The sequence below is a fragment of the Actinobacillus seminis genome (assembly GCF_002263215.1).
GTDB lineage: Bacteria > Pseudomonadota > Gammaproteobacteria > Enterobacterales > Pasteurellaceae > Actinobacillus_B > Actinobacillus_B seminis.
The window spans coordinates 113,585-200,870 of the sequence record NZ_NLFK01000005.1; the positions used below are offsets into that span (position 1 = coordinate 113,585).

General features: G+C 39.7%; 81 protein-coding genes, 2 tRNA genes, 3 pseudogenes and 1 riboswitch. Of the genes and pseudogenes, 19 read left to right on the forward strand and 67 right to left on the reverse strand.

Going from position 1 to position 87,286, the window contains the following annotated elements; translation table 11 throughout:
* Positions 1-71: 71 nt before the first annotated feature.
* Together truA and rplY are read right to left on the reverse strand one after the other, a co-directional pair.
* Complete coding sequence (truA, locus tag CFY87_RS06355) at positions 72-854, reverse strand: tRNA pseudouridine(38-40) synthase TruA (protein ID WP_094946398.1); 783 nt, start codon at positions 852-854, stop codon at positions 72-74.
* A 245-nt stretch (positions 855-1,099) separates the two neighbouring features.
* Positions 1,100-1,387 carry a 50S ribosomal protein L25 gene (rplY, locus tag CFY87_RS06360; protein WP_094946469.1) on the reverse strand — a complete coding sequence of 96 codons (288 nt, stop codon included), beginning with the start codon at positions 1,385-1,387 and terminating at the stop codon, positions 1,100-1,102.
* Positions 1,388-1,642: 255 nt separating this feature from the next.
* On the opposite strand from rplY, the gene CFY87_RS06365 reads away from it, so the two are divergent.
* A complete protein-coding gene (locus CFY87_RS06365; protein ID WP_094946399.1) occupies positions 1,643-2,245 on the forward strand; it encodes a DedA family protein in 603 nt (200 codons plus the stop codon).
* Between the two features lie 44 nt (positions 2,246-2,289).
* Here the strand turns inward: CFY87_RS06365 and pyrD are convergent, their stop codons facing one another.
* The 4 genes and pseudogenes from pyrD to ansB all read right to left on the reverse strand — a co-directional run bounded on the left by pyrD (position 2,290) and on the right by ansB (position 8,040).
* Positions 2,290-3,309, reverse strand: coding sequence for a quinone-dependent dihydroorotate dehydrogenase (gene pyrD / locus CFY87_RS06370; RefSeq protein ID WP_094946400.1), 1,020 nt, complete (start codon positions 3,307-3,309; stop codon positions 2,290-2,292).
* A gap of 255 nt (positions 3,310-3,564) precedes the next feature.
* Positions 3,565-4,104: pseudogene (locus tag CFY87_RS06375) on the reverse strand (transposase); the annotation flags it as partial.
* A 109-nt stretch (positions 4,105-4,213) separates the two neighbouring features.
* Entirely contained in the window at positions 4,214-6,823 is a 2,610-nt protein-coding gene (pepN, locus tag CFY87_RS06380; RefSeq protein WP_094946401.1) for an aminopeptidase N, read from the reverse strand.
* A 167-nt stretch (positions 6,824-6,990) separates the two neighbouring features.
* Positions 6,991-8,040, reverse strand: coding sequence for an L-asparaginase 2 (ansB, locus tag CFY87_RS06385; protein ID WP_094946402.1), 1,050 nt, complete (start codon positions 8,038-8,040; stop codon positions 6,991-6,993).
* Positions 8,041-8,250: 210 nt separating this feature from the next.
* Here ansB and purE point away from each other — a divergent pair, with 210 nt between their 5' ends.
* Positions 8,251-8,748, forward strand: a complete 498-nt coding sequence (purE, locus tag CFY87_RS06390; RefSeq protein WP_094946403.1) for a 5-(carboxyamino)imidazole ribonucleotide mutase — start codon at positions 8,251-8,253, stop codon at positions 8,746-8,748.
* Between the two features lie 132 nt (positions 8,749-8,880).
* Here the strand turns inward: purE and moaE are convergent, their stop codons facing one another.
* From moaE to glnS, 6 genes are all read right to left on the reverse strand, one after another.
* Positions 8,881-9,339 (reverse strand): molybdopterin synthase catalytic subunit MoaE, encoded by a 459-nt coding sequence (gene moaE / locus CFY87_RS06395; protein WP_094946404.1) that lies wholly within the window; start codon positions 9,337-9,339, stop codon positions 8,881-8,883.
* On the reverse strand, positions 9,340-9,585 hold the full coding sequence (gene moaD, locus CFY87_RS06400) for a molybdopterin synthase sulfur carrier subunit (RefSeq protein ID WP_094946405.1): 246 nt from the start codon (positions 9,583-9,585) through the stop codon (positions 9,340-9,342).
* A gap of 17 nt (positions 9,586-9,602) precedes the next feature.
* Complete coding sequence (gene moaC, locus CFY87_RS06405; protein WP_094946406.1) at positions 9,603-10,088, reverse strand: cyclic pyranopterin monophosphate synthase MoaC; 486 nt, start codon at positions 10,086-10,088, stop codon at positions 9,603-9,605.
* Positions 10,089-10,111: 23 nt separating this feature from the next.
* On the reverse strand, positions 10,112-11,125 hold the full coding sequence (gene moaA / locus CFY87_RS06410; protein WP_094946407.1) for a GTP 3',8-cyclase MoaA: 1,014 nt from the start codon (positions 11,123-11,125) through the stop codon (positions 10,112-10,114).
* A riboswitch (molybdenum cofactor riboswitch) is annotated at positions 11,114-11,263 on the reverse strand. It overlaps the preceding gene by 12 nt.
* 228 nt (positions 11,264-11,491) lie before the next feature.
* Positions 11,492-12,418, reverse strand: a complete 927-nt coding sequence (locus tag CFY87_RS06415) for a gluconeogenesis factor YvcK family protein (RefSeq protein WP_094946408.1) — start codon at positions 12,416-12,418, stop codon at positions 11,492-11,494.
* Between the two features lie 165 nt (positions 12,419-12,583).
* Positions 12,584-14,251, reverse strand: a complete 1,668-nt coding sequence (gene glnS / locus CFY87_RS06420) for a glutamine--tRNA ligase (protein WP_094946409.1) — start codon at positions 14,249-14,251, stop codon at positions 12,584-12,586.
* A 259-nt stretch (positions 14,252-14,510) separates the two neighbouring features.
* Here glnS and CFY87_RS06425 point away from each other — a divergent pair, with 259 nt between their 5' ends.
* From CFY87_RS06425 to tdeA, 3 genes are all read left to right on the forward strand, one after another.
* Positions 14,511-15,641 (forward strand): efflux RND transporter periplasmic adaptor subunit, encoded by a 1,131-nt coding sequence (locus tag CFY87_RS06425; protein ID WP_236757371.1) that lies wholly within the window; start codon positions 14,511-14,513, stop codon positions 15,639-15,641.
* A gap of 17 nt (positions 15,642-15,658) precedes the next feature.
* Positions 15,659-17,593 carry a MacB family efflux pump subunit gene (locus CFY87_RS06430; RefSeq protein ID WP_094946411.1) on the forward strand — a complete coding sequence of 645 codons (1,935 nt, stop codon included), beginning with the start codon at positions 15,659-15,661 and terminating at the stop codon, positions 17,591-17,593.
* A gap of 91 nt (positions 17,594-17,684) precedes the next feature.
* A complete protein-coding gene (gene tdeA, locus CFY87_RS06435) occupies positions 17,685-19,055 on the forward strand; it encodes a toxin/drug exporter TdeA (protein ID WP_094946412.1) in 1,371 nt (456 codons plus the stop codon).
* Between the two features lie 361 nt (positions 19,056-19,416).
* Here the strand turns inward: tdeA and CFY87_RS06440 are convergent.
* The 3 genes and pseudogenes from CFY87_RS06440 to CFY87_RS06445 form a co-directional block, all read right to left on the reverse strand.
* Positions 19,417-20,066: pseudogene (locus CFY87_RS06440) on the reverse strand (transposase); the annotation flags it as partial.
* Positions 20,067-20,181: 115 nt separating this feature from the next.
* Entirely contained in the window at positions 20,182-20,358 is a 177-nt protein-coding gene (locus CFY87_RS12250; RefSeq protein ID WP_236757372.1) for a YadA-like family protein, read from the reverse strand.
* An 89-nt stretch (positions 20,359-20,447) separates the two neighbouring features.
* A complete protein-coding gene (locus CFY87_RS06445) occupies positions 20,448-21,158 on the reverse strand; it encodes a hypothetical protein (protein WP_236757373.1) in 711 nt (236 codons plus the stop codon).
* A 584-nt stretch (positions 21,159-21,742) separates the two neighbouring features.
* Between CFY87_RS06445 and CFY87_RS06450 the strand changes: the two genes are divergently transcribed.
* Genes CFY87_RS06450 through CFY87_RS06460 form a run of 3 tightly spaced genes read left to right on the forward strand, consistent with a single transcriptional unit; the run spans position 21,743 to position 24,338 of the window.
* Complete coding sequence (locus tag CFY87_RS06450) at positions 21,743-22,573, forward strand: glycosyltransferase family 25 protein (RefSeq protein WP_094946413.1); 831 nt, start codon at positions 21,743-21,745, stop codon at positions 22,571-22,573.
* Positions 22,570-23,517: a glycosyltransferase family 8 protein gene (locus CFY87_RS06455; protein WP_158216621.1), complete on the forward strand. Its 948-nt coding sequence runs from the start codon at positions 22,570-22,572 to the stop codon at positions 23,515-23,517. Before CFY87_RS06450 ends, CFY87_RS06455 begins: the two co-directional genes overlap by 4 nt.
* A 29-nt stretch (positions 23,518-23,546) precedes the next feature.
* Positions 23,547-24,338, forward strand: a complete 792-nt coding sequence (locus CFY87_RS06460; RefSeq protein ID WP_094946415.1) for a glycosyltransferase family 25 protein — start codon at positions 23,547-23,549, stop codon at positions 24,336-24,338.
* A gap of 40 nt (positions 24,339-24,378) precedes the next feature.
* On the opposite strand, the gene CFY87_RS06465 is transcribed toward CFY87_RS06460, so the two are convergent.
* Entirely contained in the window at positions 24,379-25,146 is a 768-nt protein-coding gene (locus CFY87_RS06465; RefSeq protein ID WP_094946416.1) for a glycosyltransferase family 25 protein, read from the reverse strand.
* 73 nt (positions 25,147-25,219) lie between these two features.
* Here CFY87_RS06465 and CFY87_RS06470 point away from each other — a divergent pair, with 73 nt between their 5' ends.
* From CFY87_RS06470 to ettA, 3 genes are all read left to right on the forward strand, one after another.
* The gene (locus CFY87_RS06470) at positions 25,220-26,236 is read left to right on the forward strand and encodes a glycosyltransferase family 2 protein (protein WP_094946417.1); all 1,017 of its coding nucleotides are present in this window, start codon (positions 25,220-25,222) and stop codon (positions 26,234-26,236) included.
* Between the two features lie 50 nt (positions 26,237-26,286).
* Positions 26,287-26,562, forward strand: coding sequence for an Aca2/YdiL-like domain-containing protein (locus tag CFY87_RS06475; RefSeq protein WP_094946418.1), 276 nt, complete (start codon positions 26,287-26,289; stop codon positions 26,560-26,562).
* A gap of 379 nt (positions 26,563-26,941) precedes the next feature.
* A complete protein-coding gene (gene ettA, locus CFY87_RS06480) occupies positions 26,942-28,612 on the forward strand; it encodes an energy-dependent translational throttle protein EttA (RefSeq protein ID WP_094946419.1) in 1,671 nt (556 codons plus the stop codon).
* A 380-nt stretch (positions 28,613-28,992) separates the two neighbouring features.
* On the opposite strand, the gene CFY87_RS06485 is transcribed toward ettA, so the two are convergent.
* From CFY87_RS06485 to CFY87_RS06605, 25 genes are all read right to left on the reverse strand, one after another.
* Positions 28,993-30,357, reverse strand: coding sequence for a sodium-dependent transporter (locus tag CFY87_RS06485; protein ID WP_094946420.1), 1,365 nt, complete (start codon positions 30,355-30,357; stop codon positions 28,993-28,995).
* A 13-nt stretch (positions 30,358-30,370) separates the two neighbouring features.
* On the reverse strand, positions 30,371-31,006 hold the full coding sequence (gene nth / locus CFY87_RS06490; protein ID WP_094946421.1) for an endonuclease III: 636 nt from the start codon (positions 31,004-31,006) through the stop codon (positions 30,371-30,373).
* Positions 31,003-31,746 carry an electron transport complex subunit E gene (locus tag CFY87_RS06495; protein ID WP_094946422.1) on the reverse strand — a complete coding sequence of 248 codons (744 nt, stop codon included), beginning with the start codon at positions 31,744-31,746 and terminating at the stop codon, positions 31,003-31,005. The genes nth and CFY87_RS06495 overlap by 4 nt, the downstream gene beginning before the upstream one ends.
* Entirely contained in the window at positions 31,746-32,378 is a 633-nt protein-coding gene (rsxG, locus tag CFY87_RS06500; RefSeq protein ID WP_094946423.1) for an electron transport complex subunit RsxG, read from the reverse strand. The genes CFY87_RS06495 and rsxG overlap by 1 nt, the downstream gene beginning before the upstream one ends.
* Complete coding sequence (gene rsxD / locus CFY87_RS06505; RefSeq protein ID WP_094946424.1) at positions 32,375-33,457, reverse strand: electron transport complex subunit RsxD; 1,083 nt, start codon at positions 33,455-33,457, stop codon at positions 32,375-32,377. The genes rsxG and rsxD overlap by 4 nt, the downstream gene beginning before the upstream one ends.
* A gap of 24 nt (positions 33,458-33,481) precedes the next feature.
* Positions 33,482-35,473 carry an electron transport complex subunit RsxC gene (gene rsxC / locus CFY87_RS06510; RefSeq protein ID WP_094946425.1) on the reverse strand — a complete coding sequence of 664 codons (1,992 nt, stop codon included), beginning with the start codon at positions 35,471-35,473 and terminating at the stop codon, positions 33,482-33,484.
* A gap of 10 nt (positions 35,474-35,483) precedes the next feature.
* Positions 35,484-36,074 (reverse strand): electron transport complex subunit RsxB, encoded by a 591-nt coding sequence (gene rsxB / locus CFY87_RS06515; RefSeq protein WP_094946426.1) that lies wholly within the window; start codon positions 36,072-36,074, stop codon positions 35,484-35,486.
* A 1-nt stretch (position 36,075) separates the two neighbouring features.
* The gene (gene rsxA / locus CFY87_RS06520) at positions 36,076-36,657 is read right to left on the reverse strand and encodes an electron transport complex subunit RsxA (protein ID WP_094946427.1); all 582 of its coding nucleotides are present in this window, start codon (positions 36,655-36,657) and stop codon (positions 36,076-36,078) included.
* Between the two features lie 117 nt (positions 36,658-36,774).
* A complete protein-coding gene (locus CFY87_RS06525) occupies positions 36,775-37,671 on the reverse strand; it encodes a TIGR01777 family oxidoreductase (RefSeq protein ID WP_094946428.1) in 897 nt (298 codons plus the stop codon).
* 91 nt (positions 37,672-37,762) lie between these two features.
* Positions 37,763-38,230 (reverse strand): transcriptional regulator ArgR, encoded by a 468-nt coding sequence (argR, locus tag CFY87_RS06530; RefSeq protein WP_094946429.1) that lies wholly within the window; start codon positions 38,228-38,230, stop codon positions 37,763-37,765.
* Between the two features lie 153 nt (positions 38,231-38,383).
* Positions 38,384-40,030: a glucose-6-phosphate isomerase gene (gene pgi / locus CFY87_RS06535; RefSeq protein ID WP_094946430.1), complete on the reverse strand. Its 1,647-nt coding sequence runs from the start codon at positions 40,028-40,030 to the stop codon at positions 38,384-38,386.
* 156 nt (positions 40,031-40,186) lie between these two features.
* On the reverse strand, positions 40,187-41,269 hold the full coding sequence (gene alr, locus CFY87_RS06540; RefSeq protein ID WP_094946470.1) for an alanine racemase: 1,083 nt from the start codon (positions 41,267-41,269) through the stop codon (positions 40,187-40,189).
* 4 nt (positions 41,270-41,273) lie between these two features.
* Positions 41,274-42,704, reverse strand: a complete 1,431-nt coding sequence (locus CFY87_RS06545; protein ID WP_094946431.1) for a replicative DNA helicase — start codon at positions 42,702-42,704, stop codon at positions 41,274-41,276.
* Positions 42,705-43,048: 344 nt separating this feature from the next.
* Entirely contained in the window at positions 43,049-44,137 is a 1,089-nt protein-coding gene (gene aroG, locus CFY87_RS06550; RefSeq protein ID WP_094946432.1) for a 3-deoxy-7-phosphoheptulonate synthase AroG, read from the reverse strand.
* A gap of 134 nt (positions 44,138-44,271) precedes the next feature.
* Positions 44,272-45,525: a lipoprotein-releasing ABC transporter permease subunit LolE gene (gene lolE / locus CFY87_RS06555; protein ID WP_094946433.1), complete on the reverse strand. Its 1,254-nt coding sequence runs from the start codon at positions 45,523-45,525 to the stop codon at positions 44,272-44,274.
* Positions 45,526-46,215 carry a lipoprotein-releasing ABC transporter ATP-binding protein LolD gene (gene lolD / locus CFY87_RS06560; RefSeq protein ID WP_094946471.1) on the reverse strand — a complete coding sequence of 230 codons (690 nt, stop codon included), beginning with the start codon at positions 46,213-46,215 and terminating at the stop codon, positions 45,526-45,528. It lies immediately after the preceding gene.
* Positions 46,216-46,240: 25 nt separating this feature from the next.
* On the reverse strand, positions 46,241-47,431 hold the full coding sequence (locus CFY87_RS06565) for a lipoprotein-releasing ABC transporter permease subunit (protein ID WP_094946434.1): 1,191 nt from the start codon (positions 47,429-47,431) through the stop codon (positions 46,241-46,243).
* A 69-nt stretch (positions 47,432-47,500) separates the two neighbouring features.
* Positions 47,501-48,442, reverse strand: coding sequence for a 2-hydroxyacid dehydrogenase (locus CFY87_RS06570; protein WP_094946435.1), 942 nt, complete (start codon positions 48,440-48,442; stop codon positions 47,501-47,503).
* A gap of 63 nt (positions 48,443-48,505) precedes the next feature.
* A complete protein-coding gene (gene kdsA / locus CFY87_RS06575; protein ID WP_094946436.1) occupies positions 48,506-49,360 on the reverse strand; it encodes a 3-deoxy-8-phosphooctulonate synthase in 855 nt (284 codons plus the stop codon).
* A 17-nt stretch (positions 49,361-49,377) separates the two neighbouring features.
* On the reverse strand, positions 49,378-50,172 hold the full coding sequence (locus CFY87_RS06580; RefSeq protein WP_094946437.1) for a SirB1 family protein: 795 nt from the start codon (positions 50,170-50,172) through the stop codon (positions 49,378-49,380).
* Positions 50,173-50,175: 3 nt separating this feature from the next.
* Complete coding sequence (gene prmC, locus CFY87_RS06585) at positions 50,176-51,036, reverse strand: peptide chain release factor N(5)-glutamine methyltransferase (protein WP_094946438.1); 861 nt, start codon at positions 51,034-51,036, stop codon at positions 50,176-50,178.
* A gap of 92 nt (positions 51,037-51,128) precedes the next feature.
* Positions 51,129-52,211 (reverse strand): peptide chain release factor 1, encoded by a 1,083-nt coding sequence (gene prfA / locus CFY87_RS06590; protein WP_094946439.1) that lies wholly within the window; start codon positions 52,209-52,211, stop codon positions 51,129-51,131.
* A gap of 145 nt (positions 52,212-52,356) precedes the next feature.
* Positions 52,357-52,818 (reverse strand): outer membrane lipoprotein, encoded by a 462-nt coding sequence (locus CFY87_RS06595; protein ID WP_094946440.1) that lies wholly within the window; start codon positions 52,816-52,818, stop codon positions 52,357-52,359.
* A gap of 32 nt (positions 52,819-52,850) precedes the next feature.
* Entirely contained in the window at positions 52,851-53,171 is a 321-nt protein-coding gene (locus CFY87_RS06600; RefSeq protein WP_094946441.1) for a hypothetical protein, read from the reverse strand.
* A gap of 4 nt (positions 53,172-53,175) precedes the next feature.
* The gene (locus CFY87_RS06605) at positions 53,176-53,763 is read right to left on the reverse strand and encodes a VOC family protein (RefSeq protein WP_094946442.1); all 588 of its coding nucleotides are present in this window, start codon (positions 53,761-53,763) and stop codon (positions 53,176-53,178) included.
* Between the two features lie 83 nt (positions 53,764-53,846).
* Between CFY87_RS06605 and argS the strand changes: the two genes are divergently transcribed.
* The gene (gene argS, locus CFY87_RS06610; RefSeq protein WP_094946443.1) at positions 53,847-55,580 is read left to right on the forward strand and encodes an arginine--tRNA ligase; all 1,734 of its coding nucleotides are present in this window, start codon (positions 53,847-53,849) and stop codon (positions 55,578-55,580) included.
* Positions 55,581-55,681: 101 nt separating this feature from the next.
* On the opposite strand, the gene CFY87_RS06615 is transcribed toward argS, so the two are convergent.
* The 6 genes from CFY87_RS06615 to sstT all read right to left on the reverse strand — a co-directional run bounded on the left by CFY87_RS06615 (position 55,682) and on the right by sstT (position 61,130).
* On the reverse strand, positions 55,682-56,263 hold the full coding sequence (locus CFY87_RS06615) for a TorD/DmsD family molecular chaperone (RefSeq protein WP_094946444.1): 582 nt from the start codon (positions 56,261-56,263) through the stop codon (positions 55,682-55,684).
* Complete coding sequence (locus CFY87_RS06620) at positions 56,242-56,877, reverse strand: NAD(P)H-dependent oxidoreductase (protein ID WP_094946445.1); 636 nt, start codon at positions 56,875-56,877, stop codon at positions 56,242-56,244. The genes CFY87_RS06615 and CFY87_RS06620 overlap by 22 nt, the downstream gene beginning before the upstream one ends.
* 34 nt (positions 56,878-56,911) lie before the next feature.
* Positions 56,912-57,361, reverse strand: coding sequence for an NfeD family protein (locus CFY87_RS06625; protein ID WP_094946446.1), 450 nt, complete (start codon positions 57,359-57,361; stop codon positions 56,912-56,914).
* Positions 57,362-57,412: 51 nt separating this feature from the next.
* Entirely contained in the window at positions 57,413-58,339 is a 927-nt protein-coding gene (locus CFY87_RS06630) for an SPFH domain-containing protein (RefSeq protein ID WP_094946447.1), read from the reverse strand.
* 44 nt (positions 58,340-58,383) lie between these two features.
* A complete protein-coding gene (gene modF / locus CFY87_RS06635) occupies positions 58,384-59,829 on the reverse strand; it encodes a molybdate ABC transporter ATP-binding protein ModF (RefSeq protein WP_094946448.1) in 1,446 nt (481 codons plus the stop codon).
* A 62-nt stretch (positions 59,830-59,891) separates the two neighbouring features.
* The gene (sstT, locus tag CFY87_RS06640) at positions 59,892-61,130 is read right to left on the reverse strand and encodes a serine/threonine transporter SstT (protein WP_094946449.1); all 1,239 of its coding nucleotides are present in this window, start codon (positions 61,128-61,130) and stop codon (positions 59,892-59,894) included.
* Positions 61,131-61,385: 255 nt separating this feature from the next.
* Between sstT and CFY87_RS06645 the strand changes: the two genes are divergently transcribed.
* Positions 61,386-61,826, forward strand: coding sequence for a LexA family protein (locus CFY87_RS06645; protein WP_094946450.1), 441 nt, complete (start codon positions 61,386-61,388; stop codon positions 61,824-61,826).
* Between the two features lie 84 nt (positions 61,827-61,910).
* Here the strand turns inward: CFY87_RS06645 and CFY87_RS06650 are convergent, their stop codons facing one another.
* From CFY87_RS06650 to rsgA, 8 genes are all read right to left on the reverse strand, one after another.
* Positions 61,911-62,408 (reverse strand): NlpC/P60 family protein, encoded by a 498-nt coding sequence (locus tag CFY87_RS06650; RefSeq protein WP_094946451.1) that lies wholly within the window; start codon positions 62,406-62,408, stop codon positions 61,911-61,913.
* Between the two features lie 210 nt (positions 62,409-62,618).
* Positions 62,619-64,040 (reverse strand): dihydrolipoyl dehydrogenase, encoded by a 1,422-nt coding sequence (gene lpdA, locus CFY87_RS06655; RefSeq protein ID WP_094946452.1) that lies wholly within the window; start codon positions 64,038-64,040, stop codon positions 62,619-62,621.
* A gap of 91 nt (positions 64,041-64,131) precedes the next feature.
* Positions 64,132-65,997 (reverse strand): pyruvate dehydrogenase complex dihydrolipoyllysine-residue acetyltransferase, encoded by a 1,866-nt coding sequence (gene aceF, locus CFY87_RS06660; RefSeq protein WP_094946453.1) that lies wholly within the window; start codon positions 65,995-65,997, stop codon positions 64,132-64,134.
* Between the two features lie 81 nt (positions 65,998-66,078).
* Positions 66,079-68,742 (reverse strand): pyruvate dehydrogenase (acetyl-transferring), homodimeric type, encoded by a 2,664-nt coding sequence (gene aceE / locus CFY87_RS06665; RefSeq protein ID WP_094946454.1) that lies wholly within the window; start codon positions 68,740-68,742, stop codon positions 66,079-66,081.
* A gap of 304 nt (positions 68,743-69,046) precedes the next feature.
* Positions 69,047-69,547, reverse strand: a complete 501-nt coding sequence (gene crr, locus CFY87_RS06675) for a PTS glucose transporter subunit IIA (protein WP_094946456.1) — start codon at positions 69,545-69,547, stop codon at positions 69,047-69,049.
* Positions 69,548-69,607: 60 nt separating this feature from the next.
* Positions 69,608-71,335, reverse strand: a complete 1,728-nt coding sequence (gene ptsI, locus CFY87_RS06680) for a phosphoenolpyruvate-protein phosphotransferase PtsI (protein ID WP_094946457.1) — start codon at positions 71,333-71,335, stop codon at positions 69,608-69,610.
* Between the two features lie 111 nt (positions 71,336-71,446).
* Positions 71,447-71,704: a phosphocarrier protein Hpr gene (gene ptsH / locus CFY87_RS06685; protein ID WP_094946458.1), complete on the reverse strand. Its 258-nt coding sequence runs from the start codon at positions 71,702-71,704 to the stop codon at positions 71,447-71,449.
* Between the two features lie 224 nt (positions 71,705-71,928).
* Positions 71,929-72,978, reverse strand: coding sequence for a small ribosomal subunit biogenesis GTPase RsgA (gene rsgA, locus CFY87_RS06690; protein WP_094946459.1), 1,050 nt, complete (start codon positions 72,976-72,978; stop codon positions 71,929-71,931).
* 70 nt (positions 72,979-73,048) lie between these two features.
* On the opposite strand from rsgA, the gene orn reads away from it, so the two are divergent.
* The 4 genes from orn (at position 73,049) to CFY87_RS06710 (ending at position 75,161) form a co-directional block, all read left to right on the forward strand.
* Positions 73,049-73,609 carry an oligoribonuclease gene (orn, locus tag CFY87_RS06695; RefSeq protein ID WP_094946460.1) on the forward strand — a complete coding sequence of 187 codons (561 nt, stop codon included), beginning with the start codon at positions 73,049-73,051 and terminating at the stop codon, positions 73,607-73,609.
* 106 nt (positions 73,610-73,715) lie between these two features.
* Positions 73,716-73,791: transfer RNA gene (locus CFY87_RS06700), tRNA-Gly, on the forward strand.
* A gap of 10 nt (positions 73,792-73,801) precedes the next feature.
* Positions 73,802-73,877: transfer RNA gene (locus tag CFY87_RS06705), tRNA-Gly, on the forward strand.
* Between the two features lie 234 nt (positions 73,878-74,111).
* Positions 74,112-75,161: an extracellular solute-binding protein gene (locus CFY87_RS06710; protein ID WP_094946461.1), complete on the forward strand. Its 1,050-nt coding sequence runs from the start codon at positions 74,112-74,114 to the stop codon at positions 75,159-75,161.
* 303 nt (positions 75,162-75,464) lie between these two features.
* Here the strand turns inward: CFY87_RS06710 and CFY87_RS06715 are convergent, their stop codons facing one another.
* From CFY87_RS06715 to rbfA, 6 genes are all read right to left on the reverse strand, one after another.
* Complete coding sequence (locus tag CFY87_RS06715) at positions 75,465-75,710, reverse strand: calcium-binding protein (protein ID WP_172539976.1); 246 nt, start codon at positions 75,708-75,710, stop codon at positions 75,465-75,467.
* Positions 75,711-75,736: 26 nt separating this feature from the next.
* A complete protein-coding gene (locus CFY87_RS06720; protein WP_115610026.1) occupies positions 75,737-76,036 on the reverse strand; it encodes a hypothetical protein in 300 nt (99 codons plus the stop codon).
* Between the two features lie 100 nt (positions 76,037-76,136).
* Positions 76,137-76,298 (reverse strand): hypothetical protein, encoded by a 162-nt coding sequence (locus CFY87_RS11710; protein ID WP_158216622.1) that lies wholly within the window; start codon positions 76,296-76,298, stop codon positions 76,137-76,139.
* A 771-nt stretch (positions 76,299-77,069) separates the two neighbouring features.
* Positions 77,070-77,561, reverse strand: a complete 492-nt coding sequence (locus CFY87_RS06725) for a hypothetical protein (protein WP_236757374.1) — start codon at positions 77,559-77,561, stop codon at positions 77,070-77,072.
* Positions 77,562-77,940: 379 nt separating this feature from the next.
* Complete coding sequence (truB, locus tag CFY87_RS06730; protein WP_094946464.1) at positions 77,941-78,870, reverse strand: tRNA pseudouridine(55) synthase TruB; 930 nt, start codon at positions 78,868-78,870, stop codon at positions 77,941-77,943.
* A 5-nt stretch (positions 78,871-78,875) separates the two neighbouring features.
* Complete coding sequence (gene rbfA, locus CFY87_RS06735) at positions 78,876-79,268, reverse strand: 30S ribosome-binding factor RbfA (protein WP_094946465.1); 393 nt, start codon at positions 79,266-79,268, stop codon at positions 78,876-78,878.
* A 279-nt stretch (positions 79,269-79,547) separates the two neighbouring features.
* Between rbfA and CFY87_RS12770 the strand changes: the two genes are divergently transcribed.
* Entirely contained in the window at positions 79,548-79,928 is a 381-nt protein-coding gene (locus CFY87_RS12770; protein WP_236757375.1) for a hypothetical protein, read from the forward strand.
* Positions 79,925-80,476: a site-specific integrase gene (locus tag CFY87_RS12775; RefSeq protein WP_236757376.1), complete on the forward strand. Its 552-nt coding sequence runs from the start codon at positions 79,925-79,927 to the stop codon at positions 80,474-80,476. Before CFY87_RS12770 ends, CFY87_RS12775 begins: the two co-directional genes overlap by 4 nt.
* A 28-nt stretch (positions 80,477-80,504) precedes the next feature.
* On the opposite strand, the gene CFY87_RS06745 is transcribed toward CFY87_RS12775, so the two are convergent.
* The 6 genes and pseudogenes from CFY87_RS06745 to CFY87_RS06760 form a co-directional block, all read right to left on the reverse strand.
* Positions 80,505-83,531 carry a type I restriction endonuclease subunit R, EcoR124 family gene (locus CFY87_RS06745; RefSeq protein WP_094946466.1) on the reverse strand — a complete coding sequence of 1,009 codons (3,027 nt, stop codon included), beginning with the start codon at positions 83,529-83,531 and terminating at the stop codon, positions 80,505-80,507.
* 123 nt (positions 83,532-83,654) lie between these two features.
* Entirely contained in the window at positions 83,655-84,800 is a 1,146-nt protein-coding gene (locus tag CFY87_RS06750; RefSeq protein ID WP_094946473.1) for a Fic family protein, read from the reverse strand.
* Positions 84,801-84,870: 70 nt separating this feature from the next.
* Complete coding sequence (locus CFY87_RS12470) at positions 84,871-85,224, reverse strand: restriction endonuclease subunit S (protein WP_201793244.1); 354 nt, start codon at positions 85,222-85,224, stop codon at positions 84,871-84,873.
* On the reverse strand, positions 85,109-85,507 hold the full coding sequence (locus tag CFY87_RS12475) for a restriction endonuclease subunit S (RefSeq protein ID WP_272896446.1): 399 nt from the start codon (positions 85,505-85,507) through the stop codon (positions 85,109-85,111). Before CFY87_RS12475 ends, CFY87_RS12470 begins: the two co-directional genes overlap by 116 nt.
* Positions 85,484-85,984: pseudogene (locus CFY87_RS12480) on the reverse strand (restriction endonuclease subunit S); the annotation flags it as partial. The gene CFY87_RS12475 and the pseudogene CFY87_RS12480, both read right to left, overlap by 24 nt.
* A 230-nt stretch (positions 85,985-86,214) precedes the next feature.
* Positions 86,215-87,286, reverse strand: a 1,072-nt coding sequence (locus CFY87_RS06760) for a restriction endonuclease subunit S (protein ID WP_094946467.1), incomplete at its 5' end; no start/stop codon positions are given.

Genomic DNA, 87,286 nt, shown 5'->3' on the forward strand with positions numbered 1-87,286 from the left:
GAAAATTCTATGTATTAGACCATAAAACCAATGAATATGCTAGTGCTAAAGGTCTGACATGGCATTTGCATTTATTCTAAAAACAACGGTCCCAACGGGTGTACGGGAAGCTGAAAATGCGATGGATATTGCACATTCACCAAATATAATCCTTCCGCTTTAGCCGTTGGCGCAGCCAAAGTGCGGTCTTTTTTTGCTAATAACCACGCCATCCAATCTACCGGTTGATTGCCGCAGCCTATTTCGATTAGGCTTCCGACAATATTGCGCACCATATGGTGTAAAAATGCATTCGCTTGAATATCCACGATCACATAACGCCCTTTACGCGTTACCTGGAGATGATGCACATTGCGAAAAGGCGTATTGGATTGGCATTGTGCGGCTCGAAAAGCGGAAAAATCATTTTCCCCTAACAAGGCTTGTCCCGCTTGGTGCATTAATTGATGATCGAGATCATAATGACAATGGGTAATGCCCTCCGACAAAATCGCCGAACGTAATTTATTGCAATAGAGAATGTAACGATAACGTCGAGAGGTAGCGCTAAATCTCGCATGAAAATCCTTATCCACTATTCTCGCCCAACTGACCGCAATATCATCCGGCAATTTGGCATTCACGCCAAAACACCAAGCTTTTTCCGGGCGAGAAGCATTCGTTTCAAAATGCACCACTTGCCCGCTGGCATGTACCCCCGAATCCGTTCGCCCCGCACAAAATACCTGACAAGGCTCATTTGCCACAAATGCAATCGCCTTTTCCAGCTCCCCTTGCACCGTCAACAAATTTTCTTGTCTTTGCCAACCAAAATAGCGTTTTCCGTTATATTCAATTCCTAATGCGATTTTCATTTTTTCTCTACCATAATAGACCAGAAAAAACCTATCCTGAACCAGTTGATGAGATTAATCAGGTATAAACACGAGGATGTGTGCCAAAACACTTATTAAAAAATAAAAAATAAGCTATTTTCTTATTCAAATAGCTTATTTTTCTCAATATATTCCGAAACTATTTTATAAAATCTTAATTTACTTTACACAAATCAAGCAATAATTTTGGAACATGTTGTTTCTAATCCGGTATAAATAAAGGATTAAACTCGTTTGAAGTCAATATGAACCAATTTTGGCTTGAACGGGTGACGTTGCATTGCTTGAACTTTTACTGCAACTTCTTTACCTTCGATCACTAAGGTGATCACTTCAGAATAAAAACAATCGCTAGCTTGCGCATTATTAAGTTCATCATGATTTAAAACGATAGACACCGGTGCTTCGCTACCACCGTAAACGATAGCAGGAATTTGACCGTTATGGCGCAGGCGGCGGCTCGCACCCTTACCTTGCGCAGAACGAACTTCAGCGTTAAATTTGAATGCCATTTTAGTGTTCTCTTTAATAAAAAAATGAATAAAAAAAACCGCAGGCGACCCAGCGATTTCCCAAATTTTGCTCAAAAATTTCTTTGAGTGCGCGGATTATACTGAATAAATCGAAATAAATCAAATGAAACCATAATTTTAATTCTCTCTCAAAGGTAATTTTTATAGCCTTTCCCATGCAAAACAAGCTAAAATAAGCCGGTACATATAATAGTAATGATTTTAGATTGTTGTATTTAAATAAGTGGGTTTTCAATGGATGTATTAATTGGTTTTTTCACTGATTATGGCTACTTTGCTGTATTTTTTGTTTTAGTTATTTGTGGATTCGGCGTGCCTATTCCGGAAGATATTACTTTAGTTTCCGGTGGCGTCATTTCCGGCTTAGGTTATGCCAATCCCCATACCATGCTGATTGTCAGTATGTTCGGCGTCTTAATCGGCGATAGCACCATGTACTGGCTCGGCAGAATTTACGGAACCAAAATTTTACGTTTTAGACCAATCCGTAAAATGCTGACATTAAAACGCCTCAAATCCGTCCGTGAAAAATTCGATAAATACGGCAACCGCGTGTTATTTTCGGCGCGTTTCTTGCCCGGTTTAAGAGCGCCGATTTACATGATTTCTGGCATCACTCGTCGCGTTAGTTTTACCCGTTTTATCTTAATTGATTTTATCGCCGCCATCATTTCCGTTCCAATTTGGGTTTACTTAGGTTATTTCGGCGCCAGTAATTTAGATTGGCTGCATGAACAAATTAAACGTGGACAAACTGTCATTTATGTTTTTGTAGCGCTTTTAGCCCTCTTCCTTTTTTGGAAATGGAAACAAAGTAAAAAGACTAAAGCGCAATAACTATTTTGTTTACATACCGAACATAAAAGCGATGAATATCGCTTTTATTTTACCGCACTGACTAACGCCTTGACTAATTGCGGTCCATGATAAATTAAACCGGAATACAGTTGTAATAACTCCGCGCCGGCAGCCATTTTTTCTTCGGCTTGGGCTACGGAGTTAATGCCTCCGCTGCCGATAATCGGCAGACGTCCTTGCAATTCGCTTGCTAAGCGCATGATAATTTGTGTACTTTGCTGTTGCAAGGGTTTACCACTTAAACCACCGATTTCTTGCGCATTTTTGATCCCGTTGACCGTCTCACGCGAAATTGTGGTATTGCTCGCAATGACCCCGTCAATATGATGACGACAAAGCGTATCGGCAATTTGTACCACTTCTGCCTCATTCAAATCTGGCGCAATTTTCACCGCAATTGGCACATATTTATTATATTGCTCCGCTAATACCTTTTGACGCGCTTTAATACTTTGTAACAAATCATCAAGGGCATCACCATATTGCAATTGGCGCAAATCCGACGTATTTGGCGAAGAAATATTTACCGTAATATAATCTGCATAATTATAGGCTTTATTTAGGCAAAAAAGATAATCATCTTTGCCATGCTCTATCGGAGTGACTTTATTTTTGCCAATATTAATCCCTAACACACCGTCATATTTGGACTTTTTCACATTTTCAATTAAATAATCAATGCCTAAGTTATTAAATCCATTACGATTAATAATCCCCTCCGCTTCAATGAGACGAAACTGGCGCGGTTTTGGATTGCCCTCTTGCGCTAACGGGGTGACCGTTCCCACCTCGATAAACCCAAAACCTAAAGCGCCAAAACCGTCAATCGCTTCTCCGTTTTTATCGGCGCCCGCAGCAAGTCCAATCGGATTTTTAAAATGTAATCCCATCACGGTTTTACCACTACCAACCGGGCAAGCCAATACCGCTTTCAATAAAGCATTTAAGGGAGAATAACCGGCGATTTTTAATAACTGCACGGTTAAATTATGCGCTTGTTCGGCATCAAGGGAAAAAAGGGCTTTGCGAATTAAAGAATACATACTCGTTTATCTCTCCGGATAGTTTAACTGTAACATAATAGATCAAAAAAGTACGGTAGATTTTACCGCACTTTTCAGAGCAATGACACCCCCACTATTTTTACAATCAATAAAAAATAGTGGGGTTGTTTTGTATTTGATGGTTTGTAAACCAATATTCTTGCCTACTAATTTTAGAACGTCCATTCCGAGTATTCGGCGATATACCTCAATATATTCCCTTATCCAAGCCATAAAACAATATAAAATAGCCCGAATAACAAGGGCTATCTTTTTGATATTTTGGGCAATACTTGCCAAAAAGCATTGCATTTGAACTTTGCTTAATCCTCTAAAACATGCATAGCGATGACCATGATGCTGTTTTACATCGGCAAAACTATGTTCTACGGTTTCCTTGCCTCTTGCATAAATCACTTTTCCTTTTTCGCTTAGCCTTACTTCATCCAAGCGAGCAATATAGGGTTGGCTGTCATTGACATTCCCAGCGGTTGCAAAGGTATCTAAAATAATGCCATGCTTACCATCCACGGTACGATGGACTTCAATCTCTTTGACGAGCTGGCGTTCGCTTTTAATTCCAAAAATGTAGCCAAGTAGCATAATTTTAAATAGGCGAACAGGGTCGACTGCAGGGCGATCATTATCTTGGCAATAAAGGTGTGCAACTTCATCGCGAATAAATTCGAAATCAATCGCTTTATCGATTTTACGGACAAAACGATCTTTAGGTACGAGCTGTTCAAGACTTATCATCTCGAACTCATATTGAGGGGATTGGGTATTTTTGAGCATAAGCATATCCTCTGTTTAGTATGCTTATTAGATCAAACCTCCAGATAAATATCTAGAGGTTTGTCAGCGGTCTGAAAAGTGCGGTAGATTTTACCGCACTTTTATTTTTTTATTGAAGCGCTTTTTCAATTTTTTCAAATAAATCGCGCGATAAATTTTCTACTTCACTTAATCGCTCAAGCGCACGTTTCATCAAGGTTTGACGTTGTGCATCAAAACGGGCAAAACGAATCAGCGGCTCAATTAAGCGCGACGCTACCTGTGGATTGGTTTCGTTTAAACGCAATAAAATATCGGTTAAAAAACGATAACCTGAGCCATCAATAGCATGGAACGCTTTTAAATTATGCGCCACAAAACTGCCGACTAACGCTCGCAAACGGTTTGGATTATTGAAATTAAAGCTCGGGTGATCCATCAACCGGATAACCTGTTGCAATACGTGTTCATCCGGTCTTGTTGCCTGCAAAGCAAACCATTTATCCATCACTAACCCGTCATGTTGCCATTTTTGCTCAAAATCTTGCAACAAGACTTCACGACAAGGCAATTGCGCTTTAGTCACTACCGCCAACGCCGCTAACGTATCCGTCATATTATTAGCGTAAGTATAATGTTTATGTGCCAAAGCATTGCCAAATTGGGTATAAGCTAAATAACTTAAACATAAATTGCGCAAGCCGCGCAATGCAATATCCGATTGCTCAAGACGATATTCATCGAACTGAATTTTATTGTAGGTTTTCAATAATAATTCTTTTAAATGTTCCGCAATGCTTTTCAGCATAAATTGGCGCACCGCCGAAATACCGTCAGGATCGATCGTTTTAAACAATTCAGCAAATTCCGTTTCTTTCGGCAAGGTTAAAATCAAGGTCGTCAATGCCACATTGCTTTGATAATGCTCCAAAACGCTCGAAAGTGCGGTCAAAATTTCAGCAGAAATACTAAGCGCTTCGCCTTGTTGATAATTAGTCAAATTACGACGTAACTCCGCATTAAATAGCATCTGCGCCGCATCCCAACGCACAAATTCATTTTTTGCCGATTGTAACAACACTAATAATTGTTTAGTGGAATATTCATAATCCAATTTTACCGGCGCCGAAAAATCGCACAACAATGCCGGCACAGGTTTAGTATAAATATTATGGAATTCAAATAGTTGGTCTTGTTGCGTCACATTTAAAACATCGCAAACCGCTTGACCATCATATTGCAACAATTGCTCAATCCCCTGCTCATCATAAAGCGCTATTTTGAGCGGAATATGCAAATTCACTTTATCCATTTGATCGGCAGTTGCCGGCGTCATTTGCGAAACCGATAATTGATAGGTATGCGTTTTTTCGTCATAACTGTCCGTGATTGTTAATTCCGGCGTACCCGATTGGCTATACCAACGACGGAATTGAGCCAGATCCACGCCGGATGCTCGTTCCATTGCGGACACAAAATCTTCGCAAGTCGCCGCTTTCCCATCATTTTCCGCAATATAGCGCCGCATCCCCGCTTGGAACCCTTCTTCGCCCAACAAGGTATGTAACATACGGATCACTTCCGCCCCTTTTTCATACACAGTAACAGTATAAAAGTTATTCATTTCAATCACTTTTTCCGGTCGTATCGGATGCGACATTGGACCTGAATCCTCAGCAAATTGCACGGTTCTCAACAATTTCACATTATTGATACGATTAACCGCGCGCGATCCGGTATCGGAGGAGAACTCTTGATCACGGAAAACTGTTAAGCCTTCTTTTAAGCTCAATTGAAACCAATCGCGACAAGTGACGCGATTGCCTGTCCAGTTATGAAAATATTCATGCGCAATCACACTTTCAATCGCCAAATAATCGTCATCCGTAGCGGTTTGCGGATTTGCCAATACAAATTTGGAATTAAAAATATTTAACCCTTTGTTTTCCATGGCGCCCATATTGAAAAAATCCACCGCAACGATCATATAAATATCCAAATCGTATTCTAAACCGAAACGCTCTTCGTCCCATTTCATGGCTTTTTTCAAGCTCTGCATTGCCCAATCGGCACGATTTAAATTGCCACGATCCACATATAATTCAAGCAACACTTCCCGTCCGCTTTTGGTTACAAACTTGTCTTGCAATAAATCAAAGTCGCCCGCAACCAAGGCGAATAAATAACTCGGTTTAGGAAATGGATCTTGCCATTGAACCCAATGGCGACCATCCTCCAAATCACCACTCGCCACGCGATTACCGTTGGAAAGTAAATACGGATATTTACTTTTATCGGCGGTAATTTTGGTAGTATAACGCGCCAAAACATCCGGACGATCCAACATATAAGTAATCTGACGGAAACCTTCCGCTTCACATTGCGTACAAATACCATCGCCGGACTGATACAATCCTTGCAGCGAGGTATTTTCCGCCGGAACCAAACAGGTAACAATTTCTAACGTAAAACTATCCGCCTCAACGAACCCTAAATCCAACGTTAAGCTTTCGCTATCTTGTTGATAGTTCGTGAATTTTTCACCATTCAATAAAAGTGAAACAAACTGAAAACCCTGTCCGTCAAGGCGCAACGTCGAACTTTCCGAGTTGACACGTTGGAACTGACTTTGGGCGGTCACAACCGTTTTTTGAGGATCAAGTTGAAAATCAAGAGAGAGAGCGGTAACCGTAAAATCCGGTTTCTTATAGTCTTTTCTATATTTTGCTTTAGTGGTCATAAAACAACCTAAAATGTCATGCTAAATTTGTGCTTAGGATATGATTTTTACTGCGAACTTGCAAGAAGGTTTTCTTCACTGAACAGATATCTTCATTCTATCAAGCCCGCTTAATAAGCCAAAAGTGCGATGGTTTTACCGCACTTTTAAAATATTACGTAATAAAATTAAAAATCCTCAAAATACTGTTGAATTTGTTTCGGATCCCGAGTTTTGGTTAAGGCTAATTGTAATAAAACACGCGCTTTTTGCGGGTTTAAGGTACCGGATGCGCTAAAACCGTATTTACTGTCATCCACTTCGGCATCTCGCGTGGTATATCCGGTCGGAACACGAGAAGAACGCACCACTGCTACCCCGTTTTTCGCGGCTTGTTCGAGTAATGCTAAATTGGCAGCATTCACATTACCATTACCCACGCCTGCAACGACAATACCTTTATATCCGGCATCCAACAAGGCTTTCAACGGTTCCGTCGGCATATTGGAATACGCATAAACGATCCCAACTTTTGGCAATTCGGTTAACTCATCCACCTTAAAAGGTGTATTTACCGTATGCATACTTTCCGGAGCACGTTCATAATCTACTTTGCTGTTATGGATATAACCTAAGGCACCAAAATTCGGTGAACTAAAGGCTTGCACCGCTGTGGTACCGGTTTTGGTCACATCACGCGCGCCTAACACCACATCATTCATTGCGACTAATACCCCGCGCCCCGCCGAAGCTTTGTCAGATGCCGCCACGACAGCATTATAAAGGTTTAACGGACCGTCCGCACTTTTCTCGGTTGCCGGACGCATTGCGCCAACTAAAACCACCGGTTTTTCGCATTTTACCGTCATATCTAAAAAATACGCGGTTTCTTCCATGGTATCCGTGCCATGGGTAATCACAAAACCATCGGTACCTTTACATTGACTGTTAATGGCTTTCGCTAATTTTAACCACACCTCGTCGCTCATATCTTGCGAACCGATTTTGACAATTTGCTCGCCTTTAATATTAGCAATAGTTTTCATCTCAGGAACCGCCTCAATTAACGTATCAATCGTCAACTGACCGGCCAGATATTCCGAACTGACCGAACTTTTTCCGCTCCCGGCAATAGTACCGCCGGTAGCTAAAATCGTAATATTCGGCAATTCAGCCGCATACGCACTTGAAATGCCCACCCCTAAAAATATTAATGCGGATAATTTTTTTAATTTCATAAAATGACTCCTTTATTATCATGGCTAACGCCTAGGCTATTATCGCCATAAAAATCAATGAGTAAAATGCAATTTTCTCTATTTGTGATCTATTTCATGTTTCTGCTTCATAAAAAGAAAATAAGCTCACCTAAAAACACAAGCAATCGTTTGCGAAAAAAAGCAAAATACGCTACTCTACACCTTTTGTTATTAACAGGAAACGATATTATGCCAAACCGTCATCCACAAATTGCTATTGTTATGGGATCAAAAAGCGACTGGGTAACCATGCAAGAAGCCACTGCGATTTTAGATCAACTTCAATTGCCTTATCACGTCGAAATCGTATCGGCTCATCGTACGCCGGATAAATTATTTCAATTTGCCGAAAGTGCGGTCGAAAAAGGATACAAAGTCATTATTGCCGGTGCCGGCGGCGCGGCGCATTTACCGGGAATGCTTGCGGCAAAAACTATTGTACCGGTATTGGGTGTCCCGGTGAAAAGCTCCATATTAAGTGGCGTTGACAGCCTCTATTCGATTGTACAAATGCCAAAAGGCATTCCGGTTGGAACCTTGGCAATCGGTCCTGCCGGAGCCGCAAATGCTGGCTTATTAGCCGCGCAAATTCTGGCGGCATTTGATCCTGACTTGGCAATGCGTTTATGGCAATTTAGAGAAAAACAAACCAAAGACGTATTGGAAACTCCCGATCCAAGAAGCTAAATCTATTTTAGCTGACCGTGCCGTAAACTTAAATCCTTTAGGGCGTGGATTTACGGCACGATCAGATAAAAAATGGCTTTCTTTATTTATATCAGAAAGCCATTTTTATTCTACAAGACAACATATTAGTTTCTATTTTTCCCAACGTTCCAGCGCTTGTTGATCAACTGCGCGAGGTTCAACCCAACGTTCACCTTTATCAGTTTGCTCTTTTTTCCAAAAAGGCGCTTTGCTTTTAAGAAAATCCATAATAAATTCATTTGCTTGGTACGCCTCGCTACGATGTGCGGAGCTCACACCGACCAAAACGATTTCATCACCGGTATGCAACAACCCAACCCGATGAACAACCGCCACACGCAAAATATCCCAGCGCTGTTTAGCTTGTTCAACAATTTCCCACAACGCTTTTTCCGTCATTGCCGGATAATGCTCTAAATACAAACCGGATACGGCATCACCCAAGTTCAAATCACGTACTTTACCAACCAAAATGACGCTTGCTCCGACGACATTCGGCGCTGAAATCCATTGATAAATCGCTTGCTGATCAAAAGGTTGTTCTTGAACTGCAATTTGAATATCGCCCATTTAGCCTCCGGTTACCGGCGGGAAAAAGGCAATTTCATCTCCCTTTTTGACCGCACTTTCCAATGGACTTAAGGTTTGATTGATCGCTACCAGCAACTTGCCTTTCTCCAACGCCAATGCCCATTTATCCCCTTTTGCCGCTAAATGCGCACGCACTTCTTCCGCTGTAGCAAAAGAGGCGGCTAATTGAAAGCTATCCACACCGATTACTTCTCTAGTTTGTGCAAAAAATAATACGTTTAACATAGTTTTTCCTTTATTTTTTATCGTGCTTGCGCCGCCATAAAATGGCCGGATTTTCCACCGCTCTTTTCTAATAAGCGAACTTGTTCGATAACCATATCTTTTTGCACCGCTTTACACATATCATAAATCGTCAAAGCGGCAACACCGGCAGCAGTCAATGCTTCCATTTCTACACCTGTTTTACCGGTTAATTTACATAGACTTTCAATATGTACCTGATTGCATTCCGGCAAGGCAGTAACTTGCACTTCCACTTTCGACAACAGCAACGGATGACACAATGGAATTAACTCCCATGTACGTTTCGCTGCTTGAATGCCGGCAATGCGCGCCGTCGCGAAAACATCACCTTTATGATGCTGCCCTGACATAATCATTGCCAAGGTCTCTGCCGACATGGTAATAAATGCCTCTGCTCTGGCAATACGTACCGTTTCTTGCTTATCTGAAACGTCTACCATATTGGCTTCCCCGTTATTATTAATATGTGTAAGACCTGTCATATAAAATCCAGCCTCCAGTAAAATTAACCGCCGATACCGGCAAGATGATTACGCACTCCACTATCCCCTTGATGTAAAAAGTGATGCTCGCGTTTACCCTGTAACGCACTGAATAAGCGAGTTTGTAATTGAGTGATTTGCTCATCAGATTGTAACAAATCGCGCAATTCAATACTTTCCTCACCAAATAAGCATAAATGCAATTTTCCTTTCGCAGATACTCGCAAGCGATTGCAACCGGCACAAAAGTTTTTCTCATAAGGCATAATCAACCCAATTTCGCCAAGATAATCCGGATGGCGAAAGACTTTCGCCGGACCGTCGCTCCGCCCTTTGTTCTGCAATTGCCAACCATCACGGAACAATCGTTGTGCTAATGCTTGCCCCGACAAGTGATGTTGTGCGAAAAACTGCTCCATCTCACCGGTTTGCATCAATTCGATAAAGCGCATTTGGATCGGTTTATCTTTGATCCAAGCCAAAAATTGTGCAAAATCTTGATCATTCAAGCGTTTCATCAAAACGGAATTTACTTTCACTTTCTGATAGCCGCATTCAAACGCACGATCAATCCCGCGCATCACTTCATCAAATTTATCCACGCCGGTAATTTGATAAAACATTTTAGCATCAAGGCTATCCACGCTAACATTAATCGAAGTAATGCCCGCAGCTTTCCAAGCCGCCACATCTTTTGCCATACGATAACCGTTGGTGGTCAAAGCGAGGGTTTTGAGTTGCGGAATTTGCGCCAACGTTTCAACAATCGGCAAAAAATCCTTGCGTAAAGTCGGCTCCCCGCCGGTCACGCGAATTTTTTCCGTCCCTAAATCAGCAAATGCCATAGCAAGACGACGAATTTCCGCCAAGGTTAAAAAACTCGGCTTATTCGCTTCCGGTTGATAACCATTCGGCAAGCAATAATTACAACGAAAATTGCACATATCCGTAATGGATAAACGTAAATAATAATATTGGCGTTGGAACTCATCAATTAAACAAGTCTGCCCAACGTTTTTAATGGGTATAGTTTGCATGGAACACCTTTCTAAAACACGAGAGGATAAACCGTTTCCGGTAATATCCCTGAGCGACATTTTAGTTTACATTGTCGCTGGCATTGCTACCTTATTTGGGCAAACTTAGGTAAAACAAGCTCGGAGTTATGCGATAAATTCTTGTCTATTGTAAATGATTAATTTCGTTAAAGATATACCTAAAATTTGATCTATTTAACAAAATAGACATTTTTTATTTCATTTTCAATGAAATAAAAAAGCATATAACGATATTTTAAACAAAAAATCTTAAGTAATGAATATAAAATGCTCTGACAGGAAAGGCGACATAAAAGTGCGGTCAAAATTGACATTATTTTAAGCAGTAAAAAGCAACGAAACGCCTCATAATTCGCTTAATATATCATCAATGGCTTTGCATAATAACGTGCGATCATGACGATAACTGACATCATCCGCATTCAAGCGACGCGCCATAATTTTGCAATTAAAAGTGCGGTCTTTTTCCGGCGAGTTTATGGGGATAATCGCGCCATCAATGATTTTTTTCCCAATGACATCATCAATCCAATCAATACGTTCGCTTAAGGACAATGCCGCCACAGGGCTATGTTCCACGCCTAAATTATCAATAAAAATTTTTTTCGCAGAACTTTGTTGTAAACTTTGCACAATTTCAGGCAGCAGCAAAGGCGGCATAATACTGGTTAAAAAGCTGCCGGGACCGAATAAAATCACCTCCGCCTTGTTTAACGCCTCAACCGCTTCCGGTGTCGCGCTCACCAGCGGTACTAAAAATACAGATTTTGGCAGCACATCCAAATTATCAATCCCGACTTCGCCCACAATACTTTTGCCGGAAGGCAAACTTGCCGCCAAATGCACTGAAGATTCCGACATAGGAATAATAAAGGATTTGACGTGCAATAATTCGCGAATAAGGTTCACCGCCTCCGTCGGGCGAACATATAAATTGCCCAAGGCAGTTAACATTAAATTGCCCAAATTATGCCCTGCCAACTCCCCTTGCCCACTAAAACGATATTCAAAAAGCGCCGATGCGGTACTCGGTTCCGTAATGATTTGATTTAAACAATTACGCAAATCACCCCACGCAATCCCGCCCTGCTGCATACGAATTCGCCCGGTTGAACCGCCATTATCTGTCGTCGTCACAATACCGGTCAAACGTTCTTTCATAAAACTTAACGCCGACATCACCCGTCCCAAGCCATGCCCGCCGCCAATAGCGACAATGTGCTTAACCGAATCCAAATACGGATGACGACTGTGCGGCATAAGATCTGACATAGTGATTTCCTAAAGTGCGGTCAAATTTTTTGGGATTTTAGCATATTCTCCTTTATCGACAAACCGCGGATAGTGCATTTATTGGTCATTAAAAAAGACTGAAATGTAAAAAAAGCGGATCAAATTGATCCGCTGTTTTAGCTTATTTTCCTCGCTTAAACGAAATTAAAACCCTTCCTTCAAGCTGACGGTTAAGTTAAACACTAACCGTTCCGGGCAGTAGTCTTTACTGTCGGCACAATAATAGCCTTCACGCTCAAATTGGTAGACTTTTTCCACAGGCGCATTAGCAAGGCTTTTTTCCACAAAACCCTGTTTAACCACTAAGGAATTTGGATTTAACACTTCATTAAGATCCTCTGCCGCACTTGGGTTGGCAACAGTAAATAAACGATCATAAATGCGAAATTCTGCAGCAAGATTATCTGTGGCAGAGACCCATTGGATAACGCCTTTAACTTTGCGTCCATCCGCCGGATTTTTACCTAACGTATCCGGATCATAAGTACAATAAACTGTGGTAATATTCCCTTCGTCGTCTTTTTCCACCCGTTCTGCCTTGATTACGTAAGCATGACGCAAGCGCACTTCTTTACCTAATACCAAACGTTTATATTGTTTATTCGCCTCCTCGCGAAAATCGGCTTGATCGATATACAATTCTTTGGTGAAAGGCAATTCTCTGGTACCTAATTCTTCACGATTCGGATGATTTGGCGCCTTAAGCGTTTCGCTGCCACTGAAGTTTTCGATCACAATGCGCAACGGATTAATCACCGCCATGGCGCGCGGTGCATTGACATTCAGATCATCACGAACACAGCTTTCCAAGGCGCTATATTCCACCACATTATCTTGTTTAGTGACACCGATACGACGGCAAAATTCACGCAAAGATTCCGGCGTATAGCCACGACGACGCAGCCCGGAGATGGTCGGCATACGCGGATCGTTCCAACCATCTACAATACCCTCTTCCACTAATTTCAATAACTTACGTTTAGATGTTAAGGTATATTCCAAATTTAAACGAGAGAATTCATATTGGTGCGGTAACGGACGTTCAATGGAGATATGCTCCAATATCCAATCATATAAACGACGGTTATCTTGGAATTCCAACGTACACAAAGAATGGGTAATCCGCTCAATCGCATCAGAAATACAATGGGTAAAATCGTACATTGGATAAATGCACCATTTATCGCCGGTTTGGTGATGGCTGGCAAATTTAATCCGATAAAGCACCGGATCACGCATGACCATAAACGGCGATGCCATATCAATTTTGGCGCGCAAACTTGCCTTACCTTCTGCAAATTCGCCATTTTTCATTTTTTCAAATAAAGCTAAATTTTCTTCGACACTGCGATCACGATAAGGGCTATTTTTACCGGGTTCGGTCAATGTGCCGCGATATTCGCGCATTTCTTCCGCCGAAAGCTCATCCACATAAGCCAAGCCTTTTTCAATTAATTCAACAGCATATCCGTACAATTGATCAAAATAATCGGAGGCATAACGAGGTTCGCCTTGCCAATGAAATCCCAGCCATTCCACATCTTGCTTAATCGAATCCACATATTCCACATCTTCTTTCACGGGGTTGGTATCGTCAAAACGTAAATTACATAACCCATTGTAATCTTGTGCAATGCCAAAATTTAAACAAATCGATTTTGCATGACCGATATGTAAGTAGCCATTAGGCTCCGGCGGGAAACGGGTATAAACATTTTGATGCTTACCGCTTGCCAAATCTTCATCAATAATTTGGCGAATAAAGTTTGTTGGACGGTGTTCGTTATTCTCTTCAATAGCAGTATGGTTCATTTTAACCTCATGTGAACTAATTCTTCTGACATAATTTGACTATTTTACAATGTTTGTATCCGGAATACAAAGTGCGGTTGTTTTTTCAGTTTTTTAAATAATTTCTTGTTCTTCTTAAGTGAAATGTTAAAATGAACAAACATTCATTCATTAAATAACATTTCACTTAAGATTTGATTTCTATACTGGTCAGCACATCATTTGAGGAATAAAAAATTGAGGATCATATGACCAAAAAACGTCTTTTTTACTTTTTATTGTGATCTCCGCTGTCGTTGCCGGCTATTTCTACTTCGGCAAAAATACGGACAACCAAATTACTTACCTCACGGAAACCGTACAACGTGGCAATTTGCAAAAAAACGTAGTCGCAACCGGCACTGTAAGGGCTTACAATCGCGTTGAAGTCGGTGCGCAAGTTTCAGGAAAAATTGAAAAAATTTATGTCACCTTGGGACAAAAAGTCAAAGCCGGGGAAATAATTGCGGAAATTGACTCTTCAACGCAGCGAAACACTTTGGACACTGCCTCCGCTAAACTTGCCGCTTATCAAGCGCAATTAAAAGCGCGCAAAGTTGCCTACAGCGTCGCCAAATCGTCTTACAATCGGTTAGCAAAATTATATGTGAAAAAATCCGCGAGTTTAGATGAGTTTGAACATGCAAAAGACACGTTGGCCAGTGCAGAAGCCGCGATTGACGAAACCAATGCCTTGATTAAACAAGCGGAAATTGAACTAAGTAATGCAAAAACCAATTTGGGGTATACTAAAATCGTCGCGCCAATTGATGCCACCGTAATTTCTATTCCCGTTTCTGTGGGACAAACCGTTAACGCCAATCAAACAACACCAACCATTGTGCAAGTGGCGGATTTAAGCAAAGTGCTGATTAAACCGGAAATTTCCGAAGGGGATATTATCAAAGTAAATGCCGGCATGACGGTAGCGTTCTCTACCCTTTCCGATCCGGATACAGTTTATCATGCCAAAATTGATTCCGTTGATCCGGCAATGACCACCTTAACCGATAACGAATATAAAGAAAGCATTTCTGACACCAACGCCATTTATTACTATGCTAACCTCGTTGTGGATAATCCGGACAATAAATTGCGTATCGGCATGACAACTCAAAACCATATTACTATTGCTAATGTAGAAAATGTGCTGTTAGTACCAACCATTACGCTGAAAAGACAAAAAAATAAAGTATTTGTGAATGTGCTGATCGCAGATAATCAGGTGGAACAGCGCGAAGTGGAAATTGGGATAAATGACGATATCAATACACAAATTTTATCCGGTTTACAAGAGGGCGAAAAAGTGATTTCCTCTCAAGTGACCGCCGGTGAAACCGTCGGCGCAGTTCGTCGTCCGAGAATGTTCTAAAGTGCGGTTGGTTTGTTATGAATATTATTGAAATTAAGCAACTAAATCGCTTTTTTGGCGAAGATGAAAATCGTACTCATATTTTAAAAGATATAGATTTAGAAATTAAAAAAGGCGATTTTGTTGCCATTATCGGGCAATCCGGTTCCGGAAAATCCACTTTAATGAATATTATCGGCTGCTTAGATACCGCCACATCCGGCTCTTATCTAATCGCCGATACGGAAGTCAGCCGCCTGAATTCAGATCAACTCTCCGAACTGCGTCAAAAGAAATTTGGCTTTATTTTCCAACGTTATAATCTGCTTTCGACCCTAAGTGCGGTGGAAAATGTCGCACTTCCGGCGATTTATGCCGGCATGGATCAAAAATCTCGCCTAAAACGCGCCGCACTTTTACTGGAAAAATTAGGATTGAGCGATCGACTGCAAAATAAACCCGGTCAACTTTCCGGCGGTCAGCAACAACGGGTCAGTATTGCGCGAGCGTTGATGAACGGCGGCGATATTATTTTAGCGGATGAGCCGACCGGCGCCTTGGACAGTAAAAGCGGCGAAAACGTCATGGAAATCTTGCAGCAATTGCATCAAGAAGGACACACCATTATTTTGGTCACCCACGATCAGCAAGTTGCCAATTTTGCCAATCGGATCATTGAAATTAAAGATGGTCGCATTATCGAAGATCAGCGTAAATCCGATTTTACCGGCAGAAAAATACCATTCCCGGAGGTAAAAAAAAGTCGTTTTAATTTCTATAAAGATCAATTTATCGAATCCTTTAATATGTCGGTTAAAGCCATTATTGCCCATAAACTGCGCTCGCTTTTAACCATGCTGGGGATTATTATTGGGATTACCTCGGTGGTTTGTGTAGTAGCCTTAGGAAACGGTTCGCAACAAAAAATCCTTGCCAATATTAATTCCATGGGAACTAATACCATGGATGTGTATAACGGAACGGGATTTGGTGATCGGCGTTCGGAAAAAATGCAAAATCTGACCATTGATGATGCCAATATGCTTGGACGCCAACGTTATATCGAAAGCGTCACGCCAAATACCAGCGTAAACGGTACCTTAGTCTTTGAAAATAAAGATTTTACAGCACAGGTACAAGGCGTTGGTGAACAATTTTTTGATGTAAAAGGGCTAAGCTTACAGCAAGGATCCTTGTTTAGCGCAAAAGATGTAAAAAATAGCGAATCGGTAGCAGTAATTGATGATAATACGTTGCAAGAAGTGTTTAACAAGCAAAATCCATTGGGTAAAATTTTGATGTTAAACAAAAAACCATTGCGCGTGATCGGCGTGGTGGCAACGTCTAAAACAATGGGCATGAACAGTTCAAGCTTAAAAATTTATATTCCTTATACTACTGCAATGAACAAAATTTCCGGAGATCAAAAAATAGCTTCCATTACGCTTAAAGTGCGTGATGATGTGAATTCTTCCGTTGCGGAAAAAGATGTAACCGCCTTGTTACGTGCTCGACATGGCAAAAAAGACTTTTTTACCATGAATACCGATACGATTAAGCAAACCGTAGAAAGTACCACCAATACCATGCGCCTGTTAATCTCATCTATCGCGTTGATCTCACTGGTGGTTGGCGGTATTGGCGTGATGAATATCATGTTAGTTTCGGTCACTGAACGCACCAAAGAAATCGGCGTGCGCATGGCAATTGGCGCAAGGCAATCGAATATATTACAGCAATTTTTAATTGAAGCAGTATTAATTTGTATGATCGGCGGGCTTACCGGTATTGTGTTTGCCTTGTTATTTGGCACGCTATTTAACTCGCTGATGACCGATTTTGCCATGATTTTCTCTAATTGGTCGATTATCGCCGCCGTATTATGTTCTACATTAATCGGCGTGGTATTTGGCTATATGCCGGCAAAAAATGCCGCGCAATTAGATCCGATAAATGCCTTAGCAAGAGAATAAGGTTTTGTAATAATGATTTTATTTGATAAAATCCGATTAAAAGTGCGGTCAAAATCACCGCACTTTTCCCATGACTTTAAAGGAAAAAAAGATGTTAAAACTAAGTAAATTAACGTTGAGCGTGATGTTTTCTACTGCCCTAATTGGTTGTGCCAATCTTGACGATTCGTACAATAATGCTCAAGCCGATTTTCAACAATATCAAGACTTAACCCAACAATATCATATTCAAGAGAATTGGTGGACATTATACCGCGATCCGCAGCTTAACCGCTTAGTGGAACAAGCGCTTGCGAGTAACAAAGATTTGGCAAAAGCAGCTATTTCCGTCAATATGGCATTATACCAAGCCAATTTAGTCGGCGCCGATCTTGTGCCGAATTTTAGCGGAAGTACCAGTTCTTCAGCGCGAAAAAATATTACTGATGGTGGCAAGTCAACCCTTTCTCACACCGGCGCATTAGAAGTCAGCTATACCGTGGATTTATGGCGTCGTTTAGCTGATACCGCATCAGCCGCGGAATGGTTCCATGCTGCCACCCAACAAGATATGGAAACCGCACGTATTTCATTAATTAATGCTGTGGTCACCACTTATTATCAGTTGGCATATTTAAATGATGCGATTGATGTCACGAATCAAACAATTAATTATTACTCGCAAATTAACCGCATTATGCAAAATAAATTAAGTCAAGGAGTCGCTGACAGCGCCAGTACCGACCAAGCACAACAAGCAGTATTGACTGCACGTAATACCTTGATTAATTATAAAACCATGAAGAAAAATACTGAATCTGCCTTGCGTAATTTACTTAACTTAAAACCAAGCGATGCGCTAAACGTGAAATATCCGCATATTTTAAATGTGAAAAATACCGGCGTAAATTTAAATGTTCCACTTTCTACTATTGCCAATCGCCCTGACTTAAAAGCCTCACAATATCGCTTAAACAGTGCATTTAAAGATGCAAAAGCTATGCAAAAAAGCTGGTTCCCGAGCATCACGCTTGGCGGAAGCCTTTCTTCCAGCGGGACTCATGTTAATAACGCCTTTGAAACCGGTTTTGCCGCCGGAACAGTGACAATCAGTTTGCCGTTCTTAAGTTGGAATAAGGTAAAATGGAATGTGAAACTTTCCGAAGCTAAATATGAACAAGCGCTAGTGAATTTTGAACAAAGTATCACGACCGCATTAAATGATGTGGATAAAAACTACTACGCTTATACCCAATCGCGTGAAAATTTATCCAATTTACAACAAACCTATATTTACAACCAACGTATTACCCAATACTACAAAAATCGCTATGATGCCGGTTTATCCGAGTTGAAAGATTGGTTAACCGCCGCCAATACCGAGAAAAATTCGCAACTTTCTATTTTAAACGCCAAATATAGCGTTATTCAAAATGAAAACGCGGTTTATAGCGCTATGGGCGGTTATTATTCAGGGCGATAAAAACATAAAGCCAGACAGTATCTGCACCTTAAGCATTAGAGGAAAACTAATTGATTAAGGTGCAGATTACCTGTCGCTTTTCCTTGTAATTCTGTTGTTTTTGAGCCGTCTTTGTTTTCAGTGGTTACGTCGACATTTTTCCCATATTCATCAGTTTCATAACCCCAATTTCTTTTGGGTTCTTTCCATCGCCTGCTATCATACTGCCGCCGACACCCAAACTCGAACCCAAGTAATCAGCATCGTTCTGAATATCCGAATAAATTTAGTGATTTCTTCGTTTTGGTAATACGTGTTTTTATCGGACACAATAGACACTTTTTCCTTGGCAAAAATACTTAAAGCCCTATCTGCTACCACATCCGACAGCTTTAGGTCTGAAGGAAAAATAATTTAAACCGGCATCCAAGCGTGCAATATAGGGTTGACTGTCATTAACATTCCCTGCGGTTGCGAAGGTATCTAAAATAATGCCGTGTTTGCCTTCCACGGTGCGATGGTCAAGATAGAAAAAACCTTTCGGTTTTCCATCTCGTGTCATAAAACCGCTCTCAAGGTCGGTTTTACTGACTTTAGTATCCTTTTTTTGACTGTTTCAGTTGCCTTTAACGGCTTTTTTCCGTATACCTCTCGCTCTGTGGCAATATCGGCATTCGGTTGTTCAATGTATTGACTTACTCGCACTTCACGTTCTTCATTGCGATACTTGTTTTTATTCGCGAAAGACATTCGCACAAATCAACGATAAGCAACATTGACTTCAATCTCTTTGACGAGCTGGCGTTCGCTTTTAATTCCAAAAATGTAGCCAAGTAGCATAATTTTAAATAGGCGAACAGGGTCGACTGCAGGGCGACCATTATCTTGGCAATAAAGGTGTGCAACTTCATCGCGAATAAATTCGAAATCAATCGCTTTATTGATTTTACGGACAAAACGGTCTTTAGGTACGAGCTGTTCAAGACTTATCCTCTTGAACTCATATTGAGGGGATTGGGTATTTTTGAGCATAAGCATTTCCTCTGTTCGATATGCTTATTAGCTCAAACCTCCAGATAAATGTCCAAAGGTTTGTCAGCGGTCTGAAATCGGTGGCAATTGCCACCAATTTAGCGTTCAATCAATCTTAATTAAACACACCGCTCACACCGACACGGAAACCCACATCGCCTCTTATCGCTTTGGAAACCCCACCGAATAACGACCAATTGCCGCTCTCCGCCGTTCTTCCGAAAGACACCGCAACCGCCTGTTCACCGCCATAGTGAGCCGCCCCAGCCGCATAGCTCCATTTTCCCGCCACAAACGTTTTTTTTTAAACGCCATCGCCGTCGCTATCCCCGCTTTCAACTCTTTATTGATATGCTCGATTCTTTCGTTTGTCGCATACAGTTAGCTACCGTTAATGGCATCGGTCGACGTTTTAGACACCAACCCCGCCGCCACATTTTGGATACGGCGTTCATTGCCTTTGCTTCCCACAGATACCACGCCTTTAGCCTCTACGCCGGCGTAATCTCCGGTAACTTTACCGATGCCTGAAGTGTTACTTGGTGCAGTGTAAGCGGAACTATCGCCTAGGAAGACGGAATTATCAGTGCTAACGTCAATATTACGACCGATAACGGTAGTTTTAGTTCCTTTGTTTACTACATTACTACCAATTGAGAATGAATATTCTTTATGTGTTTGTACATCGTTACCAACACTTAATGAACGATCACCGTACACTTTTGCTTGCGCGCCAATTGCTTGTGAACGCAAACCATTAGCTTCGGCATCCCAACCAATAGCAGTAGAAATCTCTCCTTTTGCTTTTGCTTGTGCACCAAAAGCATTTGCCCAATTATTGGTATAAGTATTTCTACCAAAAGCATAAGATGATATCCCTTTTGCTTCTGCCGTATCACCTATTGCCGCTGAAAAATTATTGCTTGCTTTAGCTAATCTACCCACTGCAATAGCTTGAACTCCTGCATTTGCATTATAACCGGCGGCAATACCGTAGTTATTTGCCTCTGCGTTTTCTCCCTTGGTAATAGAGGTATGAATTGCTGCAGCTACAGCGGTAGAAATTAATGTCGCTCCAACAGCGACTGACATTAATTTAACGTTCTTAGAAAATGATTGAATTGATTTATTGCGGTAAATAATCATAAATAACCTATTAATTAGTCAAAAAAAATACCCCGCTAATTGATAACGAGGAACATGTCACCACTCAACGGATTTATACCGTTATAGTGAATTAAAGCCCCGATAGCCTAAAAACGGGCAGAGCTACCGCAATTGTATGCGGTTGTACAATCCCATATTTAAAAAAACTATCAATTTTTTATTAAAATTTTGCGTTTTTTTAACTTAATTTAAGTTAAGGAAAAAAGTTGGGATTAAAAAAGAAGATATAAGAAGATATATGTTGAAAGATCCTATTGACTTTCTTTTGTTTGCTTTGTATAGCTCATAAATAAGGAATGACATATTTCGGTTCAACAAAATAATCGGGAAACCCGAAAGTGATAGCGGTAAATATCAAGACTTAAAGCGCAAATGTTTTGCTGACAATGCGGTAAAATTTAATAATGTTTGTAACACTAACATGCAAAAAAACCTTAAACCGGTATTTTTTATCAAAAAATATTGTTACAATCCGAACAAAATTCTTACCAATAATAAACCGTAAATGTATGCAAAATTACGTCATTAGTTTAAAAAGTGCCGTTTTACGACGGAAACATATTGAAAAAACCTTTTCTTCCCAACAGATTGATTTTCGTTTTTTTGATGCCTTTGATTTTTCCGAGGGGGGGGGCGAAAGTCTTATCGATCAACTCATCCCGAATTTAAATCAGACCGCTTTAACCAAAGGCGAGAAAGGTTGTTTTATGAGTCATCTTTTGTTGTGGAAAAAATGCGTCGATGAACAACTCCCGTATATTTGTATTTTTGAAGACGATGTTGTTTTAAGCGATAATGCGGCGGATTTTTTAAAGAAAGACGATTGGTTAAAAGAGCGGTTTGATTTCAAGGATTTTTTTGTTTTAAAATTGGAAACCTTTTTAATGAAAATCAGATTGGAAAATGTGCCGATAAGTTCTTTTCAGGGAGAGCGATTTGAACGATTAAAATCGACTCATTACGGTACGGCAGCTTATATTATTTCCCGTCAGGCAGCAAAGACCCTGTTAGAAACCGTGCATCAATTGAGCATAGACGATCTTTTACCGATTGATCATATTCTGTTCAATAAATTTCTCAATGATTATACAGTTTATCAAATCAATCCTGCTATCGTCATACAAGAATTACAGTTAAATCAGCAAAATGCGTTATTTTCCAGTCAAATTGAAGAAGAAAGATCCCTTGAAAGAGCAAAGGTGAAAAATCTAACAAAAAAAACGATTTGGCAGAAATTGTCCCGTGAGCTTTACCGTTTTAAGAGAAAATGGAAAGAAAAACGGATGCTAAGAAGACTAAGAGTTGTGAAGTTTTATCAAGTACAGGAAGAAAAGAAATGAATATTCTATTTAGTTGCGATAATAATTATGCTCCTTATTTGGCGGTAACGCTTTCAAGTATTTTAAAATCCGAGTTTAATTCTGCAACCAATCAACGAATTCGATTCTTTTTATTAAGTGCCGGTGTTTCTGAGGACAATAAACATTATTTAAAGAAACTGGTCGAACATTATCATTGCCAATTGGAAATTATTGAAGTTGATCTCGGTGAATTGGCAGATTTACCGAATACTATAGGCTATATTTCTGCCGCAACCTATATTCGATTAAAATTAGCCGATTATTTAAAAGTTTATTCGCTTAAAAGATTAATTTATTTGGATATAGATATTTTGGTACACCAAAGTCTTTATCCGTTGTGGAAAACCGATTTAGGCGGAAAATCCATCGGTGCGTGTTATGACAATTTTATTGAACCTTCCAAATCGGATTACAAAGAAAAATTAGGGTTTTCTTCATCTCATTATTATTTTAATACCGGCGTATTGTTGATTGGTGTTGAAAAATGGCAGACTAAAAATGTTTTTAAACGAGCGATGGATTGGACAACATACTGTCAAGACAATCACATTGAATTTCTTTACCAAGATCAAGATATGTTGAATCATATCTTTGAAAATGATGTCAACTATTTAGATTTAAGATATAACTTTAATTTTAATATTTTCTCCCGTTTGAGAAAGAAAAGGCAATCTAAAATACCGTTAAAACCGGAAGAAAAGGTAACCATGCCGATTGCTGTTTCCCATTTTTTAGGACCGAAAAAAGCATGGCATAGCCAAAATCAGTGTGCAGCATTAAAAGCATCAAAATTTGTCGAACTTTTTGAGCAATTGGAAAATCGCCCTAAAGATTGGACGATAAATACAAAGAGATCGTTCTTACTGAAAATAAAACAAAAAATAAAGGAAATAGAATACCGCTATCGGTATGGCATTTATTAGACAAGAATTTTTTGAGATAGGTGAATCATATGCAAAATTATGTCATTAGTTTAAAAAGTGCCGTTTTACGACGGAAACATATTGAAAAAACCTTTTCTTCCCAACAGATTGATTTTCGTTTTTTTGATGCCTTTGATTTTTCCGAGGGGGGCGAAAGTCTTATCGATCAACTCATCCCGAATTTAAATCAGACCGCTTTAACCAAAGGCGAGAAAGGTTGTTTTATGAGTCATCTTTTGTTGTGGAAAAAATGCGTCGATGAACAACTCCCGTATATTTGTATTTTTGAAGACGATGTTGTTTTAAGCGATAATGCGGCGGATTTTTTAAAGAAAGACGATTGGTTAAAAGAGCGGTTTGATTTCAAGGATTTTTTTGTTTTAAAATTGGAAACCTCATTAATGAAAGTACGGTTACAGAAAACGAATATTGTTGAATTTCAAAAAAGAAAATTTGAGCGGCTAAGATCGCTTCATTATGGTGCGGCAAATTATATTATTTCCTACCAAGCGGCAAAAACTTTCTTAAAAATCATGTATAAACTTGAAGTCGTGGAAATTGCAGAAATCGATCGAATGCTTTTTGAGCAATTTCTTAATCAATACACAATTTATCAGCTGAATCCGGCGATTGCGATACAAGAATTAGCACTCAATAAACAATATTCCGTGCTTTCCAGCCAACTTGAAGAAGAAAGACGAATTGGAAAGGAAAAAGTTGAAGTAAAGCATACCGTTTTACAAAAATTACTGCGTGAAATTCTCCGCCTTAAAAGAAAGTATAAAGAAGGCGGAAAACGTCGAACGGTTTTATTTTCTTAACGCCTACCGTACTTTTTTCATTACTATATCCGTTATCACATTAATTATTTTTCCGCCAGTAGCATAGGCGTTTGATGTGATCGGATAAATTGGACATTTCACGGCGAAACTTAATTTTTAAAGTTCGTTGTGATTTGCCTTTTTCTATTGGGGTTTGGCTTTCTTTGCTGTAATCGGGTTTGACACAAGGCGGATTAACACCTAAAAAGTCCAACCCGTTTTCGTAATATCGATCCATGGTAATATCCAAATCATAGATCCACTCATCTGCGTAATCCAAAAGCTTTTTAGCGGCTTGCGGCGTGATAAAATATCCCGTTGCGTTACTGTAGCCAAAATAATGCCGTTCCAATTTTGTATCACTGTTCGGCAGAGAAGCAATCGGCTTTATTTTGCGTTTTCGAGCATTGGAATGTGTCAACCAAAAAAACTCAAATTGATTTTCGGGTGATCCGCAAAATTGCCAAACATCCATAAAATTTTCCTGCAAAATAGCATCATCTTCTAAAATAATGTAGTTTTTATTTTCAACAAAACATCTCTCCCACGCCAAATAATGGCTGGCAAAACAACCTAATTGACCTAAGGTCATTCGGCTGCCTTTCCTTAGGTAGCGTTCTTGCTCGTTATATTTAAAAAAAAGCGGATAATGCGGATTGTCTTTTCCGTTAATTGCGGTAAAAAATTCGTAATTGAGTGGAGAATTGGGATTTTTTGAGATTAAATCTTCAAATTGGTTTGCCATAAATTCACGGCGTAATATTGCGTTTTTTAAATTAATAATTAGAATGTCTGTTGTTTTTTTCATGCTTCATTCTCAATGATCGACTTTTCTGATATTATACAAGAATATAACATAAAAATGATTTTGGTGTGAATAAATGGATATGAATAAATTGGTTTCTGTTCTTGTCCCTGCGTATAATGTTTCCTCTTATGTTCGAGAAGCCCTATCCTCCGTACTTGCACAAACTTATAAGCATCTTGAAATTATTGTGATCGATGACGGTTCAACAGATAATACCGGCGAAATTCTAAATCAACTTGCCAAAAGCGATACCCGTTTGCGGATTATTCATAATGAAAAAAATATCGGGATTATCAAAACCTTGAATAAAGGATTGAACTTAGCAAAAGGGGATTATATTGCCAGAATGGATGCAGACGATCTTATCGTGCCGGATTGGATTGAAAAAATTCTCAACAGAATGGAAAACGAACCGCACATTTTCGCAATGGGCGGTTCGTTACAAATTTTATCATCAAACACGGGAAAACTGGCTAAAATCTATAAAAACGGCGAAATTTTTCAATATCCGACAGAACACGATGACATTATCCGCACCTTGCCTTTCGACAATCCGATGGCACACCCGACGATGGTTATGCGAGCCGAAATTTTCTCCCGTAACGGATTGCGTTACGATGAACATTATCCGAAAGCGGAAGATTATAAATTATGGCTTGAAATCAGTAAAATCGGGCAATTAGCAAACCTTCCCGACGTGTTGCTACAGTATCGTATTCACGAAAATCAGACTTCCTCAATGCATAATCAACAACAGATCAGTACCGCAAGAAAAATACGTTTTGAAGCCGCCAACCGTTTTTTTGAGATTATCGGGTTAACCTCGCAGTTGCCTTATGATTTTAATGCGAAATCGTTGCATTTATTGACAGCGGAAATTGATGAAAAAAACGCGGAAATTTGTGTGAAAGATCAGCACATTTTATCGAAAATTGTCGCTTCATTGATATTGTCTTTATCGGAGCTTGCGTTAAAAGATTGGTTGATATTTTTATCGGCGAAAAAATATCAGCGTTATCGGAGGGGAGTAATGAAAAAATTGTTCAAAAAATATTTCAATCACCGCAATTACGGTATTTACGGTAAATAAGTAAGTCTAAAAATAACGGGCATTGTATAAAAAACAAAAAAGGCGGAATAATGATCTGCACCCCAAAAGTTGCACGTGAATTGTTGGGTATGTCCCAATATGAGGCTGCTGAACATATTGGGCATGTTCACCAACTCTCATGGACATTTTGGGAAACCGGTGAGCGATCAATTAAGGAAGATGTTGAAAAAACAATAAATTTTTTACTTGAAAAACGAAGAGAAATAATTCTCCAATTTGTTAATGGTCAAGATAGAAATAAAGCCAAAAAAGTGGCGGTTATTTATTATCCGACCCCCGATTTCTGTTCAAGTTATCTTGAGTGAAAATTCAGTCAAAATTTAGCGAGGACATTAACCCTCGATTTTGATGCAGTTCTAATCGAATTCAATTATGAAGATTTTAAAGAGTTCATTGTTAAAAATGGGCTAACAGATACGCCCGCCACACGTGAGCAATGGACTACTACTAAAATAAAAGATTAATTAAAATCCGCTGTAAAATCGAAATATTTTGCATAGCATTTAAAATTCACGCTATGCAAAATATTTTGCGCGCTTACAAAAAAACTCAAATAAATGCTATAAAATACAATATGTTATATACATATTTTTGTAAATAATTTTATTTATCTAAAAACTTACAAAACCAATAAATTTCAAGTAAAATGACCGCACTTTTTTTAATCTAACAATGAGAAAATTTATGTCATCACAATTTGTTTATACGATGCACCGAGTAGGTAAAGTGGTACCGCCGAAACGTCATATTCTCAAAGATATTTCATTAAGTTTCTTTCCCGGCGCTAAAATCGGGGTTTTAGGACTCAACGGAGCAGGAAAATCAACCCTATTGCGCATTATGGCGGGGATAGATAAAGAGATCGAAGGAGAAGCGCGTCCACAGCCTGGAATTAAAATCGGCTATCTCCCACAAGAACCAAAACTTGAACCGCAACAAACCGTACGTGAAGCCATTGAAGAAGCCGTAGCGGAAGTAAGCAACGCCTTAAAACGCCTAGATGAAGTATACACGTTATATGCCGATCCGGATGCTGATTTTGACAAATTAGCGGCGGAACAAGCCAATCTTGAAGCCATTATTCAAGCTCATGATGGACATAATTTGGAAAACCAATTAGAACGTGCCGCTGATGCATTACGTTTACCAGATTGGAGTGCTAAAATTGAACACTTATCCGGTGGTGAACGCCGTCGCGTAGCGCTTTGTCGTTTATTGCTTGAAAAACCAGATATGTTATTGTTAGACGAACCAACCAACCACTTAGATGCCGAATCTGTGGCATGGTTAGAGCGCTTCTTACACGACTACGAAGGCACTGTCGTGGCGATTACTCATGACCGTTATTTCTTAGATAACGTCGCCGGTTGGATATTAGAACTTGACCGTGGCGAAGGTATTCCTTGGGAAGGAAACTATTCTTCTTGGTTGGAACAAAAAGAAAAACGTTTAGCTCAAGAGCAAGCCGCAGAATCGGCACGTCAAAAATCCATTGAAAAAGAATTAGAATGGGTACGCCAAAATCCGAAAGGTCGCCAAGCGAAAAGCAAAGCACGTATGGCTCGCTTTGAAGAACTTAATTCAGGCGAATATCAAAAACGTAACGAAACCAATGAACTCTTTATTCCACCGGGTCCACGTTTAGGAGATAAAGTGATCGAGGTGAATAACTTAACCAAATCCTATGGCGAACGCACACTGATTGATAACCTTTCTTTCAGCATTCCAAAAGGCGCTATCGTCGGTATTATCGGACCAAACGGAGCGGGTAAATCAACCCTTTTCCGTATGTTATCCGGCAAAGAACAGCCGGACTCCGGTTCGATTATCTTAGGGGAAACCGTGGTTTTGGCATCGGTGGATCAATTCCGTGACACCATGGATGATAAGAAAACCGTGTGGGAAGAAGTATCGAATGGGCAAGATATCTTAACCATCGGTAACTTTGAAATCCCAAGTCGTGCGTATGTGGGACGCTTTAACTTCAAAGGCGTCGATCAACAAAAACGTGTCGGCGAATTATCCGGAGGTGAACGCGGTCGTTTACATTTGGCTAAATTATTACAAGCCGGCGGCAACGTCTTATTATTGGACGAACCGACCAACGACTTAGATGTTGAAACCTTGCGCGCACTTGAAAATGCGATCTTAGAATTCCCCGGCTGTGCCATGGTAATTTCCCACGACCGTTGGTTCTTAGACCGTATCGCCACGCATATTCTTGACTACGGTGACGAAGGCAAAGTCACCTTCTATGAAGGTAACTTCTCTGATTATGAAGACTGGAAGAAGAAAACTTTCGGTGCTGACGCAACCCAACCACACCGTATGAAATATAAACGGATTGCAAAATAAAATATAAACAAAAATACCGGTTTTAATTAACCGGTATTTTTTATTTGTCATGAATGCTCTCATCATTCAGTGTAAACGCTTTGACATCGTCCCCTGCCTAAAGGCGAGGGATTCCTACCGGCTCCCACAGCAAACTGCGGGCTACTCTCGGTGGGTTCTTTGGCTTACCGCTTATGCGGTTCACTTCACAAGCGCTACGGCGATGTCCTCCCCTGAAATGCCGTCATTGAGAAAGCCTAAGCGTATCTTTGTCAGCATGCATGATTATACTCCATTTTATATCCACGCCCTAAAGGACTTAGGTTTACGGCACGATCAGATAAAAAATTTGATAAAAAATTACCGCACTTTAACCGTTTTTAACTTCAAAAGTTTGAAACTTAAACCAAATTACTCAAGAAAATCGCAATAATAATCAGCGGAACGATAAACTTCACATAATTAAACCAAATCGTCGTTACTAGAGAGTTCGGATTTTGGGATAGCTCTTTTTTTGCATCATCCTTTAATACGAAACCGACAAAAATAGCACAGCCTAAGGCAGTGAGCATAAATAAAATATTGCCGCTGACATAATCAAAAGTATCGAAAATATTACGCCCAAAGAAAGTCACCTCTTTTAACCAATTATCACTTAAAATTGACGGAATATTGCCCAATATAAAAATACCGCTTAAAGTTAAAATAATCGCTTTACCACGACGCATTCGTAATTTTTCCTGCAATGACGTAATAATGACTTCATAAATAGTAATTGAGGTAGTCAATGCCGCTATTAATAATAAACTGAAAAAAATTATCGCAAAGAAACGCCCTGCCCATAAATGAGAAAATACTATCGGCAAACTTTGAAAAACTAAAGTTGGCCCCGCGTTAGGTTCAATGCCGAAGCTAAATAACGACGGGAAAATCATAAATCCGGCAAGAACAGCAATAATCGTGTTGGTAAATCCTGTGATTACCGCGGTTTGAATCAGATTTTCTTCTTTACTAAGATAGCTGGATAAGGTGATCAACACGCCAAAGCCCAAACTTAAAGCAAAGAAAACCTGCCCAAGTACCATAATAAAAAGTTGTGGCGTGATTTTGGAAAAATCCGGTTTGAGATAATAAACAATCCCTTCAGCAGCACCCGGCAAGGTCACATTGCGAATCACCATACCAATCAAAAAGACAAAAAGCAATGGCATCAAATATTTTACTGCGCGCTCTATTCCGCCAATAATTCCTCTTGCCAAAATAACATAATTAACTAATACAAAAATCAGCGTATAAAGCATAATATGCCAAGGGCTGTTGGTAATACTTTCATCATAAAATTGTTTGGCATATTCTTTAGTGATCACCGTGGAAATATCCAATTCACCACTGATTAAATTCACAATGTAATTCATCACCCAGCCGCCAAGTACCATATAATATGCCATAATACCAAAAGCGCCGAGCAGCCCCATATATCCTAAAACTTTCCAACCTTTTGAGACTTTGCCATCTAAACGATCGCCAAAGGCATCAATGGAATTAACCCGTAAACGGCGTCCAATGACATTTTCCACTAAAATCATAGGAATACCGATAACCAACATAGCAATACAAAACAGCAATACATAAGCTCCTCCCCCGTTTTCACCAACTAAATAAGGGAAACGCCACGTCGCCCCGAACCCGACCGTAGCCCCAGCGACAGTAAGCACATAGGTTAAGCGGCTTGACCAGGTTTGTCTTTCTTGTTTTGTTGTCGTCATAATTTTTCCTGTTTTATATTTCGGTTTTATCTTTAAATTCACATAAATCTTCAATAATGCAAGAAGCGCAGCGCGGTTTTCTGGCAATACAAGTGTAACGCCCGTGTAAAATTAACCAATGATGTACATCGGTTTTAAATTCATCAGGCACTACTTTAAGCAATTTTTCTTCAACTTTCACAACATCTTTTCCCTGTGCAAATCCGGTACGATTGGACACACGAAAAATATGTGTATCCACCGCAATGGTCGGTTGCCCAAAGGCGGTGTTCAATACTACATTGGCAGTTTTTCTCCCAACACCGGCTAAACTTTCCAGGGACTCACGATCTTGCGGTACTTCGCCTTGATATTTTTCCACCAAATCGCGACAAGTTTTAATAATATTTTCCGCTTTGCTGTTATATAGCCCGATCGTTTTAATATAATCTTTTAAACCATCTACGCCGAGATCTAAAATAGCTTGCGGCGTATTGGCAACCGGAAACAGCTTGGCTGTAGCTTTATTGACGCCTTTATCCGTCGCTTGCGCCGATAAAATCACCGCAATTAACAGCTCAAAGGGCGAATGGTAATTTAATTCAGTGGTCGGATGCGGATTTTGTTCCCGTAGGCGGGTTAAAATTTCAATACGTTTTTGCTTATTCATTTTACTTTTCGATCAATGATATTTTTAAGAGCCAACAATAAGCCTAAGCCAATAAACGCGCCGGGCGGTAAAATCGCTAATAAAAAGCGACTATCTACTTGAAATAATTCAAGATGTAATTCTGTTGCCCAACTTCCCAATAAATTTTCAATGCCAATAAATAATTTCCCGGTGCCAATAATTTCACGCACCCCACCCAATACAAACAAACTTAAGGTCATCCCAAGCCCCATGGAAAAACCATCAAAAAGCGCGTGCGCAACAGAGTTTTTAGAAGCAAAAGCCTCCGCTCGCCCAATCACAATACAATTGGTCACGATCAACGGAATAAAAATCCCCAAGGATTGATAAAGGGTATAAGTATAAGCGTTCATCATCAATTGCACCATAGTCACCGTCGTAGCAATGATCATGACATAAATCGGAATGCGGATTTGTTGCGGAATATGTTTACGAAATAATGAGATAATCGTATTCGTACACATTAGCACAATCACCGTCGCCAATCCTAATCCGAGCGCATTGGTCGCCGATCCTGAAACAGCCAACAACGGACAAAGCCCCAATAATTGCACTAATCCCGGGTTATTTTGCCAAATACCTTGCTTAAACAAACGCAACCAAATGCCTTTTTCTGCATTTTTTTCCACCGCACTTTGTATCTCCGACGAAGGTTGCGCCAAATCTGACACATCACTTTCTAAAGCGCGGTCAATTTTTATACCGTTTTCTGTCGTCATTATTTTTCATTTAACCGTTTTGTTTGATCATGATGTCGCAATTCATCAAGTAAAAATAGCGCCGAATGCTTCACTTGGTTCACTACCGCACGTGGCGTAATAGTCGCGCCGGCAAATTGATCAAATTTCCCACCGTCTTTTTTCACCGCCCAATCAGATAAGGTATCTTGGCTGATTTTTTGATTGCTCAACGACAAAATCCAGTCGGAAATGCGCAATTCAATTTTATCGCCCAACCCCGGCGTTTCCGCATGTTCAATGACGCGAACGCCAAGCACATCGCCCTGTGGTGTTAATCCTACCAATAAACGAATATTGCCTGAATATCCATCCGGCGCAACGGTTTCATAAGCATAAGCGCTAATTTTACCATCCTTTTTTGCGACGCAAATTTTACCAATACTCGAATTTTTCAGCGCCGACTTCTCTAAATCATAGCAACTTTGCAGCAAATCATTGTCATGATATTGTGCGGGAATAACTTCGGATAACAACGCTTGTTGCTGCTTGGCAACCACTTCATCAATTTTATCTTTGGTTAAAAAATAAATCCCGGTAGAAAGTGCGGTACAAGCCAACGCCACACCGCCCAATAATAAACTGTATTTAGCACTCATTTTTGTCATATTCATGAACGAGTACCCCGCACATGACCTGCAACTCGAGGTCGGGTGTAATGATCAATTAAAGGAACACAAATATTGCCCAATAAGATCGCAAACGCGACACCATCCGGATAACCGCCATAATAGCGAATAAGATACACCAGCAAACCGACTAACGCACCGAATACCAATTTTCCTTTCGGCGTAATCGAAGCGGTCACCGGATCAGTAGCGATAAAAAAGGCACCGAACATGGTCGCACCACTTAACCACTGCGCGTTAAACGATAAATGTAATCCTGCAGAAAACACACTCGATCCCATGCCCAATAATGTCATCATCAATAACATTGCCAGCGGAATTTGCCAATGAATTACTTTGCGCCAAATTAAGAAAATACCGCCAAATAAAAATGCCACATTCACTTGCCACCAACCCAAAGCAAAATCGCCATGATCAAAAATTGGCGAACGTAGCATCTCCCCATACAACCCCACAGGATAACCCTCGGTATATTTAGTGGCTAAGGTTTTGACTTCGTTTAATGGTGTCGCCTGTGTCACACCATCAATTGATGCGGTAAGTTGTGCCAAGCTAAATCCGTCAGTGGTTGCGCCTTGAAAAATCAAGGAATACGTATCCGCCAGCGTTGGAGGCTCATTTAATAAGTTAATCGGCGGCAACCAAGTACTCATTTGCAATGGGAAAGAAATCAATAAAATCACATATCCCACCATTGCCGGATTAAATGGATTTTGTCCCAATCCGCCATACACGTGTTTTCCTAAAATAACAGCACAAAAAATACCGATCAAAATAATCCAATAAGGCGCATAAGGCGGGATCGCTACCGATAAAATTAATGCAGTTAATACCACGCTGCAATCCGCAATATAAAATAATGCGGGCTTTTTGCGTAAAAATGTCACGATCAATTCCACTACCAGCGCCCATACAATAGCCAAACTTGCCTGCACAAGCACGCCCGGACCGAAATAATACACTTGTGTAATTATCGCCGGAATCATCGCCCCGATCACCCACAACATAATCCGAGCAGTAAATTTGCCCGAATGTGTATGTGGAGAACTTACCATTTTAAACATGACAACACCTTATTTATCTTGATTTTATTCGGCATCTTTTGCCTGTTGCACAGCTAATTTTTTCGCTTTTGCACGGGCAATCGCTGCGGCAACCGCGACTTTTTTCGGATCCGTTGTAACCGTTTTTTCCGCATCCGTTACATTTTCTGCGGCTGAAACTTCCCCGCCTTTTTCCGCTTCGCCTTGCTCGGCTTCATTTTGCTGTGCGGCTAATTTTTTCACTTTCGCACGGGCAAGCGCTGCGGCAACCGCGGCTTTTTTATCTTCAAGTGCGGTGCTTTTTTCTGCTGTTTTTTCATTCATTGAAGATACTCTCATTTCTGCGGAATTTTCCACTGCACTTTGTAGTGTTTCCTCTGCCTGTTGATGTGCTAAACGACGAGCCTTACGTGCTGCCATAATGTCGCTATTGTCAGGTAAAATTTCCCCTTTAGTACCGACAATCGTTTTAATTTCGTTAATTTTAACCGATGAATCCGCCTTGGCTTGTTTCGCTTTTAAACGCGCCAAGGCAGCTTTAACCGGATCCTCGCCTTTTTGTTTTGCCAATTCTTCTCGACGATTTTCCGCTGCCCGTTGCGAACGCGCTTTGCGTTCTAATTCTTCTTTTTCTAAACGTGCCTGGCGCGCCTCAAAACGAATTTTCGCTTCTTCCGCTTTTTTCGCTTTTTCTTTAATTTCCCAAATTTTGGCTTTTTCTTGACGGAAATATTGAGTTAACGGAATATGACTTGGACAAACATAAGCACAAAGCCCGCATTCAATACAATCTTTTAGGGAATATTGTTGGGATTTTTCATGATCTTCGCTGCGTGCAAACCAATAAAGTTGCTGTGGCATTAAATTTACCGGACAAGCATCCGAACAAGCCGAACAACGAATACAAGAACGTTCCGGCTCCGGCGGCGCATATTCAAAATGATCGGGCGCCAATAAACAGTTGGTAAGCTTGGTCACCGGTGCGTTTAAATTTGGCAGGATAAATCCCATCATAGGTCCCCCCATAACGACGGGAAAGCGCTCGTCATAACGATAATCCGCTTGTTGCAACAAGGCGACAATTGGCGTACCAAAACGCACCCATTGATTACCTTTTTGTTGAATTTTATCGCCGGTTAAGGTCACCACACGCTCAATCAAAGGCTCATCATCCATCACCGCACGTTTGATCGCAAATGCGGTTCCCACATTGTGCATCAACACTCCAATACTGGACGAACGCTGACCGCTCGGCACTTCCATACCGGTTAACACTTGGATCAATTGTTTTGCCGCACCGGATGGATATTTCGTTGGAATAACCCGAATTTCAATATCGTTAGCGCCTTGTAAAACTGCTTTCAACGCACTCACTGCTTCAGGCTTGTTATCTTCAATGGCGATCACCACTTTTTCCGGGCGCAAAATATAGCGTAAAATACGGCTTCCCTCGATAATTTCATGGGGATAATCTCGCATTAAGCGATCGTCGCACGTAATATAGGGTTCGCATTCCGCACCATTGATAATCAATAATTTAACTTGTTTTTCTGCCGAATGAATTTTCGCAGCAGTCGGAAAAACCGCACCGCCCAATCCGGCAATACCGGCACGATAAATTTTTTCAATTAATTGTTCCGGCGTATGGGTTAAAAAATCGTCGATAGGCTCACGTTCACACCATTTATCTTGACCATCCGCTTGAATTTCAATACACATTTCCGGCAATCCGGAAGGGTGAGCGGCAACATAGGGCGCAATATTTACCACTGTTCCGGAAGTGGACGCGTGTACCGGCAAGGCTCGCAGTCCTTCGCCCTGCGTTAATGCCTGACCTTTTAATACATGCTCGCCAACATGAACTAAAATATTACCGGCAGATCCTGCGTGTTGTTTAATCGGAATATAAAAACGTTCAACTAGCTTAGCCGCTTTGATTGGCGTTTGATTGGACTGTGATTTCATTTCCGGCGGGTGAACCCCACCTTTAAAATCCCATAATTTACCGGAATTGAAACGGGTTAATACATTACTCATTCTGCGTTCCTTACTTTCCAATCACCAATTTTTTCTCCACCGAGGTCCTATTGACCACAGGAATGACCAAATTTGGATCAAATTGCCAATCCCAAGTATCAATATTTTTCTCAACTTTAATCATGGAAATACAATCCGTCGGGCAAGGTGCTACGCAAAGTTCACAACCGGTACATAAATCAGCAATAATGGTGTGCATGGATTTATTCGTACCAATAATCGCATCCACCGGACAGGCTTGAATACATTTAGTACAACCAATACACATATTTTCATCAATAAAGGCAACTTTAGGAACAGGATCTTCGGCAAATTCCGTCGCCGGTACCTCCACTCCCAATAAATCAGCAATTTTCACCACCAAGGGTTGACCACCCGGTACACATTTTGTAATCACATCACCATTAGCAATGGCTTCCGCATAAGGTTTGCATCCCGGATAGCCACATTGCCCACATTGACTTTGTGGCAATAAAGCATCAATTTTTTCCACGATAGGATCCGCTTCTACTTTCAATTTAATGGACGCGATACCTAAAATTAAACCGAAAATCAATGCCAATATAGCGATCATTATCGGCACATAATAAATTGTTGTCATATTATATTTTCACCAATCCGGTAAAGCCCATAAATGCGAGGGACATTAAACCTGCGGTAATCAATGCAATGGAAGGGCCTTGGAAGGCTCTCGGCACATCCGCTGCCGCCAAACGTTCGCGCAACGCCGCAAATAAGACTAAAACTAAAGCGAAACCTAAGGATGCCGAGAAACCATAAATCACGGATTGCGTTAGGTTATGTGCCAAATTGATATTTAATAGCGCCACGCCGAGAACTGCGCAGTTGGTGGTAATCAATGGTAAAAAAATACCTAACAGACGATATAGCGTCGGGCTGGTTTTATTGATCACCATTTCCGTAAACTGAACCACGACCGCAATCACTAAAATAAACACTAATGTACGTAAAAAATTGGCGTCTAACGGGGTCAAAATATAATGATCAACTAAATAGGCGCAAAGTGATGCCACGGTCAACACAAACATGGTCGCCAACCCCATACCGATAGCGGTTTCAATTTTCTTGGAAACCCCCATAAACGGACAAAGTCCTAAGAATTTCACCAAAACAAAATTGTTAATTAACGCCGTACTAATAATCAATAAAATATAATCCGTCATATAATAAGCCCGCCACAAAATACAAGCTGTTTATTATCCCTTTTTCCGGAGTTGAGAACAATAAAAAATATGGGGTATTTGGGAAAACTTAGCAAAAAATGACCGCACTTTAGCGGATTAATTCGCTGCTTTTAATGCGTAAGAAAGCGCTTGGGATAATTGAGGATAACGAAAAGTAAAACCGGCGTTGAGCAATTTCTGCGGCAACACAACTTGACTATCTAACAGCAAATCTGCGCGTTCGCCTAAAATCCGGCGTAACATAATTGCCGGCACCGCAGCAAAGTGCGGTCGTTTTAGCAGCGATCCGAGTATACGGTTAAATTCAGCATTTCGCACCGGATATGGCGAAACCAAGTTAAAAGGACCTTGGTATTGCGGTTGTTGTAGCAAAAAGAGAATCGCTGCCACCATATCCGGCAACGCAATCCAGCCCCAATATTGCATCCCATTGCCTAATTTTCCGCCCAAGCCGAAACGATAAAGCGGTAACATTCTTGCCAAGGCTCCGCCCTGCCCTGCCAGCACAATGCCGGTACGCAATAAACAAACGCGCGTTTTTGCTGATAATGCCGCCTGCTCCCATTGTCGACATAATTGTGCGGCAAACTCGCTTCCGGCAGCGGTTTGTTCAGTGATTTCAACATTACCATGATCGCCATAAAATCCAGTGGCAGAGCCGGAGATAAATGTATGTGGCGGCTGTTGGCTTTGATTTATAAGTGCGGTCAATTTTTGCGTTAAATTAATTCGACTTTGTACTAACCTTTGTTTTTGTTGTGTATTCCATCTGCGATCAAAAATCGGTTCGCCCGCTAAATTGACCACTGCATCAAATTCATCAAAAGAAGCATAATACTCCAGTGCGGTCACCAAATTCACAGAGGAAGGCAATTTTGCACTAGCTTGATCCGAGTGGCGTGAAAGTGCGGTTACATTATGCTTTAGTTCAACTAAACGAGAAACCAATGAACTGCCGATTAAACCGGTTGCGCCGGTGATAAAAATGTTCATTTTTCCTCCTCTTCAGTAAACCGCTTAACTCAACGAAAACGACGTCAAATTTGACCGCACTTTTATATTAGCGATAAGACCTAATGCTATTTTATAGCGAATTTTCAAATAATTGCTGAATATTTTCCATCAAATCGCGGATATTGGTATTCAACGTCGGGGTGACAAAAATCGTATCGTCACCGGCAATAGTTCCTAAAATTCCGTCCGCTTTCCCCACGGAATCCAGTAAGCAAGCAATTAATTGTGCAGCGCCCGGACTGGTTTTAATCACGATTAAATAATCGTTAAAATCCACATCCAATACTAAATTTTTCAATGGGCTGCTGGTATTCGGCACGCTTAATTCATTCGGCAAGCAATATACCATTTCCATTCGGGTATTACGCGTACGCACCGCACCGAATTTAGTTAACATACGCGATACTTTAGATTGATTAATATGGGTAAACCCTTGTTTTTGCAAGGCGCTGACAATTTCACTTTGCGAGCCGAAACGCTCTTGGGCAAGTAATTCTTTGAATGCTTTTATCAAATTATCCGTTTTTTCACTCGTCATTATCTTTTCTCATATTACTTTTTCTAGCTAGATTCTGCATAAAAATGCAAAATAAGTAAACAAAAAATTACTTTTTTTGCATAAAAAGCACACTAGCGGCAAAAAAATAGCAGGATAATTTCCATCATCCTGCCATCTACAGAGCTCAAAAGTTTAACGCCAAGCTTTAAATTGATTAATTAAACCGTTAGTTGAACTGTCATGCGAGCTGACTTTATCTGCTTGCGCCAATTCAGGTAAAATGCGGTTAGCCAATTGTTTGCCTAACTCCACGCCCCATTGGTCGAAGCTGTAAATATTAAAGATCACCCCTTGTACAAAAATTTTGTGTTCATACATGGCGATTAATGCTCCCAAACTGAACGGAGTAATTTTTTGCAATAAAATAGAGTTGGTCGGTTTGTTTCCGGTAAAGACTTTAAACGGAACAATCTCTTTAACTTGCTCTAAGGTTTTGCCCGCTTTGACAAATTCCGCTTCCACTTCTTCTTTGCTTTTACCAAATGCCAACGCTTCGGTTTGAGCAAAAAAGTTGGAAAGTAATTTGCTGTGGTGATCACCTAACGGGTTATGGCTTTGCGCCGGCGCAATAAAATCACAAGGAATTAAGGTTGTTCCTTGGTGGATCAATTGATAAAACGCGTGTTGCCCGTTCGTACCCGGTTCTCCCCAAATAATTGGACCGGTTTGGTAATTCACGATGTTACCGTCACGCCCAACATATTTTCCGTTCGATTCCATATTGCCTTGTTGGAAATATGCCGCAAAACGGTGTAAATATTGGTCATAAGGCAAAATTGCTTCTGTTTGTGCACCTAAAAAATTGGTATTCCATAATCCCACAAGCGCTAAGGTTGCCGGAATATTTTGTTCAATTGGCGTATGGCGGAAATGGTTATCCATTTCATGCGCACCGCGTAACAATTCCACAAAATTATCAAAACCAACAGATAACGCAATAGATAAGCCGATCGCTGACCATAAAGAATAACGTCCGCCGACCCAATCCCAGAATTCAAACATATTAGCGGTATCAATACCGAATTTTTCCACTTCTTTGGCATTTGTGGAAAGTGCTGCGAAATGTTTTGCCACATGGGCTTCGTCTTTTGCCGACGCCAAGAACCATTCACGCGCTGAATGCGCATTGGTCATGGTTTCTTGTGTAGTAAAGGTTTTTGATGCCACTAAGATTAAGGTGGTTTCCGGATTAACTTTTTTCAGTGTCTCTGCGATATGCGTACCGTCCACGTTAGAAACAAAATGCATGGTAAGGTGATTTTTATAAGGACGCAACGCTTCAGTTACCATATATGGACCTAAATCTGAACCACCAATACCAATATTGATCACATCCGTGATCGCTTTGCCGGTATAACCTTTCCATTCGCCGGAAATGACACGCTCACAGAAGGCTTGCATTTTATTTAACACCGCATTCACCTCAGGCATCACATCTTTGCCGTCCACGAATACCGGTGTATTTGAACGGTTACGTAACGCCGTGTGCAAGACAGCGCGATTTTCAGTACGGTTAATTTTTTCGCCGCTGAACATTGCATCAATAGCTGAGTCTAAATCGCATTCCGTTGCAAGTTGACGTAATAATGTCAACGTTTCTTGATTAATCTTATTTTTTGAAAAATCGACTAATATTTCATTATTAAAAGTTAATGAATATTTAGCAAAACGTTCCGTATCTTGAGCAAACAATTGTTGAATGGTGGTACCGGCAAATGCGACTTGATGCTGTTCTAACGCTTTCCACGCATTGGTTTGACTTGGATTAATACTTTTCATTGAGCTTCCTTTTTAATGTTAATAATAAAAAACAGTATAAATGATCTTCCACGATAAACTTTCCCCTTATCGTTTAAAAAGTCAGGACGAAAATCACAGAGGATCTTTTTTGCTTCTACGCCTTTTGACACAAAATTACACCGGCAAGTGCGATTTTTAATCAATATATTCCGCTAATACGCGCGGTGTTAATTTTGTAATTAATTCATAACTTAAAATGCCGCTAATTGCTGCTATTTCTTCAATAGGCAATTCTTTGCCCCATAAAACCACTTCGTCACCGACACGATCTTGGCTATCTGCCCCCAAATCCACTGTCAGCATATCCATTGACACGGTTCCTACAATCGGCACTAACCGCCCGTTTAAAAAGACCGGTGTACCAGTGGGAATATCGCGCGGATAACCATCTCCATAACCAATTGCTACCACACCGATTTTCGTCTCTTTATCACTGATCCATCTGCCGCCATAACCAACCGGCTCACCTTTTTTATGTTCACGTACAGCAATTAAAGACGATGTCAGCGTCATCACGGGAATTAAACCATATTCCCGACTTGGTGTATTGTTTGGCGAAATACCATACATAATAATTCCCGGTCGGATCCAGTCCAAATGCGCTTGTGGCCAGAATAAAATCCCGCCCGATGCAGAAATACTGCGTTCACTCGGTTTATCTTGAGTAGCAGTTAAAAAGCAAGCTAATTGTTTTTCGGTATAATCCGAATCCAACTCGTCGGCGCAACTAAAATGGCTGACAAATCCAATCTTGCTATCGATATTTGGGCAATTTTTGAGGGTTTGGTAAAAGTCATCAACTTGATCCGCGCGCACGCCCAAACGGTGCATCCCGGTATCAATTTTTAACCACACTTTAATTTTATTCGGCACAGAGGCTTGCCGGAGTGCGGTCAATTGTTCGCGATTATGTACAATCGTTTGGATATTATTCTCTGCCAAAATGGGCAAATCTTTTTCCGCGAAAAAACCTTCCAGTAACAAAATTGGTTTAGTGATCCCATTTGAACGCAATTTTAAGGCTTCTTCCAAACGTGCCACCCCAAAACAGTCCACTATTTCTTCAATCACCGAAGAAACAAAAACCATACCATGACCATAAGCATTCGCTTTCACCACCGCAATAATTTGACTGTTCGGTGCTTTTTGTTTGATCATTTGAATATTATGTTTAAGAGCAACGGAACTGATTTTCGCTGTTGCCGGTTTCACATTCATCATCTTAATATTCACTTAAATATTCGGGTTTATTCGTTAAATTATCAAAGCGAGAATATTGTCCTTGGAACAATAATTTTACTTTGCCAATCGGTCCATTACGCTGTTTACCAATAATAATTTCCGCAATGCCGCGATTTTCTTCTGTCGGCTCATTGTAATACTCATCACGATAAATAAACATAATTAAATCCGCATCTTGCTCAATAGAGCCGGATTCACGTAAATCAGAGTTGACCGGGCGTTTGTCTTGACGATTTTCCAACGTACGGTTTAATTGCGACAGCGCAACAACCGGCACTTCCAATTCTTTGGCAAGCGCTTTTAAGGAACGAGAAATTTCGGCGATCTCTAATGTACGATTATCGGAAAATCCGGGGGCGCGCATTAATTGCAAATAATCTACCATGATCAAACTAAGCCCTTGATTTTCACGATAAACACGTCTAGCGCGAGAACGTAACTCCGTCGGTGTCAATCCTGAAGAATCGTCAATATATAAATTCGGTTTCTTTTTAAACATGCCTAACGTGCTGCCAATCTGCGACCATTCCGCTTCGGTTAAATCTTGTCCCGTACGAATTTTTTGTTGTTCTACGCGCGATAAAGAGGAAATCACACGCATCATAATTTGCTCTGCCGGCATCTCCAAGCTGAAAACTAACACCGGTTTTTCACTGGCAAGCGCCGCATTTTCACACAAATTCATAGCAAATGCAGTTTTCCCCATTGACGGACGCGCGGCAACAATAATTAAATCAGATGGCTGTAACCCGGAGGTTTTTTTATCTAAATCAATAAATCCGGTGGTCACACCGGTAATCCCCGAATGGCTTTTATCCTGTGCCAACATTTCAATTTTATCAATGGTTTTTTCTAAAATGTTTAAGATATTCTGTGGACCTTCATTGGAAGTCATGCGTTTTTCCGCAATCGCAAATACATCCCGTTCTGCTTCGTCTAAAATATTTTTTACATCCTGACCTTTCGGAGAATAGCTGTTTTTCGCAATATTATTCCCAACCGCAATCAACTCACGTAAAATGGCTTTTTCACGCACAATATCCGCATAGGCAATAATATTGGCGGCACTTGGTGTATTATTAGAAAGTTCCGCCAAATAAGCAAACCCGCCCACTTGATCGCTCACGCCACGACGCTTTAATGCCTCATCCAGAGTTAATAAATCCACAGGGTGATTTAAGCGAATTAATTCCACCATTTCTTGGAAAATTAACCGATGTTCTACAGTATAAAAATCGTCGGCAATAATTCGTTCGGCAACCGCATCCCAATGACTGTTGCTCAACAAAATCCCGCCTAAAACCGCTTGTTCGGCTTCAATGGAATGAGGCGGAATTTGAACGTGTTCAACTTGTTTATCTCGTTGGGTTTCACGTTGCGGATAACGAGATTGCGTATTTTTTTGTGCCATACTGTTCGCTTTATCAAGAAAAAATTAGGCTATATGATATACCAAATCAAAAGCAGTTTTAAGAGACAAGGAAAATTTACTTAACTGTTTGTTGTAAAAATAAATTTATTATCTTAGATAACGAGAAAATGAGCTGAATTTAAATATCTCTGTCTTAAAAGACGGGGAATTGGATAGCTGTTCGCCTAGATCTCTCCTAAAAGGACGAGGGTTGACGGTGGACTTTGATCAAGCGAAAGAGAAAAGACGCGTTGAAAGAAAACGCCAAAATCTCAAGAATGCAACCTCATGTTTTAACTTAATTTTTAACGCAAAGTGCGGTGAAATTTTAGCGAATTTTTTATTTATTTTTTAACCCGTTTTCTACGAGCCGTCACAGCGTCGGATAATTGTTGCAATACCACTTCGGAATCCTCCCAACCGATACAAGCATCCGTTACGCTTTGACCGTAAGTCAAGGCTTTATTCGCAACAATATCTTGGCGACCTTCCACTAAATGGCTTTCCACCATCACGCCGAAAATTTGGCGAGAACCCTGAGCAATCTGATCACATACATCCTGACACACTTCCAATTGTTTTTTGAATTGTTTACAACTGTTCGCATGGCTAAAATCCACCATAACGTGCGGAATTCGACCGCTCTTTTCGATATCGGCACACACCGCATTAACGTGTTCGCGACTATAATTTGGACCTTTTTCACCGCCACGCAAAATAATATGGCAATCGTCATTTCCTTTGGTTGAAACAATGGCAGATTGACCAAATTTGGTTACGGAAAGGAAATAATGGGGCGCTTCTGCCGCACCGATTGCGTCTAAAGCAATACGCACACCGCCATTGGTAGCATTTTTAAAACCGACCGCACAAGACAAACCGGAGGCTAATTCACGGTGTACTTGTGATTCTGTAGTTCTTGCACCAATCGCGCCCCAGCTCATAAAATCTGCCAAATATTGCGGCGTAATCATGTCCAAAAATTCGCCCGCGGTCGGCACTTCTAAATCATTAATATCGGATAATAATTTACGCGCAATACGTAATCCATCATTTAACGCATAACTGTGATTTAAATATGGATCATTAATTAATCCTTTCCAGCCGACTGTCGTTCTCGGTTTTTCAAAATACACACGCATAATAATTTCTAAAGTGTTACTGTATTTTTCCCGCATTGTGCGAATGCGTTCGGCATATTCCAATGCCGATTTTGGATCATGAATAGAACATGGCCCGATAATGACCAACAAACGATCATCTTCTTGATGAATAATTTGATGGGCTTTTTTACGCGTCTCTTTTACGATTTTCACCGCCACTTCGCTGGCAGGATATTTTTCTAATAATGCAATTGGCGGCAATACTTGTTCCACTTTTGCAATTCGGGTGTCATCATTTGCAATCTTAATGTGATTTTTATTTTTAGTCATATGAATCTCTTACTACTTTTTATTGGAAATCTTTCGCCCGTTCTCATTTAATATCGGAACGGGCAACTTGGATATTAATATAACACGTATTTTTGCACTAGCAAACTAGTTAAGCAATATTTTGTCATAGGGAATCAATGATTACTTAAGACTTGTGCCGGTTGCAGTTTCGCCGCACGGCTTGCCGGATATAAACTGGCAAATAAACTTAAAATTAACGCAGCGATTAAGACGAGTAACACATCTTGCCAATGTAGCTCACTTGGAAGAAAATCGACAAAGTAAATCCCATCCGATAAAAGTTTTCTTCCCAGCAAGGCTTCAATGCCTTGAATGATCGAGGTTAAATTCAACGATAAGACAATACCTAACAGGATGCCTATTAAACAACCTTTCATTCCCGCTTGCAAGCCATACCAAATAAAAATTTTTTTAATAAAATTATTATTAGCCCCCAGCGTACGCATAATCGCGATATCATCTTGCTTATCTTTAACCGCCATAATTAAAGTGGAAACAATATTAAAACACGCCACCCCAATCACCAGCACCATCGCAATATACATCACTGTGCGAATCAGCTGAATATCCCGATACATATAACCGAATTTTGCAGTCCAATTTTGGACAAACAACATTTGCGGATAATCTTGTAGCATTTCATATTTCAATTGCTGTACTTTAAACGGCTCCTGCACTTTTAACTCCAAACCGGTCACTTGACCTGTACGATATTCCAACAATTCTTGTGCCTGCGCCAGCGGCATTAGAGCATAACTATGATCCAATTGCCCATCCAAACGCAAAATACCGCTCACTTGAATTTGGTGACGAATGGGTTGTGATTGCTGATTATCCTCGCCGGTTTGGGAAATTAATAAGGTCACCCAATCACCTGCCTTTACATCAAGATCTTTGGCAATCCCATAGCCTAAAATCAGTCCGCCATCTTGTGCAAAGCGCTTCCAACCATCATCTAAGATAAAGCGGCTCAAGGAACTGACTTGATCTTGTGCCGCTTGCTCAACCCCTTTGACTTGCACTACTTTTAATTTTGTGCCATTTTCTACCAACGCGGTAAAACTGACAAAGGGAGACGCCGCGACAATTTGCGGATCTTGCTTTAAAAGTGCGGTCAATTTTTGCTGATTTTTTATCAACCCCGGCGAATTTTGTTCTTGATGCGCGGATACTTCCACATGTGGCACAACGGCTAAAATACGGTTATTCAACTCACGTTCAAAACCGTTCATGGCACTTAATCCAAGAATTAACACTGCCACCCCCAACGCAATCCCCACACTGGAAAACCAGGAAATCAACGAGACTAAATGATTTTTTTGTTTACCGCGTTGATAACGCCAACTAATAAAAAACGGCGTATTCATTTAAGACCCCTCGCGTAATATTCCATCTTGCATGACCAAACAACGTGACAGCTTTTCCGCCAAATGCAAATCATGGGTTACCAATAAAAACGCAATACCCTGTTCTTGATTCAAACCTTGAATTAATTCAAAAATACTTTCCGTGGTTTTACGATCCAAATTACCAGTCGGCTCATCCGCCAAAACCAAAGAAGGCTGATTTACCAAGGCTCTCGCGATCGCGACCCGTTGACGCTCTCCACCGGATAATGCTGAAGGACGGTGCGAAATTCTGTGTGCTAAACCGACCGCACTTAGCATTTTTTCCGCCCGATCGCGCGCTTCCGTCGCATTTTGTTTGCCAATCAACATCGGCATCATCACATTTTCCAAAGCACTAAAATCCGCCATTAAATGATGAAATTGGTACACAAATCCAAGATATTGATTACGCAGTTTGGCCAATTCATTGGCACCGGCTTTTTGTAAAGATTGCCCTTTAATAAACACTTCGCCGGCACTCGGTTGATCCAAGCCACCCAATGTATGCAACAGGGTACTTTTTCCCGAGCCGGAACTGCCCACAATCGCGACTAATTCGCAGTCATTCATGGAAAAGCTCACGTCTTTTAATACCTGCGTTTGAACACTTCCCTCTTGGTAATTTTTGCTCATATGTCTGCAATCTAATAAAAACGGTTTCTCTGTCATCTTATTCATCTTAATATCATTCCGGTTATTCATATCTTAAGGCTTCCGCCGGTTCCACTTTCGCTGCGCGATAGGCGGGATAAATGGTGGAAAGGAAAGAAAGCAATAAAGAAAAGGCGATAATCAGCAATACTTGTCCGCTGTGAATTTCCGTTGGTAAAAATAATCCTTGCGGATTAAGCCGGTTGACAATGGGATCCAAATTGAGGGTAATCAACATCCCTAAAATACTGCCGACAAGGGTTCCGACTAAGCCGATCATCACGCCTTGCAGCATAAAAATTCGTCGCACTTGAGTTTTGCTCAAGCCTTGGGTTTGCAAAATTGCAATTTCCCCTTGTTTATCCACCACCATTAAGCTTAAGGAGGTAATAATATTGGAAATCGCCACGACAATAATCAGGCTAATTAATAATCCCATCATATTTTTTTCCATTCTCACCGCTTGGAAAAATTCGCCTTTTTGTACGCGCCAGTCAGCAATATTCCATTGTTGCGGACTAAAAAAGTCCGGTAATTCCGTAATTTGGAATGGATCCGGTAAAAATAAACGATACCCTTGCACTTGGTCAGGTGCAATGCGCATTAATCGACCTATATCGGTTAAATTAGCGAAAGCTTCGTAACCGGAGGCTTCTGATGTAGCAAAATAAATATCGCTGACAGTAAATAAACGTTGCATCGGAATCCGTCCAAAAGGCGTATATTGGCTATTTTCGGTGATCATCAAGCGCACTTTATCGCCGATTTGCAACTGCAATTTTTGCGCCAATTGATAACCGATCACCAATTTAAATTCACCGCTCGGTAAAATATCATTAAACTGTTGCGGATCAAATTCGGCTAACAAATCGTCATCAGAAAAATGCTGTACACCAATCACTTGCCCGGCGCTGATGCCGTTAGCGGTTTGAAAAACAACATTTGTGGTATTAATCGGAATGGCTTTTTGCACAAACGGCGGTAAATTCGGCGCCGATTGCGTTAAACTTAAAGTTTGGTTATGCGGAACAATAATCGCATGGGGAAGATTGGAAAGAATTTGTTGTTTTTGATATTTTTCCAATCCATTCATCACGGATAATACAATAATTAGCGCCATCACGCCCAACACAATGCCAATACCGGCAAGATTGCTTACTAAACGCCCAAAACGATCCGCACTTTTTGCTCGCCAATAACGCAGCGCAATAAAAAAAGAAATAGGAAAATTCATTATGCTTACTTTTGATTTCAAAAAGACGGACGCCTTAAAGGCGTCCTTTATTTGTATATAAACAATACATTATTTACCGCCAGCAACAAACTCTTCAATATTTTGCGCTACTTTGGTTACCAAGGTTGTGACCGCACTATCTGATGCCCAAGCAATATGCGGCGTAATAATCAAATTTGGCAAACGGGTTGCCGCTTGAATCACCGGATTGTCTTTTTCCGGCGGCTCTTTGCTCAATACATCTAAAGCTGCTGCGGCAATTGTACCGTTTTCCAAGGCTTCTACCAACGCTTTTTCATCCACCAACGGTCCACGACCGGTATTAATTAAAAACGCGCTTGGTTTCATCAATTTTAAGGTATCCGCATTAATTAAATTTTTAGTAGATTCCGTTAACGGACAATGTAACGTCACGATATCCGCCTCTTTTAACACGGTTTCAAACGGAACATAGCCTTCACGAATAGTAATCGCATCTTTATGCTCCGCATAAATTACGTTCATACCAAGCAATGTTGCCAATCTTCCGATTTCTTTACCCAAATTCCCTTTTCCGATCACACCCAACGTAGATCCGCGTACATCAGTAATAGGATAATCGAAATAACAAAATTGTTTGCAATCTGCCCATTTTGCACTTAATTGATCTTTATACCAGTTCATCAAACTGTGTTTTAACGCGTAAATCAAGCCAAGTACGTGTTCAGGCACAGTCACGGAAGAATACCCCGTAACATTTTTAACCGTCACCCCTAATTCTTTCGCAGCATCCAAATCCACGTTATTGGTTCCCGTTGCAGTGATCGCAAGAAGTTTTAATTTTGGTAATTGTTGCATCACTTCGCGACTAAATACCACTTTACTGGTAATCACAATATCCGCCTCTTTTGCGCGGTCAACGGTTTGTTCCGCTGAAGTATGCTCATATTCCGTCCATTGATGAGCAAAGGTCGGGCGAGGAATTGGAATATGTTTAGGAATGGCGGTGCTGTCTAAAAACACGATATTCATCTTGATCTCCTTATAAATCATAAAAATGGGAAACAAAACGTTTCCCCTACATATTAATTGGAATTAATTTGATGTGTCAATTTCTTCAAACGATTTAACTAAATCATCTACCGCTTTCATTTGCGCCACAAAGCCCTCCAAAGTTGATAAGGGTAAAGCAGAAGGTCCGTCACATTTTGCATTATTCGGATCCGGATGCGCTTCTAAAAATAACCCCGCAAGCCCCACCGCCATACCGGCACGCGCCAACTCGGTCACTTGCCCGCGACGACCGCCGGAAGCCGCACCAAAGGGGTCTCGGCATTGCAATGAATGGGTCACATCAAAAATCACAGGACAACCGTTTGACACTTTTTTCATCACACTGAAGCCCAACATATCTACCACTAAATTATCGTAACCGAAGTTAGATCCGCGATCACATAAAATCACTTTATCGTTTCCGCATTCAGCAATTTTTTCCACAATATTGCCCATTTGTCCCGGACTTAAAAATTGCGGTTTTTTCACATTAATCACAGCACCGGTACGCGCCATTGCCTCCACTAAATCCGTTTGACGCGCCAAAAATGCCGGTAATTGAATAATATCCACCACATCCGCTACCGGTTGGCATTGATAAATCTCATGTACATCCGTAATAATTTTTACACCGAAAGTTTCTTTCAATTCTTGAAAAATTTTCAATCCGGCATCCATTCCTGGTCCGCGATAAGAATGAATAGACGAGCGATTAGCTTTGTCAAAAGATGCTTTAAACACATAAGGCACGCCTAATTTTTGCGTCACTTCCACATATTTTTCACACACTTGCATTGCCATATCGCGACTTTCCAACACATTCATCCCACCGAACAGGACAAAGGGTTTATCATTAGCAATTTCAATATGATCCAAGTTAACCATTTTATTTTGCATAATTAATTGTTCCTTTACTAGTGAATCGATTCAACTGTTTGTTTTAATTCTGAAATTTGTCCTGCCAGCAGAAGTGCGATCGGATCTTCGGGACATTTTTCAATAAAAAATTCAATATCTTTTGCTGCCGCATTAAAACAGCCCATTTGCGCCAGCACCAAACCACGATCACGAATTTCATAAGGATCATTCGGATGACGCCATAATAAATTATCAATATATCTTAAGGCTTCGCTATTATGTTCTTCTCGAATTAACGTGGTTTTTGCCAATTGGCTGAAACGAGCCACCAACTCGCACTCATCCGCGACTGCCAATTCCTCAGCAGTCAATTTCGCACCAAATCCAAATGCACCTTCATATAAGGTCTGCAAATAATCCCGTGACACATATTTTCCGTTCCAAGGATCAATAAACGCCACTTTTCCCTCCACATCTGCACGTAAAATCAATTGCGTTGGAAACAAAACAGGATAAATAGGTAAATCTAATTTGTCTGCAAGATACAACAAAATACAACCAAGGCTTACCGGCATGCCCTGTTTACTGCGCAACACATAACTTAAATACAGATTCTCGGGGCGAAAATAGCTATTACGATCGCAATAAAACCCCCAATCGCCATACATTAATTGCAATAACCGGTGAATTTTCTCTTTGACATCAAAATCTGCCGGAATAGCTTTACGCGCTTTGCGCACAAGTCCTCCCATTAACGAACGAATAGTACGCAAATCTTCGCCGCCATCCGCTGTTGTACAAAGATAGAAACTTTCCATTTCTAAATAAAGTGCTTGTTTTTTGTATTTCATTATTTATTTCAGTCGAGCCAATGTTACTCGCTCATTGTCGCCATAATCTCGCACAGTTGCAACCTTTTCCCACAAATTTTCATCAAAAAAAGACCGCACTTTTTCGCCTTGTTGCCAACCATGTTCTAAAAGTAACCAACCTTGAGTATTTAAATATTGAGGAGCTTGTTCAATAATGTAACGTAAATCCGCATAGCCATCCTCTCCTGCGATCAAGGCAGATCGCGGTTCAAAACGCACATCACCTTGGCTTAAATGCCTATCTTGCGGATCGATATATGGAGGATTGCTCACTATCACATCAAATTTTTCATTCACCTTGTCAAACCACGAGCTTTGGCGAAATTCAACTTCCGGCAAATGATTACGAAGCCCATTACGCGTTGCCAGCACCACCACATTAGCAATCATATCCACGCCTAAAATTCGCGATGTTCGACCGTACTTTTTCAATTCATCAGCTAAAGACAACGCAATCGCGCCGGTTCCCGTGCCTAAATCTAAAATCGCGACATCCCCTTCCGTCGGAAGCTGTTTTAAGGCTTGTTCCACCAAAATCTCTGTATCCGGACGCGGAATTAACGTATCCGACGATACCTCTAAATTTAACGTCCAAAAATCCGTCTCGCCCAAAATATACGCCAGTGGCTCGCCAGTAGCGCGGCGGTTTAAAAGTGCGGCCAGTTTTTCCAACGTTTTTTTATCTAATTCCGTTTCTGAAAATGCCATAATTTGTGATTTAGATTTTTGCGTCACCACTTGTAATAACAAGCCGGCATCAAATTTAGCGTTAAGATAGGGATCGGATTTAAGATTTTCGCTTAGCAATATTGTGGCATGATTAAGCCATTGTTGGTAGTTCATGATTATTATGGGGACACACGTTGGTATCTGTTGTAAAGAAGACACATTATTGATGTTTACGGACGCCGATATGGCGCCCATACGGTCGTTAATTAATTATTATCCGCCAATGCGGCTAATTGATCCGCTTGATATTCTGTGATAATCGGTTGAATTAATTCATCAATTTTACCGTTCATCACTTCATCCAGACGATAAAGCGTTAAATTGATGCGGTGATCCGTTACACGCCCTTGCGGATAATTATAGGTTCGAATTTTATCTGAACGATCGCCGGATCCCAATAAATTACGACGCGTATCTGCCTGTTCCGCCACTTGTTTTTCTTGTTCCGCTTGCACGATACGAGATGCTAATACCGACATTGCTTTGGCTTTGTTTTTATGTTGCGAACGCTCATCTTGGCATTCCACGACAATACCGCTCGGAATGTGAGTAATACGCACTGCGGAATCCGTGGTGTTAACGTGTTGCCCACCCGCACCGGAGGAGCGATAAGTATCAATACGTAAATCCGCCGGATTAATTTCCGGCATCTCACTTTCCGGCAATTCCGGCATCACTGCTACAGTACAAGCGGAGGTATGAATTCGCCCTTGTGATTCAGTTTTTGGCACACGTTGTACGCGATGGCCACCCGATTCAAATTTCAATTGCCCATACACTCCGTCGCCGCTGATTTTGACAATCACTTCTTTGTACCCGCCTTGCTCACTTTCGTTGGCGCTTAACATTTCAACGCGCCAACGTTTACTTTCCGCATAACGACTATACATCCGGAATAAGTCGCCGGCAAAAATCCCCGCTTCATCTCCCCCGGTTCCGGCACGAATTTCCAAATAGCAGTTATATTCATCATTCGGGTCTTTTGGTAAAAGTAAAATTTGTAGTTGTTGCTCAATTTGTTGTAGTTCCGCTTTGGATTCTTCGATCTCCAACTCCGCCATTTCTTTCATTTCGAGATCATCTAATAATAATTGCGCTTCTTCTAAATTATTATTCAATTGTTTCCAACGAGAAAAACATTTAACCACATCTTCTAATTGTGCATATTCTTTCGAATAGGCTCTAAATTTCTCTTGATCATTGATAACGGACGGATCGCCCAATAAGGCTTCCAGTTCTTCATGGCGTTCATTTAAATTATTCAATTTACTGATAATTGAGGCTTTCATTTATTCTAAACCTTATAAAATACAAATAAAAAAATCAAGTTATTCTAGCATGAATTCATCCAAAATTTACCGCCTACGTAAAATTTCAGCCAAAAAATAAGGCCTTTAGTCATCTAAAAGCCTTATACTAAAGAATAAGTTAGAATTAAAGCACGGATACGTTTAAGGTTGAACCGCCAACGATACGAACTCGAGCGCCGGGAACTAAAGATTTATCGTATTTTTGTACCACAACAATCTCTTTACCGTCATCTTTACGAATCACTAACTCTAGTGAATTCACTTGACTCATTTTTTCTTCAATTTTACTGCCGACAACCGCACCCGCTATTGCGCCTACTGCAGATGCAATAGCTTGCCCTGTACCGCCACCGATACCGGAACCGGCAATCCCGCCTAAAGCACCGCCACCAATAGTACCAATAACCCCTTGATTATCCGTTTGAATTTTTACCGGACGGGCAGAAACGATCGTACCATAACTGATTGAACGCGCCTCTTTTGCTTGATCGCTAGAATAAACATTACCACTATAAATATCTTGGTTAGCACAACCCGCTAATCCTAAACCCATTAAAATAGCAAATGCCAGTGTAATTTTTTTCACAAAAACCCCCTAATACTCAAATGTAAAATAAACTATTGTCCGCTTCTTGATGCCCAGATACGAGATTTGGAACGAGAAATATTATCAACAACAACCCCTTGCTCATGTTGAGAAACACGAACACAAGTTCCTACCACTAAATCTGAATCATAAGGTTGAGTAAACGTAAAGGTATCAATTTGACCATCCAAACCATTACAATTATTTTTACGGATAGTTAATTTCAAATTATTACCTTCATATGCACTAAATAGAATCTCCCCAGTGTAAGAATTATCTTCCACTTTATTAACTGAGCAAGCTGCTAATCCCAAACTTGATACTGCTGCTAATGCTAAAACTGCTTTTTTCATTGGCTTAAACCTCAATTACTTCTTTAATATTATACGGATGAACCTTAATACAAGTAGAATGAGACGATAAATCTCTTAATTTTACTGCAATCGAGGGATTCGGTAATTGTTCCCCTTCGACTTTCGGTTCGCTTATTTTGACAGTTAACTCACTTAATTTGTCCCATAAAAACAATTCATCTATTCTATTTATCCATTGAGATACAGATTCATTGGACAAAAACGGAATGACAACCTCTATATGCTCCCAGCCTTCTTTCGAATAAGGTTGTTGTTTAGGGAACGGTAACTCAATAATATTGACATATCGGTTGGCAAAAAATAACGGAATATCTAACTCAATCAAGTAAATTACCCGCCCATTGACAATATTATCGCTCAGAATTCTACCGCACTTTGTAAGCGCTGTCAGCCAATCTTCTGCATTTTTACTTTGATTTACTCTTATTGCCAAATGATCAATCTCATAGTCTGACAACGGAAGATTGATTGCCTGAGCTAACTGTAAAATATTTTTTTCAAATCGGATAAAATCAAATAACGATTTGCCATTTTTAACAAATAGCGGATGATTTTGATTAAAAATAGTCATTTTTTCCTATGTTATCTTTTCTGAAACATGAAACAACGGTATCATAACGCATTATTTTAATAATTCAACATTAGGTATAAACAGTGAATATTCAATCTATTTTAGCCGACAAAATTAAACAAGCAATGCTCAACGCCGGCGCCGATAAACAATGCGACGCCCTGATTCGCCAATCAAGCAAAGCACAGTTCGGTGATTACCAAGCGAACGGGATTATGGCAACCGCCAAAAAATTAGGTAAAAACCCGCGTGAATTCGCCCAAAATGTGTTAGATGTCGCTGAATTAAGCGGTATCGCTGAAAAAACGGAAATTGCCGGTCCCGGATTTATTAATATTTTCTTAGATAAAAACTGGTTAACGAATGCCTTAAATCAAGCCCTTAGCGAGAAAAATTTAGGTATAAGGGCAATGGAAAAAAAAACGATTGTCGCCGATTATTCTTCCCCAAATGTTGCTAAAGAAATGCACGTAGGACATTTGCGTTCTACGATTATCGGCGACGCAGTGGTACGTACACTGGAATTTTTGGGACACAACGTTATCCGAGCCAACCATGTCGGTGACTGGGGAACGCAGTTCGGCATGTTGATTGCTTATTTGGAAAAAATGGAAAATGAACACGCCTCCGAAATGGAACTAAGCGACTTGGAAGCCTTTTATCGCGCGGCAAAAGAACATTACGACAGCGATCCCGTATTTGCCGAAAAAGCGCGCGGTTATGTCGTGAAATTGCAAGGTGGAGATGAATACTGCCGCACAATGTGGAAAAAATTGGTGAACATCACCATGCAACAAAACCAACGCAACTACGATCGTTTAAATGTAACCTTAACGGAAAAAGACGTGATGGGCGAAAGTTTGTATAACCCAATGTTGCCGAGAATTGTCGCCGATCTGAAAGAGCAAGGTTTAGCGGTGGAAGATGATGGAGCTTTAGTTGTCTATTTGGACGAATTTAAAAATAAAGAAGGTGATCCAATGGGCGTAATCATACAGAAAAAAGATGGTGGTTTTTTATACACCACCACAGATATCGCCGCGGCAAAATATCGTTATGAAACCTTAAAAGCCGATCGTGCCTTAGTTTTTTCCGATACGCGCCAAAGCCAACATATGCAACAAGCTTGGCTTATCACTCGCAAAGCCGGTTATGTACCGGACAGCTTCCAATTGGAACACAAAAACTTTGGTATGATGCTTGGTAAAGACGGAAAACCATTTAAAACTCGTAGCGGTGGCACAGTAAAACTTACAGATTTATTAGATGAAGCCATTGAACGGGCGGAAAAATTAATTGCCGAAAAAAGCACCGCACTTTCTGTCGAAGAAAAAGCCGCAGCAGTCGACGCGGTAGGTATTGGCTCAGTGAAATATGCCGATTTATCTAAAAATCGCACCACGGATTATGTGTTTGACTGGGATAATATGCTAAGTTTCGACGGCAACACCGCACCTTATATGCAATATGCTTATACCCGCATCCGCTCAATTTTTAACAAAGCGCAATTGAACGAAAGCCAAGTCACCGACGCCAAAATGGCTTTAAACACGGAACAAGAAAGAACCTTAGCGATTAAATTATTGCAATTTGAAGAAGCGGTACAACTTGTCGCAAAAGAAGGCTCACCACATATTCTTTGCACCTATTTATATGAATTAGCCGGTATTTTCTCCGGTTTCTACGAACATTGCCCAATCTTAAATCATGATGATGAACAGGTGAAATTAAGTCGTTTAAAATTGGCATTGCTAACGGAAAAAACCTTGAAACAAGGCTTAGATTTACTTGGAATTAAAACCGTAGAAAAAATGTAACCCCGCAAATCCCATAAAAAATCTGCACCTTAATCAGTTGGTTGTTTAGTCCAACTTTTTGGGGGCAGATTAAATCTCTCAATGCGCTTTTTTGTTTGTGATTATTCCTCTTCCGCTTCATCCAACTCATCCGCCATGGCGGCTAAAATTTCGCGGGATAAAATGGCTAATGAACGATAAAAAGGCAAATTCGCTTGTTGCTCCACTTGCGCTAAAAACAAATGAGCGCAAGGCAATAAAAAGCGTTCAAATAATTCTCGCTGTGCCTGAACCGAAGCCACATTATCTTCAATCCATGAAGCAGTTAAAAAAACTAACGCAAAATGCACCGCACTTTGTTCATTCTCTGTTAATGGCGGCATGGCGCGTTCCTTGCGAAATGCAATAAAATCTGATACCGCAATGCCATAATCGGTGATGACGGTTTTAATAAGCGGATTTGCTTTGCCAAAGAGACGTGAATATTCTTGCTCCAGTAAAGTCAAATCGATTTTCATTTGCAAAGCATCCAGCGCCTGTTCGCTTTGTACATCAGTATCCAACGCCCATACTTGGCTCAATCCTTTTTGTTGCAACCAAGTAAAAACGTTGCTTAATAGCGGATCCGTTGGCGCACGATAAAATAAATTGCCGAATAATCGACTAATTAATGAAAAATGGCTTAATTGTCGTTCCGTTGACATCCGGTTTGTCCATGTTGTTCCAAAAGTGCGGTTAAATTCTGTTGCGTTTTTTGCTCCGCTTGTTGCAAAATTCCTTGGCGCTGCGCCTCACTTAACACATAAATATCGCCGATTAATTGATGGTCAATATCGGTAATGCCGCAGAAATTAAATAACCCATCCACCAAACAATGGCGAATGGCAACATCAAATCCCGTTTTTTGGTATTTATCATTGCTGCTGCCAATAGTAATAAAATGCTGCATTTTTTTCTCTTGTAATAAGCCGACCGAAATTCCGTTTTCTGTTTTATAAGCAAATCCATGACTCAATACTCGGTCTAAATAACCTTTTAAAATCGCCGGAAATCCCATCCACCAGAGGGGATAAATTAAGGTAATCAAATCAGCATTACGGAGTAAATCTTGTTCGTATTTAATTTCTACCGGCGTAATATTTTGATTTGCCGCTTGTAATTCCGCCCAAGATAACACCGGATTAAATTGCATCGCATAAAGATCGCGTACCGCTGTTTCCGCACCAACTTGTTGCGCCCCTGCCAATACGTGCTCTAAAATCGCTTTATTAAAACTGTTTTGATTGTTCGGATGAGCAAAAATAACTACTTGTTTCATTTTATTCTCTGTTTTCCTTTTTTATTATTTGATTTTATTCTTTAATTTTGCGAACTTGCAAGGTAATACCAGCAACTGCTTCCACTTCGATCACATCACCAACCTGTAAATGTTTCCCTTGGATACGCCAAGTCGTATCGCCAAAATACCCACGACCAATTCCGTTGGCTGCTATTTCTTGTACCGTTCCACGTGCTTTTAACATGGCATGATCTCGTTGATTAAGGGAAGAATATGATTGATCGGAGAGATCTTTACTATGTTGATATTTCCACCAAATCAGGCTTAACAACAACGCAAGCAAGGCATAAATAATTGTCAGCGCAATTAAGGATAAACTGCTAAATGTCATCAAACCGGCGGTAATCAATGCCGCCAATCCCCACCATAACAAAAAAACGCCAGGTATCATCAATTCAGCAATCAACAATACAAAGCCTAAAATCACCCAATGCCATACTGACCAATTCACCAGCCATTCCATCTTCTTTTCCCTCGCTTAAAATTTAAGCGGAGCGCTAACCCCGCCTAAATATTAATTTGATTTTTTATCGCCTTTAAGTAATTCGGCAATACCGGCAACAGATCCGATCAGATTTGCCGCTTCCAGTGGCATTAATACCACTTTACTATTGTTCGATCCGCCGATTTCTTTTAAGGCTTCCGTGTATTTTTGGGCGATAAAATAATTAATCGCTTTCATATCGCCACCGGCAATGGCTTCCGATACCATTTGTGTCGCTTTAGCTTCCGCTTCAGCCGCACGCTCACGCGCTTCCGCCTGCAAAAAGGCTTCTTGTCGCTCCCCTTCCGCTTTCAAAATCCGCGATTGTTTTTCTCCTTCCGCGCGTAAAATCTCTGCCTGGCGCACACCTTCCGCTTCCAAAATATCTGCCCGTTTATTACGCTCGGCTTTCATTTGCGCATTCATCGCGGCAATTAACTCATGGGGCGGGCGAACGTCACGAATTTCAATCCGTGTCACCTTAATTCCCCAAGGATTCGTTGCTTCATCCACAATCGCCAATAAGCGCCCGTTAATGCTATCACGCTGAGATAACATTTCATCCAGCTCCATTGAACCCAGTACAGTACGAATATTCGTCATGGTTAAATTGATGATGGCCTGTTCTAAATGATTAACCTCATACGCTGCACTGCGTGCGTCGATCACTTGCACAAAACACACCGCATCAATAGATACATTAGCATTATCTTTGGAAATCACCTCTTGTGACGGAATATCCAACACTTGCTCCATCATATTGATCCGACGTCCAACGCGATCCACAAATGGCACCACAAAATTCAATCCCGGCGTCAAGGTGCGGGTATAACGCCCAAAGCGCTCAATTGTCCAATGGTAACCTTGCGGCACAGTTTTTAAAGTAGAAAAAAGAATAAATACCACCAACGCCACAAAAAAAATCGCTGCTATCGGTAATCCGTCAATGAAGTCCATAGTTTTCTCCTTTCAAGTCAACACTTGATTAAAATTCTAACAAATCAGACCGCACTTTGCACATAATAATATCCATTATTTTTTGTAACAAATTCAAATAAATGCGTAATACAATCGGGTGCATCCTGATCTTGATGAGAAACAAATAATAATTGTGTTGCACTATTTTTTACCAATTGATCAATAAAATGCTTCACCAATTTACGATTTAATCCGTCCAATCCTTGTAGCGGTTCGTCCAAAATTAACACCGGCGGATGTTTGACCATTGCACGTGTAATCAACAATAAACGTTGTTGCCCCCAAGATAATGAGCGAAAAGGACGCGTGGCAAGGGCGCTCAAATTAAGGCGAGCTAACCATTCCATTGCTTTTAAACGAAGAGCGTCCGGCGTTTTTTGATATACGCCAATACTGTCAAAAAAGCCGGAAATAATGACATCAATGACCGAGCAATTAACGCGATAATCCATATGCAATTGGCTGCTGACATAACCAATTTTTTGCTTAATTTCCCAAATTGTTTCACCGCTTCCCCGCTGGCGCCCGAATAAATGCACATGGTTAGCATAGGCTTGCGGATGATCGCCGGTGAGAATAGACAACAATGTGGATTTACCGGCACCATTAGGACCTTTTATCCACCAATGTTGATCAGGCACCACCGTCCAACTTAAATGATCCAACACGACTTTATCACCATACTGAATACAGACGTCTTTTAATTCAAAGAGCGGTTGATTTTTATCTAATTTTATCAACGGGGTCGCACTTTGCGGCAATGGCACATCTACTGCATTTTCCGCATAATATAATTGCTGATAAATACTTTGTTGTTCCACCTGTTCGCGGGAACCTTGCAAAATTAATTCCAATTCTTCCAATAACGCTAGATGATCCGCCGCCGGCGGAAAATCGGAGAAACGATTGACGATCAATACTAACGCCATTTTTTGCTGTAATTGACGAAGTAAATTCATCCAATCTTGCACCGATTGTTTATCCAATCCCTCAAAAGGTTCGTCCATAATCAATAAATCCGGCTCGCTCACCAAGGCTTGGCATAGTAACACTTTGCGACTTTCGCCGGTGGACAATTGCATAAATGGACGCTCAAGCAATGCGCTGATATTTAATTTTGCTGCATAAAGCTCACAAAGATCGTCATTGTTGCTCCCATTTAAAATGGTTTCACGGGCAGTATTGCCAAAATCATCAGGACTGACTGTATCGTTGTTACGATCTTTAAAAGTTTGTTCTAAAATATGTTGTTGTTTTTCAAAGGAAAGTGCGGTGATTTTTCGAAAAGAATTAGTAAATTCGCCATCAAGTAATGGCAATTCTCCTTGTAAAGCAAGGCTTAAGGCTGTTTTCCCACTGCCATTTGAGCCCAAAATAACCCAAAAATCCAGCGAATCAATAGTTAAAAAAGGAACTTTCAGGCAATTATTTTCTATAAGTTGAAAAGAAGCATTTTCGATTTTTATCATTATTTCTCCTCAAAAAAAGCGGATAAAAATCCGCTCTTTAATCATATATAGATCAAGCTATGCTATGCTTTGTTTTCTTCCGACATACATACAGCAGCTGTAAATAAAACATCCGTACAAGAATTCAATGCGGTTTCTGTAGAATCTTGCAAAACACCAATAATAAAACCGACACCAATAACCTGTGCTGCGATATCATTTGAAATTCCGAACAGACTACAAGCCAACGGGATCAATAATAAAGAACCGCCGGCAACCCCGGAAGCACCGCAAGCACAGATGCTCGAAACTACGCTTAACAAAATCGCGGTCGGAATAGAAACTTCAATACCAAGCGTATACACGGCAGCTAAAGTCAGCACAGTAATAGTAATCGCCGCACCGCCCATATTAATTGTCGCCCCTAAGGGAATAGAAATAGAATATGTCTCTTCATCTAAATTGAGACGTTTTGCTAATGCCATATTGACCGGAATATTCGCGGCAGAACTGCGGGTAAAAAAGGCGGTCAACCCACTCTCTCTAACGCATGTCCAAACCAATGGATACGGATTACGACGAATTTTCCAATAAACTAAAATAGGATTAATTACAAAAGCAGTAAACAGCATTGAACCAATCAATACGAACAATAATTGTATATAATCCAATAAAACGCCCAGCCCTCTGTCCGCCAATGTATTAGCCACTAAGCCAAAAACACCGATTGGTGCAAAATTAATAATAAAACGAACAATTTTTGATACTCCTTCGGAAAAATCATTGACTACAGATTTAGTAGTATCTGATGCATGGCGTAATACAATACCTAAACCAATTGCCCAAGCTAAAATCCCGATAAAGTTAGCATTAAATAACGCATTTAATGGATTATCAACAACATTAAGCACCAATGTCCCTAATACTTCAGATATTTCACTTGGTGGAGAAAGTGAACCGTCTTGGGTCGCCAATGCAATCTTTGTTGGTACTGCAAAACTCACTAACACAGCAGTTAACGCAGCAAGAAATGTTGCTAATAAATATAAAATAACAATGGATTTCATGTTACTTCTCGTACCAATTTGTTTGTTAGCAATCGCTGCTATCACCAATAAAAATACTAAAATTGGAGCAACCGCACGCAAAGAACGTACAAAAACCTTCCCCAGAAAACCTACTTTATCGGCTAAATTAAATCCTAAAGTAGATTCTAAAGTCGGCGTTATCAACGCAACCAGCAATCCTAATACAAGACCAACAGAAATACGTTTGACTAAGCTTCCATGAAAAAATAATGAGATAAAACGTGATGAGTTCATAGTAAATAATATAATGTTATGTTGATATCCGGATCGAAGGTTCGATCCCCCTGCAAAACAAAGATAGCTTAAAATTTAGAGAAAGAAAATATTTAATTTTAAATATATTGCTCTTTTCTTAAAAAAGAATCATCTTTCAGCAAAAAATATTTAAAAAAAACAAAATAAAAAATTTTTATCAAAACAGTTGACATACTGTATATTAAATCAGTATCATTTAACTGTATAAAAAACCAGTTAATTTTGAGGTGTATGATGGCTTTTATGAATAATACAATGGAAAATATGGCTAAAATGTATTCTTATCATCCTATGCCATTCTATCAAGATACTAACCCATCAAAAGGTAATCAAAAGTTGGATCTCAATTTACATTGCATCAAACGTCCGCAACAGACTTGCTTTATCCAAGTGACCAATCCGAATTTATTTACTTGGGGAATTGAAACTGGCGATATTTTGGTAGTCGAAAAAAATGATCAGCTTTATCACGGGGATTTGGTTGTTTTAGATATAAACGGGCAATTCCAGCTTTATGAAGTAGCGTTGAATGAACATGAGATCCTCTTTTTTTCGCTAGACAGCAAAATTTCCAGCATTAAAACTGCAACTCAATATGATATCCCTCTGGTGGGTACGGTAACCAATACTATCCACCAAATTAAACCAAGGATCGCAATAAAACTTGTCGCTTAATCAATAAAAAAGAATGCAGAATAGCCAGAAAGTGCAGTTAAAAATAACTGCACTTTTACTTATGCTAACAAAAATAGAAATCAATTAAATAACGCGACGTGATTGTGTATAAGTTCTGCGCCAATAACTATCAGTCAACGAACTAATGGTGACACCGGAACGTGTCCCGGCATGCATAAACTCATTATTACTGATATAAATGCCAACATGACGATTAGCTCGGAAAAAAACTAAATCACCAGGTTTCAAATTTACTTTTTGAATTTGTTTTCCTGCATGGCGTTGTTCGAAAGTCGAACGAGGTAAGCTAATTCCAAAAACATTTGCAAGAGCGATTTGTGTGAATGCGGAACAATCAATTCCATTTTTGCTTTCACCACCCAGTCGATAACGCGTACCTACCCATTCTTGATAAACTTGTGCTAATTGCTTCTCAAATTCAACGAAAGATCGTGACGGCGTATTGGTTTTAACCCCATTGATGAACCGGGGTTCTTTATTGTTTTTAACATTTACCGATCCTGAATTAGAACACGCGGTCAATAAAGCTAAACCTGAAATAATAAAAATCTTCTTTAGCATATATAAATAAAACTGAATAACTATATATCTGATTGATAATACCTGACTTTTACTTTAATAGCCAGCACTTATAACACTAATTTAAAAAACTTCTACATTTTTTGTTATTTCGTGAATAACATCACATAATTTATATATCTTTATTAAGAAAAAACGAGCAATGTTGTAACATTACTCGTTTTTATTCAAACTGAATTTAGTAAAACTCAATTATTTTTTCTTCGCTTTCGGGTTCGGTAAGTCGGTGACAGAACCTTCAAACACCTCTGCTGCTAAACCGACGGACTCATGCAATGTTGGGTGCGCATGAATTGTCAATGCTAAATCTTCTGCATCACAACCCATTTCAATCGCTAAACCAATTTCACCTAATAATTCACCACCGTTAGTACCAACAATCGCACCACCGATAATGCGGTGTGTTTCTTTATCGAAGATTAATTTGGTCATACCATCTGCACAATCTGATGCAATTGCACGACCGGAAGCCGCCCATGGGAATTTAGCCACCTCATAATTAATGCCTTCCGCTTTACATTCTTTCTCGGTTTTACCCACCCATGCCACTTCCGGTTCAGTATAAGCAATAGATGGAATAACTTTAGGATCGAAATAATGTTTTTTACCGGCAATCACTTCCGCAGCTACATGACCTTCATGTACGCCTTTGTGTGCTAACATTGGTTGACCAACAATATCACCAATCGCAAAAATATGTGGGACATTAGTACGCATTTGTTTATCTGTACGGATAAAGCCACGCTCATCAACTTCCACGCCGGCAACCGGTGCATCAATTAATTTGCCATTTGGTACGCGACCGATAGCCACTAATACAGCATCATAACGACGAGTTTCAGTACATTTTTTACCTTCCATTGAAACATGAATACCGTCATCTTTAGCCTCAACTGCAGTCACTTTCGTTTCAAGTAACAAATTGAATTTTTTCTCAACACGTTTAGTATAAATTTGTACCATATCTTTATCAGCAGCAGGAATAACTTGATCGAACATCTCAACAACATCAATGTTAGAACCTAGCGCATGATACACGGTTCCCATTTCAAGACCAATAATACCGCCACCCATGATTAACAGATTTGCAGGCACTTCTTTTAATTTAAGTGCATCTGTTGAATCCCAAATACGTGGATCTTCATGTGGAATAAATGGAAGTTGAATTGGGCGAGAACCGGCTGCAATAATAGCGTTATCAAAATTGATGGTTGTTTCACCATCTTCACCAGAAACAATAATCGTATTTGGACCAGAGAATTTACCGTAGCCATTTACCACTTGTACTTTACGCATTTTCGCCATACCAGCTAAACCACCGGTTAATTGGTTAATTACTTTCTCTTTCCAACCGCGAATTTTCTCTACATCAGTACTTGGTTCACCAAACACGATTCCGTGTGCTGCTAAAGCTTTTGCTTCTTCAATCACTTTAGCAACGTGTAATAATGCTTTTGAAGGGATACAACCAACATTTAAGCACACACCACCCAAGGTTGAATAGCGTTCTACAATAACAGTCTCTAATCCAAGGTCCGCGCAACGAAATGCAGCTGAATATCCAGCAGGACCGGCACCAAGTACAACAACCTGTGTTTTAATTTCTTTGTTCATCTTTTTACCTCGTTAAAACTTTGCGATTTTCACCGCACTTTAACTTCTCAAGTGAGGAAAATCCCCACTCACTATCCAATTATTGCTAAGACTACATCACTAAACGACGAAGATCACTTAATACGCCATTAATGAAAGTAATAAATCTTGCACCATCTGCTCCATCAATCACACGGTGATCATATGATAATGACAATGGAAGCATTAAACGAGGAGTGAAATCTTTACCGTTCCATACCGGCGTCATTTCAGATTTAGATACCCCTAAAATCGCCACTTCCGGTGCATTAACAATTGGCGTAAATTGTGTTCCGCCAATACCGCCGAGGCTAGAAATAGTGAAACATCCGCCTTGCATATCGGAAGCGGTTAATTTGCCTGCACGCGCTTTTTTAGAAATTTCCGCTAATTCGCGAGAAAGTTCAATGATGCCTTTTTTGTTAACATCTTTAAATACAGGAACCACTAAACCGTTTGGTGTATCCACCGCAACACCGATATTGATATATTTTTTCAAAATCAGGCTTTGTGCATCTTCTGAAAGTGAGCTGTTAAAGCGAGGATAGGCTTCTAATGCTTTTGCTACCGCTTTCATGATGAACACTAACGGAGTAATTTTCACGTCAAGTTTTTGTTTTTCCGCTAACACATTTTGTTCTTTACGGAATTTTTCCAACTCGGTGATATCTGCTTTATCCCATTGGGTAACATGAGGAATCATTACCCAGTTACGGTGTAAGTTTGCCCCGGATATTTTTTGAATACGTCCTAATTCAACTTGCTCTACTTCACCAAATTTGCTGAAATCCACTTTTGGCCATGGTAACAAGCCTAAACCAGCGCCATTGGCTTGACCTGCCGATGCTGATGCAACCGCTCCGGATTCAACCGCTTTAATCGCCGCTTTCACATAAGCTTGAACATCTTCTTTTAGAATACGACCTTTACGTCCGGTCCCTTTTACTTTGTCTAAGTTAACACCAAATTCGCGTGCTAAACGACGCACAACCGGTGTTGCATGAGCAAATACAGCACTTGCGGCAACATCTGCTTGACTTGTCGGAGTAGAAGCTGCCGGAGCTGCAGTTGGTGCCGGTGTAGCCGGTTGTGCTACAGGATCAGCACCAGCTACTTCAAAGCGCATAATCAATGAACCCGTTGAGACTTTATCACCGGATTTAACTAAAATTTCTTTCACCACGCCGGCAAATGGCGCCGGTACTTCCATTGATGCTTTGTCGCCTTCAACGGTGATAAGTGATTGTTCTTCCGTTACAGTATCGCCTATACTTACCATAATTTCAGTTACATTCACTTCGTCGCCACCAATATCCGGAACATTCACATTTTGCACCGCACTTTGTACCGCTGCAGCCGGTTGAGCTTGAGCAACAGGTTGAGAGGCGGCGGCAAGCGGTGCTGCACCTGCAATCTCAAATTTCATCACTAAGGTTCCGGTAGAAACTTTGTCACCAACATTGATTAAAATTTCTTTTACCACACCGGCAACAGGTGCCGGAACTTCCATGGAGGCTTTATCACCCTCCACATTTAAAATAGATTGTTCCGCTTCAACACGATCGCCAACTTTTACCATAATTTCGGTCACATTTACTTCGTCGCCACCAATATCCGGAACGTTAACATCCACAACTGCACTGGCTGTTGCTTGTGGAGCCGGAGCTGCTGCTTTTTCTTCTTTTGCAGCTGGCGCTGGTGCGGCATCCGCACTTTCTAAAATAAACATTGGTGTACCTGTCGTCACTTTATCACCAACTTTAACCAAGACTGCTTTAATTACACCCGCTTCCGGAGCCGGAACTTCCATTGCAGCTTTATCGCCTTCAACGTTAATAACTGTTTGTTCGGCAACGATCGTATCACCTGCTTTCACCATCACTTCCGTAACGGTAACTTCATCTCCGCCGATATCCGGGATTTGAATTTCTTTTGCCATTTTTAACTTATCCTTTGCTTGTTAGATGAGTAGCTTTATCATTATGAATTATGTGTATTGTGGACCAAAGTCCACAATACATTAAGCGTATAACGGATTTACTTTATCCGCATCAATGCCATATTTAGCGATGGCTTCAGCAACAACTTTTTTATCTACAGTACCTTGCTGTGCAAGTTCTGCTAACGCAGCAACCACCACATAACGCTCATCTACTTCGAAATGTTCACGTAAATTTTCGCGACTGTCTGAACGACCGAAACCATCAGTACCAAGTACATGATAGCCTTGTGCAGGTACATACGCACGAACTTGTTCCGCGAAAAGTTTCATATAGTCAGTTGAAGCAACTGCCGGCGCATCATTCATTACTTGAGCGATATAAGGCACTTTTGGCGTTTCTGTTGGATGTAATAAGTTCCAACGCGCTACTTCTGCCCCCTCGCGTGCTAATTCAGTAAATGAAGTCACACTATAGACATCAGAGGTTACGCCATATTCATCCGCAAGGATTTTCGCCGCTTTACGTACGTGACGTAAAATCGAACCGGAACCAAGTAATTGAACTTTGCCTTTACCTTGACCGGTCACGGTTTCAAATTTATAAATACCTTTACGGATACCTTCTTCCGCCCCTTTTGGCATTGCCGGCTGATCGTAAGTTTCGTTCAATGTAGTAATGTAGTAGAACACATCTTCTTGATCCGGACCATACATACGACGAACGCCATCTTGCATAATCACAGCAACTTCATAAGCAAACGCCGGGTCATAAGATACACAGCTTGGAATAGTCAACGATTGAATATGGCTGTGACCGTCTTCGTGTTGTAAACCTTCACCGTTCAAGGTTGTACGACCTGAAGTACCACCGATCATGAAACCACGCGCACGTTGGTCACCAGCTGCCCACATTAAATCGCCGACACGTTGGAAACCAAACATGGAATAGTACACATAAAATGGGATCATTGGTACATCATTGGTTGAATAAGAGGTTGCCGCAGCTAACCAAGATGCAGTCGCCCCTTGTTCATTAATTCCCTCTTGTAACACCTGACCATCAATTGCTTCGCGATAATAAGCCACTTGTTCACGATCTTGTGGTGTATAATTTTGACCGTGCGGATTATAAATACCGATTTGACGGAATAGTCCCTCCATACCAAAGGTACGTGCTTCGTCCGCTAAAATTGGAACGATATGTTTACCGATAGATTGATTTTTTAATAACACATTAAGTGAACGCACAAATGCCATGGTAGTAGAAATTGGACGCGCCTGTTCTTCAAACAATTGTGCGAAATCTTCTAGTGCAGGCACGTCAAGTTGTTGGGTAAAACGTGGTAAGCGAGTTGGTAAATAACCGCTTAATGCTTGGCGACGTTCATGTAAGTATTTATATTCTTCTGAACCTTCAGCAAAGGTAATATACGGAAGTTTTTCCAACTCTTCATCAGCAACAGGAACACTGAAACGATCACGGAATTGTTTTACATTAGAATCGCTCATTTTTTTCACTTGGTGAGCAATATTTTTACCTTCAGCAGCATCACCCATCCCATAACCTTTGATGGTTTTCAATAAAAGTACAACCGGTTTACCTTTAACTTGTTTCGCTTTATTAAATGCCGCAAAAATTTTCAACGGATCATGACCGCCACGATTTAATGCCCAGATTTCATCATCTGTCATATCCGCAACAAGTGCTTCAGTTTCAGGATAACGACCAAAGAAATGTTTACGAACATAAGCACCGTCTTTTGATTTAAATGTTTGATAGTCGCCATCAACCACTTCCATCATCAATTGCAATAATTTACCGGAAGTATCGCGCTGCAACAAACGATCCCAACGACGTCCCCAAATGACTTTAATCACTTCCCAGCCGGCGCCATTGAAATTACCTTCTAACTCTTGAATAATTTTACTGTTACCGGTTACCGGACCATCCAAACGCTGTAAGTTACAGTTGATAACAAAAATAAGGTTATCTAAATTCTCACGTGCTGCAAAAGCCAGTGCACCTCGTGATTCAACCTCATCCATCTCGCCATCACCTAAGAAAGCATATACGGTCTGTTCTGAAGTATCTTTTAATCCGCGATTATGTAAGTATTTTAAGAAACGCGCTTGATAAATTGCACTCAACGGCCCCAAGCCCATAGAAACGGTTGGGAATTGCCAGAATTCAGGCATCAATCTTGGGTGAGGATAAGAAGAAATCCCCTTGCCATGCACTTCTTGACGGAAATTGTCTAATTGTTCTTGTGTCAAACGGCCTTCTAAGAAAGCACGGGCATAAATTCCCGGCGCAATATGACCTTGGAAATAAACTAAATCACCACCGCTCTTTTCGGTACGTGCTTTGAAAATATGGTTGAAACAAACTTCATAGATAGTCGCTGAAGATTGGTACGATGCCATATGACCACCAAGTTCAAGATGCTTGTTAGAAGCTCTTAATACCATCATATTAGCATTCCAACGAATTGCACTACGAATACGACGCTCTAAATCCAAATTACCCGGGTAGTTTGGTTCTTCATCAACAGAAATAGTATTGATATAATCTGTTGTTACTCCGGTAGGCAAAGACACGGAATTCGCACGAGCACGTTGCATCAATTGCTCAATAATAAATTGAGCTCTCTCGACACCTTCTTCACGGATTAATGAATCGATAGCCAATAACCAATCATTCGTTTCGACTGGATCTACGTCATTTCTTAAAATTTCTGACATAGTCTTTTCCTTATTATTTGAGTTAATGTTAAGCTTAATTCCACGTAGAAATTAAACAACGGATAGATACTAAATCTTTATTAATTTGAAAATGCTTTCTCTATTAATAATACAGCAAAAGAGAATTCACAAATCCTTAACAAATTTGATAAATATTATTAGATTTTTTGAGAGAAAGATAGTAATTTTTGCCGTCATTAAGCAAAAAGCTCATTTCTTAGACAAGTTTTATTACCAAAAGTTAGATAAACGTAAAAATACGCAAATAAAAAAGCCCATTTTAACAATGGACTTCTTTAGGATATTATTTTTTCAATACTAACACGACGCTTTCGCCGGCAACAACCTCACCATTTTTTTTATCAATACTGCTAATTTCATCCATATTGGAGATCACAACAGGAGTTAATACAGATTTTGCTTTTGTTTCCAAAAGCGCAAGATCAAATTGGATAACAACATCACCACGTTTAACCGCTTGACCTTCTTGGACAACACGGGTAAACCCTTCGCCTTTCAGCTCGACAGTATCAATACCAAAGTGTACAAAAAGCTCAACGCCTTCTTTCGATTCCATTGAAAAGGCATGATTGGTTTCAAAAATTTTACCAATAACACCATCAACTGGCGCAACAATAGTGTTGCCGGTAGGACGAATAGCGACACCGTCACCAACAATTTTTTCTGAAAAAACAACATCTGGCACATCTTCAATATTTACAATCTCACCGGAAAGCGGCGCATAAATTTCAACATCCACCGCCTTACCGTCTTTTGAACCAAATAATCTATCAAAAAAAACCATTTTTAGTCTCCTACTAAGTAAATCTCTTGAACATTCTATCGTAAAAGTCGTGATTTGTATCTAGTTTAATGCTTTTTCTGCTAAAAAATCTACAACTAATTTTTCAATATCCGCCGCAGTAGGTTGTTGCAAAGCATTATCTGCCAGTTCTTTCGCATCTTGATAATTTACATTGCGAATAAGTTTCTTAATACGAGGAACCGAAATCGCACTCATACTAAACTCATCCAATCCCATCCCCAATAACAAAATAGTCGCTTTCTCATCACCGGCTAACTCACCGCACATTCCCGTCCATTTACCTTCTGCATGAGAAGCATCAATAACTTGTTTAATTAAATTCAACACAGATGGTGACATTGGATTATACAAATGAGAAATTAATTCATTACCGCGATCCACCGCTAAAGTATATTGGGTCAAATCATTAGTACCGATACTGAAGAAATCCACTTCTTTCGCTAAAAATCTCGCATTCACCGCCGCAGATGGCGTTTCCACCATGACACCAATTTGAATATCTTCATCAAAGGCTTTTCCTTCATTGCGTAACGCTTGTTTAAGCTCACCAATCACCGATTTTAATTCGCGAATTTCTTCTACCGAAATAATCATAGGGAACATTACTGCCAATTTACCATACGCCGACGCTCTTAATACTGCGCGCAATTGCGCCTCTAAAATTTCGCGACGATCCAAAGCAATTCGAATAGCACGCCAGCCTAAGAACGGATTCATTTCTTTTGGTAAATTCAAATATGGAAGCGCTTTATCGCCGCCAATATCCATGGTACGTAAAATCACCAAGCGCCCACTCATTGCCTCAACAACGTCTTTATACGCGATAAATTGTTCTTCTTCCGTTGGCAATTGATCACGATCCATAAACAAAAATTCGGTACGATATAAACCAACGCCTTCCGCCCCGTTACGATCCGCCCCTTCGCAATCACGAATTGTACCAATATTCGCCACCACATCCACACGACGCCCATCTAAGGTTAACGCCGGCAAATCTTTTAATTTAGCTAATTCCGCTTTTTCTTCCGCTAATTGTTGCGCTAAAGATTTCAATCGATCGATCTCGGACTGTGTCGGATTAACATAAACCGCATTATTTACTGCATCAAGAATTAAATAATCACCGGTATTCACCAATTGAGTAACATTATTGGTTCCCACAATCGCTGGCAACTCTAAAGAACGCGCCATAATTGAAGTATGTGATGTTCTGCCGCCAATATCGGTAACAAATCCTAAGACTTTATCCAAATTTAATTGCGCTGTTTCAGATGGCGTTAAATCACCTGCGACCAAAATCGCTTCTTCGTTAATATCGCCCAAATCCACAATTGGCATACCTAAAATATTTTTCACCAAACGGTTACCGATATCGCGAATATCGCCGGCACGTTCTTTCAAGTATTCATCATCAATCTCGGAAAGCATAGCAACTTGTTGATCAATAATCACACTCGCCGCCACACCGGCATTCACTTTATTTGAACGCAAATAATCAACAATTTCTTCTTCTAACTCTTCATCTTCCAAAATCATCAAATGACCTTCAAAAATCGCCGCTTTTCCCTCGCCTAAAACGCACAAAGCACGATCTTTAATCGAAGTTAATTGCTCAACCGCTGCCGCTCGCCCTTCATAAAAACGTGCAATTTCCGTTTCAATTTGATCTTCACGAATTTTTTGTGTATCAAGTACAATTTTTTCTTCTTTCAATACAAGCGCTTTACCGAAAACAATTCCCGGTGATGCCGGAATACCTGAAATCATATGTTACCTTCCAAATGTCAATAAAATTAAAATATTAGATAGAATAATAGCCATAATACCCGATTTTTACCTCACAAGATAAAAATACCGTCCTATGGCTAATCAAGCTTACTATTCTAACGTCGGAATTAAGGCAACTAAATGTTCAACCGCTTTTTGCTCATCTTCACCTTCTGCAGAAATCGTGATCACGGTGCCTTGAGTTAAACCGAGAGTTTGTAATTTAAACAAACTTTTCGCACTGGCATTTTTTCCACCTGAAGTCACCGTTACTTCAGAAACAAAAGCTTTAGCTTCTTTGACAAATTGAGCGGCCGGACGAGTGTGTAATCCATTTGGCGCAATAATTTCAACCTCTTTTGAGTACATAGTGGTATCCTCTTCTCATTGTAATTAAGTTAAAAAGTCATTAACGGATTTAAGCTAAATCCATAAATTCATCTTCTCTTATTTATTTTATTTTTTAAAATAAATCACAGGTAGTATCAATCTTCAAACAACAATAATCAAGCTTGGACACGTCAAAATTTGAACTAAGTCACAAAAAAACAGCGATTTAGCTTAAAAAACAACCAAAATTAACAATAAAAACCTTAACTCGTCGAAAAATGACGATGCGCCTTCATTTCCGCAATACCGGCGATCAAACGGTGATAATTCTCAAAACGCATCGAATGAATTTTGCCTTGCTCGACTGCTTCGCGCAAAGCGCAACCAGGATCGCTGAGATGTTTACAATCCCGAAATTTACAAGTCCCCAACACATATTGGAACTCCCGATAGCCTCGCGTAATTTGATCACGATCCAAATGCCACAAACCAAATTCACGAATACCGGGAGAATCAATCAAGTTCCCGCCTTGTGGTAAATGGTACAAATGAGATGACGTTGTGGTATGTTGCCCTAACCCCGAAATCGCGCTCACCTCTCCGGTTATAATATTCTCCTGTGGTAACAAATAATGAATTAAACTGGATTTTCCCACACCGGATTGCCCAACAAAAATCGTCGTACCTTGCGCTAAAAGTGCGGTCAAACTTTGCATATTTTCACCGCTCTTTGCCGAAATCATCAAGGTTTCATAGCCAATATCACGATAAATTTGTAGCTGCATCTCTACCTCTTGGCGTTGTTCCTCGCTCAATAAATCCGCTTTATTCAACACAATCAACGCCGGAATATGCGCGTTTTCACACATCACCAAATAACGATCAATAATATTCAATGACAAACTCGGTAACACCGCCGATACAATCACAATGCGATCAATATTCGCCGCAATCACTTTCAACCCGTCGTAATAATCAGGGCGAGAAATTTCCGAATAGCGCGGATGAATTGCTTCAATTACTCCGCTAACACCTTGTAATTGCGCATTACCTTGGCGCCAAACCACTCGATCACCCACCACCACATTCGACAGCGTCCGACGCAAATTGCACCGAAAAATCATGCCTTGCTCATCCTCCACATCCGCATGAATAGCATATCTCGTCACAACAATGCCCTCTTGCGACTCACCCGGCATATCCTCTTGCCAAGCCATCTCATTTTTTGTTTTTTTCTGATGTCGGTGCAAGGTTTTCGCATTATTTGCTTGAATTCGACGTTGTTGATTTTGAGTTAATTTACGTTTTGCCAAGATAAATCCTTAAAGTGCGGTCATTTTTCGCGTAAAATATTTCACATTTTGTTATAGGATACCTTAAATTATGAAATTAGATAAACAAAATCTTATTTGGATCGACCTCGAAATGACTGGCTTAGAACCGGAAACAGACCGCATTATTGAAATTGCCACAATCATCACCGACAAAGATCTCCACATTCTCGCGGAAGGTCCCGTACTCGCCATTCATCAAACCGACAAAGTACTTAACCAAATGAACCCATGGTGCGTCACAACGCACACCGCCAATGGGTTAATTGAACGCGTAAAAACCAGTACATTAAACGAACGTGCCGCAGAATTACAAACCCTCGACTTCCTAAAACAATGGGTTCCCCAAGGCGCCTCGCCAATTTGCGGTAACAGCGTAGCGCAAGATAAACGTTTTTTATTTAAATATATGCCGGAACTAGCCAACTATTTTCATTATCGCCACCTAGACGTCAGCACCTTAAAAGAATTAGCTTCTCGTTGGCAACCGGAGGTATTAAAAGGCTTTCAAAAGAAAAATACCCATCTCGCACTCGACGATATTCGCGAATCCATTGCAGAATTAGCCTATTATCGTGAATATTTTATTCGTTTAAGCGAGAAAATCGAATAAATTGTTGAAGAACTAAGCAACCATTTTATTTTTTGCGGTATTCTACTTGCGTTCAATCCATTTTCTCGTATAATACCGCTCCATTGCGAAAGCAAGCATAATTAATGCGGGAATAGCTCAGTTGGTAGAGCACGACCTTGCCAAGGTCGGGGTCGCGAGTTCGAGCCTCGTTTCCCGCTCCAAATTATTTATGCGGGAATAGCTCAGTTGGTAGAGCACAACCTTGCCAAGGTTGGGGTCGCGAGTTCGAGCCTCGTTTCCCGCTCCAAATTCCGAAAAGCTCAAGTCGAAAGATTTGAGCTTTTTCACATTTTGTCTCTTTCAAAAATGCCTCGTCCCTTTACATGATTATTTTCATTCATCGATCATTTTCTTTGCAATTAAAAAACATTGGTTTTACAATACGCCGTCCGTATTCATTCGGCATCTCACTGTCGGGATAACATATGCCTGCCGCGCAAGTTAGCCGACCTATTTTTACCCCCTTTACAGGAGTAATGATATGAAAAAATTAACAAAAATTGTTGTAGCAGCAAGTTTCATGCTGTTTAGTGTTTCACAAGCTGCAAATGCTGAAAATACGCCACTTTACCTCTACACATGGAGCGAATACGTACCAGAGGGATTACTTGATGACTTTACTAAACAAACCGGTATAAAAGTCATTGTCTCCAGCATGGAATCCAACGAAACCATGTACGCTAAATTAAAAACCTTAGGTGAAAGTGCCGGTTATGATGTGATTGCCCCAACCAGTTATTATGTCTCAAAAATGGCACGTGAGGGGATGCTCCATGAATTGGATCACAGTAAACTACCGGTCATAAAAGAACTCGATCCAACTATGTTGGATAATCCTTTTGATAAAGGCAATAGATATTCTTTGCCGCAACTCTTTGGCGCGACCGGCATTGCGTATAATACCGAAACCCAAAATCCTGCGAACTTCCAATCATGGAGTGATTTATGGAAACCGGAATTTGCCAATAAATTACAAATGTTGGATGACCCACGCGAATTGTTTAACATTGCCCTATTAAAACTAGGTCAAGATCCCAATACGCAAGATCCTAAAGTATTAGAAGCGGCATACCAAGAATTGTTAAAATTAAAGCCTAACATTCTGGCATTTAACTCCGATAATCCATCCAGTGCCTTTATCTCCGGTGAAACCGAAATTGGACTGCTATGGAACGGTTCCGTACGTATTGCCAAACAAGAAGGGGCTAAAATTAATACTGTTTACCCAAAAGAAGGAACCACCATGTGGATTGACAACCTTGCTATCCCGTCAACCTCAAAAAATGTGGATTCTGCTTATAAGCTGATTAACTATTTACTAAGTGCCGACGTAGCGGAAAAACTGACCTTACAAATCGGTTACCCGACCTCAAATCTAGCGGCACTAAAACGTTTACCGGACGATTTAAAAAATGATCCTGCAGTTTTCTTACCGCAAAACGTTATTGATCGTAGTCAATGGCAATTAGATGTCGGAGATGCTGCGAATCTTTATGAAGATTACTACCAAAAATTAAAAGCCGGTCAATAATCCTCAACAAATAGGGCGGATGAAGATCATCTGCCCCAACTGCTAAATAAAAAAATTCCCTAAAACAAACTCCTCAAAATCGTAAAGAAATGTAAGTTTCGTGCAAAAAATTTCGTATCAAAACTATTTTATACTGCCAAGGCTGTGAATAAACACATCGGACATGTTAAAAGTAGGGAAAAACCCACTATACAAACCGTTATCCGTTATTTTTCAATTTAGAGGTATATCCATGAATAACATCTGCAAAGCGATTTGAAACCATTGCATTAACGATCAGATCAGAGTTGATTTTCCTACAAATTATATCCAGTTGGCTGCTAAAACCGGATTTATTTTTGCATTTATCTCCTGTGGTAATGATATTTGTCCCGCTGTCGGTGGAGCGAATGCCGACATTGCACTGATTAATTTATCTACATCGGAATGGGCTAAAGATTTATTATTCGCCGCGACAATCGTCTCAATTTTATAATTCTTAGCATCCCAGTCAGCAATAATAACCTTATCTTGTGTACCGATAACGCTCACCTCTAAATCGGTATCCAACTTACGAAACCACAGCCGGTTATGGTTTACATTGGTGAAACGTAACGTATTTTCTCCCTGTTCATCATAAATAGTATCAATTCCGTCTCCGCGATTAAATTATTCGGCCAATATTGACTAATTATATTACCGTTATTTTTCCCATATACGCTATAGTCAGACCAAAATCGTCCCTTATTTGGATCTATTTTATCAATCATTAAATGTGGATTATCAAATAATATTTTTTCAATATTTTTTGCCAACAACCCTCCAGGTTCAGTACTCATCAAATATTCACCTATATTACTTGCTGAAACCATGATTGTCGCAGCTAGCCCTGCCAAAAAAGGATTCGTTAGCCCAGCCCTTACTAAGGGTGAGGTTGCAATCCCTACAACTCCAATATTTAATATTCCCTCCCCAATTTTAGGGGCATCTTTATGATCAAAGTGACCTTTCTAAAAGAATTTTTCCTGATGTTTCTGTAATAGATTTATTTATATTCTCTAAAATAATCTGCTTTTGCTTATCAAATACTTCACCTAATACATAAAGAGAAACATCTTTAGCTACTTCAGAACTATCTGAATCATTATTTTTGCTCATTCAAAACCTCTATATAATCATTTCTATATATAAATATTCTAGATATATAATTTTTGCCAATAAAAATAAATAAAAAAAAAAAAAAAAAAAATATAACCCCTGTAATTAAAAAATCAAAGTAAAATAATTCATCATTGATAAATGATGCATAGAATAAAACAAAAAGTTGCAAAAAGATATAAATATCTTCCTAATTTTAAATGAAGTTTATTGAATCCTTAATCAATATCTGTATATTTAACCATTAAATAAAACCTATTAAACTCGTCACTACATTAAATCTCCTGCCCTTTTATCCTAAATAAAATCTTTAATACTAAAATTTATCTTATTAGGTTTACTAGGAAATTAATGATATTAACCTCATAATTAAGCCCCACATTGGTAAAATCCCCTGAAATATTTCCATTTTTTATATTCTCATCAACAAATTTTTTAGCATCCACAATCTGGCGATAAGGCAATCCTCCCAACACCAATAATCCATCCTCTACCCAATCTTGAACATCCTCCTCCGTTCCTCAGTGTAATACAAATACTTGATGGCTATGTTTATTTCTAACAATGGTACCGGAATAACCATTTGCAGTATTGGCTTGATGGGTGAGGATTTCATAAGTAGCTGTGAATTTTTCAGCTTGCTCTTGGGATACTTTTTCTCTTTTTAATGCTTCTTGGATTTATTTATCATATTTAATATCAGTAAATTTTCCGTAAGCCGCTGCCGCTAACAGGGCTAAATTATCATTCGACATAATATCTCCTTATTTTTCAATTCAAATAATTTTCAATCAAATCAAAATAACCCTGACCAATATCATTACATTCTATTCGCTTGATTACACCAAAAAATGGCATCCTATAATAACCTAAAATTCGGTTATACTGTAGAATCTTACTTTTCAGTTTTTGGTCATAAAGAATATATGTATTATGCCCCAAAATAGTTGTGGGATTTAAATAGGCATAAAAATTTAAGTTTGGATATTTACTATTCACGGAAATCAACGAATGTCTATTGTTATCAAAATCCATTTTTGACTGATACAACCCCTGATTTTTAATAAAAAAAGGATCAGTTTCCGGCTCGCCTTCAATGGTAGAATAAGATGACCATTCAGTATCTTTTAGCGACTCATTAACTCCCGACAAACTTCGCCATTCTTGCGGCGTTAAAAATACCTCGACTTCTTTCCCTTTCCACATTTCGCAGCGAAAAGGCGTGATAATCTCTGCGGCAATCCAGTCATAAGAACATAACAAAAATAAACATAAGGGCGTAAGAAAAACATAACAACATATGCGGTGTTTCTTAAAAAACGAAATATTCATCATCAACTCCTGCAAAAAATAGCTCAACTCGGGGACGTAAAGTGATGGGAATGGTTAAAGCGACTGATTACTTTACTCAATTTGATTAGGTTTTAACATATCTGATCATTTTAATAATCCGCTAAATATCAGATTTGTAATCTACTTACAAAAAAATATACTATGGAGTCGAGTCTCTCCCACAATTTATTGTTTGTTCATCATGATGTTTTTTTCCAGTTTAAATATCAATATCCTTATCTTGTTTTAAAAACTTCCACGTAAAAACAAGCAAAACAGGATCTATTATTTTCTTTCTCAAATTTATATATCAACGCACCACCATGCGACTTGGGCGAATAATATTGCGTTCATCAACGACCGCCACGCCCAAAAACAAATTCTCATCAGAAAATAACCGCACTTGTCCATGAAATTGCTGAGGGTTATCAAATTTTACCCGTTGTCCAAACCCCACCGCTTTGCTTTGCTGCGCATCAAGGATAATCTGTGGCAGTCGTATTACCGCGCTATCTATAGGCAATAACAAGTTATCCAATGCCTCAAACGAGAGAGTTTCCGCTTGCTGTTCAGCTAACGCTTGTAATTCTGCTAATGTCATCATCTTATCTGCCGGATAATCGGACACTGCTAAACGTCGCAACAGTGTTACGTGCGCCCCACAACCTAAAGCCTCGCCTAAATCATCAACCAACGTTCGAATATAAGTTCCTTTGGAACAATGCACTTCCAAGGTCAAATAAGGCGCTTGATAATCAATAAATTGCAGATCAAAAATAGTAATCGGACGCGCTTCTCGTTCGACCATCACTCCAGCGCGTGCATATTCATACAGCGGTTTTCCTTGATATTTCAACGCGGAAAACATAGTCGGCACTTGCAAAATATCGCCACGAAATGCCTCAAGTGCGGTCAAAATTTGCGAAGTTTCTACATTCACTTCACGCACCTGCACCACTTGCCCATCCGCATCCGAAGTATCGGTGCGCTCGCCCAATTTTGCGATCACCCGATAACGCTTATCAGAATCCAACAAAAACTGCGAAAATTTTGTGGCTTCGCCTAAACAAATCGGCAACATCCCCGTTGCCAATGGATCCAACGCGCCCGTATGCCCTGCTTTATTTGCCTGAAAAAGACGCTTCACTTTTTGCATAATATCGTTGGAACTCATGCCTTGCGCTTTATCCAACAAAAAAATACCGTGAATATCCCGCCCTTTTTTACGTGGTTTACTCATAACAATTAATTGACTTTTCCATCATCAAGGTGGCGTTTTTCATCTTCACGCACCACATGAGTAACTAAGTTTGACATCCGCATCCCATCCACCAAAGATTGATCGTAAATAAAACGCAATTCTGGAACAATTCGCAAGCGCATGGCTTTCGCCACCAATGAACGAATATACGGCGCCGCTTTTTCCAAGCCTTTCATCCCGTTTTCAATCACCTGCTTGTCGTGGTCAAATAAAAATGTGACAAATACTTTCGCATAAGCCAAATCGCTGGACACTTCCACATCCGAAACCGTCACCATCCCAATACGTGGATCTTTCACTTCACGTTGTAAAATAATTGCCACTTCTTTCTGTAGCTCTTGCGCTACACGGTCGCTACGTTTAAATTCTCTTGCCATTTGTTTTCTCTCATTTATATGCCGAGTTTGCAACCTCGCCCTAAAAGACTTTTGGGCGTTGATAATAGTCCAAAACGCCCGATTTCACAAGTTAAAAGCGATATTTCAAACCAAGATTCACATTCTGCCCATGTTTAGTCTTTACTTTCGTTTTATCTGCCGATTGCGCAAAAGTTGATTTTTTAATGCAATGATACCTGTAACCACCATACCGTGAGAAGATTGAGCATAAAAAACAAGACCAATATCAATTTCTTCAACAAAAAAGAGGATTTTACTATGAAAAAATCAACACTTTCACAGCAGTTATTTTCTCAATATTTTCGTGATTGGGTAGCTACTTATAAAGAAGGCGCAATTCGATTGGTAACAATGAAAAAATACCGTTCTACGTTACATTGGATTGAAACCCTAGCCCCCAAATTACGCATTGGTGATTTAAGTCGCATTACCTACCAAAAATTACTCAATGATTATGCTCAAAGCCACGAGCGACAAACTACGCTGGATTTTCATCATCAACTCAAAGGCGCCATTTTAGATGCAGTGGATGAAGGATTATTAGATACCGATCCTACGCGCAAAGCGATTATCAAAGGCAAAGCACCGAAAAGTAAAAAATTAAATATCTTAATCAATTTGAACTACAAGCCCTATTGAATAACCTTGAACTTGAGCAAGAAATTACTTGGGATTGGTTTATTTTGTTAGTGGCAAAAACCGGTATGCGATTTTCGGAAGCCCTTGCGATTACGCCTGAAGATTTCGATTTTGCTCACCAAACCTTACAAGTCAATAAAACGTGGAATTATAAAGAAAAAGGCGGTTTTTCTCCAACCAAAAATCGCTCGTCAGTTCGTAAAATTCAGCTTGATTGGCAAACCGTCATTCAATTTTCTCAACTGATTAAACAGCTACCGCCCGATAAACCTATCTTCCCTTGTGAAACTGCAATTTATAATTCCACCATTAACGGTATTTTGGCAAGGCTTTGTCGAAAAGCAAAAATCTCGACGATTTCTATTCACGGCTTACGCCATACTCATGCTTCGCTTTTACTGTTTGCCGGTGTTTCTATTGCAAGTGTAGCACGGCGACTAGGTCATTCCAGTATGACAACAACACAACATACTTATTTACATATTATCCAAGAACTAGAAAATCAGGACACGGATATTGTTATGCGGCATTTGGCTGGCTTGTGTTAAATCAATGGTGGGATAATCCCACCATCTTTTAACGCGCCAAAATCACTTTTTCCACTTCATCCTTAATGCGTTTTTCAAGCAAAAAGCTCAACATCATTAAATCTGTCGGCGTAGCCGGATTTTCAGCTAAAAACTGCATTTTCACTCGTTCCATATCCGCACTTTTAATCAAATTATCTAACAAGCCAAAATCTTTCCAGTCATCTTTACCAAGAACGTGGTGGGCTTGAAGTTGATTAAAACAGTCTCGATCTAACCCAAACAAGCCGATAAAATCGCTAATTCGGTTTTGTTCGGATTCCGCTTTATATTGATCCAACAAGCGTTCAAAATTATTCACCTGTTTTAGTTTACCTGTTTTCACATCACTTAAAATCCGTTCAGCATGCAAGCGATCATTTTCTCTTAATTTATTGAAAAGCGGCAAAATATGCGCTTCAAGTTCCTCCGCACGTTCCGCTTTGGCTTGAGCTTGGGCTTGAGCTAAATCATTTAACAGCTTCATCAAATATTCTTTATCAATAACAAGCGTATCCCCCGTCACTAACATTGGATCTATATCAAATTTCGGTTTTTTCGCACTTGGATCCCGATTTATTTTATCTAAATCAGCATAACGCGCTTTTAATTCATGATATTGACTTTCAGTAAACACTAATTGTGATGCTTCCTTAAGATTATCCCAATTCACCCCTTGCTGACGAAGAGCAATCATTGTTTTTTCTAATTCATTGAAAAACTTCGCAAACTGTTTCTGCGCTTCTTCATCTTTTGGCAAATAGCTAAAATCAGACAAAATCTCACCGCTCTCCAAATCCTCTTTTTTAGGGAAAAGACAAGCAATATCGGCAAAAGTGCTGTTAATTTTGGCTATATTTTCTTGTTTTGTCGGCACAAAAAATGCCCCCGATTCACTTTTATTTGAATAGAGTTTAAATGCAGTTTCAATATTTTGTTCCATCCGAATTGGCGTACGAAAATACTCAATAATCCCCTGCGGTTTGTCGTTGTTTAAAATACGATTGGTACGAGAAAATGCTTGAATTAAATTCGCATAATCCAGCGTTTTATCTAAATATAAGGTATTCACATAAGGTGCATCAAAGCCGGTTAAAAGTTGCCAAACCACAATCACTAAATCTAACTGTTTTTCCGGTTGCTCCGTTGTGATCTTTTTATATTCATCACGACGAGCCAAGCGGTTCATTAAATCCTCCTTATATTGCACTATGGTATCTAAGCCAAAATACATACCGAATTGCTGATTATAATGGATAATCGCATTTTCCAATTCACTGGAATCTTCAAAACTCCCTTCATCATAATCACCATTCGGATCATAAATCACTGCAATTTTTAAACCTAATTCATTCTGCTTTAATATATTAAAATAACGATTTGCCAAACGAATATCGTTCACTGCCAACATTGCCGAAAATTTGCAATTATCTGAATTTTGTTCCCAAACGTCTAAAATATACTGACTAACCTGCTCTACCCACTCTTCTTTATTGTAAAACTCTTTTGATAGCTCTTGCTCGATCTCTAAATCAGAGACTTTTTTTGGATTAATCCAATCTCGATACACTTCGCCTCGATCTTTATCTTTCCAAAGCGCCACAGCATCTCGTAATTTTTTCTTCGGAATAGGAAAGTTTTGACGCACTTCAAACCCCAACACATTTTTATCCAAAATCCCATCTGCCACCGAATAAATATGCAACGGATTACCAAATAAATCGGCGGTTTTGGTATTGCTCTGCTCATCAAGCAAAATCGGTGTCCCCGTAAAACCGAACCAAACCGCAGTCGGATAAACTTGACGAATACGCATCAACATTTCGCCTGATGTGGAACGGTGCGCCTCATCTACAATAAACACGATATTCGTCTTGCCCAATTTATGCTGCTTACCCATCCTCGCTACATTATCCATTTTTTGAATGCTCGTCACAATCAAACGCAGTTTAGGATCTAAAAGTGCGGTCAATAATTTATGTGAATTTCTCGTTGCTGTAACCTCATCTTCATCATCAACAAAACCGCTATATTCTCTTACTGTCTGTTTCACTAACTCATTACGATCCGCCAAAAACACCACTTTATCCACATTCTTCAACTCACTGGCAAGTTGAGCGGTTTTAAAAGAGGTCATTGTTTTACCTGAACCTGTGGTATGCCAAATGTAGCCACCTAAAAAATCTTGCTCCGAACCGTTAAATTGCGCTTGATTTAAACGCGCCAGAATTTTCTCCACCGCATAAATTTGATAAGATCGCAGCACTTTCAAAATGCCTTTTGGCTTATCTGCAATAATATAGCGTGACATCAATTTATGCCCCATTGGCACACGCAAAGCATGCTTAATAAATTGACTGCTCTCATCAATTTTTTTATTTTCAATATCTGCCCAACTAAAACAGAAGGCCGGGTTAAAACTACGATAATCCGTTGGGCGTGCAAAATAACGCGATTCATCACCATTTAAAATCCCAAAAACCTGCACCAAAGAATAAAAGCCACCAAAATCCCCATTAGCCATATAATCCCGAATTTGCCAATAAGCATTTGATAAACTCACACCTTCTCGCTTCAGTTCTAAATGAATAACGGGAATGCCTGAAATCAAAAGTGTGACATCAAAGCGATGATCTCGCCCTGTTGCACGGTTTTTCTTACGAGTAATTTGATTTACCACTTCATAGCAGTTTTTACCGCCCGCCACATCATGTGGCCAAAAGCACTCCAAAATAATGTCGCTTTTCGTGCCATTCAAAGTACGAGAAATCATCACCTGCCCCGTAGCAAGAAAACGAGCTGCTTCAAGCGGCGATTTTATGGCAAAAATTTGCGATTTAACTTGCTCAAATTCATCATTTGTTAAAGGCTGATCTTTCAAACGATCTATATTACGTTGATACAAAATCTCACGCCAATGGTCAAGCAAGGTTTCTTCTGTGGTAAAGCTGAAATCTTTGCGATATGTCCAGCCATTATCTTCAAGAGAACGGATAACGTCATTTTCAAAGACTAATTCAGATTGGGATTTTGGCATAAATTCTCCTCAAAAAGCTTTTCTTAAAATAAGAGATTTTATTATTTTAACTAAAGTGATTTTCTTAAAATAAGAGGTTTGATTATTTTAACTAACATAGTTTTCTTAAAATAAGATCGCACATTATTTTAAGAAAATGGCTAAATAACGTTCAAAAGCATACATTCTCCCTCTTTTTCCCCCCGTTATTTCACTCAAAATACCTTGCTTTTCAAATTCTTTAAGTAAGGAAGTGGCTGTTGCAGGGGAGACACCTAATGCTTTTTCCACAGACTGTGCAGTTTGGATAGGTTTTGTATAAAGTAATTTTAAGCATTGATTTGCAAGTTCCGCTCGTTTTCCCATAGAAAGCACTTTAACTTGCATTTCTTCGCGTAAAGAAAGAATGTCACGAAAAACAGCACAACCTCTCTTGGCGGTTTCTTCTACACCATTTAAAAAGAAAAGTACCCAATGCAATAAATCACCACGTAGCCTCACCGCCATCAAAGCATCATAATAACCGGCTCGATTACGTTCAAAAAAGTCAGAAATATAAAAAGAAGGTTTATCTAAGATTTGATGACTAATCAAATAAAGTGGAATAAGCAATCGCCCAATTCTCCCATTACCATCTAAAAATGGGTGGATAGTTTCAAATTGATAATGACTAATTGCAATACGAATCAAATGCGGAACAAATATAGTTTCGTTATGCCAAAATAGCTCTAAATCCCCCATTAACTCCGGCACATTTTCATAATGCGGAGGAATAAATGCTGCATCTGATAAGCTGGAACCGCCAATCCAGTTTTGACTACAACGAAATTCGCCCGGTAACCTATTTTTCCCTCTTGCCCCACTTAACAAAGTACAGTGAGTGTCTTGAAGTAAACGATTGGAAAGTGGTAAATGTTGCAAACTTGCCACCGCTTGATTCATCGCTTTCACATAATTTTGTACTTCACGCCAGTCATCTCTTTTTTCCGGCTGAATTTGCTCTTCGGGCATTAATGCCTCATCTAATTGGGTTTGTGTCCCTTCGATTTTACTTGATGTTTGCGCTTCTTTTGTCACATGCATTTGAATAAAAAGATCCACATCAGGGACAATTAAAGAAAATGCATTAAGCTCCCCTAATGCCTTCATTGCTTTTTCAAGCTGAGTATTGATTTGTGGATCTTCCCAAATCCAACCTGTATTTACTTTGGTTGGTTCAAAACTTTTATACTGATAACGATTCTGCCACCGCCCCGAAACAAAAGTTTCTATTTTCTGACACTCACTCATATAAATACCCTTACATACTTCACTAGAACTTAAAATAACAGAAGTGCTTATTTTAAGCAAATGAATTTCCTTAAAATAAGCGTTCATTTTTCCTCCTTACATAACCTATATTTTGATATTTTCTTTGATGAAGAGCGATAGTGTCATCAAGTTGTTTGAAGAACAATCCTATTTTTTGCTGTTCTTTTATAGATGGAAACTTGATAAATTTATTTTCAATTTCAGATTTTGTGATATGTATCATTGTTGAGCCATTTGTATTGCTTGTTAATGATTTATCAGCTTTCAACAATTGTAGTAAGAAAAACTTATCTAATTTCTCCGAAACTTCGACTTTCCATATATGGTAATGATAAATAACCTTTTTTCCATTCCAAATATGTGGTGAAAAAAATTGTTGCCCAAGTATAAAGTAAATCTCCATTGTCAGCATAAAATTTAGATGGTAGTTCTAAATCTGAAAAATACCAGCGATCATTTGTATTAAAATTTCCCACTCTAAGAACTGGATACTTTCCTTTTGATAACAATTCATCTTGTTTATACGCTCTACCATTTAAAAATGTTGCAACTTCCCCCAACTTTCGCTGTTCCCAAGCATTTGTATTCTTACTTTTATTTTGAATAAATTTCGAGCTAAAAATGTATTCTAAGTAAGCCGCTTTTACATTTTGAATTTTAATATAATTACGCCGATGAAGAGCGATAGTGTCATCAAGTTGCTTGAAGAAGTTGCCGATGGCGGTTTGTTCTTCTTTGGATTGTGGATATTTTATGCTTCTCTCTAAAAGAACATCTTTTGTAACACCCTTGATAGAAGTCCCTTGTGTTGATTGTGCTTCTAATTTCATCAATTTACTTAATGCATAAACCGCAAAATTTAAATCTATCTTTAAATCAGAAAATGATAGAAAATCTTGGCTAGTTGTAAATGTATAGGGTACTACTGCTAATTTACCAACCCCAACCCTTGTAATAATAGCTATAGAATTTTTCGCAATCAATTTTGCAGATGAATTTTTTAATCCTAATATGGAGATAAATTTTCTTGCTAATGGATTAAATAAAATATCTTCATAAAGATCTGAGGATTGTAACCAAGGTATATTTCCATTCCAGAAACTATTATTGCTTGTATTTGGTGTTCCTCCACTAATGAAACTAGATGCAACTTCCCCCAACTTTCGCTGTTCCCAAAAGTAAGTCTAATCCATTTATCTAATAAAATTCACATTAATAAAATCAATTAGTTACACAATCAACATAATATCTAACCCATTAAAAATGACACTTTCGCTTTAGAAAAATAATTGTTTTAAAAATGAAAATAAAAGAGCGGTCAAATTTGTCTTATTTTTTGCAAAAAATAGAACAAATCTAACCGCTTTTAATATATATACTTTACCTAAAACCGCTAAACAAACATCTTTTCTAAGTATGCCTGTTTAATTTTTTTGTATTTGTCGACTTCTCGTTGATGAAGAGCGATAGTGTCGTCAAGTTGCTTGAAGAAGTTGCCAATGGCGGTTTGTTCTTCTAAACAAGGTAAGCAAATACTCATTTCCATCACTTTATTTCTCGAAATGTTATAGCGTGAAATACCTTGTGCTAATAAAATAAATTTTTTCCTAATACTTGGAGAACGAAGTAAAAAAGCTAAAAAAAATGGATCAATTTTTACATTCAATCTATAGCCAAAACAAAAGCTATTCAGATATATATTCTCGGTTTTATCAAGCCATACCGAAGACATGCCAACTTCATTTGGCGTTTCTGAAGAAGTAGTAAATAATATATCGCCGTATTGAACTGAATTCTGCTTTATATCAATTTCAATTTGTTCTAGTTCATTAACATTCGAAATAGGGTTATTAAATACATTTAAATAGGTAATAAATTTCGCTTTTCCATGACCAAAATCATTTTTCGTTTTCCCGGATAATCCTGTGAAAGGATACCCCAAATCCCCCAACTTTCGCTGTTCCCAAGCGTCCGTAAAATTTGGAAATCTTAACTCTGGAAATTGCTCATTTTCCTTTGGAAACATTTTTTCAAGATACGAAATCTTCAATTTTTGGTACTTTTCTAACGTTCTTTGATGAAGAGCGATAGTGTCATCAAGTTGCTTAAAGAAGTTGCCAATGGCGGTTTGTTCTTCTAAACAAGGAACATTAACTAAAATAGTTTTTAAAACAGGATATTTTAAATTCCAAGTATCAGAGGTTAATCCTTGAGAATTTGCCTGAAAAACATTTAGCATTTTTTCAAGTTTAAAATAATAAGAAAAAAATATTGGATCAATACTTTTTAAAGGAATTAAAACCGTGTATGCTGGGCTTAAAATGCCACTATACATAGAAACTCCGCTTGCTCCTTGCCACATTCTCATTGAATTATAGGCAATATCATTTTTCTCTACTTTTTTATAATTTTCTTTATTTTTACTTGAATTATCCTTTCTTTCTAAAGAGCTTGCTTTAACAACA

Coding starts and splice junctions, on each gene's coding strand:
- truA (WP_094946398.1), bottom strand. CDS start 854: ATGAAAATCGCATTAGGAATTGAATATAACGGAAAACGCTATTTTGGT.
- rplY (WP_094946469.1), bottom strand. CDS start 1,387: ATGGCATTCAAATTTAACGCTGAAGTTCGTTCTGCGCAAGGTAAGGGT.
- CFY87_RS06365 (WP_094946399.1), top strand. CDS start 1,643: ATGGATGTATTAATTGGTTTTTTCACTGATTATGGCTACTTTGCTGTA.
- pyrD (WP_094946400.1), bottom strand. CDS start 3,309: ATGTATTCTTTAATTCGCAAAGCCCTTTTTTCCCTTGATGCCGAACAA.
- pepN (WP_094946401.1), bottom strand. CDS start 6,823: ATGACCACTAAAGCAAAATATAGAAAAGACTATAAGAAACCGGATTTT.
- ansB (WP_094946402.1), bottom strand. CDS start 8,040: ATGAAATTAAAAAAATTATCCGCATTAATATTTTTAGGGGTGGGCATT.
- purE (WP_094946403.1), top strand. CDS start 8,251: ATGCCAAACCGTCATCCACAAATTGCTATTGTTATGGGATCAAAAAGC.
- moaE (WP_094946404.1), bottom strand. CDS start 9,339: ATGGGCGATATTCAAATTGCAGTTCAAGAACAACCTTTTGATCAGCAA.
- moaD (WP_094946405.1), bottom strand. CDS start 9,585: ATGTTAAACGTATTATTTTTTGCACAAACTAGAGAAGTAATCGGTGTG.
- moaC (WP_094946406.1), bottom strand. CDS start 10,088: ATGACAGGTCTTACACATATTAATAATAACGGGGAAGCCAATATGGTA.
- moaA (WP_094946407.1), bottom strand. CDS start 11,125: ATGCAAACTATACCCATTAAAAACGTTGGGCAGACTTGTTTAATTGAT.
- CFY87_RS06415 (WP_094946408.1), bottom strand. CDS start 12,418: ATGTCAGATCTTATGCCGCACAGTCGTCATCCGTATTTGGATTCGGTT.
- glnS (WP_094946409.1), bottom strand. CDS start 14,251: ATGAACCATACTGCTATTGAAGAGAATAACGAACACCGTCCAACAAAC.
- CFY87_RS06430 (WP_094946411.1), top strand. CDS start 15,659: ATGAATATTATTGAAATTAAGCAACTAAATCGCTTTTTTGGCGAAGAT.
- tdeA (WP_094946412.1), top strand. CDS start 17,685: ATGTTAAAACTAAGTAAATTAACGTTGAGCGTGATGTTTTCTACTGCC.
- CFY87_RS06445 (WP_236757373.1), bottom strand. CDS start 21,158: ATGTCAGTCGCTGTTGGAGCGACATTAATTTCTACCGCTGTAGCTGCA.
- CFY87_RS06450 (WP_094946413.1), top strand. CDS start 21,743: ATGCAAAATTACGTCATTAGTTTAAAAAGTGCCGTTTTACGACGGAAA.
- CFY87_RS06455 (WP_158216621.1), top strand. CDS start 22,570: ATGAATATTCTATTTAGTTGCGATAATAATTATGCTCCTTATTTGGCG.
- CFY87_RS06460 (WP_094946415.1), top strand. CDS start 23,547: ATGCAAAATTATGTCATTAGTTTAAAAAGTGCCGTTTTACGACGGAAA.
- CFY87_RS06465 (WP_094946416.1), bottom strand. CDS start 25,146: ATGAAAAAAACAACAGACATTCTAATTATTAATTTAAAAAACGCAATA.
- CFY87_RS06470 (WP_094946417.1), top strand. CDS start 25,220: ATGGATATGAATAAATTGGTTTCTGTTCTTGTCCCTGCGTATAATGTT.
- CFY87_RS06475 (WP_094946418.1), top strand. CDS start 26,287: ATGATCTGCACCCCAAAAGTTGCACGTGAATTGTTGGGTATGTCCCAA.
- ettA (WP_094946419.1), top strand. CDS start 26,942: ATGTCATCACAATTTGTTTATACGATGCACCGAGTAGGTAAAGTGGTA.
- CFY87_RS06485 (WP_094946420.1), bottom strand. CDS start 30,357: ATGACGACAACAAAACAAGAAAGACAAACCTGGTCAAGCCGCTTAACC.
- nth (WP_094946421.1), bottom strand. CDS start 31,006: ATGAATAAGCAAAAACGTATTGAAATTTTAACCCGCCTACGGGAACAA.
- CFY87_RS06495 (WP_094946422.1), bottom strand. CDS start 31,746: ATGACGACAGAAAACGGTATAAAAATTGACCGCGCTTTAGAAAGTGAT.
- rsxG (WP_094946423.1), bottom strand. CDS start 32,378: ATGAATATGACAAAAATGAGTGCTAAATACAGTTTATTATTGGGCGGT.
- rsxD (WP_094946424.1), bottom strand. CDS start 33,457: ATGTTTAAAATGGTAAGTTCTCCACATACACATTCGGGCAAATTTACT.
- rsxC (WP_094946425.1), bottom strand. CDS start 35,473: ATGAGTAATGTATTAACCCGTTTCAATTCCGGTAAATTATGGGATTTT.
- rsxB (WP_094946426.1), bottom strand. CDS start 36,074: ATGACAACAATTTATTATGTGCCGATAATGATCGCTATATTGGCATTG.
- rsxA (WP_094946427.1), bottom strand. CDS start 36,657: ATGACGGATTATATTTTATTGATTATTAGTACGGCGTTAATTAACAAT.
- CFY87_RS06525 (WP_094946428.1), bottom strand. CDS start 37,671: ATGAACATTTTTATCACCGGCGCAACCGGTTTAATCGGCAGTTCATTG.
- argR (WP_094946429.1), bottom strand. CDS start 38,230: ATGACGAGTGAAAAAACGGATAATTTGATAAAAGCATTCAAAGAATTA.
- pgi (WP_094946430.1), bottom strand. CDS start 40,030: ATGAAAAGTATTAATCCAAGTCAAACCAATGCGTGGAAAGCGTTAGAA.
- alr (WP_094946470.1), bottom strand. CDS start 41,269: ATGAATGTGAAACCGGCAACAGCGAAAATCAGTTCCGTTGCTCTTAAA.
- CFY87_RS06545 (WP_094946431.1), bottom strand. CDS start 42,704: ATGGCACAAAAAAATACGCAATCTCGTTATCCGCAACGTGAAACCCAA.
- aroG (WP_094946432.1), bottom strand. CDS start 44,137: ATGACTAAAAATAAAAATCACATTAAGATTGCAAATGATGACACCCGA.
- lolE (WP_094946433.1), bottom strand. CDS start 45,525: ATGAATACGCCGTTTTTTATTAGTTGGCGTTATCAACGCGGTAAACAA.
- lolD (WP_094946471.1), bottom strand. CDS start 46,215: ATGACAGAGAAACCGTTTTTATTAGATTGCAGACATATGAGCAAAAAT.
- CFY87_RS06565 (WP_094946434.1), bottom strand. CDS start 47,431: ATGAATTTTCCTATTTCTTTTTTTATTGCGCTGCGTTATTGGCGAGCA.
- CFY87_RS06570 (WP_094946435.1), bottom strand. CDS start 48,442: ATGAATATCGTGTTTTTAGACAGCACCGCCATTCCTAAACATATTCCA.
- kdsA (WP_094946436.1), bottom strand. CDS start 49,360: ATGCAAAATAAAATGGTTAACTTGGATCATATTGAAATTGCTAATGAT.
- CFY87_RS06580 (WP_094946437.1), bottom strand. CDS start 50,172: ATGAAATACAAAAAACAAGCACTTTATTTAGAAATGGAAAGTTTCTAT.
- prmC (WP_094946438.1), bottom strand. CDS start 51,036: ATGAACTACCAACAATGGCTTAATCATGCCACAATATTGCTAAGCGAA.
- prfA (WP_094946439.1), bottom strand. CDS start 52,211: ATGAAAGCCTCAATTATCAGTAAATTGAATAATTTAAATGAACGCCAT.
- CFY87_RS06600 (WP_094946441.1), bottom strand. CDS start 53,171: ATGAAAAAAGCAGTTTTAGCATTAGCAGCAGTATCAAGTTTGGGATTA.
- CFY87_RS06605 (WP_094946442.1), bottom strand. CDS start 53,763: ATGACTATTTTTAATCAAAATCATCCGCTATTTGTTAAAAATGGCAAA.
- CFY87_RS06615 (WP_094946444.1), bottom strand. CDS start 56,263: ATGTCAACGGAACGACAATTAAGCCATTTTTCATTAATTAGTCGATTA.
- CFY87_RS06620 (WP_094946445.1), bottom strand. CDS start 56,877: ATGAAACAAGTAGTTATTTTTGCTCATCCGAACAATCAAAACAGTTTT.
- CFY87_RS06625 (WP_094946446.1), bottom strand. CDS start 57,361: ATGGAATGGCTGGTGAATTGGTCAGTATGGCATTGGGTGATTTTAGGC.
- CFY87_RS06630 (WP_094946447.1), bottom strand. CDS start 58,339: ATGGACTTCATTGACGGATTACCGATAGCAGCGATTTTTTTTGTGGCG.
- modF (WP_094946448.1), bottom strand. CDS start 59,829: ATGATAAAAATCGAAAATGCTTCTTTTCAACTTATAGAAAATAATTGC.
- sstT (WP_094946449.1), bottom strand. CDS start 61,130: ATGAACTCATCACGTTTTATCTCATTATTTTTTCATGGAAGCTTAGTC.
- CFY87_RS06645 (WP_094946450.1), top strand. CDS start 61,386: ATGGCTTTTATGAATAATACAATGGAAAATATGGCTAAAATGTATTCT.
- CFY87_RS06650 (WP_094946451.1), bottom strand. CDS start 62,408: ATGCTAAAGAAGATTTTTATTATTTCAGGTTTAGCTTTATTGACCGCG.
- lpdA (WP_094946452.1), bottom strand. CDS start 64,040: ATGAACAAAGAAATTAAAACACAGGTTGTTGTACTTGGTGCCGGTCCT.
- aceF (WP_094946453.1), bottom strand. CDS start 65,997: ATGGCAAAAGAAATTCAAATCCCGGATATCGGCGGAGATGAAGTTACC.
- aceE (WP_094946454.1), bottom strand. CDS start 68,742: ATGTCAGAAATTTTAAGAAATGACGTAGATCCAGTCGAAACGAATGAT.
- crr (WP_094946456.1), bottom strand. CDS start 69,547: ATGGTTTTTTTTGATAGATTATTTGGTTCAAAAGACGGTAAGGCGGTG.
- ptsI (WP_094946457.1), bottom strand. CDS start 71,335: ATGATTTCAGGTATTCCGGCATCACCGGGAATTGTTTTCGGTAAAGCG.
- ptsH (WP_094946458.1), bottom strand. CDS start 71,704: ATGTACTCAAAAGAGGTTGAAATTATTGCGCCAAATGGATTACACACT.
- orn (WP_094946460.1), top strand. CDS start 73,049: ATGAAATTAGATAAACAAAATCTTATTTGGATCGACCTCGAAATGACT.
- CFY87_RS06710 (WP_094946461.1), top strand. CDS start 74,112: ATGAAAAAATTAACAAAAATTGTTGTAGCAGCAAGTTTCATGCTGTTT.
- CFY87_RS11710 (WP_158216622.1), bottom strand. CDS start 76,298: ATGAGCAAAAATAATGATTCAGATAGTTCTGAAGTAGCTAAAGATGTT.
- truB (WP_094946464.1), bottom strand. CDS start 78,870: ATGAGTAAACCACGTAAAAAAGGGCGGGATATTCACGGTATTTTTTTG.
- rbfA (WP_094946465.1), bottom strand. CDS start 79,268: ATGGCAAGAGAATTTAAACGTAGCGACCGTGTAGCGCAAGAGCTACAG.
- CFY87_RS12770 (WP_236757375.1), top strand. CDS start 79,548: ATGAAAAAATCAACACTTTCACAGCAGTTATTTTCTCAATATTTTCGT.
- CFY87_RS06745 (WP_094946466.1), bottom strand. CDS start 83,531: ATGCCAAAATCCCAATCTGAATTAGTCTTTGAAAATGACGTTATCCGT.
- CFY87_RS06750 (WP_094946473.1), bottom strand. CDS start 84,800: ATGAGTGAGTGTCAGAAAATAGAAACTTTTGTTTCGGGGCGGTGGCAG.
- CFY87_RS12470 (WP_201793244.1), bottom strand. CDS start 85,224: ATGGAGATTTACTTTATACTTGGGCAACAATTTTTTTCACCACATATT.